The sequence below is a fragment of the Streptomyces sedi genome (assembly GCF_006335015.1).
Lineage (GTDB): Bacteria > Actinomycetota > Actinomycetes > Streptomycetales > Streptomycetaceae > Streptomyces > Streptomyces sedi.
In genome coordinates, this window is sequence record NZ_VDGT01000005.1 from 1 (window position 1) to 110677 (window position 110677).

Annotated in this window: 111 protein-coding genes and 4 pseudogenes (1 of these 115 cut by a window edge); 56 read left to right on the plus strand and 59 right to left on the minus strand. The window is 74.4% G+C overall.

Features of this window, described 5'->3' with window-relative positions:
• The 3 genes and pseudogenes from FH715_RS08295 to FH715_RS08305 all read left to right on the plus strand — a co-directional run.
• Positions 1-203: pseudogene (locus tag FH715_RS08295) on the plus strand (IS5/IS1182 family transposase); the annotation flags it as partial.
• Positions 204-482: 279 nt separating this feature from the next.
• The gene (locus tag FH715_RS08300; RefSeq protein WP_139642353.1) at positions 483-965 is read left to right on the plus strand and encodes an NUDIX hydrolase; all 483 of its coding nucleotides are present in this window, start codon (positions 483-485) and stop codon (positions 963-965) included.
• 51 nt (positions 966-1016) lie between these two features.
• Positions 1017-1286, plus strand: coding sequence for a hypothetical protein (locus FH715_RS08305; protein ID WP_246108631.1), 270 nt, complete (start codon positions 1017-1019; stop codon positions 1284-1286).
• Between the two features lie 188 nt (positions 1287-1474).
• On the opposite strand, the gene FH715_RS08310 is transcribed toward FH715_RS08305, so the two are convergent.
• Both FH715_RS08310 and FH715_RS08315 read right to left on the minus strand, forming a co-directional pair.
• Positions 1475-2338, minus strand: a complete 864-nt coding sequence (locus FH715_RS08310; RefSeq protein ID WP_139642354.1) for a glutathione S-transferase C-terminal domain-containing protein — start codon at positions 2336-2338, stop codon at positions 1475-1477.
• 347 nt (positions 2339-2685) lie between these two features.
• Positions 2686-3837 carry an LLM class flavin-dependent oxidoreductase gene (locus tag FH715_RS08315; RefSeq protein WP_139642356.1) on the minus strand — a complete coding sequence of 384 codons (1152 nt, stop codon included), beginning with the start codon at positions 3835-3837 and terminating at the stop codon, positions 2686-2688.
• A 374-nt stretch (positions 3838-4211) separates the two neighbouring features.
• Between FH715_RS08315 and FH715_RS08320 the strand changes: the two genes are divergently transcribed.
• The 5 genes from FH715_RS08320 (at position 4212) to FH715_RS08340 (ending at position 8682) form a co-directional block, all read left to right on the plus strand.
• Positions 4212-4913 carry a GntR family transcriptional regulator gene (locus FH715_RS08320; protein ID WP_139642358.1) on the plus strand — a complete coding sequence of 234 codons (702 nt, stop codon included), beginning with the start codon at positions 4212-4214 and terminating at the stop codon, positions 4911-4913.
• 70 nt (positions 4914-4983) lie between these two features.
• On the plus strand, positions 4984-5877 hold the full coding sequence (fdhD, locus tag FH715_RS08325) for a formate dehydrogenase accessory sulfurtransferase FdhD (RefSeq protein WP_139642359.1): 894 nt from the start codon (positions 4984-4986) through the stop codon (positions 5875-5877).
• 152 nt (positions 5878-6029) lie between these two features.
• Positions 6030-6821 carry an aldo/keto reductase gene (locus tag FH715_RS08330; RefSeq protein WP_139643035.1) on the plus strand — a complete coding sequence of 264 codons (792 nt, stop codon included), beginning with the start codon at positions 6030-6032 and terminating at the stop codon, positions 6819-6821.
• 542 nt (positions 6822-7363) lie between these two features.
• The gene (locus tag FH715_RS08335) at positions 7364-7948 is read left to right on the plus strand and encodes a sigma-70 family RNA polymerase sigma factor (protein ID WP_139642361.1); all 585 of its coding nucleotides are present in this window, start codon (positions 7364-7366) and stop codon (positions 7946-7948) included.
• A gap of 2 nt (positions 7949-7950) precedes the next feature.
• The gene (locus FH715_RS08340; RefSeq protein WP_139643038.1) at positions 7951-8682 is read left to right on the plus strand and encodes an anti-sigma factor; all 732 of its coding nucleotides are present in this window, start codon (positions 7951-7953) and stop codon (positions 8680-8682) included.
• Positions 8683-8775: 93 nt separating this feature from the next.
• Here FH715_RS08340 and FH715_RS08350 read toward each other — a convergent pair whose 3' ends face one another.
• The 5 genes and pseudogenes from FH715_RS08350 to FH715_RS08365 form a co-directional block, all read right to left on the minus strand.
• The gene (locus FH715_RS08350) at positions 8776-9603 is read right to left on the minus strand and encodes a DUF1295 domain-containing protein (RefSeq protein WP_139642362.1); all 828 of its coding nucleotides are present in this window, start codon (positions 9601-9603) and stop codon (positions 8776-8778) included.
• Positions 9600-10859 (minus strand): SAM-dependent methyltransferase, encoded by a 1260-nt coding sequence (locus tag FH715_RS08355; protein WP_139642365.1) that lies wholly within the window; start codon positions 10857-10859, stop codon positions 9600-9602. Before FH715_RS08355 ends, FH715_RS08350 begins: the two co-directional genes overlap by 4 nt.
• A complete protein-coding gene (locus tag FH715_RS08360; RefSeq protein ID WP_246108653.1) occupies positions 10856-12118 on the minus strand; it encodes a class I SAM-dependent methyltransferase in 1263 nt (420 codons plus the stop codon). Before FH715_RS08360 ends, FH715_RS08355 begins: the two co-directional genes overlap by 4 nt.
• Positions 12119-12226: 108 nt before the next feature.
• Positions 12227-12898 (minus strand): annotated as a pseudogene (locus FH715_RS28810) (DUF1365 domain-containing protein); the annotation flags it as partial.
• A complete protein-coding gene (locus FH715_RS08365) occupies positions 12895-14163 on the minus strand; it encodes an NAD(P)/FAD-dependent oxidoreductase (RefSeq protein WP_139642366.1) in 1269 nt (422 codons plus the stop codon). The gene FH715_RS08365 and the pseudogene FH715_RS28810, both read right to left, overlap by 4 nt.
• A gap of 142 nt (positions 14164-14305) precedes the next feature.
• On the opposite strand from FH715_RS08365, the gene FH715_RS08370 reads away from it, so the two are divergent.
• Positions 14306-15868: a molybdopterin-dependent oxidoreductase gene (locus FH715_RS08370; protein WP_246108632.1), complete on the plus strand. Its 1563-nt coding sequence runs from the start codon at positions 14306-14308 to the stop codon at positions 15866-15868.
• A gap of 121 nt (positions 15869-15989) precedes the next feature.
• A complete protein-coding gene (locus tag FH715_RS08375) occupies positions 15990-16673 on the plus strand; it encodes a fasciclin domain-containing protein (protein ID WP_139642370.1) in 684 nt (227 codons plus the stop codon).
• A 141-nt stretch (positions 16674-16814) separates the two neighbouring features.
• Here FH715_RS08375 and FH715_RS08380 read toward each other — a convergent pair whose 3' ends face one another.
• Together FH715_RS08380 and FH715_RS08385 are read right to left on the minus strand one after the other, a co-directional pair.
• On the minus strand, positions 16815-17120 hold the full coding sequence (locus FH715_RS08380) for a 4a-hydroxytetrahydrobiopterin dehydratase (RefSeq protein ID WP_139642372.1): 306 nt from the start codon (positions 17118-17120) through the stop codon (positions 16815-16817).
• A gap of 49 nt (positions 17121-17169) precedes the next feature.
• Positions 17170-19242 (minus strand): phage holin family protein, encoded by a 2073-nt coding sequence (locus tag FH715_RS08385; protein ID WP_211367491.1) that lies wholly within the window; start codon positions 19240-19242, stop codon positions 17170-17172.
• 464 nt (positions 19243-19706) lie between these two features.
• On the opposite strand from FH715_RS08385, the gene FH715_RS08390 reads away from it, so the two are divergent.
• Together FH715_RS08390 and FH715_RS08395 are read left to right on the plus strand one after the other, a co-directional pair.
• The gene (locus tag FH715_RS08390) at positions 19707-20483 is read left to right on the plus strand and encodes an MBL fold metallo-hydrolase (protein ID WP_139642376.1); all 777 of its coding nucleotides are present in this window, start codon (positions 19707-19709) and stop codon (positions 20481-20483) included.
• On the plus strand, positions 20480-21085 hold the full coding sequence (locus tag FH715_RS08395; protein WP_246108633.1) for a DedA family protein: 606 nt from the start codon (positions 20480-20482) through the stop codon (positions 21083-21085). Before FH715_RS08390 ends, FH715_RS08395 begins: the two co-directional genes overlap by 4 nt.
• Before the next feature lie 23 nt (positions 21086-21108).
• On the opposite strand, the gene FH715_RS08400 is transcribed toward FH715_RS08395, so the two are convergent.
• Positions 21109-22110, minus strand: coding sequence for an MBL fold metallo-hydrolase (locus tag FH715_RS08400; protein ID WP_139642378.1), 1002 nt, complete (start codon positions 22108-22110; stop codon positions 21109-21111).
• Between the two features lie 236 nt (positions 22111-22346).
• Between FH715_RS08400 and FH715_RS08405 the strand changes: the two genes are divergently transcribed.
• Complete coding sequence (locus FH715_RS08405; protein ID WP_139642380.1) at positions 22347-23183, plus strand: methyltransferase domain-containing protein; 837 nt, start codon at positions 22347-22349, stop codon at positions 23181-23183.
• A 115-nt stretch (positions 23184-23298) separates the two neighbouring features.
• On the opposite strand, the gene FH715_RS08410 is transcribed toward FH715_RS08405, so the two are convergent.
• The 12 genes from FH715_RS08410 to FH715_RS08465 all read right to left on the minus strand — a co-directional run bounded on the left by FH715_RS08410 (position 23299) and on the right by FH715_RS08465 (position 35739).
• Positions 23299-23790 carry an anthrone oxygenase family protein gene (locus tag FH715_RS08410; RefSeq protein ID WP_139642381.1) on the minus strand — a complete coding sequence of 164 codons (492 nt, stop codon included), beginning with the start codon at positions 23788-23790 and terminating at the stop codon, positions 23299-23301.
• 101 nt (positions 23791-23891) lie between these two features.
• Positions 23892-24881, minus strand: a complete 990-nt coding sequence (locus FH715_RS08415) for a zinc-dependent alcohol dehydrogenase family protein (protein WP_139642383.1) — start codon at positions 24879-24881, stop codon at positions 23892-23894.
• Entirely contained in the window at positions 24878-25756 is an 879-nt protein-coding gene (locus FH715_RS08420) for a carbohydrate ABC transporter permease (protein ID WP_139642384.1), read from the minus strand. The genes FH715_RS08415 and FH715_RS08420 overlap by 4 nt, the downstream gene beginning before the upstream one ends.
• The gene (locus FH715_RS08425; protein ID WP_097232426.1) at positions 25753-26712 is read right to left on the minus strand and encodes a carbohydrate ABC transporter permease; all 960 of its coding nucleotides are present in this window, start codon (positions 26710-26712) and stop codon (positions 25753-25755) included. The genes FH715_RS08420 and FH715_RS08425 overlap by 4 nt, the downstream gene beginning before the upstream one ends.
• Positions 26709-28067 carry an ABC transporter substrate-binding protein gene (locus tag FH715_RS08430; RefSeq protein WP_139642386.1) on the minus strand — a complete coding sequence of 453 codons (1359 nt, stop codon included), beginning with the start codon at positions 28065-28067 and terminating at the stop codon, positions 26709-26711. The genes FH715_RS08425 and FH715_RS08430 overlap by 4 nt, the downstream gene beginning before the upstream one ends.
• An 81-nt stretch (positions 28068-28148) precedes the next feature.
• The gene (locus FH715_RS08435) at positions 28149-28910 is read right to left on the minus strand and encodes a DeoR/GlpR family DNA-binding transcription regulator (protein WP_139642388.1); all 762 of its coding nucleotides are present in this window, start codon (positions 28908-28910) and stop codon (positions 28149-28151) included.
• 343 nt (positions 28911-29253) lie between these two features.
• Positions 29254-29481, minus strand: coding sequence for a DUF1049 domain-containing protein (locus FH715_RS08440; RefSeq protein ID WP_139642390.1), 228 nt, complete (start codon positions 29479-29481; stop codon positions 29254-29256).
• A 93-nt stretch (positions 29482-29574) separates the two neighbouring features.
• Positions 29575-29991, minus strand: coding sequence for a CBS domain-containing protein (locus FH715_RS08445; RefSeq protein WP_139642392.1), 417 nt, complete (start codon positions 29989-29991; stop codon positions 29575-29577).
• Positions 29992-30535: 544 nt separating this feature from the next.
• Positions 30536-32521 carry a S9 family peptidase gene (locus tag FH715_RS08450; RefSeq protein WP_139642395.1) on the minus strand — a complete coding sequence of 662 codons (1986 nt, stop codon included), beginning with the start codon at positions 32519-32521 and terminating at the stop codon, positions 30536-30538.
• A gap of 62 nt (positions 32522-32583) precedes the next feature.
• Positions 32584-33981 (minus strand): M20/M25/M40 family metallo-hydrolase, encoded by a 1398-nt coding sequence (locus FH715_RS08455; RefSeq protein ID WP_139642397.1) that lies wholly within the window; start codon positions 33979-33981, stop codon positions 32584-32586.
• On the minus strand, positions 33974-34810 hold the full coding sequence (locus FH715_RS08460) for a M55 family metallopeptidase (RefSeq protein ID WP_139642399.1): 837 nt from the start codon (positions 34808-34810) through the stop codon (positions 33974-33976). Before FH715_RS08460 ends, FH715_RS08455 begins: the two co-directional genes overlap by 8 nt.
• Positions 34811-34821: 11 nt before the next feature.
• Positions 34822-35739: a helix-turn-helix domain-containing protein gene (locus tag FH715_RS08465; protein WP_139642401.1), complete on the minus strand. Its 918-nt coding sequence runs from the start codon at positions 35737-35739 to the stop codon at positions 34822-34824.
• A 121-nt stretch (positions 35740-35860) separates the two neighbouring features.
• Between FH715_RS08465 and FH715_RS08470 the strand changes: the two genes are divergently transcribed.
• Positions 35861-36661: an NAD(P)H-dependent oxidoreductase gene (locus FH715_RS08470; RefSeq protein WP_139642403.1), complete on the plus strand. Its 801-nt coding sequence runs from the start codon at positions 35861-35863 to the stop codon at positions 36659-36661.
• Between the two features lie 53 nt (positions 36662-36714).
• On the opposite strand, the gene FH715_RS08475 is transcribed toward FH715_RS08470, so the two are convergent.
• Complete coding sequence (locus FH715_RS08475; protein ID WP_139642405.1) at positions 36715-37176, minus strand: SRPBCC family protein; 462 nt, start codon at positions 37174-37176, stop codon at positions 36715-36717.
• Between the two features lie 190 nt (positions 37177-37366).
• Here FH715_RS08475 and FH715_RS08480 point away from each other — a divergent pair, with 190 nt between their 5' ends.
• Positions 37367-38113, plus strand: a complete 747-nt coding sequence (locus tag FH715_RS08480) for a Clp protease N-terminal domain-containing protein (RefSeq protein WP_139642407.1) — start codon at positions 37367-37369, stop codon at positions 38111-38113.
• Between the two features lie 9 nt (positions 38114-38122).
• On the opposite strand, the gene FH715_RS08485 is transcribed toward FH715_RS08480, so the two are convergent.
• Positions 38123-39166: an Rv2578c family radical SAM protein gene (locus FH715_RS08485; RefSeq protein WP_139642409.1), complete on the minus strand. Its 1044-nt coding sequence runs from the start codon at positions 39164-39166 to the stop codon at positions 38123-38125.
• Between the two features lie 184 nt (positions 39167-39350).
• Between FH715_RS08485 and FH715_RS08490 the strand changes: the two genes are divergently transcribed.
• Positions 39351-40106, plus strand: coding sequence for a class I SAM-dependent DNA methyltransferase (locus FH715_RS08490; protein WP_139642411.1), 756 nt, complete (start codon positions 39351-39353; stop codon positions 40104-40106).
• A 28-nt stretch (positions 40107-40134) separates the two neighbouring features.
• On the opposite strand, the gene FH715_RS08495 is transcribed toward FH715_RS08490, so the two are convergent.
• A complete protein-coding gene (locus tag FH715_RS08495; protein ID WP_211367493.1) occupies positions 40135-40743 on the minus strand; it encodes a TetR/AcrR family transcriptional regulator in 609 nt (202 codons plus the stop codon).
• A 92-nt stretch (positions 40744-40835) separates the two neighbouring features.
• On the opposite strand from FH715_RS08495, the gene FH715_RS08500 reads away from it, so the two are divergent.
• Both FH715_RS08500 and FH715_RS08505 read left to right on the plus strand, forming a co-directional pair.
• Positions 40836-41585: an SDR family NAD(P)-dependent oxidoreductase gene (locus FH715_RS08500; protein WP_139642415.1), complete on the plus strand. Its 750-nt coding sequence runs from the start codon at positions 40836-40838 to the stop codon at positions 41583-41585.
• A gap of 135 nt (positions 41586-41720) precedes the next feature.
• Positions 41721-42347, plus strand: coding sequence for an NAD(P)H-dependent oxidoreductase (locus FH715_RS08505; protein ID WP_139642417.1), 627 nt, complete (start codon positions 41721-41723; stop codon positions 42345-42347).
• Positions 42348-42349: 2 nt separating this feature from the next.
• Here FH715_RS08505 and FH715_RS08510 read toward each other — a convergent pair whose 3' ends face one another.
• Complete coding sequence (locus FH715_RS08510) at positions 42350-43360, minus strand: alpha/beta fold hydrolase (RefSeq protein ID WP_211367495.1); 1011 nt, start codon at positions 43358-43360, stop codon at positions 42350-42352.
• A 271-nt stretch (positions 43361-43631) separates the two neighbouring features.
• Here FH715_RS08510 and FH715_RS08515 point away from each other — a divergent pair, with 271 nt between their 5' ends.
• Complete coding sequence (locus FH715_RS08515) at positions 43632-44858, plus strand: serine hydrolase domain-containing protein (RefSeq protein ID WP_139642419.1); 1227 nt, start codon at positions 43632-43634, stop codon at positions 44856-44858.
• A gap of 172 nt (positions 44859-45030) precedes the next feature.
• Here the strand turns inward: FH715_RS08515 and FH715_RS08520 are convergent, their stop codons facing one another.
• On the minus strand, positions 45031-46176 hold the full coding sequence (locus tag FH715_RS08520) for a glutathione-independent formaldehyde dehydrogenase (protein ID WP_139642421.1): 1146 nt from the start codon (positions 46174-46176) through the stop codon (positions 45031-45033).
• Between the two features lie 165 nt (positions 46177-46341).
• Between FH715_RS08520 and FH715_RS08525 the strand changes: the two genes are divergently transcribed.
• The 7 genes from FH715_RS08525 to FH715_RS08555 all read left to right on the plus strand — a co-directional run bounded on the left by FH715_RS08525 (position 46342) and on the right by FH715_RS08555 (position 52406).
• Positions 46342-47094, plus strand: coding sequence for a TetR family transcriptional regulator (locus FH715_RS08525; protein ID WP_139642423.1), 753 nt, complete (start codon positions 46342-46344; stop codon positions 47092-47094).
• An 86-nt stretch (positions 47095-47180) separates the two neighbouring features.
• Positions 47181-48149, plus strand: coding sequence for an HpcH/HpaI aldolase/citrate lyase family protein (locus FH715_RS08530; RefSeq protein WP_139642426.1), 969 nt, complete (start codon positions 47181-47183; stop codon positions 48147-48149).
• Positions 48150-48815: 666 nt separating this feature from the next.
• Positions 48816-49463: a phosphatidylserine decarboxylase gene (locus tag FH715_RS08535; protein WP_139642428.1), complete on the plus strand. Its 648-nt coding sequence runs from the start codon at positions 48816-48818 to the stop codon at positions 49461-49463.
• Between the two features lie 58 nt (positions 49464-49521).
• Complete coding sequence (locus tag FH715_RS08540; protein ID WP_097232467.1) at positions 49522-50304, plus strand: CDP-alcohol phosphatidyltransferase family protein; 783 nt, start codon at positions 49522-49524, stop codon at positions 50302-50304.
• A gap of 76 nt (positions 50305-50380) precedes the next feature.
• The gene (locus FH715_RS08545) at positions 50381-51028 is read left to right on the plus strand and encodes an MBL fold metallo-hydrolase (protein ID WP_139642431.1); all 648 of its coding nucleotides are present in this window, start codon (positions 50381-50383) and stop codon (positions 51026-51028) included.
• Between the two features lie 57 nt (positions 51029-51085).
• Positions 51086-51874, plus strand: a complete 789-nt coding sequence (locus FH715_RS08550; protein WP_139642434.1) for an exodeoxyribonuclease III — start codon at positions 51086-51088, stop codon at positions 51872-51874.
• A gap of 109 nt (positions 51875-51983) precedes the next feature.
• Entirely contained in the window at positions 51984-52406 is a 423-nt protein-coding gene (locus FH715_RS08555) for a DUF6278 family protein (RefSeq protein WP_139642438.1), read from the plus strand.
• 31 nt (positions 52407-52437) lie between these two features.
• On the opposite strand, the gene FH715_RS08560 is transcribed toward FH715_RS08555, so the two are convergent.
• From FH715_RS08560 to FH715_RS08570, 3 genes are all read right to left on the minus strand, one after another.
• Positions 52438-53202 carry a GntR family transcriptional regulator gene (locus FH715_RS08560; RefSeq protein ID WP_139642441.1) on the minus strand — a complete coding sequence of 255 codons (765 nt, stop codon included), beginning with the start codon at positions 53200-53202 and terminating at the stop codon, positions 52438-52440.
• A 61-nt stretch (positions 53203-53263) separates the two neighbouring features.
• Entirely contained in the window at positions 53264-54004 is a 741-nt protein-coding gene (locus FH715_RS08565; protein WP_139642444.1) for a hypothetical protein, read from the minus strand.
• Positions 54005-54154: 150 nt separating this feature from the next.
• Positions 54155-55153 (minus strand): helix-turn-helix transcriptional regulator, encoded by a 999-nt coding sequence (locus FH715_RS08570; protein ID WP_484422041.1) that lies wholly within the window; start codon positions 55151-55153, stop codon positions 54155-54157.
• A gap of 105 nt (positions 55154-55258) precedes the next feature.
• Between FH715_RS08570 and FH715_RS08575 the strand changes: the two genes are divergently transcribed.
• Positions 55259-55711 (plus strand): DUF3224 domain-containing protein, encoded by a 453-nt coding sequence (locus FH715_RS08575; RefSeq protein ID WP_139642452.1) that lies wholly within the window; start codon positions 55259-55261, stop codon positions 55709-55711.
• Between the two features lie 87 nt (positions 55712-55798).
• Positions 55799-56305: a general stress protein gene (locus tag FH715_RS08580; protein WP_246108634.1), complete on the plus strand. Its 507-nt coding sequence runs from the start codon at positions 55799-55801 to the stop codon at positions 56303-56305.
• A gap of 16 nt (positions 56306-56321) precedes the next feature.
• Here FH715_RS08580 and FH715_RS08585 read toward each other — a convergent pair whose 3' ends face one another.
• The 3 genes from FH715_RS08585 to FH715_RS08595 form a co-directional block, all read right to left on the minus strand.
• The gene (locus tag FH715_RS08585) at positions 56322-57092 is read right to left on the minus strand and encodes a class I SAM-dependent methyltransferase (protein ID WP_139642455.1); all 771 of its coding nucleotides are present in this window, start codon (positions 57090-57092) and stop codon (positions 56322-56324) included.
• 264 nt (positions 57093-57356) lie between these two features.
• Positions 57357-58145 (minus strand): SDR family NAD(P)-dependent oxidoreductase, encoded by a 789-nt coding sequence (locus tag FH715_RS08590; RefSeq protein ID WP_139642458.1) that lies wholly within the window; start codon positions 58143-58145, stop codon positions 57357-57359.
• The gene (locus FH715_RS08595) at positions 58142-59443 is read right to left on the minus strand and encodes an enolase C-terminal domain-like protein (protein WP_139642461.1); all 1302 of its coding nucleotides are present in this window, start codon (positions 59441-59443) and stop codon (positions 58142-58144) included. The genes FH715_RS08590 and FH715_RS08595 overlap by 4 nt, the downstream gene beginning before the upstream one ends.
• Before the next feature lie 257 nt (positions 59444-59700).
• On the opposite strand from FH715_RS08595, the gene FH715_RS08600 reads away from it, so the two are divergent.
• From FH715_RS08600 to FH715_RS08610, 3 genes are read left to right on the plus strand one after another with little or no spacing between them, the layout of a single operon-like run.
• Positions 59701-60477, plus strand: coding sequence for a FadR/GntR family transcriptional regulator (locus tag FH715_RS08600; protein ID WP_139642464.1), 777 nt, complete (start codon positions 59701-59703; stop codon positions 60475-60477).
• Entirely contained in the window at positions 60474-61466 is a 993-nt protein-coding gene (locus tag FH715_RS08605; RefSeq protein ID WP_246108635.1) for an aldo/keto reductase, read from the plus strand. The genes FH715_RS08600 and FH715_RS08605 overlap by 4 nt, the downstream gene beginning before the upstream one ends.
• On the plus strand, positions 61463-62329 hold the full coding sequence (locus FH715_RS08610) for an amidohydrolase family protein (protein ID WP_139642468.1): 867 nt from the start codon (positions 61463-61465) through the stop codon (positions 62327-62329). The genes FH715_RS08605 and FH715_RS08610 overlap by 4 nt, the downstream gene beginning before the upstream one ends.
• Before the next feature lie 238 nt (positions 62330-62567).
• Here the strand turns inward: FH715_RS08610 and FH715_RS08615 are convergent, their stop codons facing one another.
• From FH715_RS08615 to FH715_RS08630, 4 genes are all read right to left on the minus strand, one after another.
• Complete coding sequence (locus FH715_RS08615; protein ID WP_139642472.1) at positions 62568-63239, minus strand: AAA family ATPase; 672 nt, start codon at positions 63237-63239, stop codon at positions 62568-62570.
• A 214-nt stretch (positions 63240-63453) separates the two neighbouring features.
• A complete protein-coding gene (locus tag FH715_RS08620) occupies positions 63454-64332 on the minus strand; it encodes a hydrolase (RefSeq protein ID WP_139642475.1) in 879 nt (292 codons plus the stop codon).
• Positions 64333-64735: 403 nt separating this feature from the next.
• On the minus strand, positions 64736-65059 hold the full coding sequence (locus tag FH715_RS08625) for a DMT family transporter (protein ID WP_139642477.1): 324 nt from the start codon (positions 65057-65059) through the stop codon (positions 64736-64738).
• Complete coding sequence (locus tag FH715_RS08630) at positions 65056-65721, minus strand: FMN-dependent NADH-azoreductase (protein ID WP_139642480.1); 666 nt, start codon at positions 65719-65721, stop codon at positions 65056-65058. Before FH715_RS08630 ends, FH715_RS08625 begins: the two co-directional genes overlap by 4 nt.
• Positions 65722-65831: 110 nt before the next feature.
• Between FH715_RS08630 and FH715_RS08635 the strand changes: the two genes are divergently transcribed.
• Positions 65832-66389: a TetR/AcrR family transcriptional regulator gene (locus tag FH715_RS08635; RefSeq protein ID WP_139642482.1), complete on the plus strand. Its 558-nt coding sequence runs from the start codon at positions 65832-65834 to the stop codon at positions 66387-66389.
• A gap of 36 nt (positions 66390-66425) precedes the next feature.
• Here the strand turns inward: FH715_RS08635 and FH715_RS08640 are convergent, their stop codons facing one another.
• Positions 66426-66947 (minus strand): DinB family protein, encoded by a 522-nt coding sequence (locus tag FH715_RS08640; RefSeq protein ID WP_139642486.1) that lies wholly within the window; start codon positions 66945-66947, stop codon positions 66426-66428.
• 137 nt (positions 66948-67084) lie between these two features.
• Here FH715_RS08640 and FH715_RS08645 point away from each other — a divergent pair, with 137 nt between their 5' ends.
• The 5 genes from FH715_RS08645 to FH715_RS08665 all read left to right on the plus strand — a co-directional run bounded on the left by FH715_RS08645 (position 67085) and on the right by FH715_RS08665 (position 74247).
• Entirely contained in the window at positions 67085-68905 is a 1821-nt protein-coding gene (locus tag FH715_RS08645) for a gamma-glutamyltransferase family protein (protein ID WP_139642489.1), read from the plus strand.
• Between the two features lie 122 nt (positions 68906-69027).
• Positions 69028-70362: a hypothetical protein gene (locus FH715_RS08650; protein ID WP_139642493.1), complete on the plus strand. Its 1335-nt coding sequence runs from the start codon at positions 69028-69030 to the stop codon at positions 70360-70362.
• A gap of 116 nt (positions 70363-70478) precedes the next feature.
• Complete coding sequence (locus FH715_RS08655; protein ID WP_139642496.1) at positions 70479-71333, plus strand: inositol monophosphatase family protein; 855 nt, start codon at positions 70479-70481, stop codon at positions 71331-71333.
• Between the two features lie 221 nt (positions 71334-71554).
• A complete protein-coding gene (locus FH715_RS08660) occupies positions 71555-72979 on the plus strand; it encodes a phytoene desaturase family protein (RefSeq protein WP_139642499.1) in 1425 nt (474 codons plus the stop codon).
• Positions 72980-73125: 146 nt separating this feature from the next.
• The gene (locus FH715_RS08665; protein WP_211367513.1) at positions 73126-74247 is read left to right on the plus strand and encodes a glycerate kinase; all 1122 of its coding nucleotides are present in this window, start codon (positions 73126-73128) and stop codon (positions 74245-74247) included.
• Between the two features lie 144 nt (positions 74248-74391).
• Here the strand turns inward: FH715_RS08665 and FH715_RS08670 are convergent, their stop codons facing one another.
• From FH715_RS08670 to FH715_RS08680, 3 genes are all read right to left on the minus strand, one after another.
• Positions 74392-75042 carry a GNAT family N-acetyltransferase gene (locus FH715_RS08670; protein WP_139643055.1) on the minus strand — a complete coding sequence of 217 codons (651 nt, stop codon included), beginning with the start codon at positions 75040-75042 and terminating at the stop codon, positions 74392-74394.
• A 65-nt stretch (positions 75043-75107) separates the two neighbouring features.
• Positions 75108-75686 carry a hypothetical protein gene (locus FH715_RS08675; protein ID WP_139642505.1) on the minus strand — a complete coding sequence of 193 codons (579 nt, stop codon included), beginning with the start codon at positions 75684-75686 and terminating at the stop codon, positions 75108-75110.
• A complete protein-coding gene (locus FH715_RS08680) occupies positions 75683-76831 on the minus strand; it encodes an ROK family glucokinase (protein ID WP_139642507.1) in 1149 nt (382 codons plus the stop codon). The genes FH715_RS08675 and FH715_RS08680 overlap by 4 nt, the downstream gene beginning before the upstream one ends.
• A gap of 374 nt (positions 76832-77205) precedes the next feature.
• Between FH715_RS08680 and FH715_RS08685 the strand changes: the two genes are divergently transcribed.
• Positions 77206-78225, plus strand: coding sequence for a LacI family DNA-binding transcriptional regulator (locus FH715_RS08685; protein WP_139642510.1), 1020 nt, complete (start codon positions 77206-77208; stop codon positions 78223-78225).
• Between the two features lie 100 nt (positions 78226-78325).
• Here FH715_RS08685 and FH715_RS08690 read toward each other — a convergent pair whose 3' ends face one another.
• Complete coding sequence (locus FH715_RS08690) at positions 78326-78781, minus strand: guanyl-specific ribonuclease (protein WP_246108636.1); 456 nt, start codon at positions 78779-78781, stop codon at positions 78326-78328.
• Positions 78782-79279: 498 nt separating this feature from the next.
• Between FH715_RS08690 and FH715_RS08695 the strand changes: the two genes are divergently transcribed.
• The 3 genes from FH715_RS08695 to aceB all read left to right on the plus strand — a co-directional run bounded on the left by FH715_RS08695 (position 79280) and on the right by aceB (position 82416).
• Positions 79280-80071: an IclR family transcriptional regulator gene (locus FH715_RS08695; RefSeq protein WP_139642513.1), complete on the plus strand. Its 792-nt coding sequence runs from the start codon at positions 79280-79282 to the stop codon at positions 80069-80071.
• A 139-nt stretch (positions 80072-80210) separates the two neighbouring features.
• Positions 80211-80750: a nucleotidyltransferase family protein gene (locus FH715_RS08700; protein ID WP_246108637.1), complete on the plus strand. Its 540-nt coding sequence runs from the start codon at positions 80211-80213 to the stop codon at positions 80748-80750.
• Positions 80751-80820: 70 nt separating this feature from the next.
• Positions 80821-82416, plus strand: coding sequence for a malate synthase A (aceB, locus tag FH715_RS08705; RefSeq protein WP_139642518.1), 1596 nt, complete (start codon positions 80821-80823; stop codon positions 82414-82416).
• Positions 82417-82441: 25 nt separating this feature from the next.
• Here the strand turns inward: aceB and FH715_RS08710 are convergent, their stop codons facing one another.
• A complete protein-coding gene (locus tag FH715_RS08710; RefSeq protein ID WP_139642521.1) occupies positions 82442-83224 on the minus strand; it encodes a class I SAM-dependent methyltransferase in 783 nt (260 codons plus the stop codon).
• 114 nt (positions 83225-83338) lie between these two features.
• Here FH715_RS08710 and FH715_RS08715 point away from each other — a divergent pair, with 114 nt between their 5' ends.
• Positions 83339-83809 carry an Lrp/AsnC family transcriptional regulator gene (locus tag FH715_RS08715; RefSeq protein ID WP_139642524.1) on the plus strand — a complete coding sequence of 157 codons (471 nt, stop codon included), beginning with the start codon at positions 83339-83341 and terminating at the stop codon, positions 83807-83809.
• Between the two features lie 28 nt (positions 83810-83837).
• Here the strand turns inward: FH715_RS08715 and FH715_RS08720 are convergent, their stop codons facing one another.
• The 6 genes from FH715_RS08720 to FH715_RS08745 all read right to left on the minus strand — a co-directional run bounded on the left by FH715_RS08720 (position 83838) and on the right by FH715_RS08745 (position 88282).
• Positions 83838-85106 carry a sulfite oxidase gene (locus FH715_RS08720; protein ID WP_139642527.1) on the minus strand — a complete coding sequence of 423 codons (1269 nt, stop codon included), beginning with the start codon at positions 85104-85106 and terminating at the stop codon, positions 83838-83840.
• A gap of 69 nt (positions 85107-85175) precedes the next feature.
• Positions 85176-85325, minus strand: a complete 150-nt coding sequence (locus FH715_RS08725) for a hypothetical protein (RefSeq protein WP_211367499.1) — start codon at positions 85323-85325, stop codon at positions 85176-85178.
• Positions 85326-85395: 70 nt separating this feature from the next.
• A complete protein-coding gene (locus FH715_RS08730) occupies positions 85396-85782 on the minus strand; it encodes a helix-turn-helix domain-containing protein (RefSeq protein ID WP_139643060.1) in 387 nt (128 codons plus the stop codon).
• Between the two features lie 59 nt (positions 85783-85841).
• Positions 85842-86129: a YkoF family thiamine-binding protein gene (locus tag FH715_RS08735; protein WP_139642528.1), complete on the minus strand. Its 288-nt coding sequence runs from the start codon at positions 86127-86129 to the stop codon at positions 85842-85844.
• 74 nt (positions 86130-86203) lie between these two features.
• Entirely contained in the window at positions 86204-87754 is a 1551-nt protein-coding gene (locus tag FH715_RS08740) for a serine/threonine-protein kinase (RefSeq protein WP_139642529.1), read from the minus strand.
• Positions 87755-87901: 147 nt separating this feature from the next.
• Positions 87902-88282: a DUF5955 family protein gene (locus tag FH715_RS08745; protein ID WP_139642532.1), complete on the minus strand. Its 381-nt coding sequence runs from the start codon at positions 88280-88282 to the stop codon at positions 87902-87904.
• 278 nt (positions 88283-88560) lie between these two features.
• Here FH715_RS08745 and FH715_RS08750 point away from each other — a divergent pair, with 278 nt between their 5' ends.
• Positions 88561-89535, plus strand: coding sequence for a hypothetical protein (locus FH715_RS08750; protein WP_246108638.1), 975 nt, complete (start codon positions 88561-88563; stop codon positions 89533-89535).
• Positions 89536-89550: 15 nt separating this feature from the next.
• Here the strand turns inward: FH715_RS08750 and FH715_RS08755 are convergent.
• The 4 genes and pseudogenes from FH715_RS08755 to FH715_RS08770 form a co-directional block, all read right to left on the minus strand.
• Positions 89551-89784: pseudogene (locus tag FH715_RS08755) on the minus strand (XdhC family protein); the annotation flags it as partial.
• Between the two features lie 50 nt (positions 89785-89834).
• Positions 89835-91997, minus strand: a complete 2163-nt coding sequence (locus FH715_RS08760) for a xanthine dehydrogenase family protein molybdopterin-binding subunit (protein ID WP_139642538.1) — start codon at positions 91995-91997, stop codon at positions 89835-89837.
• 2 nt (positions 91998-91999) lie between these two features.
• Positions 92000-92497, minus strand: coding sequence for a (2Fe-2S)-binding protein (locus tag FH715_RS08765; protein WP_139642541.1), 498 nt, complete (start codon positions 92495-92497; stop codon positions 92000-92002).
• Positions 92494-93375, minus strand: coding sequence for an FAD binding domain-containing protein (locus tag FH715_RS08770; RefSeq protein WP_139642545.1), 882 nt, complete (start codon positions 93373-93375; stop codon positions 92494-92496). The genes FH715_RS08765 and FH715_RS08770 overlap by 4 nt, the downstream gene beginning before the upstream one ends.
• 210 nt (positions 93376-93585) lie before the next feature.
• Between FH715_RS08770 and FH715_RS08775 the strand changes: the two genes are divergently transcribed.
• Both FH715_RS08775 and FH715_RS08780 read left to right on the plus strand, forming a co-directional pair.
• Positions 93586-95226 (plus strand): PucR family transcriptional regulator, encoded by a 1641-nt coding sequence (locus tag FH715_RS08775; RefSeq protein WP_139642548.1) that lies wholly within the window; start codon positions 93586-93588, stop codon positions 95224-95226.
• Between the two features lie 219 nt (positions 95227-95445).
• Positions 95446-96264: a hypothetical protein gene (locus tag FH715_RS08780; protein ID WP_246108639.1), complete on the plus strand. Its 819-nt coding sequence runs from the start codon at positions 95446-95448 to the stop codon at positions 96262-96264.
• A 7-nt stretch (positions 96265-96271) separates the two neighbouring features.
• On the opposite strand, the gene FH715_RS08785 is transcribed toward FH715_RS08780, so the two are convergent.
• Entirely contained in the window at positions 96272-96979 is a 708-nt protein-coding gene (locus FH715_RS08785; RefSeq protein WP_246108640.1) for a GntR family transcriptional regulator, read from the minus strand.
• A gap of 191 nt (positions 96980-97170) precedes the next feature.
• Here FH715_RS08785 and FH715_RS08790 point away from each other — a divergent pair, with 191 nt between their 5' ends.
• On the plus strand, positions 97171-97995 hold the full coding sequence (locus FH715_RS08790; protein ID WP_139642552.1) for a (2Fe-2S)-binding protein: 825 nt from the start codon (positions 97171-97173) through the stop codon (positions 97993-97995).
• A 459-nt stretch (positions 97996-98454) separates the two neighbouring features.
• Here the strand turns inward: FH715_RS08790 and FH715_RS28150 are convergent.
• A pseudogene (locus FH715_RS28150) lies at positions 98455-98589 on the minus strand (IS200/IS605 family transposase); the annotation flags it as partial.
• Positions 98590-98743: 154 nt separating this feature from the next.
• On the opposite strand from FH715_RS28150, the gene FH715_RS08800 reads away from it, so the two are divergent.
• Positions 98744-99727 (plus strand): DUF2637 domain-containing protein, encoded by a 984-nt coding sequence (locus FH715_RS08800; RefSeq protein WP_139642554.1) that lies wholly within the window; start codon positions 98744-98746, stop codon positions 99725-99727.
• A gap of 92 nt (positions 99728-99819) precedes the next feature.
• On the opposite strand, the gene FH715_RS08805 is transcribed toward FH715_RS08800, so the two are convergent.
• From FH715_RS08805 to FH715_RS08815, 3 genes are all read right to left on the minus strand, one after another.
• Complete coding sequence (locus tag FH715_RS08805; protein WP_139642556.1) at positions 99820-100302, minus strand: methylated-DNA--[protein]-cysteine S-methyltransferase; 483 nt, start codon at positions 100300-100302, stop codon at positions 99820-99822.
• Positions 100303-100367: 65 nt separating this feature from the next.
• Positions 100368-101879, minus strand: coding sequence for an AlkA N-terminal domain-containing protein (locus FH715_RS08810; RefSeq protein ID WP_139643066.1), 1512 nt, complete (start codon positions 101877-101879; stop codon positions 100368-100370).
• Between the two features lie 78 nt (positions 101880-101957).
• Complete coding sequence (locus tag FH715_RS08815) at positions 101958-102425, minus strand: PPOX class F420-dependent oxidoreductase (protein ID WP_139642558.1); 468 nt, start codon at positions 102423-102425, stop codon at positions 101958-101960.
• A 232-nt stretch (positions 102426-102657) separates the two neighbouring features.
• On the opposite strand from FH715_RS08815, the gene FH715_RS08820 reads away from it, so the two are divergent.
• Together FH715_RS08820 and FH715_RS29290 are read left to right on the plus strand one after the other, a co-directional pair.
• Positions 102658-103923, plus strand: coding sequence for an outer membrane protein assembly factor BamB family protein (locus FH715_RS08820; RefSeq protein ID WP_139642561.1), 1266 nt, complete (start codon positions 102658-102660; stop codon positions 103921-103923).
• Positions 103924-104093: 170 nt separating this feature from the next.
• Positions 104094-104222, plus strand: coding sequence for an LPFR motif small protein (locus FH715_RS29290; protein WP_281259678.1), 129 nt, complete (start codon positions 104094-104096; stop codon positions 104220-104222).
• Positions 104223-104235: 13 nt separating this feature from the next.
• On the opposite strand, the gene FH715_RS08825 is transcribed toward FH715_RS29290, so the two are convergent.
• Complete coding sequence (locus FH715_RS08825) at positions 104236-105054, minus strand: helix-turn-helix domain-containing protein (RefSeq protein WP_342782166.1); 819 nt, start codon at positions 105052-105054, stop codon at positions 104236-104238.
• Positions 105055-105269: 215 nt separating this feature from the next.
• On the opposite strand from FH715_RS08825, the gene FH715_RS08830 reads away from it, so the two are divergent.
• The 7 genes from FH715_RS08830 to FH715_RS08855 all read left to right on the plus strand — a co-directional run.
• Positions 105270-106922, plus strand: a complete 1653-nt coding sequence (locus FH715_RS08830; protein WP_139642564.1) for an acyl-CoA dehydrogenase family protein — start codon at positions 105270-105272, stop codon at positions 106920-106922.
• Positions 106923-107046: 124 nt separating this feature from the next.
• The gene (locus tag FH715_RS08835) at positions 107047-107667 is read left to right on the plus strand and encodes a hypothetical protein (RefSeq protein WP_139642566.1); all 621 of its coding nucleotides are present in this window, start codon (positions 107047-107049) and stop codon (positions 107665-107667) included.
• A 125-nt stretch (positions 107668-107792) separates the two neighbouring features.
• Positions 107793-108257, plus strand: a complete 465-nt coding sequence (locus FH715_RS08840) for a hypothetical protein (protein WP_139642570.1) — start codon at positions 107793-107795, stop codon at positions 108255-108257.
• Between the two features lie 180 nt (positions 108258-108437).
• Positions 108438-108518, plus strand: coding sequence for a putative leader peptide (locus FH715_RS29510; RefSeq protein WP_425472698.1), 81 nt, complete (start codon positions 108438-108440; stop codon positions 108516-108518).
• Between the two features lie 162 nt (positions 108519-108680).
• Positions 108681-110375: a nitrite/sulfite reductase gene (locus FH715_RS08845; RefSeq protein ID WP_139642573.1), complete on the plus strand. Its 1695-nt coding sequence runs from the start codon at positions 108681-108683 to the stop codon at positions 110373-110375.
• A complete protein-coding gene (locus FH715_RS08850) occupies positions 110372-110560 on the plus strand; it encodes a hypothetical protein (RefSeq protein ID WP_139642578.1) in 189 nt (62 codons plus the stop codon). Before FH715_RS08845 ends, FH715_RS08850 begins: the two co-directional genes overlap by 4 nt.
• A 10-nt stretch (positions 110561-110570) precedes the next feature.
• Positions 110571-110677: the 5' portion of a phosphoadenylyl-sulfate reductase gene (locus FH715_RS08855; RefSeq protein WP_139642580.1), read on the plus strand. The gene runs 607 nt beyond the window's last position; 107 of the gene's 714 nt are visible here — the first part of the coding sequence; its start codon is at positions 110571-110573; its stop codon lies off the right edge, out of view.

The following is a 110677-nucleotide window of genomic DNA, read 5'->3' on the forward strand; positions in this document are numbered from 1 at the left end:
CTGCCCACCGCAAGCGGCGCGGCAGCCACGGCGGCAGACCACCCGCCTTCGACCGCGAGACCTACAAGCAACGCAACACCGTCGAACGGTGCATCAACCGCATCAAACACTGGCGCGGCCTCGCCACCCGATACGACAAAACCGCAACCATCTACCTCGCCGGACTCCACATCGCAGGCATCTTCATCTGGTCCGCACGATGATCCAAACGAAAGTGCCTAGACGTGTGGCACACGATCGAGGACATCGACTACCTTCTCGACGCCGACCGCCGACGAGGCGGCAGTCCTCGACAGGTCGGCGACTGACCGCGCCGACGAACTGACCGCGTCTGACACGGGAGTTCCTCCGCGGGGGCTCCCCCGTCCTCGCTCCCGTCAGTCAGGGCCCCCTGTTCGGGTGCCCCTCCGCAAGCGACGACGCGCTCGGGCAGAGGATCGCCACTCGAATCAACGACGAGGCCGCACGAGACCGGAGGCAATGTGACCGGGCGAGATCCCGCGGAAGGGCACGGCCGCGGCGTCAGCGCGGGGATCGTCGTCGCCGAAGGGCGCGTCCTGCTCGTCCGGCGGCGGGTGTCTGAGGGCGAGCTGTCCTGGCAGTTCCCGGCCGGGAAGATCGAAGCGGGCGAGACCGTCGAGGAGGCAGCCGTCCGGGAGACGCGGGAGGAGACCGGGTTCACCGTCAAAGCCGTCGCGCCGCTCGGTTCACGCGTGCACCCCCTGACCGGCCGCCGCGTGTCCTACGTCGGCTGCCGGGTGCTCCACGGCACGGCGACCGTCGCGGCCCCCGACGAGATCGCGGAGATCGTGTGGGTCACGCGAGGAGAGATGGGCGCGTACGTGCCCCACGGAATCCACGCACCGGTCAGGGAGTGGCTGGGCTGGGGAGCCCGTTCGGGGCCGGGCCCGTCGCGGAACGAACAGTCAACTCGGCGCCTCGAACGTCGCCCTTCTTACGGGTGACGGGGTCTCGGCACCGGTGCGCGACACCACCACGGGGTAGAGGTGAGGCACATGGCCTTTTCGAGGGACAGCACGGACGGCGCCCCCGAGCGCTGTCAACGCGGTCTGCCGCGCCCGGGGAAACGAAGGGCGTTGGCGATGCCCACCGTGATTCACATGACCCGGGCCGAGGCGCTGCGACAGCGGGAGGAGCTGCTCGAACGAGCCGGCCTCTCGTACGAGCGACTCCGCGAGCGCGCGGAGGCCTCCGCGTTGCCCCTCGACCAACTACTGATCTGGCACACGGTCGAAGGACTCGACTACCTCTTGTCGGAAGAGTGAGGTTTCCGCCCTCGGCGATCTCGCTCGCGAGTTCGCCGACCGGTCGTCTGCCCTGGCGCGGGGTGTCCTCGGCGAGGACACCCCGCTCTTACACGCCGCCACCCTGGAGCTCGACCAGGTGGTCGCACCCACGCTCCCCGCGCAGCGGGCGGATCCCCGCCCCCGGCTTTTCCGCCCGTGACCCGTGCTCAACGGATCAGCGCGTCGCGGTGCGCCGTCCAGTCGATGATGTGGACGGCGGCGCCGGCGGCTTCGAGGCCGCGGCAGTGGTGGGCGTGGTGGCGGGTCAGGTCGGTGAGGTGGAGCTTGCCGCCGAAGGCGGGGTGCGCGAGGAGGCGGCGGGCGTAGGCCCACAGGGCCGGGTGTTCGGCGATCCGGTGGACCGCGTCGGCGCCCAGGTGACAGCGGTGGACGGTGTCCAACCGGACCAGGGCGACCCAGAGTTCGACATCGGCGGCGGTCAGCTCGTCGCCCAGGACGAACGGCGCTTCGGCCACCCGCCGGTCGAAGGCGGTGAGCGTCGCGAGCAGTGTCTCCAGTGCCCGTTCCCCGGCCTCTCCCGCGCCCGCCTCGCCCGCGAGTTGGGCGGCCTCCCCGATGCCTCGTTCGCAGCGCAGCGTCAACGCGTCGATGCCGCCGGCCAGTGGGGCCGGGCGCAGCGCGGGGCGGTCCGGGGCGCGGAAGCGGAGGCTGAGGTCGGCGAGGATGTCCGGAACGTGGTTGCTGACCAGTCGCCCGGTCCAGCTGTCGGTCAGCGCCGGGCTGGCGCCGGGTCCCGTGTGGCCGTGGAGGGTGGCCGCGTAGGCGGCGTCGAGCGCGGTGCGCCCGTTGCCCGCCTCGTGGGGCGCGGGCAGCAGGGTCACCGGGAGCACCTCGTCCAGGCCGAGCAGCGCGTGGGTGATCGCCACGCGCAGCCCGTCGGGGCTGGCGAGCGTCAGGTGGAGCCGGTAGCGGTGGGGTGCCGGGTAGTGACCGCTCTTGGCGTCGGTGCCGATGCGTTCGCGGACCAGACAGGGAAGGTTTGTCGGCGAGTTCGGCAGCGGTGCGGGCATGGCTCTCCTTGGGACGTTTCTGCACGAGGGGACGCGAGGGCAGGCGGGCAGGAGAGAGAGCGGTCGCGGGGCCGGGGCCCCGCGACCGCTCCTTGCGGCGGGATTCAGACCGCGCTAGAGACGCGCAGCAGATCGATGTGGCGCCGGCAGGTCAGCAGCCTGGGCGCGGGGAGCGCGGAGCAGGAGACGTCCGCGGCGGGTCGGGAACGGGGCGGAGGAGCGGAGGGCGCGGGAAGCGCGCGTCGCGCCCGCGTCGTTCCGTCCGCCATCGAGCGCTCCGTCCGTTCGGCGAGGACCGCCCCTGGGCAGTCCTTCCTTCGGATTGTCCGGCTCGGGTGTGCGCAGCGTCAAGGGGTGGTGACCGACTCCCCCGACGTGGGAGCGCCGTTCGCGCGCCCCGCGTGCGCCTCTCGGGCCGCGTCCCTGCGCGCCACCTCGGCGCGGACGAGCGGGATCACGTGGCGGCCGAAGTCGATGGCGTCGCCCAACAGGTCGTAGCCGCGTGCGGAGATGATGTCGACGCCCAGCTCGTGGTAGTCGAGCAGCGCCTCGGCGACGGTGTCGGGTGTGCCGACGAGGGCGTTGGAGTTGCCGGCGCCCCCGGTGGCAGCGGCCGGCGCGGTCCACAGGGCGCGGTCGTAGCGTTCGCCCTGTTCGGCGATGGCGATCAGCCGCTGGGAGCCGGTGTTCTCCGGGCGCCCCCCGGCGCCGGGGCGGCGTCGGCGCCCCGCGGGGCCGCCGGCCCGGATGGCGGCGAGGGTGCGGTGGGCCTTCTCCCAGGCGAGTTCCTCGGTGGGCGCGATGATCGGCCGGAAGGCGACCTGGATGCGTGGCGGGGTGGTGCGGCCGGCCGCCGCGGCGGCGGCGCGGACGGCGGCGATCTGCTCGGCGGTGCGCTCCAGCGGCTCGCCCCACAGGCAGTAGATGTCCGCCTCGGCCGCGCCCGCCGCCAGCGCGGCCTCCGACGAGCCGCCGAACGACACGTCGGGGCGGGGCAGTTGGGCGGGGAAGACGTCGCTGACGTAGTCCTGGAAGCGGTAGTGCGCGCCCTCGTGGTCGAAGGGTTCCGTGCGGGTCCACACCTTCTTGACGATCTCGATGTACTCGCGGGTGCGGGCGTAGCGCTCGTCCTTGGTGAGGGTGTCGCCCTCGCGGCGCTGCTCGTGGTCGCTGCCGCCGGTGATGAAGTGCACGGTCAGCCGGCCGCCGCTGATCTGGTCGAGGGTGGCGAAGACCCGGGCGGCGTAGGTCGGGTAGGAGAGGTTGGGCCGGTGCGCCAGCAGGATCTGGAGGCGGTCGAGGCGGGACGCGAGCAGGGCGGCGGCCGTGGCGGGGTCGGCGGTGCCGGAGCCGTAGGCGAAGAGGACCCGGTCCCAGCCGTGGTCCTCGTGGGCACGGGCGATCCGGAGGGTGTAGTCGGGGTCGAACGCGGGCCCGGAGCGGGGTGCGGTCTCCGAGCCGTCGTGGGTGGCGGCGATGCCGAGGAACTCGACGGGCATGGGGAATCACGCCTTTCGGCCGCTGCGCCGGTGCGGCGCGCGGCAAAGCTGGGGTGGGGCGCGCGCGGGGGCGCGCGGGGGCCGGCGGCGGTGCGAACGCCCCGGCGTGGCCTGCTCGTTGACCTCGGTGGTCAGGCGGCGACGCGGCGACACGCAGCGGACCACACTCGACCGAAGTCGATGTGGTCGCGGGTGACCAGCGGTCGCGCGGGCTTCATGCGTTCCAGTGCAGCAGCGCCGGGTCCCCGCGTCAACGGGTGTCCGAGGGCCGAGCCGCGCGTCGGCCGCGCGGGGTGAGGCGCGCGGGAGCGCTTAACGTGCCGGTGATCCGCCCTCAAAGTGGGGGTAACACGTCGTTCCTAGGGTCGCCGCCCATGGACGGCGACCCTTCGGCTTCGGCGGGGCCCCCGGCCGCCGTCTCCGGGGCCAGGGCCGGCAGGGACAGGAGGGCCGAGACGTATCTGCACCTGCGTGACCTGCTGTGGTCGGGCGCGCTCGGGCCGGACGACCGGCTGGTCGAGGTGCGGTTGGCGGCGCGGCTCGGGGTCTCCCGCACGCCGGTGCGGGAGGCGTTGGTGCGGCTGGTGGCCGACGGCCTGGTCGAGCGGCGCGGCGAGGGTTACTACCCGGCCCGGCTGGCCGGGGACGCGCTGGCGGATCTGGTCGAGTTGCGGGCCACCGTCGAGCTGCGCGGTGTGGCGCGCGCATCGGGTCCGCGCGCCGGGGCGCACGACCGGGCGGCGCTGCGCGCGCTGCGGGGGCGCTGGCGGGCGCTGCGCGCCGAACCGCCGGCTCCGGGGCCCGCGTTCGTGCGGTGCGACGAGGAGTTCCACCGTGCGCTGCTGGCCGCCTCCGGCAACCCCAGGCTGACCGAGACGCTGGAGTCGGCGCTGGTCCGTCTGCGTCCCGCGCGGGTGCGGGACCCGCTGACGGCGGAACGGGTGGAGCGGGCCGTCGTGGAGCACCTGGCGATCGTGGAGGCGCTGCTCGCGGGCGAACTGGACGGGGCGCTGGCCGCGTTGGGCCACCATCTGGACGCGGCGTGGCCGGTGCCGCCCGGCGACGGCGGCGGCTGAGCGGGCGCGTCCCGCTGACGCGCGCCCGGGCGCTGCCGCCGGGGCGGGTGGCGGTGCCATCATGGCGGGCATGGGACGGGTCACCGAACGCCGCCGGGTCATCCGCGTCAGGGACGGCGCGGTCTCCGCGCGCGCCGACACCCTGGTAGGCGAGGAACCACTGGAGATCAGGGTCAACGGGCGCCGGCTGGCGGTGACGATGCGCACGCCGGGCGACGACTTCGCGTTGGCCACCGGCTTCCTGGTCAGCGAGGGGGTGCTGGCCGACCCCGCCGAGCTGGCGCGGATCGCCTACTGCGCGGGGGCGGAGGGCCCGGACGGCGCCAACACGTACAACGTCGTCGACGTGCGGCTGGCCGACGGGGTGCCGGGACCTGACGTGTCGCTGGACCGTCGGGTGTTCACGAACTCGTCCTGCGGGCTGTGCGGAAGGGTGTCGCTGGACACGGTGCGCACCACCGCGCGCTGGCCCCTGCCGCTGCCGCCGGGCCCGCGCCTGGACCCGGCGGTGCTGTCCGAGCTGCCCGACCGGCTGCGTGAGGCGCAGCGCGTCTTCGCCCGCACCGGCGGGCTGCACGCGGCGGCGCTGTGCACGGCGGACGGCGCGTTGCTCGACGTGCGGGAGGACGTGGGCCGCCACAACGCGGTGGACAAGATCGTCGGCCACGCCCTCACCTCGGGGTCGCTCCCGCTGAGCGGCACCGTGCTGCTGGTCTCGGGGCGCGCCTCGTTCGAGCTGGTCCAGAAGGCGGTGCTGGCCGGCATCCCCACGCTGGCGGCGGTCTCCGCGCCCTCGTCGCTCGCGGTCGACCTGGCGGCGGAGACGGGGATGACCCTGGTGGGCTTTCTGCGCGGGGCGTCGATGAACGTGTACAGCGGCGCGGAGCGCCTCGGTCTCGCGGACGAGGCCGGTCTTCCCCCGGAGGGGGAGACGCGCGGCGAGGTCGTGGAGGGAACAAGGTAGCCCCCTGTCCTGGTTTGGGTAGGCAGGGTCGTGATAGCCAGGAGAGGCACCCCGAATCGAACATCCATGATCAGAGAAGGACAAAATCGCACGTGAGTAGCGCCCCCGTCCCCACCCCCGTCCCCGAAGTCACCCTCAACAACGGTGTCCGGATGCCCCAGCTGGGCTTCGGCGTCTGGCAGGTCCCCGACGACCAGGCCGAGGTCGCGGTGAGCCAGGCGCTGGCCGCCGGCTACCGCAGCATCGACACCGCCGCCGTGTACGGCAACGAGGAGGGTACCGGTCGCGCGCTGGCCACCTCCGGACTGCCGCGCGAGGAGCTGTTCGTCACCACCAAGCTGTGGAACACCGACCAGGGCTACGACACCGCGCTGGCCGCGTTCGACACCTCGCTCGCCAAGCTGGGCCTGGACTATGTCGACCTCTACCTGATCCACTGGCCGGCGCCCGCGCACGACCTGTACGTGGAGAGCTGGAAGGCCCTGGAGAAGATCCTGGCCGACGGCCGGGCCCGCGCGATCGGCGTCTCCAACTTCAAGCCGCCGCACCTGCGCCGGCTGCTGGACGAGACCGAGATCGTTCCCGCGCTCAACCAGATCGAGCTGCACCCGAACTTCCAGCAGGAGGAGTCGCGCGCGCTCCACCGCGAGCTGGGGATCCTCACCGAGGCGTACTCCCCGCTGGGCTCGGGCAAGGGGCTGCTCGACGCCCCCGAGCTGCGGCGGATCGCCGACAAGCACGGCCGCACCCCGGCCCAGGTGGTGCTGCGCTGGCACCTCCAGCTGGGCAACGTGGTGATCCCGAAGTCGGTGACGCCGTCGCGGATCACGGAGAACTTCGACGTCTTCGGCTTCTCGCTGGACGACGAGGACCTCGCGGCCGTCGCGGCGCTCGACACCCCGCACCGGATCGGCACCGACCCGGACAAGGCCAACTGGCGCTGAGCCCCTCCGGGGCGGGCCGAGGACGACAACCCACCTTGCCGGTGCGGCACCGTGGTCGTCCGCCCCCCCGCCACGAATGCACCGCGCAGTTCCCCGCGCCCCCAAACAAGCCGCCCACGGCAGTGCAGGGGCGCGGGGAACGGCGCGAGCAACCGACCAGCGGGGTGTAGACGACGACCCACCTAACCGGCGCGGACCATAGTCGACCAACCCCCGCCACCAATGCACCGCGCAGTTCCCCGCGCCCCCAAACAGGCCGCCACCTACCGAACGTGAACCCGCAGCTGACCGACCACGCCCACCACTACCAAGGGGCGCGGGGAACTGCGCGAGCAACCCAACACCGGGGCGAGGACGACACCCCACCCCGGCCGGCCAGGCCAGGCGTGGGTGGACCCATCCGGGAGGGTGTCAGCGACGAATGAGGGGGAGCGAACGGCTGCCGCCCGACCCGGAGGAACCATGACGTCAGCACCACCCAACCCACCACGCCCAACCCCGCGCGGGCACGCGCCCCGCGGGCACGCGGGAGGTGCGGCGCGGTGAGACGGCCGGCCAGGATCGGGCAGGAGCAGCCCCAGACGCCCGACCTCTCCGCGCTGCTCGGGGAGGTCGCCAAGGGCGACCACGAGGCGTTCGCCTCCGTCTACGACGCCGTCGCCGGCCCCGTGCTGGGGCTGGTGCGCAGCGTGCTGCGCGACCCCGCGCAGTCGGAGGAGGTCGCCCAGGACGTGCTGGTCGAGGTGTGGCGGCAGGCGCCCCGTTACCGGCGGGAGCGCGGCTCGGCGATGGCGTGGGTGATGACCATCGCGCACCGCAGGGCGGTGGACCGGGTGCGTTCCGCGCAGGCCGCCACCGACCGCGAGCACAGGGCCGCGCTGCTGGATCGGACCCCGCCGTTCGACGAGGTCACCGAGCAGGTCGAGACGCGGCTGGAACGCGAACAGGTGCGGCGCTGCGTCGACGGGCTCACGCCGCGCCAGCGGGAGTCGGTGACCCTGGCCTACTACCGGGGCCTGACCTACCGCGAGGTCGCCGAGCTGCTGTCGCTGCCGCTCGGCACGGTCAAGACACGGCTGCGCGACGGACTGATCCGGCTGCGGGACTGCCTGGGGGTGACGGCGTGAACATGTCGCACGATGTCGAACCGCACACGCTGAGCGGCGCCTACGCCGTGAACGCGGTGCCCGAGGAGGAGCGGCGCGGATTCGAGCGCCATCTGGAACGGTGCGCCTCCTGTGCCAGGGAGGTCGCCGAACTCACCGAGACCGCCGCCCGGTTGGGCACCGCGATGGCGACGGAGCCGCCGCCGGCGATGCGGCGCGCGGTGCTGGAGCGGATCGGCAGGGTCCGCCAGGAGCCGCCGCGCGGCGCGGTCCGGCGCGCCGTCCGCGGGCTGCCGCCGCTCGCGCTGGCCGCGAGCCTCGCGGCGCTGCTGCTGGGCGGGACCACGGCGTGGCAGTGGTACAGCGCCGAGCAGGCGCGCGAACGGGAGGCCAGCGCCGAGCGGTTGGCCGAGGAGCTGACGGCCGTGCTCTCCTCGCCGGACGCGCGGATGACCACGGGCGCGGTGCGGGGCGGTGGTTCGGCGACGGTGGTGGTCTCCCCCGACCACGACCGGGTGGCGTTCCTCGCCTCCGGGCTGCCCGCGCCGCCGGAGGGGCGGGTCTACCAGCTGTGGTTCGCCGACCAGGAGACGATGCGGCCGGCCGGCCTGCTGGACGCGGGCGCCGACGAGCAGGCACTGCTGATGGACGGCCGACTCGGCGAGGCGACCGGCATGGGCATCACCGTCGAGCCGGCCGGCGGCTCCCCGCAGCCGACGTCCGAGCCGCTGGCGTTGATGGAGTTCGCCGGCTGAGCAGGCCGAGCCGACCGGACCGGCAGCGGCGACTGGACCGGCTGGGCCGACTGGACCGGCTGGACCGGCTGGGCCGGCCGAGCGGCGCGCCGGTCAGCCGCCGCTGCCGCCCCGGGGCGTGCGGGGCGGCAGCGGCAGGAAGCCGGAGGTGCGTGCGGCGTAGGCGCGGTAGCCGGGGCGTTCGGCGAGCTGCCGTTCCAGCAGGGCCTTGCCGCTGCCGAAGACCAGCAGATAGCTCATCACCAGCGGGGCGGGCAGGGCCAGTGCCGCGAGCGGCCAGGTGGCGGCGCTCATCAGGTACAGGCCCCACCAGACGAGGAAGTCGCCGAAGTAGTTGGGGTGGCGGGTGTAGCGCCACAGTCCCCGGTCCATCACCCGGCCGCGATGGGCCGGGTCCGCCTTGAAGCGGGCCAGCTGCCGGTCGCCGACCGCCTCGAAGAACAGGCCGAGGGACCAGACCGCCACCCCGGCCCACAGCGCGGGGTCCGGCGGCGCGGCCACGTACTGGCCGGCCTGCACCGGCAGTGAGACCAGCAGGATCAGGGCGCCCTGCAGCAGATAGACCATGCGCAGCGCGTACCAGGCGCGGCTGCCCGGCGCCCGGTCCAGCATCCGCGCGTAGCGCGGGTCCTCGCCCTGGCCGCGTGCGCGGCGCGCCAGGTGCAGGCAGAGCCGTCCGCCCCACAGCACGGTGCAGGCGGTGAGCAGCGCGCGCCTGGTGGGGTCGCCCTCCCCCGCCGACAGCGCGAAGCCGACGGCGGCGACGAGCGCGAACCCGGCGCCCCAGACGGCGTCCACCACCCGGTGGTGGCCGTGTCCCGAGACGACGGCGGCGAACGTGCCCAGCAGCAGCACGGCCAGCGCCGCCGCGGAGACGGCGAGACCGAGGCCGAACGCCGCCCAGGCGGTGTCGTGGCTCACCTGGCCCCGCCCCCGCTCGCGGCCGGCGGCGTGGGCCGTTCGGCGAGGATCTGGTGCACGCCCTTTCTCCGTTCCTCGAACGCCAGCCCGCCGCCGGCCAGATAGAGCCGCCACACCCGCGCCGTCTCGCGCCCCACCAGGGCGACGAAGCGGTCCCACTCCGCCTCCAGCGTGGCCCGCCAGGCGTCGACGGTGTGCGCGTAGTCGGCGCGCAGCGACTCCACGGTGAGGGTCTCCAGGCCGGCGCTTTCCAGCAGGTTCAGCGTGTCACCGAGGGGGCGCATCGTCATGTCGGGCGCGATGTAGGTCTCGATGAACGGGCCGCCGCCCGGCGCGTGACGGCCCCTGGCCATCTGCTGGAGCAGCAGCCTGCCGCCGGGGCGCAGCCGGTCGTGGAAAAGGGCGGCGAAGTGGGGGTAGGAGGCGTCGCCGACGTGTTCGCCCATCTCGACGGAGGCGACGACGTCGTACTCCCCGGGGCCGGCCAGTTCGCGGTAGTGCTGGTGGCGCACCTCGACCCGTTCGCCGAGCCCCCGGTCGAGGGCCGCCCGGCGGACGTGGGCGGCCTGCTGCCCGGCGAGGGTGACGGCGGTGACGCGGGCGCCGTGGTGGGCGGCGGCGTGCAGGGTGAGCGAGCCCCAGCCGCAGCCGATGTCGAGCAGCCGGGCGCCCGGGGTCAGCTCCAGCTTGCGGCAGATGGCCTCCAGCTTGTCGTGCTGGGCGTCGCCGAGGGTGTGGCCCGGGGTGCCGGGGGGCTTGGTCCACAGCGCGCAGGAGTAGGCCATCGAGGGGTCGAGCAGCAGGGCGTAGAACGCGTTGGACAGGTCGTAGTGGTGGCTGATGACGGCGGTGTCCCTGGCGCGGCTGTGCCGCCGGCCGCGCGGCCTGGCCGGCCGGCCGGGCGCGCGCGGCGGCGGGCCGACGGCGCCCAGCCGGGCGAGGGTGGCCAGGGCGCGGGCCCGGTCGCCGGGACGGAGGCCGGGGCGGGGGGTGCCGGCCCGGCCGGCGGCCCAGGCCGTGCGGAGCGCCTGGGCGAGATCGCCCTCGACCTCCAGGTCGCCGCTGATGTACGCCTGGGCGACGCCGAGTTCGCCGGGCTGCCACAGCAGCCTGCGCAGTGCGCGCCGGGAGGTGAGGGTGACGGTCTGCGCGTCGGCCGGTCCCAGCGCGCTGCCGTCCCACAGGCGCAGCCGCAGCGGCGGCGGGCCGCCCAGGAGTCGGTCCACGAGGGGGGCGAGTCGGCGGGCGGCGGTCATCGGGTGCCTCCGGTGCGCGGGTCGGTGAGCAGCAGCTGGCGGACGTCGAGGTAGCCGGAGCGGAAGCCGGCCTCGGAGTAGGCGAGGTAGAGGGTCCACATCCGCAGGAAGGTCTCGTCGAAGCCGAGGGCGAGCACCTGTGCGCGGCGGGCGGCGAAGCGTTCCCGCCAGAGCCGCAGCGTCTCGGCGTAGTGGGCGCCGAAGCCGTCGTCCCGGGCCGGTGTCAGCCGGGTGTGGCGGGCGGTCAGGGCGGTCAGCGCCTCGCGCGAGGGCAGCAGCCCGCCGGGGAAGACGTACTTCTGCACCCAGGTGTGGGTGGAGCGGGAGGCCAGCATCCGGTCGTGGGGCATCACGATGGCCTGGAGCGCGACCCGGCCGCCGGGGGCGGTCAGCCGGTCCAGGACGCGGAAGTACGTCGGCCAGTGGCGGGCGCCGACGGCCTCGATCATCTCGACGCTGACCACGGCGTCGTAACGGCCCTCCAGCTGGCGGTAGTCGGCGAGTGCGACGGTGACCCGGCCGGCGTGGCCGGCGTCCGCGATCCGCCGGCGGGCGAGGAGCAGTTGCTCCTCGGAGAGGGTGACGGTGTGCACGGTGGCGCCGCGTGCGGCTGCGCGGAGGGCCAGCTCGCCCCAGCCGGTGCCGATCTCCAGCAGCCGGGTGCCGGGGCCCACCCGGGCGAGGTCGAGCAGCCGGTCGATCTTGCGGTGCTGGGCGGCGGGCAGGGCGTCCTCGGCGGCGGGCAGGGCGTCGAAGAGCGCCGAGGAGTAGCTGAGGGTGGGGTCGAGGAAGAGGGCGAACAGCTCGTTGGACAGGTCGTAGTGGTGGCCGATGTTCCGCCGGGCGTCGTCGGGGGTGTTGCGGGCGGCGGGCGGCTGTCTCACCGCCCACAGCCGGCGCAGCCGTTGCAGGGGCCCCGGGACCAGGGTGGCGGCGTTGACGGCCAACTCGGTGAGCAGCGGCACCAGTTCGGGCGAGTCCCACTCCCGGGCCAGATAGGACTCGCCGAAGCCGATCAGCCCGTGGCGGCCCAGCCTGGCGTGGAAGGCGCCGGGGTCGGCGATCTCCAGCAGCGGCCCCGAGGCTCCGGCCGGCGGGCCGCCGGCGGTGGACACCCGCAGCTCCAGGCCGCGCAGGGCGCGGCGGACCAGGGCGCGGGTGGTGGCGGCGCGGGCCGGGGAGACGGCCGGGACGCGGGCGACGTCGGGCCAGCGCGCGGCGTCGACGGGGGTCGGTCGGTGGGGGTGGGTGGTGGACACGGGGTTCCCTTCCGTCCCCTCGCGGGGGTGGGTCTGTGGGGCGGGGCCGGACGGTCGGGGGCGCACCGGCAGTCCGCGCAGCCAGAGGCGGACGCCGTGCCAGCGGATGTGGGCGGAGACCGCCAGCGTGGAGGCGGGGTTCCGCAGCCACGCGCGCAGCAGCCCGGCGGCGTCGGCGCGGCGCGCGGTGCCCCGGACGGTCGCCACGAACGCCGGGCCCCCGGCGCGGTCCAGCCGCACCGACAGCGCCAGCCGTTCGCCCGGCGGGGGCAGCCGCAGCCGGTAGGCGCCGTCGACGGGGAAGAACGGCGAGACGTGGAACTCCTTGGCGGTGTGCGCGGCCCCGGACTCGTCCGGGTGGAGCAGATAGCGGTGCCGCTGGCCGTAGGTGTTGTGCACCTCGGCGACCACGCAGGCGAGGGTGGAGTCGGCGCGGTGGCACCAGTAGACGGTCAGCGGGTTGAAGACATGGCCGAGGACCCGGGCGTGGGCGAGCATCAGCACCCGTCCCCCGGGTGGGGGTTCGCCGCGTGCGGCGAGGAAGCCGTCCAGCCCGCGCCGGATCTCGGCCGGTCCGCCGGGGGCTCCGTCGAGATGGTCGCGGGCGTCGAAGCGGGCCAACGGGCGCAGCACGCGCGGCGTTCGGGGCGGCGCGTCCAGGTCGATCAGCCACAGATAGGTGCGGTGGCGCAGCGCGTGGCGCACGGGGCGGAGCCTGGTGTGGGTGATCAGCACCTCGTAGAGCAGGGGCGGCGCGGGCCTCGGGGGCGGTGCGGTCACCAGTGCGCCCCCAGCGACCGCGCGGCCTCGGCGCCCGAGCGGCAGCCGTCCTCGTGGAAGCCCCAGCCGTGGTAGGCGCCGGCGAACGCGGTCACCCCGTCGTTGAGGGAGGGAAGCGCGGACTGCGCGGCGACGGACTCCGAGGTGTAGAGCGGGTGTGCGTAGGTCATGCGGGCCAGGACCGTGTCGGGGTCGACGCGGGTGCCCGGGTTGAGGGTGACGACGTAGCGCCGGTCGGCGGTCAGCCGCTGGAGCCGGTTCATGTCGTAGCTGACCAGCACCCGGTCCGAGGGTGCGGCGCACGACGGCAGCAGGTAGTTCCAGCTGGCGCCGGCTCCGGGGCGGCGCGGCAGCAGCGAGGCGTCGGTGTGCAGCCAGGTGACGTTGGAGGAGTAACGGAACGCGCCCAGCGTCCGGCGCTCCCGCTCGGTGGCGTCGCCGAGCAGCGCCAGCGCCTGGTCGGCGTGGGTGGCGAGCACCACCCGGTCGACGTCGTGTGTCGCGCCGTCCTCGGTGAGGACGCGGGCACCGTCGGCGTGGCGCAGCACGGTCCGCACGGGCGTGCCGGTGCGGACGGCCGTCAACCGCTTGGCCACGCGCTCCACATAGCTGGCCGACCCGCCGTCGACGACGCGCCAGCGCGGCGAGCCGCCGACGCTGAGCATCCCGTGGTGGTCGAGGAAGCGGAAGAGGTGGACCGCCGGGTAGCGGGGCGCGAGCGCGGGCGCGCAGGACCAGACGGCGGAGACCAGGGGCACGGCGAAGTGCCGGGTGAAGTAGCGGGAGAATCGGCCGCGGTCGAGGAACGCGCCCAGCGTCAGCGGGGACTCGGCGTCCTCGGCCAGCAGCCGGCGGGCGCGGCGGTGGAAGCGCGGCACCTCGGCGAGCAGCCGCAGGAAGCGGGGGTCGGCGACGTTGCGCGGCCTGGCGAGCACGCCGCGGACGCCGCGCGCGCCGGCGTACTCCAGGCCGCAGCCCTCGCAGCGGATCGACATGCTCATCTCGGACTCGCTGGTCGCGACGTCGAGTTCGCGGAAGAGGCGGCGCAGCAGCGGATAGGTGCGGTCGTTGTGCACGATGAACCCGGAGTCCACCCCGTGGGTCGCGCCGGTGCCGTCGGTGAGCCGGTGGGTGTGGGCGTGGCCGCCGAGTCGGTCGTCGGCCTCGAACAGGGTGGTGTGGTCCCGCGCGCCCAGCAGGTAGGCGGCGGTCAGGCCCGCTACTCCCGCGCCGATGACCGCCGTTCGCCGGCCGCTGTCCGTCATCCGTTCCACGCTCCCTCCCGCCCCCGGCGGGGGCGCTCCCCCGACATTCGGTGCCGGAGGCGCGGTGGACGGGTCGCGGAGGAAAGTTCTTTTTCTTTCCCTCCGACCCCATCCGCACCGGCGTCACCCACGAAGCAGGGGTGTGAGAGACCGAGGGAGACAGGGCGCGCTCGCCGCGCTGGCCGGCCTGCTGGCGGTGGTCGCGGCACTGGCCGCCGCCGAGGCGCTGGCCGCGCTCGCGGTGCGGCGGGAGGCCGGGCCGGTCACCGCCGTGGGCGGCGCCGCGATCGACCGGACGCCGGCGCCCGTGAAGGACTGGGCGATCCGCACCTTCGGTGACCAGGACAAGCTGGTGCTGCGGCTCGGCATCCTGACGGTGCTGGCGCTGCTGGCCGCCGTGGCCGGGGTGTTGGCGCTGCGCTGGCGGCGGCTGGTCGCGGTGGGCGCCCTGGCGATGGGCGGGGTCGGCGCGCTGGCCGCCGCCGAGCGGCCGGACGCGGGGGGCGGGGACTTCCTGCCGGCGCTGCTGGCCGGCGCGGTGGCGGGCGCGGTGCTCTTGGTGCTCGTCGGTTGGCTGGAACGGCCGGGCGGCTCCGGGGTGTTCACCCCGGGAGACGGCCGGCGGCGGTTTCTGGCGACGGCCGGCGCGCTGGTGGCGGGTTCGCTGGCGGCGGGGCTGCTCGCCCGGTGGCGGAACGCGTCCGATGCCGCGGAGGTCGCCGCCGAACGGGCGGCGCTGCGCCTCCCCGAGCCGGTCTCGCCCGCCCCGCCCCTGCCGGAGGGCGCCGCGCTGGACGTGCCGGGCCTGGCCCCGTTCCAGACGCCCAACGGTGACTTCTACCGGGTCGACACCGCGCTGGCGGTGCCCCGCGTGGACGTGTCGTCCTGGCGGCTGCGGCTGCACGGCCTGGGCGTGACCCGGCCGTTGGAGCTGAGCTTCGAGCAGCTGCTGGCACGCGACCTGGTGGAGCGGCGGATCACGCTGACCTGTGTCTCCAACGAGGTGGGCGGCCCGTATGTGGGCAACGCCACCTGGCTGGGCGTCCCACTGGCCGAGCTGCTGGCCGAGGCCGGCGTGCGCTCCCCCGAACAGGGCGGCGAGGCCGACCAGTTGGTGGCCCGTTCGGTGGACGGCATGACGCTGGGCACCCCGTTGGCCGCCGCGCTCGACGGCAGGGACGCGCTGCTGGCGGTCGGGATGAACGGCGAGCCGCTGCCGTTCGACCACGGCTATCCGGTGCGGATGGTGGTGCCCGGGCTCTACGGCTATGTCTCGGCCTGCAAGTGGCTGGAGGAGCTGGAGCTGACGACGTTCGAGGCGTTCGATCCGTACTGGGTCAGGCGCGACTGGGCGCAGGAGGCGCCGATCAAGACGCAGTCGCGGATCGACACCCCGCGCGCCACCGAGCGGCCGACCGCCGGTGAGCCGATAGCCGTGGCCGGGGTGGCGTGGGCGCAGCACACCGGGATCGACCGGGTGGAGGTGCGCGTCGACGACGGGCCGTGGGAGGCGGCCGAGTTGGCCGAGGAGGACTCGGTCGACACCTGGCGCCAGTGGCACTGGCGCTGGACTCCGACCTCCGGCACCCACCGCGTCGAGGTGCGCGCCACCGACCGGGGCGGCGAGACCCAGACGGCCGACCGGGTCGGCACGGTGCCCGACGGCGCCACGGGACGGCATTCGGTGGTGGTCCGGGTGGACTGACCGAGCCCAGGCGCCGACAACCGCCGCCAACCACGGATACCTGTCGATAACTCGACAACAACCCGAGACAACTACCCATGACAACCACCGACAGCTTTTGTCGACAAGGGAGTTAAGCCCCATGCGTATCACCCGAGTGAACCGCGTCCGCCGCACCGCCGTCGCCCTGGTGGCCGTCGCCGCCCTGCCGATGGGGCTCGCCGCCTGTTCCTCCGACGACGACTCGGACCAGAACGAGAGCAGCGAGGAGAACGCGCCGGAGGAGGAGACCGACGGCGGTGCCGAGGACGGCGCGGACGACGGCATGGAGGAGGACGCCTCCGGCGACATGGCCGCCGAGCCGTTCGGTCCCGCCTGCGCGGCCGTGCCGGAGGACGGCGCCGGCAGCTTCGACGGGATGGCCCAGGACCCGGTCGCCACCGCCGCCAGCAACAGCCCCGAGCTGTCCACGCTGGTCAGCGCCGTCGAGGCGGCAGGCCTCGGCGACACCCTCAACACCACGGAGAACCTGACGGTGTTCGCGCCGGTCAACGACGCCTTCGCCGGCATCCCGCAGGAGGACCTGGACGCGCTGCTGGCCGACGAGGCGGCACTGACCGACGTGCTCACCTACCACGTGGTGCCCGAGCGGCTGGCGCCCGAGGACCTGACCGAGGGCGACGTCGAGACGCTCCAGGGCGGGACCGTGGCCGTCAGCGGCGAGGGCGAGTCCTGGCAGATCAACGACGCCTCGGTGGTCTGCGGCAACGTCCAGACCGCCAACGCCACCGTCTACCTGATCGACGGCGTGCTGATGCCCCAGTGAACCGTCCCCACGGTTCCGAACGGCACGGCTGCACGACGGCACGACGACTGACGGGTTGACCGGCTGAGCGGCCGGGCGAACGCGCGGCGGGCCGCCCCTCTCACACCGGGGGCGGTCCGCCGCGTTCCGGCGTTCCCGCGTTCAGCGCGCGCCGTGCCCCGCGGCGATCTCCTCGATGCGGGTGGCCAGTTGGGTGTCCAGCTCGGTGACCTTGCCGCCGACGCTGTGGGTGTTCACCGAGACCCCGAGGCTGTCGTAGGTCACGGTGAGGTCGGCGTGGTGGTCGAGCCGCTCCTGGAGGGTGGCGATGTGCACCAGGAGCGCCACCGCCTCCAGATGCCCGTCCAGCCGGTACTGGCGCACCAGCCGGTCGTCTCCGAACGACCAGCCGGGCAACCCGCCGAGCACCTCGCCGATCTGGGTCTCGTTCAACGGCTGCGGCGCCATGGGCGGCCCCTCCTCTGACTTCGCTGGCTTCCCCGTCGTGGCTCCCAGGTTAGAGCCGGTCGGCCCCGCGCGCCTCGTGGGCGGCCGGATCGGGGTCGGCGGCGGCCGACTCCGCCAGCCAGCGGCGCAGCACCCGGTGCACCGCCTCGGCACCCACCAGTTCGCCCTCGGCCGTCGGCGGGGAGAGCGCCGGGGGCGCGAGCAGGAACGCCAGGCTCTGCTCCCCGCCCAGCCCACCGTGGCACCCCAGCTGCTCCTCGAAGGCGTACACCGCGCCGCTCTCCGGGTCGCAGGCCGAATTGACCACGAGGTCAGGGCAGTTGGCGAAGCCGGCGGTGCGCCGCACCGCGTCCGCCGCGCCGGGGCCGAACGGAAGCAGCGGATCGGCCCCCAGCACCTTGCCGCTCGCCAGATGGTGCTCGGCACCGCCGGCACCCAGCACCACCGGGCCGTGCCGCTCGTCGTCGACCAGCACGAAACCGATGCCCGGATGCTCGGCCAGGCTCCGCAGCAGGGCCGGGTAGCGGCGTTCCACGGCCTCCCGCCCCGCGCGGCCCGGGATGTCGGGGAAGGCGACCACCCCGAGGTTCCCCGAGGCCAGCACGACGGGGGCGGTCGCGCCGCCCGGCTCGGCGCCGCGCTCCGGCGGCTCGGCCGGCTCCTCCGGCCGGTGCAGCGCGGCCCTGGCCACCCCCCTGGCCTCGGCGCCGCTCTCCTCCCGGCGCGGCACCCCCGCGACGGGCCGCCCGCAGCCGATCCGCACCAGCTCCTCCAACGAGTGGCCGAACGCGGCGGCGAACGTGGGCCCCTGGCTCTGCCCGTGGTCGGAGAGCAGCACCAGATGGTAGGGGCGCGGGGCGTGCGCGACGGCCTGGAGGATCAGCGCCACGCAGCGGTCGAGGCGCGCCAGCACCTGCCGGGTGTCCCGGCCGCGCGGGCCCGAGTGGTGGGCCACCTCGTCGTAGGCGACCAGGTCGGCGTAGACGGCGCCGCGCCCGTTGAGGATGTCGCCCACCACGGCCGCCGTCACCACGTCCCGCTGCACCACGGTGGCGAACGCCCTGATCAGTGGGTAGAGACCGGCCCTCCGCACCCGGGGGCGCACGCCGGCCAGGCGCGCGCGGGTGGACTGGCAGATCTCGCGCACCAGTTCCACCACGAACGCGCCGGCGGTGCGCGCCGCGTGCGCCGGGTCGGAGAAGTAGGCGAAGTACCCGGCGCGCGAACGTTGACCCGCGCGCCGGCGTGCGGCGACCGAGAGCACCAGGGCGGCCTGCCCCGCTCCCCCGGTGAACAGGTTGCCCCGGCTCGCGCCGTCCTCCGCCAGCAGCCCGGGCGAGCCGGTGCGCAGCTGTGCCCGGCGTTGCAGGGTGGCGGCGCTGGAGGGCCGGTTGCTGACCAGCACCTCGCCGGTCTCCTTCTCGTACCAGCGGAACGCGGGCACGTCGGCGTTGCTGCCGTGCAGGATGCCGAGCTGCGAGGCGCCCGTCTGGCTCGACCAGTCGGTGCGCCACGGGGCGAGCCGGTGGCCGCGCGCGAGAAGCCCCGCCACGGTCGGCATCAGCGGGCGCTCCCCCGCCGTCGCCTCGCGCAGCACGTGGTAGCCGATGCCGTCGAGCTGGAGGAAGACCACCCCCGCCGTGCGGCGCGCCGGCACGGGCGCCGGCCGCCCGAACCGCAGCCCCGCCATCCGCCGCAGCCGCCGCCTGGTCGCGCCCTGGTCACGCAGCACCAGGAACGCACCGGTCGCCGACGAGGCGACCGAGGTCGCGGCGGCCACCACCACCGCGGTGCCGGCCCCCGCCTGCCCGCGGCCCGGTACGGCGCTGAGCGCCAGCAGCATCAGCGCGCCGTTGAGCAGGAACACCAAGGAGCCCAGCGCCAGGGCCGGCACCAGCAGCAGCGCGCGGACCAGCCACGGCCACACCAGGGCGTTGAGCAGGCCGAAGAAGCCGGCGCAGAGTGCCGCGGTCAGCCCGACGCGGGTGAGGCTGTCGCCGTCGGCCGACTGGAGGCGGAAGGCGGGCAACACCAGGGAGAGCACGACCAGCGTGGCGGTGGCCACCGCCCACACCGCCGACACCCGCAGCAACGCGGCCCCCGCGCTCCGCCACCGCCCCATCCGCCGCACCACCGTCCGTTCCCGTCACGTTCACCACCGCGTCCCATCCTCACCGATGCGCCGCCCGCGCGGGCGGCGTCACCGACCACAGGCACACGCACACCTGACCGACCACGCCAGCCCAATCAAGGGGCGCGGGGAACTGCGCGAGCAACCCACCACCGAGCCGCACCCGACCACCCACCCAGCCACGAAGCTCCGTAGTCGACCAACGCCCGCCGCACAGCATTCGCGCAGTTCCCCGCGCCCCCAAGCAGGCCGCCACCTACCGCAAGCGAACCCGCACCCAACCCACCACGCCAGCCCCAACCAGGGGCGCGGGGAACGGCGCGAGCAACCCACCACCGGGCCGAGGACGACAACCCACCCAGACCGGCAAGGTCGGTAGTCGACCAACCCCCGCCACCCCCGCACCGCCGGGATGGCACCCTTGAGCGGAGAGGCGTCGGCGAAGGAGAGCCCCCGTGTCCGTGGAGATCACCTGGTGGGGCCATGCCACGGCCACCGTGCGGGACTCGGGCACCACGCTGCTGACCGACCCGCTGCTGACCCGCCGCTGCGCCCATCTGTGGCGGCGCCGTGGCGCGCTGCCGCCGCGGGCGGCCGTGGCCGCGGACGCGGTGCTCGTCTCGCATCTGCACAGCGACCACCTCCATCTGCGTTCGCTGGCCCGGCTGCCGGCCGGCACCCCGTTGTTGCTGCCCACGGGCGCGCTCGGCGCCGTCCCGCTGCTGCGGCGCCTCGCCGAGCGGCTCGACCCGCGCGAGCTGTCGCCGGGCGACAGCCTCGCCGTGGGCCGGGTCGCGGTGCGCGCCGTGCCGGCGGCGCACGACGGGCGCCGGCTGCCGTTCGCGCGGCGGCGGGTCGCGCCGCTGGGGTTCGTGGTGGAGGGCGAGGGCCGCACCTACTTCGCCGGCGACACCGATCTCTTCGGCGGGATGGCCGGCGAGGTCGGCCGTGTCGACACGGCGCTGCTGCCGGTCGGCGGCTGGGGCCCGGGGCTCGGGCACGGGCACCTCAACGCCGAGCGGGCCGCCGAGGCGCTGGCCCGGCTGCGCCCGCGCAGCGCCGTTCCCGTGCACTACGGCACCTACTGGCCGTGGGGGATGGCGGCGGTGCGCCCGCACGAGTTCCACGCTCCGGGCGACGAGTTCGTCCGGCACGCGGCGCGGCTGGCGCCCGAGGTGGCGGTGCACCGGCTGCGGCACGGCGAGAGCGTGCGGCTGGCGGCCGGCGGGTGAGCGCCTGGATCGACCTGGCGCGGGCGGCCGAGGAGACCGTCGACACCGAGACGGCGCAGCAGGCCATCGGCTATCCGTCGTTGTTCGCGCTGGTGCTGCTGGGTTCGCTGGTGCCGGTGGTGCCGACGGGCGCGCTGGTCTCCTCGGCGGCCGTGGTCGCCGTCCACCACAGCGATCCGGTGCCGACCTCGCTGCTGGTCTGGGCGGTGGCGGCGTGCGCGGCGTTCCTCGGCGACGCGGCGCTCTACGGTCTCGGCGCGCGCGGTTCGCGCTGGCTGGAGCGGATCAGGGGGCAGGTGGCGCCGGCGACGCTGACCGGCGCGCAGCGGAGGCTGGAACGCGGCGGGGCCACCGTGCTACTGGTGTCGCGGCTGGTGCCCGCCGGGCGGCTGCCGGTGATGCTGGCCTGTCTGCTGTCGGGGATGCCGGCGCGCCGCTATCTGCGCGGCAACCTCCCGGCGACCGTGGCCTGGGCGGGCGTCTACGGCCTGCTGGGGGTGGTCGGCGGGGCGGTCTTTCCGCACCCGTGGCAGGGGGTGCTGGCCGCCGTCGCCCTGACGTTGCTGATCGCGGTCCTGCCCCGGCTGCGCCGCACGCGCTGAGCCCGGGCGGTCTCCCGCCCCCGTTACTCCAGCACCCGTGCGCCGCCCACCGGCAGGTCCCACAGGTCGTCGGGCAGCCGCCCGGAGGCGCGCCAGGCCGCGCGGACCCGGGCCAGCGGCTCAAGCGGCGGTTCGGCGGAGAGCGAGAACGTTCCCCAGTGCATCGGGGCCATCCGTTCCGCGCCCAGGTCGTCGCAGGCGCGGACCGCCTCCTCGGGGTCGGTGTGGACGGCGCGCAGCAGCCAGGGCGGGGAGTAGGCGCCGATCGGCAGCAGCGCGAGGTCGATCCCGGGGTAGCGGTCGCCGATCTCGCCGAACCAGTGTCCGTAGCCGGTGTCCCCGGCGAAGTAGACGTGTTGTCCCCGTCCGTCGGAGAGCACCCAGCCGCCCCACAGGGTGCGGCAGGTGTCGCGCAGCCCGCGCCGCGACCAGTGGTGCGCGGGGACGAGGTCGAAGCGGACCGGGCCTTCGGGGGCGGGGAGTTCGGCCGACTCCCACCAGTCAAGCTCGGTGACGTGCAGAAAGCCCCTGCGGCGGAACCAGTCGCCCAGCGCCGCGGGGACGAAGACGGGGGTGAGGCGGGGCAGCCGCTTGACGGTGGGGGCGTCGAGATGGTCGTAGTGGTTGTGGGAGATCACCACGGCGTCGACCGGCGGCAGTTGGGACCACTCGACGCCGACCGGGGTGAGCCGGGGCGGGGTGCCGAGGATCTTCTTCGACCAGACGGGGTCGGTGAGTACGGTCAGCCCGCCGATCCGCAGCACCCAGCTGGCGTGTCCGACCCAGCTGACGGCGACCGTCGCCGGGTCGACCTCGGGCACCGGCTCCGGCGCGAACGGCAGCCCGGCCGCCGCGTAGCGCGCCGAGGCGCCGGGGCGCAGCGCCCCCTGGCGCGCGGCGCGCAGCATCGCGCCGAGGCCGGGGAGCGGCTCGGTGAGCCGGTCGGTGAAGTCGCGCGGCCACGGGCGTCGCCGGTAGAGCGGGCGGGGGTCGTCCCGGTGGGTGGGCTCGGTCCGGTCGGTCATCTGGCCTCCGCTTTCCAGGTCTCCGGGCTTCCAGCCGCCCCCGCTCCCCCTCCGCCGTGCGCGTTTCCCGCCGTGCGCGTTTCCGGCCGTGCGCGTTCTGTCGTCCGGACTCCCAGGGCACCACCGGCCCGGTGCCGGCTCATCCGGGCGGCCGTCGCGTTGGGCCGATCCAGCGACGTTGTCCGCTTGACGGAACACTCTTGCTCACGATGCGAGACGTCCGGCAGGCTGGCGCCATGGCGCGACACCAGCTCACCTCAGGCGAGGAGCCAAGGGAGACCCGCTATCTGCACGGCCACCACGACTCCGTGCTCCGTTCACACCGCTGGCGCACGGCGGAGAACTCGGCCGCCTATCTGCTCCCCCGGCTCCGCCCGGGGTCCGAGCTGCTGGACGTCGGCTGCGGGCCGGGGACGCTCACCGCCGACCTGGCGGAACGGGTGGCGCCCGGCCGGGTCGTGGGCGTGGACCGGGCGGAAGAGGTGCTGGCCGAGGCGCGGACGCAGGCGGCGGCCCGCGGCCTGGACGGGGTGCGGTTCCGCACGGCGGACGCCCTGGCGTTGGACTTCGCCGACGACTCGTTCGACGTGGTCCACGCCCACCAGGTGCTCCAGCATCTGGCCGACCCGGTCGGCGCGCTGCGCGAGATGCGCAGGGTCTGCCGTCCGGGCGGGGTGGTCGCGGTCCGCGACGCCGACTACGGCGCGATGAGCTGGTTCCCTGAGGTGCCCGGCCTCGCCGCCTGGCGGGAGCGCTACCGGCGGGTGGCCTCGGCCAGCGGGGGCGAGCCGGACGCCGGGCGCCGGCTGCTCTCCTGGGCGAGGGCGGCGGGCTTCGCCGAGGTCACGCCCTCCGCCTCGACCTGGTGCTTCGCCACCGAGGGCGACCGGTCGTGGTGGAGCGGGCTGTGGGCGGAACGCACCGTCGCCTCGGCCTTCGCGGAGCGGGCGCGGGCGCTCGGCCTCGCGACCGCGAGGGAGCTGGACGAGTCGGCCGCGGCGTGGCGCGCCTGGGGCGCCGACCCGGACGGCTGGTTCCTCGTCCCCCACGGGGAGTTGCTCTGCCGGCCGTGACCCCGCCGGCGGCTCGGGTGGCGGACGGCGACGGTCCCGGACGGTCCCGGTCTCACGGTCGTCCGCACCCCGGTGGGTGGTTGCCCGCGCGGTTGCCCGCGCGCCGCCGCCGGGGTCACCGGCGCCACAGCAGCAGGCCGGTGCCGACGAGCAGCGCGACCCCCGTGGAGGCCACCGCGCGCAGGTTGTTGAAGCGGACCCAGCGGGGCGCGAAGTCGGCCCACAGCTCGGCCGCGCGCTCGGCCGTGTCGGCCGGCCCGGCGGCCAGCGCCTCGTTCAGCGGCACGTTGACCGCCGCCGTCGGGGCGATGACGCCCAGCACATGGACCAGCGCGGCGGCGGCGAACGCCAGCGCCGCCGCGCGTTGCCCCAGCGTCCACAGCACGACGGCGGTGAGCGCCGCCACCAGGGGCAGGGCCACGAAGGGGGTGAGGAAGAGCGGGCTGAGGATCTTGTCGTTCATGCCCCGCATCGCCGCCCCCGCCCGCTCGGGCCCCAGGGTGCCAAGGCCCGGCAGGACGGAGACGGAGAAGGCGAAGAACGTGCCCGCGAGCACGGCCGCCATGGTCAGGGTCGCGAGGGCGGCGCCCGCGGCGAGAAGGGTCATGCCGACCAGCCAAGCCGCTCACGCCGCCCCGCGACCATCGCCGACGCGCTCACGCACATGCGCGAGCATCCACGGCGCGCACGGCGCGCGGTCGGCCGGTGTTAGGGCCGGACCACGATCTTGCGCCCCTTGCCCGCCGCGAAGCGGTCCAGGGCGGCCGGGTACTCGTCCAGCGGGAGCCGGTCGCTGATGAACACCGCCGGGTCGAGGACCCCGGCGGCGAACAGGTCGGCGGCCCGCTCGTAGCTGTGCAGGACGGCCATCGAGCCGGTGATGGTGATCTCCTGGTTGTAGATCTTGTACGGCTCGATGACGGCGGTCGTCGCGTAGTCGGCGACGCCGAACTGGAGGAACGTACCCGCCTTGGCGACGCGCCCGATGCCGTCCTGGATGGCGGCGGCGTTGCCCGTGGCGTCCACCACGATGTCCCAGCCGTCGGGCCGGTCCAGCTCGTCGGCGTTGCCGGCCGTCTCCGAGCAGCCCAGCGCGGCGGCGGTCGCCAGCCGGTCCGGGTTGATGTCGACGACGTCGACGCCGCTGGCGCCGGTCCGCTTGGCCAGTTCCAGCATCATCAGGCCCATGGTGCCCGAGCCGTAGATCAGCACCCGGGCGCCCAGCGCCGAGCGCAGCACGTCGTAGCCGCGCACCGCGCAGGACAGCGGCTCGATCAGCGCGGCGTCCTCGGTGGCGACATGCTCGGGCAGCGGCACGCAGTTGGCGACCGGTGCCACCGCGTACTCCGCGGCGCCGCCCGGCACCGTCACGCCGATCGCGGCCCAACGGTCACACATGTTGTTGTGGCCGGTGCGGCAGTAACGGCACTCGTGGCAGTAGAGCGAGGGGTCGACCGCCACCCGTTCGCCCACGGCGCGCTCGGTGACCTCGGTCCCGACGGCGACCACCTCGCCGGCGAACTCGTGGCCGGGGACCACGGGCAGCGTGGGGGCGAACTCGCCCTGACGGATGTGGAGATCGGTACCGCACAGCCCGCAGGCCGCGACCTTCACCACGACCTGGCGCGGCCCCGGGGTGGGGTCGGGCACGGTGGTGACGTTGACCTTGCCCACGGATTCGATGAGTGCGGCTTTCACTTGACTGCTCCTAGCGACAGGCCCTGGACCAGCTTGTCCTGGGCGGCGAAGCCGGCGGCGAGCACCGGCAGGGAGATGGCGACGGCCGCGGCCGAGAGCTGCGCCAGGAAGAGGCCCTGGCTGGTGATGAACCGGGTGAGGAAGACCGGCGCGGTCTCCGCCACCACCCCGGTGAGCACCCGGGCGAAGAGCAGCTCGTTCCAGCTGAAGATGAAGCAGATCAGCGCGGTGGCCGCGATACCGGGCAGCACGATGGGGGCGATGACCCGTCCCAGCACCACCGGCAGCCGGGCGCCGTCGAGTTGGGCCGCCTCGATCACCGAGACGGGAACCTCGGCCAGGAAGGACTGGAGCATCCACACGGCGATGGGCAGGTTCATCGACGTGTAGAGGAGCACCAGCAGCCAGACGTTGTCCAGCATCCCCACGTTCCTGGCGAACAGATAGATGGGCAGCAGGCCGGCGACGATCGGCAGCATCTTGGTGGACAGGAAGAAGAACAGCGCGTCGCGCCACGCCTTCACCGGTCGGATCGCCAGCGCGTACGCGGCCGGCAGCGCCAGCAGCAGCACCAGCAGGGTGGACGCCAGCGAGGCGGTCATCGAGTTGATCAACGGCGGCCAGGGCTCGCTGTCGAAGAACTCGCGGTAGCCGTCCAGCGTCAGCGGCGCGGTGATCGCCGGCGGGTTGCTGGCGGCGTCCGGCTCGCTGTGGAACGACGTCAGCACCATCCAGGCGACCGGCAGGAAGAGCACCAGGCCCCCCAGCCAGGCCACCAGGGCCAGCGCCGCGTTCTTCAGCGAACGTGGCTTCGCGGCCTTGACGAGCGTCGGACGGGACGTCGACTTGTCGGTAGGAGCGGTGAGTTGAGTCATCCCCTGCTCCCCTCCTCCCGGAAGAGCGAGGACACCACGCGCAGGGCGAACACGGCGATCAGCAGGGAGCCGAGAACGACCAGCACCCCGGCCGCGGAGGCGACGCCGTAGTCCTGCGCCTTGTAGAACTCGCGGTAGATGACGAACGGCAGGTTGGCGGTGTCCAGGGCACCACCGGTGAGCGTGTACACGGCCTCGAAGTTCTGCACGACGTAGATCGAGCCGAGCAGCGCGCCGAGTTCGAGGTAGCGCCGCAGGTGCGGCAGGGTCAGATAGCGGAAGACCTGCCAGTTGCCGGCGCCGTCGATCTTGGCGGCCTCGGAGAGTTCCGGCGAGCGGCTCTGGAGGCCGGCCAGCAGGATCAGCATCATGAACGGGGTCCACTGCCAGATCAGCGAGATCTCGACGGCCAGCAGCGGCATGTCGGAGATCCAGTCGGGCTGCGGCGCCTCGAAGCCGAAGAGGTCGCCGAACTTCCCCAACATGCCGTTGAGCAGCCCGTACTCGGGGTTGAACAGCAGATGCTTCCACATCAGCGCGGCGGCGATGGGGACCACCAGGAACGGGGTGATCGCCATGGTGCGCACCAGCCCGCGCCCCTTGAACTTGCGGTCCAGCAGCAGCGCGAGGCCGAGGCCCAGCAGCAGGCTGACGATCACCACGGTGGCGGTCAGCAGCGCGGTGGTGAAGACCGCGTTGCGCAGGCTGGACTCGCCGAGCACCGACTCGTAGTTGTCGAGTCCGCTGAACGCCCGGTCCTCGGGGTAAAGGGCGTTCCACTCGAAGAGCGAGATCACCAGCGTGGCCGCGAACGGGAGCTGGGTGACCAGGATCAGGAAGACCAGGGCGGGCAGCAGCGGTGCCCTGGTCGCCCACGCCTTGGCCCGGCCGGGGCCCGGGCGGGGGGCGCGGGGTCGGCGGGGGCCGACGGCGGTCTTTTCTTCGGTGGTGGTCATCGTTCGCGGTACCTCTCGGTGGCGGACTCGGCCATGTCCTGGGAGGCGTCCAGGGCGTCCTGGACGCTCTGTTGGCCCGCGATGGCGGCGCTGATCTCCTGGGAGACCAGCGTGCCGAGGTCGGAGAACTCGGGGATGCCGACGAACTGCACGCCGGGCGCGGGGCGTTCCTGCACCCCGGGGCTGACGGGGTCGGCCTCACTGATGGCGTCCCTGGTCACCTCGTAGAACGCGGAGGCGGCCTCCTGGTAGTCCGGGTGCTCGAAGGTGGAGGACCGCTTGCCCGCGGGCGCGTTCTCCCAGCCGAGGGTCTCGCCGACCAGCTCCTCGAACTCGGCGCTGGAGGCCCAGGAGATGAACTCCCACGCCTTGTCCGGCTTGTCCGACGCCTGCTGGATTCCCCAGGCCCAGGTGTAGAGCCAGCCGGAGCTGTCGGTCTCCTCGACCGGGGCGGCGGCATAGCCGATGTCGCCGCGCACCGGCGAGTTGTCGGCCTCCAGCGAGCCGGCGCCGGCGGTGGCGTCGTACCACATGGCGGTGTTGCCCTGGACCATGTTGTTCAGGCACTCGGCGTAGCCCGACTGGGCCGCGCCGGACTCGCCGTGCTCGCGGACCAGGTCGACGTAGAACTCGGTCGCCTCGACGAACTCCGGCGCGTTCAGGCGGGGTTCCCAGTCGGCGTCGAACCAGGTGCCGCCGTGCGTGTTGACCACGGTGGTCAACGGGGCGATCACCTCGCCCCAACCGGGCAGCCCGCGCAGGCAGATGCCCTTCATGTCGGCCTCGGCGGCGTCCACGGCGGCGGCCAGCTCCGCGACCTCGGTCCAGGTCGGGCGCTCGGGCATGGTCAGCCCGTGCTCCTCGAAGACGTCGGTCCGGTACATCAGGAAGGAGGACTCGCCGTAGTACGGCTGCGCGTAGACCTGGCCGTCGTCGCCGGTGAGCGACGTCTGGATCGGCTCCAAAATGTCGTCCACGGCGTAGTCGGTGTCCTCGGCCAGATACGGGTCCAGCGGCTCAAGCCACTTGTTCCTGGCGTAGATCGGCGTCTCGTAGTTGGAGATCGTCGCCACGTCGTACTGTCCCGACTGGTTGGCGAAGTCCTGCCCGATCTTGTCCCTGACCTCGTTCTCCGGCAGCACGGTGAAGTGCACGTCGATGCCGGTCTCGGCGGTGAAGTGTTCGGCCGTCAGCTCCTGGAGCGTGATCATCTGGGGGTTGTTGACCATCAGCACGTTGATGCTGTTCTTCCCGCCGGATCCGGGTCCGCCGGCTCCCGCGCAGGAGGTGAGCAGCGCGCCGACGGCCGCCGATGCCAGAAGGACGCGTCGTTTGCGTCGTTTTCCTGGGGACATGAGGGGGGCTCCTGGGGTCATGTCGGCCGTGCGGGATCGCCCCACCCGCCGGCCGGGTCGGTTGTCGGGGCGGGGCTTGGGTCAGACGCGGATGACCTGCGGCCCCTTCAGGACGTAGCGCTGCGCCTCAGCCGCTGGCAGGCGCAGACTGGTCACGACGGTGTCCAGGTCGGACACGTCAGCGAAGCGGCAGAAGCTCGCCGCTCCGAACTTGGTGTGGATACCGGCGAAGACGCGGCGTCGGGAGACCGCCACGGCCTGTCGTTTGACCTCGGCCACCGCGGGGTCGGGGGTGGTCAGGCCGTGCTCGCGGGAGATGCCGTTGGCTCCGATGAAGCCGAGGTCGATCACGAACGTGCCGAGCATGTCGGTGACCCAGTGGTCGACGGTGGCGAGCGTGGCGTCGCGCACCCGGCCGCCCAGGAGCAGCACGCTGAACTGGTCGACGGTCGCCAGGGTGCTGGCCACCGCCAACGACGCGGTGACCACCGTGAGTCGGCGGTCCCGCGGCAGGGACTCGGCGATGAGCTGGGGGGTGAAGCCCTCGTCGATGAAGATGGTCTCGGCGTCGCCGACCAGTTCGGCCGCCGCCGTCGCGATCCGGCGTTTCTCGGGCACGTGTCGGGTGGAACGGGCGGCGAGCGTGGTCTCGAAGCCGGCGCTCTCCACGGGGTACGCGCCCCCGTGGGTGCGGCGCAGCAGGCCGTGGGCCTCCAGCACCCGCAGGTCGCGTCGGATGGTCTCCCTGGCCACCCGCAGCTCGTCGGCGAGCGCGGTCACCTCGACCGAGCCCGCCCGGCGGGCGGCCCGCACGATGGCGCGCTGCCGTTCCACGGCTGCCATGCCCGCCTCCCGCTTCCGTACATCTCGTCGCCCGGTGCCCGAGTGGGCCCGTACGGAGATTTGTACCGGGGTCGGGCGGTGAGGCACAGGGGGTACCCCTTGATGATCGCGCCTGCTTCTGCCCGTTTCCACCGGGGAGGGCTGCCGTGCGCCCCCTGGTCAACAGGCCGCCACGGAGCCATGTCCGGCCCACCGAACGCCCGTTTCGCGCCCCGGATGCGCCCGCTTCACGCCCGCATCGGCCCGCGGCGCCGCGCACGCCCCCGGATGTCCGGTCGGGCAGCGGGCGCCGATCGGGCGCGGTGGCGCGTCGCGCCGCGCGGTGGGGCCGGCGCGGGAACGGTCAGCGGCGGCGTGCGGCGTAGAGGCCGCCGAGCGCCCCGATGAGCAGCGTGAAGAGCAGCGCCAGCCACAGCGGCATGGTCACCTCGGGCACCAGCAGTCTGATCTTCGTCTGCCGGGTGTTGCCGAAGATGAAGATCAACGTGAGCGCCGCGACCACCAGCATGATGATCCGGCCGGGCGTGAGGAACGCGTGGGAGCGCGGGGCGCGCGGGGGCTCGGTCGTCATGCTCCCAGGATGCGAGCGAAACGGGACGCCCGCCCGCCGGGAGCGGCGGGCGGGCGAAGCGCGTCAGGGCGCGTCAGGGCACCTCAGGGAACCTCAGGAGTAGACGCGCTCCGCGAACTCGGCGATCTGGTCGTCGGTGAGCGTCCTGGCGAGGTCAGCCTCGCTGATCATGCCGACGAGCCGCTTGTTCTCGTCGATCACGGGCAGCCGGCGGATCTGGTGCGCGACCATCTCGGCCAGCACCTCCTCGTCCTCGGCCAGGGTCGACACCCAGCGCGGGGTGCCGCGCACCAGGTCACCCGCCGTGGTGTGGGCCGGGTCGTGACCGGCGGCGACGCAGCGCACGACGATGTCGCGGTCGGTCACGATGCCGCAGAGGCGCTCGTTGGCGTCGCTCACGGGGAGCGCGCCGACGTCCAGCTCGCGCATCAGCTGCGCGGCGCGGTCCAGGCTCTCCGTGGCGGGAATCCACTGCGCGCCGGGGTTCATGATGTCGGCGGCGATGGCCATGGGTTCGTTCCTCTCCTCGTCGCGGGGGCGATCAGGGATCGTCTCGTTCTCATGCCTCACGTCCCACTGTGCCGCCCCCACCCCCACTCCGCCATTCGGGTGGTCGAGCCGACCCTGCTCACGCCGCCACCGGCCATGCAGGGGCGCGGGGAACGGCGCGAGCAACCGACCACCGGGGCGCAGACGACAACCCACCCAGGCCGGCAAGGCCCGTAGTCGACCAACCCCCGCCACACAGCATTCGCGCAGTTCCCCGCGCCCCCAAGCCGCCCACCGGCCTGAAGGGGCGCGGGGAACGGCGCGAGCAACCACACACCGGGGCGCACCCGACAACCCACCCAGCCACAAAGCTCCGTAGTCGACCAACCCCCGCCACACAGCATTCGCGCAGTTCCCCGCGCCCCCAAACAAGCCGCCCACGGCAGTGCATGGGCGCGGGGAACGGCGCGAGCAACCCACCACCGGGGCGCACCCGACAACCCACCCAGGCCGGCAAGGCCAGTAGTCGACCAACCCCCGCCACAAACGCCCCGCGGGGCCCCGGTCAGGTCGACAGGCCCAACGGCTCCACCCCCGGAGGGACAAAGCCGAACGCCCTCGCGTAGAGCGCCAGTTCCGCCTCCAGCACCCGTTCCACCGTCTCCGCCCTGCGGAACCCGTGGCCCTCGCCCGCGAAGCTCAGATAGGCGTGCGGCACCCCTCGCCCCGCGACGGCCGCCAGCAGCGCCTCGGCCTGTTCCGGCGGGCAGATCACGTCGTCCAGGCCCTGGAGCAGCACGAACGGGGCCACGATCCGCTCGGCCCTGAAGATCGGGGACCGCTCGCGGTAGCGTTCGGGCACCTCGGCCAGCGGGCCGACCAGCGACTCCAGGTAGCGCGACTCGAAGTCGTGCGTGCCGCCGCCGGCCCAGGAGGCCAGGTCCAGCAGCGGGTAGCTGATCGCGCCCGCCGCGTACAGCCCCGCCGTGCCCGGGTCGCTCAGCGAGGCGGCCGTCGTGTAGCCGCCGGCGCTGCCGCCCCTGATCGCCAGCCCGGCGGCGCTGCCCTCGGCGACCAGCGCCCGGGCGACCGCGGCGCAGTCCTCGACGTCGACGACGCCCCAACTGCCGCGCAGCCGCTCGCGGTAGGCGCGACCGTAGCCGGTGGAGCCGCCGTAGTTCACCTCGGCGACGCCGATACCGCGCGAGGTGAAGTAGGCGACCTCCAGGTCCAGCACCAGCGGCGCGGCCCCGGTGGGCCCGCCGTGCGCCCAGATCACGAACGGCGGCGCCTCGCCGGAGGGGCCGCTGTGGTCGGGGTGGCGCGGCGGATGGATGTGGGCGTGCACCTCGCGCCCGTCGGGCCCGGTGAAGACCCGCGCCTCGGGTTCGGGCAGATAGCGGGGGTCGACCCGGTCGCGGTGGCGCTCGGCCAGCACCCGGCAGTGCCCGGTCGCGGTGTCCAGCGCGACCACCTCGGGGTGGCGCGTCGGGCCGGCGGCGATGCCGACGACGGACTCGCCCGAGACGGCCAGCGTCGGCGCCCATTCCGTCCACGGCCCGACCGCGTCGGCCAACTCCCCCGTGGTCGGGTCGAGTACGGCCAGCCGCGCGGCGCCGACGCCGTGCAGCACGGCGAGCGTGCCGTGCGGGAGCGGGGCCATCCAGCCGGAGCCGACCTTCCACAGCGGTCCGGCGAACTCCTCGGCGCGCCCGCAGAGTCGGACGGCCGAGCCGGTGGCAGGGTCCAGGCGGTAGGGCTGCCACCAGCCCTCGCGGTCGCTCAGCGCGAGCAGCGTTCCGTCGCCGTCCCACTCGACCTGGGCCACCGACTCCGTCGGCCCGCCCATCGCCGCCCGCGGCCGGCCGGGTCGGCCCTCCGCGTCCACGTCGGCGACCAGCAACTCGGTGCCGTCCCAGGGCATTCGGGGGTGGTCCCAGGCGAGCCACGCCAGCCGCGTGCCGTCGGGCGACAGCCTGGGCCCCGTGACGAAGCGGTGCGCGTCGTCCGTCAACTCCCGTATGGCGGAACGGTTCTCGGCCGCCGAGCCGTCGAGGGGCACCGCGACGAGCAGCCGTCGCACCTCGCTCGGGCCCTCGCCGGTGAACTCCTCCAGCACGCACCAGACCTCGCCGCGCTCCGGCAGCACCAGCGGGTCGCACCAGCGCCGCCCGCCGCCGATCTCCGAGACGGGCGTCAACGGCCGGGGCACACCGTCCCCTTCGGGTTCGACAACATGCAGCCGCTGGTCGGCGAAGTCGGTGAAGACCACCAGCGGCCCGTCCTCGGCGCGGGCCGCCCCGGCCCAGGGCCGGCCGCCGTACTCGTGCACCCGGTTGCGCACGTTCCACGGCGCGGGCAGCACGTCGACCGGCTCCCGGTCGCCCGGGCGCAGCCTCAGCAGGGCGCGGCGTCCGCCCTCGGCGGGCCGGGGCGCGGTCCACCAGACCTCGTCGCCGATGACGCCCAGCGCGTCGGGGCTTCCGTCGCGCGCGGCGACCAGCGCCGCGTCGACGGGTGAGGGCCAACTTCCGTACGGTGCTTGCGGCATGGGAGACATCCTCGTCGTTGTGCGGAGGAACCGGCCAGGGAACGGCGCGCGTTGACGGGGTGTCAGAGGGACCGGATCGCCCGGTCCAGCACGCGGACCCCGAAGTGCAGCGCGGAGACCGGCACCCGTTCGTCGACGCCGTGGAACATCGCCTGGTAGTCGAAGCCCTCGGGGAGCCGCAGCGGCATGAAGCCGTAGTTCTCGACGCCGAGTCGGGAGAACTGCTTGGCGTCCGTGCCGCCCGACATGCAGTAGGGCACCACGTGCGCCTCGGGGTCGAAGTGCAGCAGCGCCTCCCGCAGCGCCCGGTAGGTGGGCGCCGCGACCGGGGCCTGGAGCGGGATCTCGTGGTGCAGGAAGTCCCAGTCGACGTCCTCGCCGGTGAGTTGGTCCAGCGTGGCGGCGAACTCCCGCTCTGTGCCCGGGAGTACGCGGCCGTCCACATGGGCCGAGGCGCTGCCGGGGATCACGTTGACCTTGTAACCGGCGTCCAGCATCGTCGGGTTGGTGCTGTTGCGCACGGTGTTGGCGACCAGCGCCGCTGCCGGGCCGATCCGTTCCAGCAGCGCGTCGACGGAGCGGGCGAGCCGCTCGGGGTCGGGATCGGCGAGGTCGGGCAGCGGCACGTCGTGCAGGGCGGCCAGCTCGGTGAGCCCGGCGCGGACGGTCTCCGTCAGCCGCACGGGCCAGCGGTGCTCACCGATCCGGGTGACGGCCGAGGTGAGGCGGGTGACGGCGTTCTCCCCGTTGATCTTGGAGCCGTGTCCCGCGCGCCCCTTGGCGGTCAGCGTCATCCACGCGGTGCCGCGCTCCCCGGCGGCCAGCGGGTAGATCCGGCGGCCGTCCCCCGGGTGGAAGGTGAACGCGCCCGACTCGCCGATGGACTCGGTGCACCCGGCGAAGAGGTCGGCGTGCTGGTCGGCCAGGAACCCGGAGCCGTAGGCGGCGGTGTCCTCCTCGTCGGCGGTGAACGCCAGCACCACCGGGCGCCTCGGTCGCACGCCGGCGCGCGCCCAGGCGCGCACCAGCGCGAGCACCATGGCGTCGGCGTCCTTCATGTCGACCGCGCCCCTGCCCCAGACCACGCCGTCGCTGACCTCGCCGGAGAACGGGTGGACCCGCCACTCGTCGGGGTCGGCCGGCACCACGTCGAGGTGCCCGTGGACCAGCAGCGCGTCCGCCTCCGGGTCGGTGCCCTCGATCCTGGCCACCACGTTGGTGCGGCCCTGGCTCTTCTCCAGCAGCAGCGGGTCGAGCCCGGCCTCGGCGAGCCGCTCGGCGACATACTCGGCGGCCGGCCGTTCGTGCCCCTCGCCGCCGCCCCTGTTGGTGGTGTCCATCCGGATCAGCTCGGAGGTGAAGCGGACCACCTCCTCCAGCGCGGTCGCGTCCACCGGTCCGGCGCCCTGGGCGGGCGCGGCCGGGTCGGGGTGGTCAGCCCTGTCGGGGTGGTCAGCCATACCATTCCTCCACTGCGGCGGACACCATGGTGGTGACCGTCTTGAAGCACCGGATTCCCTCGTACATGGTCGACGCGGTGTAGGCGACGCGCCGTTCGCCGGTCTGCTCGACGCCGGGCACCAGGGCGGCGGCGCCCGCGAGTTGGGCGGCGTCGAAGTCGATCTCGACGCGGCGCGGCGTCGGCCCCGCCGGCGCGTGCCGCACCGCGAGGGCGGCGGCCCTGGTCGCGCCCTCGGTGATGTCGGCGGCGGTCCTGGTCGGCGTGCGGCAGACGGCCGCGTACCGGGAGACATGGTCCTTGACCGCGACGCCCACCGCCTCGGGCGCGTAGCCCCGGGCGTCCGCGCAGGTCAGGTCGTCGCCGGTGACCAGCACCACGGGGGTGCCGTACTCGGCGGCGACCAGCGAGTTGAGCAGGCCCTCGCTGGCGCGCACCCCGTCGACGAAGACGCCGGTCAGCGAGTTCCCCAGGTAGGTGTGGGCGAGCACCCCGTCGTCGCCGGCGCCGGTGTGGTAGCCGACGAACGCGATGCCGTCCACGTCGCCGTGCTGGACGCCCTCGACCATGCTGAGGTCCTTGTGGCGGCCGGTGAGCAGTTGCGCGCGGTCGTCGAGCCGCTCCAGCAGCAGGTTCCGCATGGTCATGTGCGCCTCGTTGACGAGGACCTCGTCCACGCCCCCGGCGAAGAACCCGGCGATCGCCGCGTTCACGTCCGAGGTGAGCAGCGGACGGCAGCGCTGCCACTCGGGCGTGCCCGGCAGGCAGTCGGCCGGCCAGGTGACCCCGGTCGCGCCCTCCATGTCGGCCGAGATGAGGATCTTGGTCATGGGGGGAGACGTTACCTCCGGGCGGGGTCGCCAGCCAGGCCCCGGACACCGTCCGGTGCGCCGTTCACCTCCTCGGCGAGGCGGCGCAGCGCGGCGCCGGCGGGGCCGGCCGGGTCGGCGCTGAAGACGTGGAGCTGCTGGCCCGGCCGGCCGTCCAGCGGCGGCACGTGGAGCGTGGCGTAGTCGAGGTCGAGGACGCCGACCAGCGGGTGTCCGAACCGCTTGGCCCCCGCCCCGCACATCCGCACCTCGCCGTCCGCCCAGAGCCGGCCGAACTCCTCGCTTCCCTCGCTCAACTCCCCGATGAGGGCGATCAGTCGGGGATCGTCGGGGTAGCGGCCCACGGCGTGGCGCAGCAGGGCGACGATCTCGCGCCGGCGCTCGTCGAGGTCGAGGAAGGCCGTGCCGGCGCCCCCGTCCAGGAAGAGGTGGCGCGCCTGGTTGCGGTCCCGTCCTTCCGGGTCGTCCAGGCCGCCGAAGAGGACGCCGCCCAGCCGGTTCCAGGCCAGCAGGTCGAGCCGCTCGTCCTGCACGACGGCCGGCAGGCACGGCATCCCGTCCAGGACCCGGCGCAGCTCGGCGCTGATCGGCTCGGGCGGCGAGGGCGGCGGGGGGACCTCGGCGGCCACCGGGCGCGGGGGGCGGGCCAGGAGGTCCAGGTGGGCGCGCTCGACCGCGTTCAGCCGCAGGGCCCGGGCCAGCGCCTGGAGCACCTCGGCCGACGGCTGGTTGGCCCTGCCCTGTTCCAGCCGCACGTAGTAGTCCACGCTGATCCCGGCGAGCCGCGCCAGCTCCTCGCGGCGCAGCCCGCGCACCCGGCGACGGGGACCGGGGTCCACCCCGACGCTCTCCGGCGCCAGGCGTCCGCGTCGGGCGCGTAGGAACGCTCCCAGTCCCCGTCCGCCGTCCCGTACCGCCTCCGTCGTCATCCCTCCAGTATGCGGCGCGCCGTGAGGGTGGTCCTCGTGGTACCGGGAAGGCGGGTCCTCCGGTTGGACGGGGTACTGGCTACGCCCGTCGCGGGCTGCGAGAACTGTGGTCATGAACGGCATGACCGAATCGAAGGAACCGACCACACGCACCGCCGAGGGCGGCCGGCGGGTGCTGATCGTCAGCGCGCACCCGGACCCGCGCTCGCTGACCGCCTCGCTGACGGGCTTCGCCGCGGACGAACTGCGTGCCGCGGGGCACGAGGTGGAGATCTCCGACCTGTACGCGATGAAGTGGAGGGCGGTCACCGACGCCGACGACTACCCCGAACACCCGGCCGGCGCCCGGCTCGACGTGGCAGCCGCGTCGCAACACGCCTACGAGAACGGGTCGTTGACCGCCGATGTGCGGGCCGAGCAGGAGCGGCTGCTCCGGGCGGACGCGGTGATCCTCCAGTTCCCGCTCTGGTGGTTCTCGGTACCGGCCATCCTCAAGGGCTGGCTGGACCGCGTCCTCAGTGGCGGCTTCGCCTACGGGGACGGCGTGCCGCAGTACCGGGACGGGCTGCTGTCGGGCCGTCGGCTGCTGCTGTCGGTCACCCACGGGGCGACCGCTTCCGCGCTGGGGGCACGCGGCGCGCACGGGCCGCTGACGGATCTGCTCTTCCCGCTCCAGCACGGGGTGTTCTTCTTCACCGGCATGTCGGTGCTGGAGACGTTCGCGGTCGCCGACACGGCGAACCTGGAGGAGGAGGGCTACCGGGCGGCGACAACCGCGTACCGGGAGCGGCTGGCCGGGCTCTTCACCGAGGAGCCGCTGCCCTACCGGCGGCTGTCGGACGAGGAGTACACCAGGACCATGGAGCTGAAGTCCGGGCGTGAGCGTCCCGGCACGACCGGCTTCGCCCTGCACCTGGCCTGACCCCTCCCGCAGGGAGGCGGGGCGGGCCCGTGCGGGCCCGCCCCGCCGTCGCGTCAGGAGGACTTGGCCTCCTGCTCGACCTCGGCGGCCAGGTTCTCCAGCAGCCGCTCGTAGACGCCCTTGAGGACCCGCGGCGCGAAGAGCCGCTCGAAGAACCCGCCGATCCCACCGGAGCCCTCCCAGACCGTGCGGACCGTCGCGCGGCAACGGTCGTCGCCGCCGTCGGGGGTGACGGTCCAGGTGGTCACCAGCGTGGACTGACGGTCCGTCTCGACCAGGGTGCGCTCCTCCGGTTCGCTGATGTCGACCAGGCAGTCGCGCACGCGCTTCTTGGTGGCGTGCAGCTTCATGGCGACCACGGTGCCGGCGCCGCTGCCGCCCTCCCTGACCTCGTAGTCGGTGAACTCCTCGGGCAGCAGCCTCGGATGGGTCTCCCGGTAGTCCGCGAGCGCCGCGTACACCTCCTCCGGCCTGGCCGCGATATCCCGCGCCGCCTCGACCTCGATCTGCGCCATGGTCCACACTCCCCTGCCTCGTCGCGGCCCCGTGGGTGGGACCTACCCACAGGGAGCCTTCCACCTCGCTCAGCGTCACTCGAACCGGGGTGGTTCCTTTCCACGTTCGACGGCGACGTTCGACGGTCGCCCGGAACGAGGTGTCAACCGGCGGTTGACACCGCCCGAGTGTCAACCTAAGGTTGACAGCATGACGGAAGCCAGCCGACCGGCACCGCCGGTCCGCCTCGACGATCTGATCGGGGCCATCAAGAAGAGCCACACCGACGCGCTCGACCAACTCGCCGACGCGGTCATCGCCGCCGACCACCTCGGTGAGCTCGCCGACCACCTGATCGGCCACTTCGTCGACCAGGCCAGGCGCTCCGGGGCCTCCTGGACCGAGATCGGCCAGAGCATGGGCGTGACCCGGCAGGCCGCCCAGAAGCGCTTCGTCCCCAAGGCGCCGGCGGGCGCCGAGGGGGGCGGGGCGGACGCGGGCGAGGGGTTCGCCCGCTACACACCGCGCGCCAAGAACGTGGTGATGGCGGCGCACGAGGCGGCGAAGGACGCGTCGAACGCGGAGGTCACCCCGGCGCACCTGGTGCTGGGGCTGATCTCGGAGCCGCAGGGCATCGGCGCCGCCGTGCTCGTCGACCAGGGCGTGACGCTGGAGGCGGTGCGGGAGGCCGCGCGGGGGGCGCTGCCCGCCCCGGTCGAGGAACCGCCCTCACTCGTGCCGTACGACGCGGGCGCCCGCAAGGTGCTGGAGCTGACCTTCCGTCAGGCGCTGCGCCTGGGCACCCACCACGTCGGCACCGAGCACCTGCTGCTGGCGCAGCTGGACTTCGAGGACGGCTCGGGGCCGCTGAGCGACCTCGGCATCGACAAGTCGACTGCGGAGGACCGGATCCGACGCACGCTGGAGCCGCTCACCGGCCAGACGCCACAGCCCTGAGCACACACCTCACAGCAGCGTCAGCTGGGTGACCCCCGGGTCGGGCTCGACAGCCGGCTCGGGGGCCTCGGCGCGCTCGGGGCGCGGCGAGCGGTGCGCCCCGGCGCGGGCCGGGCCGATGCCGTACTCGGCGGCCAGCTCGTGCACCTGGCCGGTGATCCGCCGCTGGTACCAGCGCGGGGCGTAGGCGCCGCCCGCGTAGAGCACCTCGTACCGCCGCACCAGCCCCGGGTGGCGCTCGGCGAGCCAGGCCATGAACCACTCGCGCGCGCCCGGCCGCAGATGGAGCGCCAGCGGCGTCACGGAGGTGGCGCCGGCCGCGGCGATCGCCCGGACGGTGGCGCGCAGTTGGGCGGGCGAGTCGGCGAGATACGGCAGCACGGGGGCCATCAGCACCGAGCAGGGGATGCCGTGCTCGGCGAGGGTGCGCACGACGTCCAACCGGCGCTCCGGCGCCGGCGTGCCGGGCTCGACCGTCCGCCACAGCTCGGCGTCGACCAGGCCGACCGAGACGGAGATCCCCACGTCGGTGACGGCGGCGGCCTCCCGAAGCAGCGGCAGGTCGCGCAGGATCAGCGTGCCCTTGGTGAGGATGGAGAACGGGTTGGCGCGGTCCCGCAGCGCCTCGATGATCCCCGGCATCAACCGGTACCGGCCCTCCGCCCGCTGGTAGCAGTCGACGTTGGTGCCCATCGCGATGTGGTCGCCGTTCCAGCGCGGCGCCGCCAGCTCCCGGCGCAGCAGCTCGGGGGCGTTCACCTTGACGACGATCTGCGAGTCGAAGCCGGCGCCGGTGTCCAGGTCGAGATAGCCGTGGGTCCTGCGCGCGAAGCAGTAGACGCAGGCGTGGGTGCAGCCGCGGTAGGGATTGACGGTGTGGGTGAAGGGCATCCGGGAAGCCCCGGGGACCCGGTTGATGATCGTCCGCGCCCGCACCTCGTGGAAGGTCACCCCGCGGAACTCGGGGGTGTCGATCGTCCGGCTGACCACGTCCGTCCCGAAGAGCGCGGACGGCGCGTTCGGCGTTCCCTCGCCCAGCTGGTTCCAGCGCATGGTGGCCTCCTCGCCGCGTTCGTACGAATAGAACACAGGTTCGAACGCGGCGTTGTCAAGCCCGCTTTCGAGGGAGATGTCCGACCCGGCCCCCAACTCCCCCGCCTGGCGGTCTCGTTGGCCCGTTCCCCGGCGGCGGGTAAATCCGTCGACGACCGGCCCCGGGTTCCGGGAGGGTGGCCCCATGCGCGACGACACCCCGCAGGAAGAGATCTGGGACGACGAGGCCGCCGACGGCTACGACACCCCCGGCACCGGCATGTTCGCGCCCGAGGTGCTGGGCCCCGCGGTGGAACGGCTGGCCGCGCTCGCCGAGGGCGGGCGGGCGCTGGAGTTCGCCGTCGGAACGGGCCGGGTGGCCGTGCCGCTCGCGGAGCGCGGCGTGCCGGTCACCGGGATCGAGCTGTCCCGCCCGATGCTGCGGCGGCTGCGCGAGAAGGTCGACGAGGAGACCCTCCCCGTGGTGGTCGGCGACATGGCGACGGCCTCGGCCCCCGGCCCCTTCCGGCTGGTCTACCTGGTCTTCAACACCATCTCCAACCTGCTGGAGCAGTCCGCCCAGGTCGAGTGCTTCCGCAACGCCGCCCGCCACCTGGCGCCCGGCGGGCGGTTCGTCATCGAGCTGGGGGTGCCCGACCTGCGGAAGCTGCCGCCCGGCCAGGACGGCGTGGTCTGGAGCACCGGCGACGACTATCTGGCCCTCGACTCCTACGACGTGGCGCGCCAGCGGCTGGTCTCCCACCATGTCCGCGTCGACGGCCGGGGCGACGCGCGGGTCTTTCGCAGCCCGCACCGCTACATCTGGCCGGCCGAGCTCGACCTGATGGCCCAACTGGCCGGCCTCACCCTGGAGTCGCGCCACGCCGACTGGGAGGGCGCCGCGTTCACCGCCGACTCGCCCTCGCACGTCTCGGTCTACCGGCTCCCGGACGCCGACTGACCCCGGCGGACGGCGGACCCGGCGGGGGTCAGCCGGGAGGCCAGGCGCGGAGGGCCGCGTCAGCGACCCGCTGGAGCTCCTCCCGGGTGGCACCGGCGGCGCCCTGGACGGCGATGCCGTTCGCCACGGTCAGCAGGTAGTGCGCGAGAACGTCCGGGTCGGCGCCGGCCGGCAGGTCGCCCTCGTCGACGGCCCGCTGGAAGCGGTCGCGCAAGACCGCGCGGTTGCGGTCCCGCCAGGCGACGAGCGCCTCGCCCGCGCGGGGCCCGAGGCGGTTGATGACGAGCGACGCGTGGACCCCCAGGCAGCCGGCCGGACAGTCGTCCCGGGTGGCGCCGACCACGGAGGCCGCGAGGTAGGAGCGGGCCACCTCCCCGGCGGTGGCCTCCTCCCCCGCCCGCGGGTCGTAGGCGGCCCGCTCCTCGGCGTAGCGCTCGACGGCCCGCCGGAAGAGGTCCTCCTTGTTGCCGAAGGCCGCGTACAGGCTCGTCTTGGTGATTCCCATGGCGCGGGCCAGGTCGCTGAGGCTGACACCGTCGTAGCCGCGCTCCCAGAAGGTGAGCATGGCCCGCTCCAGGGCCTCCTCGGTGTCGAACCCGCGCGGCCGTCCGATCGGCGCCTTTCCCGTAGCTTCCACGCCCCCCATCCTAGCTTTTCGTTCCGGTCGGAACAGAAGTGCTAGGGTTATGTTCCGTTCCGACTGGAACACAACTCTGGAGGGGTACACCCATGGGAACGCTCGAAGGCAGGACGGCGGTCGTCACCGGCGGCGGCACGCGGGGCATCGGCCGGGCCACGGCCGCGCGGCTGGTGGCCGAGGGCGCGCACGTGTTCATCACCGGCCGTCGGGAGGCCGAGCTGAAGGAGGCGGTGGAGGCCATCGGCCCCTCGGTCACCGCGATACCGGGCGACATCACCGACCCGGCCGACCTGGACCGGCTGTACGCGGCGGTCAGCGCGCGCGGCCGGGGCCTGGACGTGCTGTTCGCCAACGCGGCCACCGCCTCGTTCGCGACGCTGGAGGAGGTCACCGACGAGGAGTTCGACCGCGTCTTCGGCGTGAACGTCAAGGGCACGCTCCAGACCGTGCGGAAGGCGCTGCCGCACCTCAACGACGGCGCCTCGGTCATCCTGAACGCCTCCACGGCCGCCGACCGCGGCGTGCCGGCGTTCGGCGTGTACGCGGCGTCCAAGGCCGCGGTCCGCTCCTTCGCGCGGACCTGGGCCAACGAGCTCACCGGCCGGGGCATCCGCGTCAACGCCATCTCACCCGGGCCGATCGACACCTCCGGCGTCACCGAACTCGTCGGCGAGGAGAACGCGACCGCCTACAAGACGCAGATCGGGGCCGAGACCCCGATCGGCAGGATCGGGGACCCGGAGGAGGTCGCCGCCGCCGTGGCCTTCCTCGCCTCCCGGGACAGCGGCTTCGTCCTGGGCGCCAACCTCTACGTCGACGGCGGCGCCAACCAGATCTGAGCCGTCCGCGCGCGGCGCGGGGCCCTCCCCCGCGCCGTGCGTCGCGCCACCGGAAAGGGCCGGCCGGACGCACGCGCAGGCATCGCGGTCGCGCGCCCATGTGAGCGCGCGCCCCTCTCGTGTTCCGTGGTCACCATGACGCACGCGACCTCCCACGAAGCGCCGACCCTGCTGGTCACCGCACACCCGGACCCCGCGTCCCTGACCCACCACGTGGCGGAGCGCCTCGCCTCCGCCCTGGCCCCCGGGCCCGTCGAGGTGGCGGACCTGCACGGGGAGGGGTTCGACCCCAGGTTCGGCCACGCCGACCGCGTCGCCTACCGCGAGGGCGGCGACCACCCTCCGGACGTCGCCCGCGAGCACCGGCGGCTGGACCGCGCCAGCCATCTCGTCCTGGTCTTCCCGGTGTACTGGTGGTCCATGCCGGCGCTGCTGAAGGGGTGGATCGACCGCGTCTTCGTCAGCGGCTGGGCGTTCGCGTACACCGACGCCTCGGGGCCGCGCCCGATGCTCCAGCGGCTCACCACCCATCTGGTGGCCGTCGCCGGCGCCGACTCCGGCACCTACGAGCGCCACGGCTACGAGCGGGCGCTGCGCACGCAGTTCACGCACGGGCTCCTCGACTACGTGGGCAGCCGCCGGGGCGCCGCCGCGTTCATCCACGACGCGGAGCAGCCCTCGTCCGAGGCCACGGAGGCGAGTGTCACGCGCGCCGTGCGGGCGGTCGCGGAAGCGGTGCGCGCCGGCGCGCCGGTCGCCTGACCTCACCCCGTGGCGCCCGCCTCCCAGCGCGCGGTCACGCCGGCCAGCCACCCGAGCAGCACCTCGTTGACCTCGTCCGGCCGCTCCTGCTGCACCCAGTGGCCGCAGCCGTCCAGCAGGTGCCTGCCCGCCAGGGCCGGCAGCGTGCGGTCGAAGGCGTCGACGGCCTCCGCCAGCCAGCGCAGCGAGGCGTCCTCGGCGCCGGCGACGAAGAGCGAGGGCTGGCGCAGGGGCTCGCCCTCCCAGGCGGCGAGGTCCTCCCAGTCGCGGTCCATGTTCCGATAGCGGGCGAGCGCGCCGAAGAAGCCGGTCCGCTCGAACTCGCCCGCGTAGACGTCCAGTTCCTCCTCGGCGAGCCAGGGGGGAAGCGGCCCCTTGGCGAAGCGCTCGCGCATCTCGCCACCGCGCGGCACGAAGTGCGGTCCCGGGCCCTCCACCGGGGCCGAGCCGGAGAGCGAGGTGTAGAAGCCGGCGAGCCACCCCCGCACGTCCCGCTCGATCTCCGCCTCCGCCGCTCCCGGGCGCTGGAGGTAGGGAACGTAGAACTCGTCGTCTCCCGGCATCGCCGCGAACACCTCGGAGGGGCGGGGCCCGCCCGGCGGGGTGTAGGGGACGCCGAGCAGCGCCACCGCGGGGAAGACCTCGGGCCGCAGCAGCGCGGCCTGCCCGGCGAGCGTCGCGCCCCAGTCGTGGCCCACCAGGACGGCCCGCCGCTCGCCCAACTCCCTGACCACGCGCACCGTCTCGCCGACCAGGGCGACCGCCCGGTAGGCCTCCACGGAGCCCGGCCGGGCCGAACGGCCGTAGCCCCGGGCGTCGACGGCGACCGCCCGGTAGCCGGCGGCGGCGAGCGCCGGCAGCTGGTGGCGCCAGGAGTACCAGGACTCGGGGAAGCCGTGCAGCAGCAGGACCAGCGGGCCCCGCCCCTGCTCCACCAGATGCACCCGCCCGCCCGGCAGCTCCAGCAGGCGGCGCCGCGCGGGCGCGGGGGATGTCGCGGAACGGGTCGCCATGGGGGCCTCCGGGGTCGGTTCGCGGGTCCGGTCGCCCCGAGCATCACCCCGCGCCGATCCGCCGCCCAAGCGACGTTGCCGAAGCGGCAACCCACCCCACCCGGACGCGCCGAGGGGGCCCGCCAGCACCACGTTCGGGGGGTTAACACCACCCCGGAGAGACGGGCGGACCGCATGGTCCGCCGCTCCCCGTCTTCCTAACGTGGTGTCACACCAGGGAAGCGGCGCCCGGGAGGGCGCCGCACGGAACGGACAGAGAAGGAACGGACTCATGGCGCGGTTCGGCGGACGGATGACCAAGGCGTGGGCACTCACCGCGGGGGCGGGTGTGCTCGCCACGGGGGCGGCCATGGTGGTCGCGCCGCAGGGCACGGCGTTCGGGCTGCCCCACGGTTCGGACGGCGGCGCCGAGTCCTCGCTCCAGCGGGACGCGGAGGCCGTGGTGGAGACCGGGGCGACCGGGCTGACGGTCGAGGTCGGCGACGCGGAGGGGAACACCGAGCGGGCGCGGGCCGGCGTCGCCGAGCTGGGCGGCGAGCAGCCGGTGCCGTGGTCCCCTTACTACCGGATAGGCAGCGACACCAAGACCTTCGTCTCCACGGTGCTTCTCCAACTCGTCGACGAGGGGAAGGTCTCGCTCTCCGACACCGTGGAGCGGTGGCTGCCCGGCGTCGTGACCGGCGAAGGCAACGACGGCTCGCGGGTCACGGTCGAGAACCTGCTGCGCCAGACCAGCGGACTCGCCAACTACACCGACGTGGTCTTCAGCGACCCGGAGGCGCTGACGCCCGAGGGCCACCACGAGGGCCGCTTCGCGCGGATGACCGCCGAGGAGACGGTCGCCCTCGCGATGACCCAGCCGCCCGGCTGGCTGCCGGACGCCGAGGACCCGGCCGGCGAGACCCGGTGGGCGTACTCCAACACCAACTACGTGCTCGCCGGCATGATCATCGAGCAGGTCACCGGGCACGTCTGGGAGCAGGAGGTGCACGACCGGATCATCGCCCCGCTCGGCCTGGACCACACGCTCTCCCCCGGCACCTCCCCCTACGTGCCGCAGCCGACCGCCCACGGGTACGTGCAGTTCCCCGGGCAGGAGGAGCTGACCGACACCACCCTGGGCACGGACGCCGGCGCCGACGGCGCGTTGATCAGCACGCCGGACGACATGAACACCTTCCTGCGGGCGCTGCTCGACGGCACCCTGCTGTCGGAGGAGCGGCTCGCCGACATGCGGCGCACCGTGCCCGCCCCGGAGTTCGGGGAAGGCGCCGAGTACGGCCTCGGCCTGGCCCGGGCCCCGCGCTGCGGCGAGGGCGAGCCGGAGCTGTGGTTCCACGGCGGGACCTCGTTCGGCACGGCCTCCGAGGGCGCGGTCACGGAGGACGGCTCGGCGGCGGCCAGCTCGGCGATCTTCACGGTGCGCTTCGGCGACCCCGAGCGGAACGCCGCCCAGAGCGAGGCGGCCAGGGAGATGGTGGACAACGCCCTCTGCTGAGACGGGCGTTGACCACGGACGAGGACAGGGGTGTGCCCCGCCCCGGGGCTGACCGGCCCGGGGCGGGGCCGCGGTGCGGCACGGGCGGCGACGGCCCACGGAAGGGGTGGGGGGCCGTGGTCGCCCGCGCCGGTTCAAGGGGGCCGGTGGAGCCCGTTGGGCCGCCACCGGTTCAGGCCGCGGCCAGGTCCGGCTTCAACAGCACCTTGGTCCAGCCCGGGTCGCGGTTGTCGAAGTGCCGGTAGGCGTCGGGCGCCTCGGCCAGCGGCAACCGGTGGGAGACGACGAAGCCGGGCTGGGCCCGACCCGCGACGATCATGTCCCGCAGCTGCCGGTTGTAGCGCTTGACGTCGGCCTGGCCGGTGCCCATGCGCAGGCCCTTCTCGAAGAACTTGCCCATCCGGAAGAGCAGTTCGCCCTTCCGCGCGCTCTCGGTCGGCCCTCCGGGGTCCGCCGGGAGGTAGAGCCCGACGACGCCCAGCGCCCCGGTCGCGCGCACCGCGTCGACCAGGGTGTTGAGCACGGTCGCCGGCTGCTCCTCGCCCTCGCGCACGGTCGCCTGGTAGCCGACGGCGTCGATGCCCTTGTCGGTGCCCTCGCCGCCGTTGAGCTCCTTGATCTGCTCGGCGGCGTCGCCCTGGGAGAAGTCGACGGGGATCGCGCCGGCCCGCTCGGCCAGCGCCAGCCGGTCGGGCTGCCGGTCGACGACGAACACCTTGGAGGCGCCGCGCAGTTGGGCCGAGTAGGCGGCCATCAGGCCGACCGGGCCCGCGCCGAAGACGCAGACCGTCTCGCCCGGGCTGACGTCGGCCAGCTCCGTCGCGTGGTAGCCGGTGGGGAAGATGTCGGCCAGCAGCGCGAAGTCGTCCTCGAACTGCTCACCGGGCGGCAGCTTCAGGCAGTTGAAGTCGGCGAACGGGACACGCAGGTACTCCGCCTGCCCGCCCCGGTAGGGCCCCATCGAGACATAGCCGTAGGCGCCGCCGGCGAAGCCCTCGTTGACCGTGAGGCAGAAACCCGTGTCGCCCGCCAGGCAGTTCCGGCAGAAGCCGCATCCCACGTTGAACGGGAGGACGACCCGGTCCCCCTTTCTGACCCGCGCGACGCCGGGGCCGACCTCCTCGACCACGCCCATGTTCTCGTGGCCGAACACGATGCCCGGCTCGGCGCCGGTGCGGCCCTCGTACATGTGCAGATCGGAACCGCAGATGGCGGCCGTGGTGATCCGCACGACCACGTCGTTCGGGTCCTCGATCCGCGCGTCGGGGACGTCCTCGACCGCCACGGCGTAGGGCTCCTGGTAAACGACCGCCTTCACAGCAACCTCCCGAACACACGCGGTTATGCCCACTTTGAGGCGTTATGTCCCACGGTAGTGCGACCGGCGCCGGGCTGCGACCCGAACGGAGAGGACGGCCGCCAGGGCCGTCCGACGGACGGTGTCACGAGCGCGGCGCGCGGGGGATGGAGTACGTTCCCTTGCATGTCTCGCACGGTGAAGTCCGCTCGCAGCCAGCACTCCACGCAGCGGCGGAAGGTGCGTGGCGACCTCGCGTCGGCCGCGCTGGAGCTGTTCGCCACCAAGGGGTACGAGGCGACCACGGTCGACGAGATCGCCGCGGCGGCCGGGGTCGCGCGGCGGACGTTCTTCCGGCACTTCCGCTCCAAGGAAGAGGCGATCTTCCCCGACCACGACGACACGCTGGAGCGGGTCGAGGCCGTGCTGCGCGGCGCGCCGGCGCAGGAGAACCCGATCGACACGGTCTGCCGCGGGATCAAGGAGGTGATGCGGATGTACGCCGCCTCCCCCACCCTCTCGGTGGCCCGCTACCGCCTGACCCGCGAGGTGCCGGCGCTGCGCGAACGGGAGATCGCCTCCGTCTCCCGCTACGAACGCCTCTTCACCCGCTACCTGTTGGCCCGCTACGACGACCGCTCGCACCTGGGCGACGAGCCGTTGCTCGCCGAGGTCGCCGCCTCGGCCGTGGTCACCGCGCACAACCACGTGCTGCGCCGCTGGCTGCGCAGCGAGGGGCAGGGGGACGTGGAGAGCGCGTTGGACCACGCCTTCACCATCGTGCGCCGGGCCTTCGGCGACCTGCCCTCGGCCGGGCAACGCCCGCCCGCCGCGCGGGCGGCCACGGACGGCGAGGTACTGGTCACCGTCGCCAGGACGGACGCGCCGCTGCCCGAGGTGATGCGGGCGATCGAGCGGGCGTTGGACCAGCGGGGCTGAGCGGCGGCGCGCGGACCCGTCGTAGGGTCAACGGCGCAGGTCCCGCACCTCGTTCCCGTTCGCGCCGCCCGCTGGAGGAACCCCCGATGACCGACGCCGCCCCGCCCGCTCCCCGGCCGCGCCGCTCCTGCCTGGCGGTGCCGGGCAGCAATCCGCGCTTCCTGGAGAAGGCCCAGGGCCTCCCCGCCGACATGGTCTTCCTCGACCTGGAGGACGCCTGCGCCCCCGCGGCCAAGGAGGGGGCGCGCGACCTGGTGGTGAGGGCGCTCAACGAGGGCGACTGGGGCGCGCGCACCCGCGTGGTGCGCGTCAACGACTGGACCACGCACTGGACCTACCGCGACGTGATCACCGTGGTCGAGGGCGCGGGCGACCGGCTGGACTGCCTGCTGCTGCCCAAGACGCAGAACGCGGAACAGGTGGTGGCGCTCGACCTGTTGCTCACCCAGGTCGAACGGGCGGTGGGCCTGCCGGTCGGCCGGATCGGCATCGAGGCCCAGCTGGAGAACGCCAGGGGCCTGCTCGCCGTCGAGGCCATCGCCGCGGCCTCGCCCCGGCTGGAGACGCTGGTGCTGGGCCCCGCCGACATGATGGCGTCCCTGGCGATGCGCACCCTGGTGGTCGGCGAACAGCCGCCCGGCTACCCGGCCGACGCCTACCACCACATCATGATGCGCATCCTGCTGGCGGCCCGCGCGCACGGCCTCCAGGCGATCGACGGCCCCTATCTCCAGATCCGCGACCCTGACGGCTTCCGCGAGGCGGCCGGCCGTTCGGCGGCGCTCGGCTACGACGGGAAGTGGGTGCTGCACCCGGACCAGATCGCGCTGGCCAACGAGATCTACGCGCCCTCGCAGTCGGACTACGACCACGCGGAGCTGATCCTGGACGCCTACGCCCACGCGACGTCCGTCGCGGGCGGGGCGCGGGGCGCGGTGATGCTGGGCGAGGAGATGATCGACGAGGCCAGCCGCAAGATGGCCCTCGTGGTCGCCGGAGCGGGCCGGGCCGCGGGGCTGCGGCGCACATCCGTCTTCACACCCCCGGAGGCGTGAGCCGTCCCCGACGGGTGGCCGCGCCGCCCCGGGGAGGCCCACCATCGCAATCCGGCCATTTCGGGGCCCTCGCGAGGCGCACCACGCCGAAGCCCCGGATTTTTACCAGATGATGAGGGAACACCGCCGGGCCCCCGGACCGCCCTCGCCACCGGATCGCCACGTCAGACCCCTTCACACCCCGGCCGCGCCCCTCGCGCGCGCCGGGGGCGCGCACCCGGGCCGAGCCCGCGCTCCCTCCCTCTCGCCCGCGCGCCGAACGCCGCCGCACCCGCCCTGCCTGCGCAAAGCCGCAGCGCACGGCGACAGGGAGCGATCCCCGCGTGACCGAAACCCATGGGTTTCGGGCGTGGCTTTCGACCACGCGCCCCGTTCGTCCGCCGCGTTCCGCACCGAAAGAGGGCGTGACCAACCCCACACGAGAAGTCACCCACAGTGGTCAATCGGTGAAGAAAGCACCGGAGAAGCAAAGACGATCTTGCCCCGAAGCCCCGCCGGAGCCGCGCGGATTATCCCTTTCATCCGCCCGCTGGACGGTGCCCCGAAGCCACCGCGAAGCCCCGATGAGCCCGCTGGCTTGCCGAGTTACCGCCGTGGGCCTATAGCATCGGAGGTAAGCCGCTTCGCTTCTGACGGGTGCGGCACTCTCCGCTACGAAGGTCTCTCATGCCTCTCCGCTCTTCCTCTCTGCCCAGCGGCCGGGTACGTCTGGCCCGAGGTGCGTCAGCCTGGCTGCTCCCCACGGTCGCCACCGCGGCAGTGAGCCTCGTCAAGGCGCGCGGGTCCGCCCGTTGGGCGACCGTTGCCGTGCCGACCACCGCTCTGGCCGCCGGAATGCTGTGGTTCTTCCGTGACCCGGAAAGGGAGATCGGCCAGGGCCGGGTGATCTGTCCCGCCGACGGGGTGGTGCAGAGCATCACCGACTGGCCGGACGGCAGGACGCGGGTGGCGATCTTCATGAGCCCGTTGAACGTGCACGTCAACCGCGCGCCGGTCTCCGGCACCGTGGCCTCCGTGCAGCACATCCCCGGCGGTTACGTGCCCGCGTTCGACAAGGAGAGCGACAACAACGAGCGCGTCGTCTGGCGTTTCGACAGCGAGCTCGGCGACCTGGAGATGGTGCAGATCGCCGGCGCGGTGGCCCGCCGGATCGTGCCGTACGTGCCGCAGGGCTGCAAGGTCGAGCAGGGCGAGCGGGTCGGGCTGATCCGTTTCGGTTCCCGCGTCGACGTCTACCTGCCCGAGGGCATCGAGCCGGCCGTCGAGGTCGGCCAACGCACGACGGCGGGAGTGACACGTCTTGACCGTGATTGACCGCAAGCTCACGCGACGCTGGGCCGGCGCCGAGGAGGACGTCGATGACGACGACGCGATGTCGTTGTCGATGCGGCTGTCGATAGCGGACACCCTCACCCTGCTCAACGCCACGTGCGGGTTTCTCGCCGTCTACTTCACCACCACGGGCGTCCTGATCCCGCACCTGACCAACAGCGGCGACGCCGGGGTGGTGCGCAACAACGCGGCGACCGCCGTGCTGCTGATGCTGCTGGCCTCCGTGTTCGACCTCTGCGACGGGCTGGTGGCGCGGAAGCTGCGCTCCTCACCCATGGGCGCGGAGCTGGACAACCTGTCGGACCTGATCAGTTTCGGTCTGGCCCCGGCCTACTTCGTGCTGGTCTGGGGGATGGTGGTCGGCGATGTCCACGAGCCGCTCTCCGCACTGGCCGCGACGGTGGTGCTACTGGCCGTGGTGCTGCGGCTGGCCCGGTTCTCCTGTGTGACGATGCCGGACGGCGTCTTCCAGGGGATGCCGAGCCCCTTCGGCGCGCTCACGGTCGTCTCCATCGTCCTGCTCGAACTGCCCTTCACCCCCACGCTGCTGGCGATCGGCGGCGTCGCGTGGCTGATGGTGAGCCGCGTCGAGTACCCCAAGCCGCGCGGCACGCTCGCCGTCGCGATGCTCTCGTGGATCGTGTTGAGCATGGCGCTCCTCACCGCCTGGGCCTTCGACGCGCCCGGCGGGCTGCTGATGCTCCAGACCGCCTGCTCGCTCCAGCTGGTGCTGGGCGCGGTGATCCCGCTCTTCGCCATGTGCCGCCGGGTCTTCGCGTTCCGCGACAACCGTCGCGAGGCACGCGCCGGCGCCCAGTCCTGAGCCGCCGCCACGCTCTTCACTGACAGCCGTCGGGGACTCCCCGGCGGCTGTCAGTGCTCCCGTGCACAATGGCGGCATGAAGCTGACCAAGAAGGGCCACGCGTGTGTGCGGCTCACCGAGGGCGAGCGCACCCTGGTCATCGACCCCGGCGCCTTCAGCGAGCCGGACGCGGCACTGGGCGCCGACGCGCTGCTGATCACGCACGAGCACCCCGACCACTTCGACGAGGGCAGGTTGCGCACCGCGCTGGAGGCCGACCCGGGGCTGCTGGTGCACGCGCCGCGCGCCGTCGCCGAGCGGCTGGACGGCGCCTTCCCCGGGCGGGTGCGCGTCGTCGGCCAGGGGGACGCCCTGGAGATCGCCGGCTTCTCCGTCGAGGTCCACGGCGAGCTGCACGCGGTGATCCACCCCGACCTGCCGCGCGTGGCCAACGTCGGCTTCCTGGTGGACGGCGCGGTCTTCCACCCGGGAGACGCGTTCACCCTCCCCGGCCGGCCCGTGGAGACGCTGCTGCTGCCGCTGGCCGCCCCCTGGAGCAAGTTCTCCGAGGTCGTCGACTACGTGCGCGAGCTGGCCCCGCGCCGGGCCTACGCCGTGCACGACGGGCTGCTCTCCGACATCGGCCTCACCGTCTACGGGCGGAACCTGGGCCCCCAGGGCCCCGGCGTCGGCCCCACCGAGTACGCCAGGCTGGCGCCGGGCGAGTCCGTCGCCCTGGCCTGACCCGGCCCCCGCCCCCTCCGATCCCCGAGCGACCACCGATCCCCCGAGAGAGCCGTCATGCGCATCGCCACCTGGAACGTCAACTCGATCACCGTGCGGCTGGAGCGGCTGCTCGCCTGGCTGGAGCGGAGCCGGACCGACGTGCTCTGCCTCCAGGAGCTGAAGTGCGACGCCGCCGCCTTCCCGGCCGAGCCGCTGCGCGCCGCGGGCTACGAGGCCGCGGTCCACGCCGACGGCCGGTGGAACGGCGTGGCCGTCCTCTCCCGGGTCGGGCTGACCAACATCGCGCGCGGCCTCACCGGCGGCCCCGCGTTCAACGGCTCGGCCGAGCCCCGCGCGGTCGCGGCCGACTGCGGCGGGGTGCGGGTCTGGTCGGTCTACGTGCCGAACGGGCGCGAGGTGGGCCACGAGCACTTCGCCTACAAGCTGGCCTGGTTCTCGGCGCTGCGCGAGACGGTCGCCGAGGACGCGGCCGGCCGGACGCCGTTCGCGGTGCTCGGTGACTTCAACGTGGCGCCGACGGACCACGACGTCTACGACATCGGGCAGTTCGAGGGCGCGACCCATGTGACCGAGGCGGAGCGCACCGCCCTGGCCGAGCTGCGCGGCACGGGCCTGACGGACGTGGTGCCCCGCCCGTTGAAGTACGACCGCCCGTTCACCTACTGGGACTACCGGCAGCTGTGCTTCCCGAAGAACCGCGGGATGCGCATCGACCTGGTCTACGGCAACGCGCCGTTCACCGCCGCCGTCTCGGACGCCTATGTGGACCGGGAGGAGCGCAAGGGCAAGGGCGCCTCCGACCACGCGCCGGTGGTGGTGGACCTGTCCCTCGACGCGGGCTGAGCGACCCCACCTCCAAGTGGCGCCGCCTCACGTGGAGTTTGTGAACGGCGAGTGGCGAGAACCGCGCGCCGAGGCTGCCATTCGGTGTCCGGAGTGCGACCCTTGGGACATGAACATCCCTTTCCTGGACAACTGGCGCAGGCGGACGACGACCGTGACCGACGCCTGGTCGGACACCGAAGGGGTGGCCGCGCTGCTCGCCGAGTGCGAGCTGCTGCGGGCCCGGGCGCAGCGGGCCGGGCTCGTACTGGCCGACACTCCGGTCTCCCTGGAGGCGCTCGACCAGTTGAAGCCCCAATGGCGGGACGACCCCGAGGAGTTGCCGTGGCTGGCCAACGACGCCGGCCTCTATCTCGGCACGGTCATCGTGCGCTGCGTGCCGGGCGCCCGCTGGGGCCCCGGGCCCGACGGCCGACCGGTGGTCGTGATGGCCTCGGGCCGCCGGGTGGACGTGGCGGCGGTGGGCCAGGAGTGGGCCGAGGCCGGCGCCCCCGAGCTGTCGCAGGTCTTCGCCGAGGTGGCCGAGACCTGAAGGAAAGCGGTCGGAGACGGCCGGGAAGGCGTCAGCCGCCGAACGGAATGACGTACTCCAGCCGCCAACGGTCCCCGGGGACGACCGTGTCGGAGGTCTCGACGGCACGGTCGTCCGCGTCGTAGTGGGTGCGTTCCACCGCCGTGACGCACTGGCCGGGGGAGCAGCCGAGCGCCTCGGCCTCCGCGCCGGTCGCCGGCCGGGAGCCGACCACCTCCCGGGCCCGCACCACCCGCACGCCGATCGCGGCGAACCTGCCGCGCACGCCGCGCCTGGCGTAGGGGCCGCGCTCCGGGTAGGCCACGTCGGTGTTCTCGGTGAGGGCCAACGGCTCCCAGCTGGTGGCGAGTTGCAGCGGCCGGCGGTCCGCAAGGTACTCGTACTGGGTGCACATCACCCGCTCGCCCTGGGCGACGCCGAGCCGCTCGGCGATGCCGGGCGGCGCGACCGTGGGGGTGGAGACGGCCTCCCAGGTGATCTCCGGGTGGTCGGCCAACTCGCCGACCAGCGCCGTGACACCCGCCGCCAGCGGCGAGTCCACGGTGTCGGTGGAGCGCAGCAGCGCGCCGATGGGCGCCCGGTCGCTGACGAAGACCCCCCGCCCGAACTGGCCGGTGGCGTACCCCGCCGCCTTGAGGACCCGGACCGCGCGGTCCACCGTCTGGTCGCTGGCCCCGTAGGCGCGCTTCAACTCGGCCCGGGAGGGGATGCGGGCCCCCACCCGCAGTGCCCCCTCGTCGATCTGGCGGCGCAGATCGTCCGCGATGCGCTGGTACATCGGCCGGCTGTCGCCCATCCGGGAACTCCCTTTCCACGGAGGCGTCCGTCCCCGCCCGCACAGGCTACGTCACACCGCGTCAGAGTTCCTTACTGGTGGTGAGCTTCGATGGCCGACTGGTGGCCGCCTTGGTGACATCGGCGACCGTTTCCACCACATCCGCGCCGTATGCCTGGGAGTTGACGACCTTGAGCAGCAGGCAGAAGGTGCCGGAGGTGCCGTGCTTCCGCGCCAGCCGCGCATGGTGCCGGGCGAGATGGCGGGTGGCCGCCTGGTGGGTGACGGCGCGCTGGCCGCAGGCGAGGAAGACCGGGCGCTCGCCCTCCCCCGCGGTGAGCCTGGCCAGCAGGACGTACTCGGTGACTCCCGGCTCCAACCGGTAGCGCTCGCTGCCGATGTGGAGCGCACCGCGGTCGGGCCCCTCCGCCTCGGTGTCCACCAGCACGCCGGGGAGCAGGCTCGCGAGGTGCGCGGCCGTGCGCCGGTTGGCGACGGGCCCGCCGAGGCAGAACTCCGTGCGCTCCCCGAGGCTCTGCTGGGCGCCCTCCCCCGAGACGAGCTGGGCCGTGGCCCCGGAGTCCCTGACGACGGCGGACAGTTCCATGAGCGCCAGCACGTCGCCGCGGGAGACCGCGCCGTCGGCCGAGGCGTCGCGGCCGACGACCAGCAGACACTCGGAGTTGTCGGGGAGCCCGAAGAAGTTCTGTCGCCGGCGCCGGGAGCGGGCGGCCAGCCGGCCGCGCAGCGCGACCCCCAACGCGAGGGCGACCAGCGCGGTGCCGGACACCGCTGCCACGAGCCGAAACGCTTCGTCATCCATGGCCGGGAATCTACCGGCGCACGGGAGACGACACGAGCCCCTTCGCGCGGCAACGCACGGGGGTAGGCGCGGGAACGCGGGGCGCACGACGGGCGGTTCGCGCGGGTTTGGTGCGCTGTCGCACCGATTGGTTCCGGACAGATCTCGGGTTCAGCCGTCCTCCGTCTCCCCCGCGTAGCGACGGGCCAGCCCGTGGACCGCCTCAGCGACGGCGGCACGCAGCCCTGGCGGGCCCAGCACCTCGGCCTCCTCGCCCAGCCGCAGCAGGTCGCCCACCGCGATCACCCGGTTCTCCACGGGGAGTTCGACGACGCGCCAGCCGCGGACGTCCTCGGGTCCGGCGGCGGCCACGGCCTCGACGCCCGCCGCGCCGAAGAACATGGGGAACAGCCGGGCCGCGCGCGGCGAGATCCGCAGCCGCGCCACCTCACGGAAGCGGGCGGCCGTCAGCCGGTCGGTGAACTCCTGCCAGGAAGCCGCCAGTTCGAAACCCTCCGGGCGTTCGAAGCGCTCGCTCCCCAGCCGCACCCCGGTGAAGCGTGCCACCCGGTACCCGCGCACCCGCCGCTCCTCCTCCCCCGGGTGCCGGCGGAGGGCCATCAGGTACCAGATCCCGCCCTTGAGGACCAGGCCGAGCGGCCACAGCTCCCGTTCCCCCTCCCGGCGCCAGCTCCGGTAGTGGGCGCGGGCCGGCAGCTGCTCCCAGACGGCGCGCGCGAGCGTGGCCAGGTGGGGAACGGGCTCGCCCTCCCGGAACCAACCGGGCGCGTCGAGGTGGAAGCGTTCGGCGACCCGTTCCGCGCGCTCGGCCAGCTCGGCCGGGAGCGCGGCGCGGAGCTTCAGCTGGGCGGCGGCCAGTTCGGCACCCAGCCCCAACTCCCGTGCGGCGCCCGGCACTCCGGCGAGGAAGAGGGACTCGGCCTGCCCGTCGGTCAGTCCGGTCAGCCGGGTGCGGTACCCCTCAAGCAGCCGGAACCCGCCGGCCGGCCCCCGGTCGGCGACCACCGGCACCCCGGAGCCGGCCAGCGCCTCGACGTCGCGGTAGACGGTCCGCACCGACACCTCAAGCTCGGCCGCCAGCTCGGGGGCGGTCAGCCGTCCCCGGTTCTGGAGCAGCAGGATCAACGAGAGCAGTCGGTCGGCGCGCACGTTCCCCATTGTGCTCCGGTACCTGACAGAAGGTGTCAGGTACCGAAAGCAGAGTGGTCGCCGCACGACATGGAACGGTCATGTCGGCCAACTCTGGAGATCAACATGTCCACTGACTCGATCGACCGCGCCGTCGCCACCCACTCCGTCCGGATCACCGGCACCTTCGGCTACGCCGACTGGCAGGAGAGCCAGCTCTCCCCGGAGGGCGCGGAGGGAGCGAAACTGGCCACCGCCACGGTGCGCAACAGCTACACGGGAGGCATCGAGGGCGAGGGACTGTGCACCTACGCCATCAGCTATCTGCCGAACGGGACCGGCGGCTTCACCGGGCTGGAGCTGGTGACCGGGACGCTGGACGGCCGCGCCGGCTCGTTCGTCCTGCGCGAGCGGGGCACCTTCGCGGAGGATCACTCGCTGACCTGCGAGTTCACCGTGGCGCCCGGCAGCGGCACGGGGGCGCTCACGGGGCTGACGGGGGCGGGCGGCTTCGTCTTCGCGCCCGGTACCCAGGCCGTTCCCTTCGCCTTCGGCTACACCCTGCCCGAGGCCGGGTAGCCGGCGCGGCGACCGGGTACTCGGCGCGTTCGGCGGCCACCGGCGCGACGGCCGGTGGCCGGGAGGCGAGTGGAAGGAGCCCCCCGCATGTCCAGGACGTCGATGTTCCCGCAGGCCCCGGTAGAGGAGGCCGACGCGACGGCCGGGCGGCCGGTGGTGGGCTCCTACCCCGACTACCCGGGCGCGCAGCGCGCCGTGGACTTCCTCTCCGACGACCACTTCCCGGTGGAGCGGACCGCCATCGTGGGCACCGACCTGCGGATGGTGGAGACGGTGCTCGGCCGACTGACCCGGGGCAGGGCGGCCGGCGCCGGCGCGGGGGCGGGCGCCTGGTTCGGGCTGCTGATCGGCCTGCTGCTGTCGCTCTTCGCCGGCGGCGGCGCGAGCGTGCTGCTGCTGATCCTCAGCGGCGTGGTCTACGGCGCGCTCTTCGGCGCCGTCTTCGGCTTCGCCGGCCACGCGATGACCGGCGGCCGGCGGGACTTCGCCTCCCGCAGCCGGATCGTCGCCGCGCACTACGACGTGGTCGCCGACCCCGAGGTCTCCGAGGACGCCAAGAACCGGCTGATCAAGCTGGGGTGGCGCGAGAGCTGAGCCGGCCCAGGGGCGGTCACCCGGTGCGGGTGGCCTTCCACAGCTCCTCGCTCGGCCAACTCCTGGCCCACGCGGCGGTGACCTCCGGGTAGTCGCGGGCGCCCGCCTCCGGCGCGGCGACCTCGATCAGCTCGTCCACGGTGAAGCCGTGCTCCCGCAGCAGCCGAATCAGCTCCCCGTGCGGCAGGGTGAACTCGACCCCGCCGCCGTGCGGCAGCCGCGAGGCCCCGAAGTAGGGCCGCAGCAGCCGCGAGTCGGCGGCACCCGCCTCGGGCCGGCAGACGGCGAAGAAGGGGGAGCGCCGGCTGAACGCCAGCCGCCCGCCCGGCTCCAGCAGCCGGGCGGCCTCGGCGATCCAGCGGTGCGGGTCGCACCAGAGGGAAGCGCCGTAGTCGCTGATGACCAGCGCGAACCGGCCGCCGCGCAACGACACCCGTTCGGCGTCGGCGAGCACCAGATCCATGGCCAGCCCGAACTCCTCGCGCAGCGCCCGCGCGGTGGCCAACTGCGCGGCGGACACGTCGACCGCGACGGGGCACGCCCCGGCCCTGGCCAGCCACGCCGACACGTAGCCCGTTCCGCAGCCGAGTTCGACCACCCGACGCCCCGCGATGTCGTCCGGGATCAGCCGAGCCCTGGACTCGGGCGTCGCCCACAGCCCCCAGGTCGGCTCCCGCTGCGCCCAGTGGGAACGGGCCAACGGCGCGTGGTAGGCGGCGCGTTCCTCGTCCCAGTGCACTCGGTTGCGCGCGACGTGGTCGGTGGGTTCGCTCCCGGGATCGGCCATGCGGTCATCACACAAGCGGGTGGTGGTCGACCGCAACCCGATAACCGGCGGCAGCCATGGTCGGCCAACCCCCGCCACACAGCATTCGCGCGGTTCACCGCGCCCCCAAGCCGCCACCGGCAGTACAGGGGCGCGAGGAACGGCGCGAGTAACCCACCACCGGGGCGCACCGACAACCCGCCCCGCCACAAAGTTCCCGACCGCCGGGGCGAGGAGGGCGCCCCACCGCGCCGCGTCCGTCGACGGGCACGGTCGGGCGCGGGGTCACGTGGTCCGACGGGTCGGGCGGGTGCGCAGGCCGTGCATCCCGCCGTCGACGGGGAGGGCGGTGCCGGTGATCGCCGAGGACCAGGGGCCGGCGAGGTGGGCGATGGCCTCGGCCACCTCGACCGCGGTGACCAGTCGGCCGGTGGGCTGGCGCGCCTCCAGCGCGGCGCGCTCGGCCGCCGGGTCGTCGGCGGCGGACAGCAGTCGTCCCACCCACGGGGTGTCGACCGTGCCGGGGTTGACGCAGTTGACGCGGATGCCGTCCGGCAGGAGATCGGCCGCGGTGGCCCTGGTCAGCGCTAACACCGCGCCCTTGGTCGCCGAGTACAGCGCGCGGTTGGGCAGCCCCGTGGTGGCCGCGACCGAGCAGGTGTTGACGATCGCCGGTGCCGACGAACGACGCAGGTGCGGCAGCGCGGCACGGGTCACGCGCACCACGCCGAGCAGGTTGACGTCCAGGACGCGGTGCCACTCCTCGTCGGGGTTGTCCTCGACGGTGCCGGCGGCGCCGATCCCCGCGTTGTTGACGACGATGTCCAGGCCGCCGAGCGTCTCGGCGGCGGTGGCGACGGAGGCGCGGACGGAGGAGTCGTCGGCGACGTCCGCGCGGAGGCCGAGCAGCGGCTCGGGCACCTCGGCGGTGAGGTCGAGGCAGGCGACCCGCGCGCCCCGTTCGGCGAGCAGGGTGGCGGTGGCCAGGCCGATGCCGGAGGCCCCGCCGGTGACCAGGGCGGAGAGTCCGGCGAAGGGGAGCCCGCCGTCGGGGGCGCTCGGGTCCTGGCTCACGTGGTCTCCCTCCACACGGGTCCTTCGGGGTAGCGGTGGTCGGCGACCGAGGCGGGGTGCAGTTCGGCGCCGAGGCCGGGTGTCAGTGGCGCGAGGTAGTGTCCATCACGCAGAGTGACCGGAGCGGTGAAGTGTTCGTGGAGGTGGTCGACGTACTCGATGACCCGGTTCTCGGTGGTGCCGCTCACCGCCACATAGTCGAACATGGCGAGGTGTTGCACCATCTCGCAGAGGCCCACGCCACCGGCGTGCGGGCAGACGGGGACGCCGAACTTGGCGGCCAGCAGCAGGATCGCGACGTTCTCCGTGACGCCCGCGACGCGGGACGCGTCGAGTTGCAGGATGTCGATGCCCTCGGCCTGGAGCAGTTGCTTGAAGACGACCTGGTTCTGGCAGTGCTCGCCGGTCGCGACGCGGATGGGTGCGACGGCGCGGCGGATCGCGGCGTGGCCCAGGATGTCGTCCGGGGAGGTGGGCTCCTCGATCCAGTACGGGTCGAAGGGGGCGAGCGGGCGCAGCCGTTCGATCGCCTCGGTGACGCCCCACGCCTGGTTGGCGTCGATGGCGATGCGGATGTCGGGTCCGACGGCCTCCCGTGCGAGCCGCAACCGCCGCGCGTCGGCCTCGGCGTCGGCGCCGACCTTGAGCTTGATCTGGCGGAAGCCGTCGTCGACGGCCTCCTTGGCGAGCCGTACCAGCTTCTCGTCGGTGTAGCCGAGCCACCCGGGGGTGGTGGTGTAGGCGGGGTAGCCGTGCGCCAGCAGGTGCTCGGTCCGCTCGGCGCGCCCGGGGGCGGCGGCGCGGAGGATGTCCAGCGCCTCCTCGGGGGTGAGGGCGTCCCTGAGATAGCGGAAGTCGACCAGGGAGACGAGCTGTTCGGGGCTCATCTCGGCGAGCAGCCGCCACACCGGCTTGCCCGCGATCCGGCCCGCGAGGTCCCACACGGCGTTGTCGATGGCGGCTGCCGCCATGTGGATGACGCCCTTGGACGGGCCGAGCCAGCGGAGTTGGCCGTCGTTGACCAGCCGTCGGTTGAACGCGCCGAGGTCGCCGAGGAGTTCGGGGACGGACTGCCCGACGACCAGCGGGGCGAGGGCGGAGACGGCGGCGGCCTGGACCTCGTTGCCGCGGCCGATGGTGAAGGCGAGGCCGTGGCCCTCGGCTCCCCCGCTGGTGCGGACCGTGACATAGGTGGCGGAGTAGTCGGGTTCGGGGTTCATGGCGTCGGAGCCGTCCAGTTCCCGCGAGGTGGGGAACCGCACGTCCGTGACGTCCAACGAGACGATCTGCTCAGTCATGGTGCCTGCCGGGCTGCTGGTGGTCTGGGACGGGTCCTTGGCCCCTCGCCGGGAGCGTCGCGTCGCCGGAGGAGAGCCATAGACATGGGATCTATTGATAGGGGCAGCGGCCCGCAACGTCCACCCCTGACGACAAAACTGCTGGTTATCGATTTTGTCGACTACCTCCGCAAGCGGCGGACATCACACCCTCTCGCCGAAGGTGGGATCTTTCTGTTAGGGTCCTCGCGTCCGAATTCCCCTGCGAGGTTGAGCAGATGTCGCTGACCGACAACGCCATCGCCCGCATCCGGGAGCTGATCCGGTCCGGCGCGCTACCCCCGGGGGCCAAGCTGCCGCCCGAGCAGCAGCTCGCCGCCGAGCTCGGCCTGTCGCGGAACCTGATGCGTGAGGCCGTCAAGGCCCTGGTCGTCGCCCGGGTGCTGGAGATCCGCCGGGGCGACGGCACCTATGTGACCAGCCTCCAGCCGAGGCTGCTGCTGGAGGGGCTGGCCGTCGCCGTCGAGCTGCTGCACGGCGAGACGCTGCTCGAACTCACCGAGACCCGGCGCCTCTTCGAGCCGGTGGCCACCGGCCTCGCGGCGCGGCGGATGACGCCCGAGGCGCTGGCCGTGGTCGCCCGCGAGCTGGAGGCGATGCGCGCCGCCAGGGACGACGTGGAGCTGCTGGTCCACCACGACGCCGCGTTCCACAGCGCGGTGCTGGCCGCCACCGGCAACGAGACGCTGGTCTCGCTGCTGGACGGGATCTCCGGGCGCACGCTGCGCGGTCGGATCTGGCGCGCGCTGGTCGACGAACACGCCTCCGCGCGCACCCTCACCGAGCACGAGGCCATCTACGACGCGCTCGCCGCGGGCGACGCCGCGCTGGCCGAGGCCACCGCGCTGGTGCACGTGAGCAGCACCGAGCACTGGTTGCACCGTCACCTGGACGCACAGCGGGCCGTCAAGGCGGAGGCCGAGGAGGCGGACGAGCCGGCGCCGCTCCCCCTCCCCGCCCCCGCGCCGGAGCGCACGCCGGCGGTGGGACGGTGAAGACCGCCGGCGGGCTGACGACGCTGGGGCGCTCCGGCCTGACCGTGGGCCGGATCGGGCTCGGCACCGCGCCACTCGGCGGGCTCTTCACCCCCGTCTCGGACGCCGACGCCGAGGCGACGCTGGAGGCCGCCTGGGACGCGGGCGTGCGGTACTTCGACACCGCGCCGCACTACGGTCTCGGCGTCGCCGAGCGGCGGCTGGGCGCGTTCCTCGCCGACCGCCCCCGGAACGAGGTGGTGGTCTCGACGAAGGTCGGCCGGCTGCTGCGCCCCGGGTACTCGGCGCCGGGCACCGACGGCTACCACGGTGCGCCGACCGACCTGGCCAGGCGCTGGGACTTCAGCGCCGAGGGCGTGCGCGCCTCGCTCACCGAGTCGCTGGAACGTTCCGGCCTGGACGCCTTCGACCTGGTGCTGCTCCACGACCCCGACGACCACGGCGAGCAGGCGCTGGCCGAGGCGTATCCGGCCCTCGCCGAGCTGCGCGCCGAGGGGCTGGTGCGGGCCATCGGCGCGGGAATGAACCAGACCGGGATGCTGACCAGGCTGGTCAACGAGACGGAGCTGGACGTGGTGCTGGTCGCCGGCCGCTACTCGTTGCTGGACCGGAGCGCGGCCGAGGCGCTGCTGCCGGCATGCGAGGCGCGCGGGGTCAGCGTGCTGGTGGGCGGGGTCTTCAACAGCGGGCTGCTGGCCGCCCCGCACGCCGGCGCGACGTTCGACTACGCGCCGGCGCCCGACCCGCTGCTGCGCCGGGCGCGCGCGCTGGCCGCGCGTTGCGCCGAGTTCGGGGTGCCGCTGCCCGCCGCCGCGCTCCAGTTCCCGCTGCGCCATCCGGCCGTGGGCGGGGTGCTGCTCGGGGCGCGCAACGGGCGCGAGATCACCGAGAACGTCGCCCACGCCGCCACCGAGATCCCCGAGGAGCTGTGGCGGAGCCTGGAGGCGCCGCCGTCCGAGGAAGCCGAGGAGAGCGGGAGCACGCAATGACAGGCCAGGGCGGAGTGATCGACGCGCACCACCATCTGTGGGACCCGGCCCAACGGCCCCAGCCCTGGCTGTGGGAGGCGGGGATGGCCGCGCTCCACCGCCCGTTCGGCACCGGGGACCTGGAGGCGGCGACGGCGGACGCCGGGGTCGTCGGCACGGTGCTGGTGCAGGTGCTGCCGGAGTTGGCGGAGACCGTCGACTTCCTGGCCGTCGCCGCCCGCACTCCGCTGGTGGCCGGGGTCGTCGGCTGGGTCGACCTGACGCGCGGCGCGGACGCGGTCGCCGAGGACCTGGCGCGGCTGCGCTCGGCACCGGGCGGCGAGTATCTGGTCGGGGTACGGCACCTGGTGCAGGGCGAGGAGGACCCGCGCTGGCTCTGCCGGCCCGAGGTCCGCGACGGGCTGACCGCGGTCGAGGAGGCCGGGCTGGTCTACGACCTGCTGGTGCTCCCCCACCAACTCCCCGCCGCCGTCGAGACGGTGCGCGCCCTGCCCGGGCTGCGCTTCGTGCTGGACCACCTGGCCAAGCCGCCCATCGCCGACGGGACGCGGGAGCCGTGGGCGGCGCTGCTGCGGCAGTTGGCGGCCGAGCCCGGCGTGAGCTGCAAGCTCTCCGGCATGGTGACCGAGGCCGAGTGGAGCGGCTGGACGGTCGAGGCGCTGCGCCCCTACGCGGAGGTCGCGCTGGCCGCCTTCGGGCCCGACCGGGTGCTCTTCGGATCGGACTGGCCGGTCTGTCTTGCCGCCGCCTCCTACACCGACGTACTGGGCGCGGCACGGGAGTTGACGGCGGCGCTGACCGCGGCGGAGCGGGCGGCCGTCTTCGGGGGCAACGCCCGCCGCGTCTACGGCTTGAAGGGCTGAGCCTCCGGGGCCGTGGCGCACCCCCGGCGGGGCGCGCCACGGCGAACGGCCGCGCGCCGCCGCGCTCCCCCGTTCGCCACCGCACCGCTCCCCCGCCCGTCTCCCCCCGTCGGGTCCGCCGGGCCCGTCGACGGGCACTCCCCGGAGACCGGCCCGGACGGTCGGTGACCGAGTGTGGGCCGGTTTCGGACGGGCTTTGCCGATCATTTGCCGACCGCCCGGCGCCCCCGGCGGCCGGTCAGAGGCGGTCCACCCGGGGGAACGCCTCGACCGGCGTCATCTCGTCCGGAACGACGAAACGCAGCCGCGCGCGGGCCGCGGTGGGCGCGTCGATCAGCACGGCCGAGCCGCAGCCGGCGGGCAGCCGTTCCCCCTCGACCCGCGCCAACAGCCGAGCCAGCGCCCGGCGGTGACGGCGGAACGCGTAGCGGGAGACCGAACGCCCGCGCCGGCGCTGGCCGGCCAGCGCCGACTCGGCGGGAACGTCGAAGAGCAGCAGGTGGTAGGGCTCCCCGCGGCGCCACGCGTGCCAGGCGAGCCATGCCCGCACCCAGCCCAGCCGCCCGCAGTCGTGGACCAGCACGGCCGCGTCCCGACGCAGCGCGAGCCACAGCCTGAGGTAGTGCGCCAGACGCACCAGCGGGCGGTAGACGGCGTACGGCAGCCGGTGCCCCAGGCGCACGTCCCAACGCTCCCTCACATCCTGGGAGTCGATCGTCCGCACCCCCGCGCGGGCGCCGCCGGGGCCGTGGGCGCGCCGCATCAGCGTGGACTTGCCGCACCCGGGAAGGCCGCTCACCACCACCCGGTGGCCCGCGGGCCAGCACAGGGAGAGAAGCCGGTCGCCGGGCTCGCCACGCAGGTCACGGACGCGGGGAGGGGCCGGGTCGGCCACGGTCTGGTCCATCATGTCCCTTCACCCGGCCGCGGTTCGGCCTATCTGGCTGATTCTGCCCGCTTCCAGGGGTGACCGGACGTCCGCATGGCTCAACTGTCCATCCAGCGACGGGCGATGGGCCAGAAACCATCGATCCGATGTCCGGGACCCATCGCCCGCCCAAGGAACGGCCGCCCGGGATCGCACGCCGTCGCGCATCCCGAACGGCCGTGTGCCTGACGCGCGTTCAGCAGCCGGTGCGGGTGGTACCCACCGCCACGTCGTCGTACCAGAGGGTGTCGGCGCCCTCGCCGTAGCTCTCCCAGCCGAGACGCAGGTCGACCACGTCCGGCGACCACTCACCCCGGTTGAGCCACTGCTGGTCGACGTCCTGCGTCGGCTCGCCGTCCACCACCAGCCCCTCGACCTGTTCGCCGTCGAGCCAGGTCTCCAACAGGCCCGCCGACCCGTCGAGTTGGAACTCCAGACAGGACCACTCGTCCACCGGCAACGGCGCGCTGAGCGCCACGCCGGCCGGGCTCTGCGCGGGCAGGGTCGCGTCGTCGGACTCCCGGTTCCACTGGAGCGCCGCGTTCTGACCGCCCATCCGCAGATCGCGTGAGCCGTCGCCCACGTCCTCCATGGCGAGGAACGTCACGTGCTGCTGCGGGAGTTCGGTGGTGTGACGGACCCAGAAGCGGACGTAGAGGCCGCTCGCGGTGTCCACGTCGGCCAGTTCGGTGGCGACGAAGACGTGGTTGCAGTAGCCGTCCGCCCCGTCGATCCGCAGCGCGCCCCCTCCCTCGCGGCCCGCCTCGGTGTCGACGGTCGCGGTGCCGAGGCCGGAGCAGTCGCGGGTCTCCACGGCCCAACGGCCCGACGGGGCGCCGCCGTCCATGGCCTCGAAGTCCTCGCAGAACCCGTCCGTCGCGCACTCGGCGAAGGCCGCCGGTTCCGTTTCGGGCTGACCGCCGAGGGCGGCGCTCGTTCCCGTCGCGGCGAACGCCAGGGCGCAGGCGACCGCGACGGCGGCCCTCCGCCGCCCGCGCGGCACGACCGTCGGGGAGACGGTGGCGGTGACGGCGGCGGCTTGGCGCGCCGGGGTCTCGTTGGGGGGAGGCGTCATGTGCAACTCCTGCTCGCTGGGGGGACGATGCGGCCGACGACCATGGCGCGCGCGGCTGTCCCGTTGAACCGCACGACCATGGGAGCGCTCCCAGCATTCGAAGGTAGCCCTCCCCCACCCCGGGGTCCAGAAGCGGGCAACGGGAAGACGGCGCCGGCCGGCGCGAAGCCCCGCCGGCGCGGGGCGGGGAGCGCGGCACCGGGGCGCGGGAGTCGCCCCGGGCCGGTCGCGGTCCACGGCCGTGAACGTGCGTGGACCGCGACCGGTCACCAGAGCCCGACCGTCACGAGTAGCCGACCGTCACCAATGCCCAACGGTCACGAGTAGCCGACCGTCACCAATCCCCAACGGTCACGAGTAGCCGACCGTCACCAGTGCCCGACCGGTCACCAGCTCCCGGCGGTCAGGAGCCCTCGGAGGTCACCCTGGCGAGGACCACGCCGCCGACGATCAGGGCGAGCGCGACGAGGCGGCCCGCGGTGACGGGGTCCCTGTGGACGACGATGCCGAGGGTGACGGCGCCGACGGCCCCCATCCCGGTGAAGACCGCGTAGGCCGTGCCGACCGGGAGTTCCCTCATGGCCAGCGAGAGCAGATAGACCGCGACGGCGGCGAGCGCGAAGCAGACGAGCGTCGGCAGCGGCCGGGTGAAGCCGGCCGTGGGCTTGATGGACTGCGACCAGGCGACCTCGACCAGTCCCGCGGCGATGAGCAGCGGCCAACTCATCGCGTGCCCCCCAGCTTCCGCGCGGTCGCCAGGGCCGTCGCGCGGGACGCGTCGTGGTCCCGGCGGCGGCCCGCGAGGGCGGGATCGGTGCGGGAGTTGACCAGTTCGGCGCCGACGAAGGACATCGCCTCGTCCGGGATGGCGAAGTGACCGGCGAGGAAGTCGCGCAGGTAGCGCTCGTGGTGGTCGTAGGGGTGGCGCGGGGTGCCGGGCCCGTACGCCCCGCCCCGGGCGTAGGCGACGACGAAACGCCGCCCGGCCAGCGACATCCGGGGGAAGGCCACCTGGTCGATCCACGCCTTGAGCGACGCGGGGACGGAGAAGTTGTACATCGGGGCGGCGATCAGCACGGTGTCGGCGGCGACGAGTTCGACCAGCAGCGGCTCGACGATCGCCCACGCGGCGGCCCGGGCCGGGCCGCGCACCGCTTCCGGGTAGCGGGCGATGTCGGTGATCTGGTGCGCCAGGACGTGGTCGCACAGCTCCGTCCACGCCTCGGATATCTGCGGGACGGGGTCGAGCGCCAGGTCGCGGTGGAGATAGGCGCCTTCGGGATGGGACGAGCGCCAGGCGTCGGCGAAGGCGTCGCCGATCTCCCGGCTGAGGGAACGGCGGCGCGCGCTCGCGTCGATGTGCAGCAGCGTCGGCGGGGAAGCGGTCACGGGCGGGTCTCCTGTCACGAGGACGGACAACAACCGGACGCCACGTCCGGTTCCACTCGTCAACTGGACACCACGTCCGCTTATTCCGGGCGCCGACGTAGGCTGAGGCCGTGGAGACGAGAGAACGCGCGGACGCGGCCCGCAACCGCGCCAAGGTGCTCGCCGCCGCGGCCCGGCTGTTCGAGAGCGAGGACCCGCGGACGGTCACGATGGAGGACATCGCCCGCGCGGCCGGCGTCGGCCGGGGCACGCTCTACCGCCGCTACCCGGACGTGGCCTCCGTCGCGGCGGCGCTGCTCGACGAGCACGAGCGGCTCCTCCAGGACGAGCTGCTGCGCGGCGCACCGCCGCTGGGCCCCGGCGCCCCGCCGCCCGAGCGGCTCGCCGCCTTCTTCGCCGCCATGATCGACCTGCTGGACCGGCACGGTCATCTGGTTCTGGGGGCCGAGACCGGGGCGAAACGCTTCGCCGTGGGCGCCTACGGCTTCTGGCGTGCCCATGTCGTGGCGCTCCTGCGCCAGGCCGGCACCCCGGACCCCGAGGCGCTCGCGGACACGCTGCTCGCCCCCCTGGCGCCCGAGGTCTTCCTCCAGCAGCGCTCCCAGGGGGTGACGCCCGCCCGGCTCAAGGCCGCGCTCGCCCGGCTGGCACGGGTGGCCACCCCGTGACCACCCGCGCCCACCCGGCGAACGCGGGGGCGCTGGTCAGCGGGCCGCGCGGAGGAGGCGGAGCTGGCCGATCTCGGCCGCGTTCTTGGTCAGTTCGACGGCCGCGAAGGAGTAGAGGTGGGCGCGGGTGAGGCCCGCGTCGGCCGGCCAGGGGTAGGCGGCGGGCACGGCCAGATCCTGTTCGTCGGTGCCTTCCAACACGTCGCGCCAGGTGTCGTGGAGTCCGCGGAGCCAGGCCACCGTCGGCTCCCCGGGCCCCGGCCAGAGGATCTCCTCGCGCGCCCGGGGCGTGCGCCCCCGCGCGTGGTCGCAGGCGGTGCTCCACCACCAGCCGAGGTGCCAGCTCACCCAGCCGATCGTGGGCACCGGGATCGGGTCGGGCTCGACCTCGGCGAAGTCGGGGCGCCAGCCGCCGTCCTCGGTGGGGTGCATCGTCCAGACCAGGGGACCCGGTTCCCAGAGGAAGTCCTCGGGGGCGAGCCGCTGGAGGTGGTAGTCGAAGAACGACCAGGCGAAGTCGAACTGCCAACGGGCCTGATCAGCTGCGGTCGTCGTCATGGTCGGCGACCCTGACACAGGCGGCCGGACGGGCGCCACGAGTTATCGGGCGACGTGGCGCGCCCGCCCGAGCAGGCCGGGGACGGCGCGGAGACGACGCCCTACTGCGGTCCGCGGGCCGCACGTATGCTCCGCGCATGTTCACCACACGGCCCACGCTTCAGGGCACTTTCGGCATGGTTTCCAGCACCCACTGGCTGGCGTCCCAGTCCGCGATGGCCGTTCTGGAGGACGGCGGCAACGCCTTCGACGCGGCGGTGACCGCCGGGTTCGTCCTCCAGGTCGTGGAGCCGCATCTCAACGGCCCCGGCGGCGACGTGCCGATCCTGCTGGCGCCGGCGGACGGCGAGGTGCGGGTGCTGTGCGGGCAGGGACCGGCGCCGGCGGGGGCCGGCATCGACCACTACACCGGGCTGGGGCTCGCACTCGTGCCGGGCACCGGCCCGTTGGCGGCCGTGGTGCCGGGCGCCTTCGACGCCTGGCTGACCCTGCTGCGCGACCACGGGACCCGGAGCCTGGCGCAGGTGCTGGGGTACGCGATCGGATACGCGGAGGGCGGTCACCCGGCGGTCGAACGGGTCGGGGCCACGGTCGAGTCGGTGCGGGAGCTCTTCGAACGGGAGTGGACCAGCTCGGCCGCCCTCTATCTGCCCGGCGGACGCGCCCCGGCGCCCGGCGCGCTGCTGCGCAACCCCACGCTGGCGGCCACCTGGCGGCGGCTGCTGCGGGAGAGCACGGGCGGGGGCCGCGGCCGGGAGGCGGAGATCGACGCGGCCCGCCGGGTCTGGCGGGAGGGCTTCGTCGCCGAGGCGATCGTGGCCCACGCCGGGCGCCCGGCGATGGACTCCTCGGGCGAGCGGCACGCCGGAGTGCTGGACGGGGACGACCTGGCGGGATGGCGGGCCGACTACGAGGAGCCGGTGCGCTACCGCTGGGGCGACTGGACGCTCTGCAAGGTCGGCCCCTGGTGCCAGGGCCCGGTGCTGCTTCAGCAACTGGCGCTGCTGGACGGCGGGATGACCGGAGCCGACCACGGCACGCCGGACTATGTGCACTCCCTGATCGAGGGGAGCAAGCTGGCGATGGCCGACCGCGAGGCCTGGTACGGGGACGCGCGTCCCGTGCCGCTGGAGGCGCTGCTCTCCCCCGGGTACAACGAACGACGGCGGCGGCTGGTCGGTGCGGAGGCGTCGCTGGAGCTGCGCCCCGGCGCGGCCGAGGGGCGTGCGCCCCGGCTTCCGCGGCTGGCCGAGCGCCTGTTGGCGCCCGGCGCGGACGCCGCGCGGGTGGCCGGCGCCGGGGAGCCGACGGTGGCGCGGGACGGCGAGCCCCCCGTGGGCGCCGACGGGGAGACCCGGGGCGACACCTGTCACGTGGACGTGGTCGACCGCTGGGGGAACATGGTCTCGGCGACGCCGAGCGGCGGCTGGCTCCAGTCCAGCCCTGTCATACCCGAGCTGGGGTTCCCGCTGGGATCCCGGCTCCAGATGACCTGGTTGGAGGAGGGGCTGCCGGCCTCGTTGACGCCGGGCCGCCGGCCGCGCTCCACGCTCAGCCCGACGCTGGCGCTCCGCGGCGACCGGCCGGCGCTCGCGTTCGGCACCCCGGGCGGCGACCAACAGGACCAGTGGCAGGCACACTTCTTCCTGGCGCTCGCGCTGCGGGCGCCGGTGCGCGGCGGTTGGGACCTCCAGGGCGCCATCGACGCGCCCAACTGGCACCAGGACGCGTTCCCCAGCTCGTTCTTCCCGCGTACCGGCCAACCGGGCAGCGTGACGGTGGAGTCCAGGATCGGGGAACGGGTCGTCGCCGAGCTGCGCCGCAGGGGGCATCGGGTGACGGTCGGCGAGCCCTGGTCGGAGGGGCGGCTGAGCGCGGTGGGGCGCGATCCGGAGACCGGAGTGCTCTCCGGCGCGGCCAACCCCAGGGGGATGCAGGGGTATGCCGTCGGACGGTGAGAGCGCGCGTGCGCGCCGCCGAAGCGCGTGCGCCCCGCGCGCCCTTCCGTGCGCCGACGCCGAAAACGTTCTGTAGCGCCCCGGTAACAAGCCCCGTAACACGGCTTGGGTTCAGTACGCCCATGCCTGATGTGCGCACGATGGAACGCGAGTGGGCCGACTCCCTGGCGGCGTTCACCTCCGAGCTGCGGGCACTGGTCGGGGTGCTCGATCCCGCGACCGGCTGGCTCGCGGTCTTCCGCCGCAGGAACGCCGCCGAGTTGACGACCTGGCTGGCGGGTGGGGCGCTGCCGCCCTGGGACGCGGTGGCCGACCTGCTGCGCGACCTGACCACGCGCGGCGGGGCGGCGGAGGCCGAGCGGCCGGCGGCGCGGTTGCGGGCGCGCTACGGCGACGCGGTGCGGGCGCGGGACGCGCTGCCGGGGGGTCGGGAGGCGTTGGCCGTGCTGCTGGCCCAGCTCGACCGCTCGGCCCGCGAACTGGACGCCAGGCTGGGGGCGTTGACCAGCGCGGAGAAGACGGCGCTGGCGACCGGCAGGGGCGGCGAGGCGCGAAGGTTAGCCGCGCTCGCCGCGTGGGCGCGGGACGACAGGGAACGCGTGGACGGCCGCCGTTCCGAGGCGGGCGCCCGGCTCGCGGCCCTGCGCGCCGCCCACCCGCCGACGGAGGAGGGGGCGCGCGAGACGCCAACGAACGAGGGGGCGCGCGAGACATCGGCGCGCCGGCGTGAGAAGCCGGCGCGTCGGCAGCGAGGGGGCGCCCGGTTCGCCGGCATCGAGACTCCGCGGGACGAGCCCCCCGCGCGGGCGCCGGACGTCACTCCCCCGGCGACGCCGACCGCCGTTTCCCCGCTGCCCCCTCCGCCGAGCGGCTCCCGGTTCGCCGGCGCCCTGCGCGACCATCGGCCGACCCTCGCCGACCGGGTGACCGAGGACGACCTGGCGGCGGCGGCCAGCGCCGTCGAGAGGCTGCGCGCGCTGCGGGCGGACGGCAGGAGCGGCGCCGCCCACGGCGTGCTCTCCGAGGTCGTCGGCGGGCCCGCGGTCCGACTGCCGCTGCTGCTGGACGCGTTGGAGCGCGCCGGCCTTGAGGCGGAGGGGGCCACGCTGCTGTGGGAGGCGGGCTCGCTGCCACCGGCGTCGTTGGCGGCGGCGGCCGAGGCGCTGGGGCTGGCGGGACGGGATGAGGACTGCGGGCAGCTGCTGCGGCAGGGCGCCGCGCGGCCCGCGGCCGAGGTGGGCGCGGTCGCCGTCGCGCTGCGGGCGCGCGGGCTGGAGGGGGAGGCGGTGGCGCTGCTGCGGGCGATCCTGCGGGCCCGCACGGCGGAGGAGGTGGCGCAGGCGGCCCACCCCGCGCCCGAGGCGCTGGTGCCGGTGCTGCTGACGGCGGCGGGCGAGGTCTCCGCGCACCATCGTCGCGCGGTCGCCAGCGAGCTGCGCCGGGCCGGCATCCTGTGAGCGCCGGCGGGACGACGGCCGGGTGGGACGGGACGGCGACAGCGCCGCGCGCGGCGTCGGCCGGGTGGTCGGGGCCCGGGCCGGGGCGGGGTGGCGGGGCGTGGTTCGATGGGCGGGTGGATGCAGAAGAGCTGGTGAAGCGGGTGGCCGAGGCGGTCAGGCGGGTCGCGGCCCAGGAGATCCTGCCGCGCTGGCGGCAGTTGGCGACGCACGAGGTGACGCAGAAGTCGGGGCCCCACGACCTGGTGACCGTGGCCGACCGGGAGGCCGAGCGGGTGCTCACGGCCGAGCTGCTGGAGCTGCTGCCCGGCTCCGTGGTGGTGGGCGAGGAGGCGGTGCACGACGACCCGACCGTCTACGCCGCGCTGGAGGGCGAGGCGCCGGTGTGGATCGTCGACCCGGTCGACGGCACCCGGCCGTTCGTGCGCGGGGAGACCGGCTTCTGCACGCTGGTGGCGCTCGCCGAGCGCGGCGAGCTGCTGGGTTCCTGGACGCACGCACCGGCCACCGGGCTGTTCGCGCACGCCTGGCGCGGTGCCGGCGCCTACTGCGACGGCGCGCGTCTCGCCGCCGGCTCCCCCGCCCCCGGGCGGCCGTTGCGGGTCGCCCACTCCCACCCCGACTACACCTCGCCGCGCCAGAAGCGCGCCCTGAGCGTGCTGAACACCGAGGGCGTCGCACCGCGGCCCTGCGGCGCCGCCGGGCTGGAGTATCTGGCCGTCGCCCGCGGGGAGTCGGACGCGATCGTCTTCGACTGGGAGAACGCCTGGGACCACGCGGCCGGGCTGCTGCTGGTCGAGGAGGCCGGCGGCGCGCAGGCGACGCGCTCCGGTGAGAGGTTCCGCCTCGCCGGCGCCAACGACGTCCCGTTCACCGCGGCGCGGGACCGTGCGACCGCCGACCGCCTGCTGGCGCTGCTGCGCACCCACGAGGAGCCGCCGGACGCCCCGGACGGCCCCGTCGCCGCCTGAGTCGCCCCCCGGCCCGCGCACCCGGGGCGGCCCGCGCCGGCGTGCGCGCCGCCCCGGGTGCGCGGGGCGCGCGAGGCCGGGGGACGGCGCGACGCGCCGCGCCGGGCGGCAACTGATGGCCGGCCCGCGTGAGTTGACCTTGCGGCAGTTCGGAGGCGGTGGCGGCGTATCCTCGGGGGGCTGGTCCGCCTGTCGCTCACCGTTGAGGGGAGAGCCGTACGTTGCCTGCGTTGCGTGACGTGGTCGTGGTGGGGGCCGGGCCGAACGGGCTGACGGCCGCCGTTGAGCTGGCGCGGCGCGGGATGTCGGTCGCGCTCTTCGAGGCCAAGGAGACGGTCGGCGGCGGCGCGCGGACCGAGGAGCTGACGCTGCCCGGCTTCCGGCACGACCCCTGTTCCGCCGTGCACCCGATGGGCGTCGGCTCACCGGCGTTCCGGGCCATGCCGCTGGACCGCTACGGCCTGGAGTGGGTGCAGCCCGATCTGCCGTTGGCACACCCCTTCCCCGACGGGAGCGCCGCCGTGCTCGCCCGGGGCGTCGGCGAGACCGCGGCGAGCCTCGGGGCGCGGGACGCCGCCGCCTACCGGAGGCTGCTCGCGCCGTTCCTCGGGCGGTGGGACACGCTGGTGGCCGACTTCATGAAGGTGCCCTGGGACGGGCTGCCGCGCGACCCGCTGCTGCTGGCCCGCTTCGGGCTGGCGGGGACGCCGCCGGTGTCGTGGCTGACCAGGCGGTTCTCCGACGAGCGGGCCAGGGCGCTGATGACGGGCCTGGCCGGCCATGTCGTCGCGCCGACCTCCACCCCGGCGACCGGCGCGGTGGCGCTGGTCTTCGCCCTGGCCGCGCACGAGGTGGGCTGGCCCCTCGCCCGGGGCGGGTCGCAGTCCATCGCCGACGCGCTCGCCGCCTATCTGCGCGACCTCGGCGGCGAGATCCACACCGGCGTGGAGGTGCGGCGGCTCGACGAGCTGCCCCCGGCGCGCGCCTACGTCTTCGACACCTCGCCCTCCGCGCTGGCCAGGATCGCCGGGCTGGGCCGGGCCTACCGCGGTTTCCGCTACGGCGCGGCGGCGTTCAAGGTGGACTACGCGCTGGACGGGCCGGTGCCGTGGACCTCGCCCGAGGCGCGGCGGGCCGGAACGGTCCATCTGGGCGCCACCAGCGGGGAGATCGGGCGCGCGCTGAAGGACGCGGCGCGCCGGGGCGAGGCCCCGAAGGTGCCGTTCCTGGTCACCTCGCAGCCCACGCTCTTCGACCCGAGCCGCGCCCCCGAGGGCAAGCACGTCTACTGGGCGTACGGGCACGTGCCGAACGGGTGGGACGGCGACCTCACGGAGGCGGTGGAGCGGCAGATCGAGCGGTTCGCGCCCGGCTTCCGCGACCTGGTGCTGGCCAGGGCGGTGGCCGGCCCCGCGGAGCTGGCCCGGCGGAACGCCAACTACGTGGGCGGCGACATCGCCTGCGGCGCCTTCTCCGGCACCCAGACGCTCTTCCGCCCCCGCGTCGGCCTCCGGCCCTACGCCACCCCGCATCCCCGGGTCTTCCTCTGTTCCTCGGCGACCTGGCCGGCGCCGGGGGTGCACGGCATGTCCGGGCACAACGCGGCCAAGGCCGTCTGGCGGCGGCTGCGCGCCGGCGGTTCCTGACCCGCCCCCTGCCGGGGTGCCGGGGTCGGTGACGCGGTGTGCGCGGCGCCGTGCCCAGCGACCATGGTGGTCGAGGACCACGGCGGATAGGGTCCGTGTTCGACCGCAACGACCACAGGGACCTCAGAATGACGCAGAGCTGGAGTGTGCTGATCGCCGCCGACAAGTTCAAGGGCTCGCTGTCAGCCGCGGAGGTGGCGGAGCATGTCGCGGCCGGCATCCGTCGCGCGCGCCCGGAGACGGCGGTGACCGCCCTGCCGGTCGCCGACGGCGGCGACGGCACGGTGGACGCGGCGGTCGCCGGTGGGTTCGAACCGGTGGAGGTGGAGGTCACCGGCCCGTTGGGCCTGTCCGTCGCGGCGCGCTTCGCGCTGCGCGGCCGGACCGCCGTGGTCGAGATGGCGCAGGCCGCCGGCCTCTCGCTCCTCCCGCCGAGCACCTTCGCGCCCATGACGGCGACCACCTACGGCACCGGCGAGTTGATCGCCGCCGCGCTGGACGCGGGGGCCACCCGGATCATCCTCGGCGTCGGCGGCTCGGCGACCACCGACGGTGGCGCGGGGATGCTGACCGCCCTGGGCGCCAGACTGCTGGACGAGGACGGCGACCCGATCCCGTGGGGCGGCGCGCCGCTGCGGGAGCTGACCAGCGCCGACCTGTCGGGTCTCGATCCGCGGCTGAAGGACACCGAGTTCGTCCTGGCGAGCGACGTGGACAACCCGCTCACCGGCCCCCAGGGCGCCGCCAGCGTGTACGGCCCGCAGAAGGGCGCCGACCCGCTGGAGATCGAGATCCTGGACGGCGCGCTGACGCATTTCACCGAGGTGCTGGCGCGCGCCGAGGGCTCCCGTGTCGAGGAGTTGGCCAAGGCTCCGGGCGCCGGTGCCGCCGGCGGCATCGGCTTCGGCGCGCTGCTCGGGCTGGACGCCGCCTTCCGTCCCGGCATCGAGGTGCTGCTTGAGGTGCTGGGCTTCCGCGAGGCGCTGGCCGCCGCCGATGTCGTGATCACCGGCGAGGGCTCGCTCGACGAGCAGACCCTCAGGGGGAAGGCCCCGGCCGGTGTCGCCGCCGAGGCGCGCGCCGCGGGCAAGCGGGTCCTGGCGGTCTGTGGCCGACTCGCCCTGGACGAGAGGGCGTTGGCCGGCGCCGGCATCGAGGCCGCCTACCCGCTGAGCGCCCTGGAGTCCAACCCGAGCCGCAGCATGGACGAGGCCGGCCCGCTGCTGGAGCGCGTCTCCGCCCAACTCGCCGAGGAGCGCCTGAAGTAGCCGGGGAACGCCTGCGGTGGCCGGGGAACGCCGGGAGTAGCCGGGGAAACGCCCGAGGTGGCCGCCCCACCGGACCGGAGGGGCGTCACGCGACCGGCCCCGCCGGGTCCGCGGCGCCTCCGGCGGCGGCCGACCGCGGACGGCTCACTCGGCCAGCAGCAGGGCCTCCCCGCCCACCGGGCGGAAGCCGGCCGCCTGGAAGGCGCGGACGCTGCGCGCGTTCCCCGGTGGCTGCTGGGACCAGAGCTGTTCGCCCGCCGGCAGCAGGTGCCGGCCGGCCAGGGCCAGCGCCCGTCCGAGTCCGCGCCCGCCGGCCGTGCCCTCGACCTCGACGGCGATCTCCCAACGGCCGGCCACGCCCCGGCCGAGGGCCAGCAGGCCGCCTTCGGTCGTCCAGACCCGCACCTCGTCGCGGTGCGCCCGCGCCCTGACCACCCGTGGGTGGTCGCTCTCGGTGACCTCGGTGAGCGGCAGCGTGGGTGGCCCCGGGAGCGCGGGCGCGACAGTCAACATGTCGACGATGTTGACCCGGCGCCCGGTGTGGGCGCCCAGCGCGACGAGGAACGCCGGGCCCAGCGGCGCGGCCAGGGGGTCGGGCGAGGCCGCCGCCAGCGTCTCCCGCACCCGGTCCGGGTCGACGTCGGCGAACACCACCGCGTGCGCGCTCATCCCCAGGACGCCCGCGTCCCTGCCGTTGGGCTGGGGTACGAAGGTGACGCCGCCGTCCGCCGGCGGGAACTCCCCGCGCGCGGCGGCGCGCAGTATCCGGGCGAGCGCGCCCGGGTCACGCGACAGCGCGCGCCCCGGGGCGCCGGCGCGCGGGGGCGTGGTCGCGCCGTCGCCGACGGCGTCCGCGCCGCTCACGGCTCCGTGACGGAGTACGCGAAGACCCGGGGCCGTTCCTCCTTGGTGAGGTCGACCGTGATCGCCACCTCGGGCTCGTGCTCCGACTGGCGCACGATCGTGCCCGCGTAGATCCTGCCCGGCTCGTCGAAGGCCCAGCCGACGGTCTGCGCCTCCCGGGAGGGGATGGTGACCGTCCCCTCGACGAGGCCGGCCCTGCTGGTGCCCAACTCCTCAAGGAACCCGCTCAGCTGGCTCGGCGAGCAGCGGAACTCCACGTACATGGCGCTGCGGTCCCAGGCGTTGGTCTCGAAGTGGCCGACATAGGCCGAGCCGCCGGGGACCGGGACATCGTAGATGCGGCGCTGGACCTTGCTGGGCCACTCGTAGACCAGGGTGCGCGCCGAGGACGAACGGGCCTTGTCCTCGCCGCTCTCCCGGCTGACATAGGCCGAGTGCACCATGTACCCGGCGGGGATGGCGATCAGCAGCAGCACGATGAGGGCCACCAGCCAGCGGTGGCGCGGCCGGTGCGGCGGCCGGAGGGGCACCTCGGGGGTGCCGCCGCCCGGCGGCGTGGTGCTCGGCGTCGTCACCGCTCACCCGCCCGACCGCGCGGGGTGAGCCGCAGCTCGAAGGCGGGGCTCTGCGCCCGCTCGGCGCGGCGCCGGTTGGCCCGCCGGAAGCGGCGCGCGACCAGCCGCGCCAGGTCGGCGGCGCCGACCATGCCGGCGTCCGCCCCCAGCGCCGCGCGGACGATGGTGGCCTCGGGTCGGTATCCACGCCCGGTCAGCTGGCGCCGGAACGCCTCCCTGGCCGGGCCGATCAGCAGCTCGTCGGCGTCGCTGACCCCGCCGCCGACCACGAAGCGCGCCGGGTCGAGCGCCGCCGCCAGATTGGCGATGCCCACACCGAGCCAACGTCCGATGTCCTGGAGCAGTTCCACGCACATCGGGTCGCCCTCGCGCGCCAGCTCCGTGATCAGCGGTCCCGTGATGTCCCCGATCTGGCCCTGGACCCGCTCCAGGATGTGGTGGGCCACGGGGGAGTCGGCCGCCGCCAGCTCGCGCGCCTCGCGGACCAGCGCGTTCCCCGAGCTGTACTGCTCCCAGCAGCCGCGGTTGCCGCAGGGGCAGCGGTGGCCGGCGGGCACGACCTGCATGTGGCCGAACTCGCCGGCGACGCCGTACGCGCCCCGTTTGACCTTGCCCGTCTCCAGTATCCCGCCACCGATGCCGGTACCGAGAGTGATCATCACCAGGTGGTCGGCGCCCCGGCCGGCGCCGAAGCGCCACTCGCCCCAGGCCGCGGTGTTGGCGTCGTTGTCGACCATGATCGGCACCGCGAGGCGGGCCGCGAGGGCGTCCCGCAACGGCTCGTTGCGCCAGGCGAGATGGGGCGCGAACAGGACGGTCGAGCGCTGGGCGTCGACCCAGCCGGCGGCGCCGATGCCGACCGCGTGCACGTCGTGCCGGTCGGAGAGGTCGAGCACCAGCTCGGCGATGGTGTCCTCCACCACCTTGGGGCTCTTGGACTTCTCCGGCGTCTCGGTGCGGACCCGCTCCAGGATCGCGCCGTCGGCGTCGACGACCCCCGCCATCACCTTGGTGCCGCCGATGTCGATCCCCACGGTGGGCACCCGGGGCGCCGAAAGGTGTGAGGAGCGCTCCCGGCTGGCGATGGCGCGCAGGACGGACGCCCGCGCCGTCTGGCGGTGAGCGCGCTCACGGTAGGTACTCATCGGCTTGATTGTGCCCTACCCCGCCGACGGGTGGCGGGCTGCCCACCTGCTGGCGGCGCACCGGGGAAGGCGGGGGAAAGCGCCGGTGACGGGGTGGAGGACACGGGGCGAAGCGGCGGGTAACGGCGGGCGCCACGACCTGGTGAACGCCCCCGCGCCCCGACGCGCTACCACGCGCCGGGGCGTGCGCGCCGGATCTCGTTCCGCGCCCCGCCCCGGCCCGTTCCACGCCCGGGGGCCGTTCCCCCGTGGCCGGGCCGCCCGCCCAGCCGTTCGGCGGGGCGGTGGGCCGGGCGGGCGCGGGAGCGGGGATCATGGCGGAGGCCGCGTCGAGCCCACCCCACCGCTCCGGCGGACGGCCGCGAGGAGGTCCGTTGAAACGCCCGACCATGCAGGACATCGCCCTCAGGGCCGGGGTCACCAAGGCCGCCGTCTCGTTCGCGCTGAACGGGCGCCCCGGGGTCTCCGAGGCGACCAGGGGGCGCGTCCTGGCCATCGCCGAGGAGTTGGGCTGGCAGCCGAGCAACGCGGCCAGGGCGCTCTCCGACGGCAGGGCGGGGGCGTTCGGTCTGGTCATCGACCGCCCGGCGCACACGCTGGGGCGCGAGCCCTACTTCATGCGGCTGATCTCCGGCATCCAGTCCGAACTCGCCACGGACACCACGCCGTTGCTGCTGACGATGGCGGAGGACCAGGCCGCCGAGATCGCGCTCCACCGGGCGTGGTGGGCACGACGGGCGGTGGACGGGGTGTTCCTGGTCGACCTCCGGGTGGACGACGGCCGGGTGCCGGTGCTGGAGGGGCTGGGGATGCCGACGGTGGTGATCGGCGCGCCGGTGGGCACGGGAACGCTGCCCGCCGTGTGGAGCGACGACGCGTCGGCGGTCGCCCTGGTCGTTGCCCATCTGGCGGAGTTGGGCCACCGGCGGCTGGGGCGGGTCTCGGGCCCCGAGCGGCTGCGGCACACGTCGCTGCGGACGGAGGCGTTCGCGCGGGAGCTCGCCGAGCGCGGCCTGACGGGCCGCACCGTGGCGGCCGACTACAGCGGCGAGGGCGGCGCGGCGGCGACGCGGAGGCTGCTGGAGGGGGAGGACCGGCCGACGGCGCTGGTCTACGACAACGACGTGATGGCGCTCTCCGGGCTGGCGGCGGCCCAGGGCCTGGGGCTGCGGGTGCCGGCCGACGTGTCGGTGGTGGCCTGGGACGACTCGGCGCTGTGCGCGCTGGTCAACCCGCCGCTGACGGCGCTGAGTCGGGACATCGGGGCGTACGGCGCGCGGGCGGCGCGCTCGCTGCGGGCCGCGGCGGAGGGGCGGCGGCCGGGCGACCAGCGGGACGCCGGGTTCTCGCTCACGTCCCGCGGCTCGACGGCGCCGCCGCCCGGGCGGCCCTGAGCGGCGCGTGCCCCCTCCCGCGCGGGAGGGGGCGCGGCGCCGGGACCGGTGGGGACGGTCCCGGCGCCGCCGTGGGGGGACGTGGTCTTCGGTGGTCGGCTCAGCAGCCGTAGTCGATCAGGTCGAAGGACTCGTAGTGGTCGGAGGTGTAGTAGTCCTCCGCGGAGGAGTCACCGGTGACGACCCGTCGCGCGCCGCGGTGGTCGATGCCGGGGGTCTCCACGGTGTACTCGTGGTAGTAGCCGGTCGGTTGACTCGGCAGCAGGCCCTCGCGGTTCTGGAAGACGCCGCCGTCCTGCGGGTACGGGTAGGGGCCGCCCTGCTCGATCAGGTCCAGGGTGTCGTGGGCCTGCGACGGCAGGGAGCCGTAGCAGATGTCGCCGACGGCCCACGGCTGGAGTGAGGCGGCGACGGTCGTGGGGGTGGGGGCAGGGGAGCTCGGGTGGGGGGTGGCGGTCGCTACGCTCTGGCCGCCGACCAGGAGTGCTGCGAGGAGGGCGCTGAGGGAGCCGACTCGGGCCGCCCTGGCCGTCCTTGACGCGTGATTCATGCCCATGCCAATAGTGTGACGCGCGTAGCATCACGCGCGTCAACCGTGCGGGCGAGGATTTTCCCGAGAGTTCACAGGACGCCGACGGGGCGACCACCTCGCGCCGGGGGCGCCACCGGGGCGCGCGGCGGCGCGGGGGTCCACGGTCGTGCGCGCCCTGGCGCGCGCCGAGTTGGCGCCAGCCGTCCTCGGCCGGGTGCCGTGCGGCGGCACGGCGGCGGTCCGGCCGTCGGCCACGGCGACGGCGGCGGGGCGCACGCCCTCGGGCGTGACCCACCCGGCGGGCGCGCGGCGGCAGGTCGACCGGAGCGTCCCGTGCGACGACTGGGACGACGTCGCTGGTCAACGGGCCACCTCCGAGCGGTCGCTGACGAAGAGGGGCTGCGACGTCGTGAACGAAGCCGCCGGTGTCGGTGGTCGGCCGACCGGGGCGGGGCCGTCGAGGGCCGGTAGGCTTCCGGGTGACCGCAGCCCGCCCCGTCAGTCCGCTGGAGGAATAGCGCCGTGTCGCCGTCCGAGGTGCGCAGACCCTCCGCCGGAAGCGGCGGGGTGCAGTCCCTGGAAAGGGCCTTCGCGCTGCTGGAGCTGATGGCCGACGCGGGGGGCGAGACCGGGCTGAGCGAGCTGGCCGCCAGCAGCGGGCTGCCGCTGCCCACCATCCACCGGCTGATGCGTACGCTGGTCGCCTGCGGCTATGTCCGCCAACAGCCCAACCGCCGCTACGCGTTGGGCCCCCGGCTGATCCGGCTCGGGGAGGCGGCGGCGCGCCCGCTGACGACCTGGGCGCGCCCCTATCTGGCGCGGCTGGTGGCCGAGACCGGCGAGACGGCGAACATGGCGCTGCTCGACGGCGACGAGGCGGTCTATGTGGCGCAGGTGCCGTCCCGGCACTCGATGCGGATGTTCACCGAGGTCGGCCGACGGGTGCTGCCGCACTGCACCGGTGTCGGCAAGGCGCTGCTGTCCGGGCTGGACGACGACGAGGTGCGGGCGCTGCTGCGGCGGACCGGGATGCCGGCGTCGACCGAGCGCACCCTGACCACCCCGGAGGCGTTCCTGCGGGCGTTGGGGGCGGTGCGCGAGCGGGGCTTCGCCGTGGACGACGGCGAGCAGGAGACGGGCGTGCGCTGCATCGCCGTCGTGCTGCCGCACGCGCCGACCGCCGCCGCGATATCGGTCTCGGGGCCGGCAGGGCGGCTGACCGACGAGGCGGTGGAGAAGCTGGCGCCGCTGCTGCGCGAGGTCGCGGCGGAGCTGGGCGCCGCGCTCGCCACCTCGCCGGAGAGCGGGGAGTGACGCACCCCGGCGCGGTCCGTCCCTGACCCCTCGGGCCCGAAGCGGCTGACCGGAGGAGGTGGCGGTCCTTGCGTCGGACGGTGGCCGGGCCGCTGTTGGCGCCCGGCGGGGGTGGCGGCTCGGGGGGCGCCCGAAGGCGTTGCCGCGTCATCGGGGGCGCCCACTGGTCGAGTTGGCGTGCGACGGGTTGCGCGCGGCCGGTTGTGCGCCGGTGGTCGTGGTGGTGGAGGCCGGCGCGGACGAGGTGCTGGCCGGGGCACGGCTGGACGGGTGCCGGGTGGTGCGCACCCCGGCGCGGGAGTCGGGCGTGGGCTCCTCGCTGCGCGCCGGCCTCGCGGCGCTCGCCGCGCCGACGCCGCCCACGGCGGCGCTGGTGGCCCTCGTCGACCAGCCCTTCGTGGGCGCGGCGGCGATGGCACGGGTCGCGGCGGTGTGCGACTCCCCCGACGTCCTGGCGGCGGCGAGCTACAGGGGCGCGCGCGGCCACCCCGTGCTGCTGGGCGCCGCGCACTTCGCCGGCGTGACGGCTGGCGCGCGCGGCGATCGGGGGGCGCGTGACTATCTGCGGGCGCGTGCCGACCGGCTGACACGGGTGGAGTGTGGTGACGTGGGCAGCCCGGAGGATATCGACCACCCCGCCGACCTGGGACGACTGAGCGAACCTCCACCCCATCGTTGATCTTCCACAATGTAGAAACTACTATCCATTTTTGCTGCCCCAGAGGTGGAACCGTCACTAAGGAGTTCCCATGTCAGCCGTCACCGTGGAAGCCCGGCACCAGGTGCCGCGCCAGGACGAGGTGCTCACCCCCGAGGCGCTGGACTTCCTCGCACAGCTGCACCAGCGGTTCACCCCGCGCCGGGACGAGTTGCTGGCCCTGCGCGCCGAGCGTCGCGCGGAGATCGCCCGCACCGGCCGGCTGGACTTCCTGCCGGGGACGGCGGAGGTCAGGGAGGGCGAGTGGTCCGTCGCCCCGGCGCCGCCCGCGCTCCAGGACCGGCGGGTCGAGATCACCGGCCCCGCCGAGCGCAAGATGACCGTGAACGCCCTCAACTCCGGCGCCCGGGTCTGGCTGGCGGACTTCGAGGACGCCCTCTCCCCCACCTGGGAGAACGTGATCGGCGGCCAGCTGTCCCTCGCCGACGCCTACCGCCGGCGCATCGACTTCACCGACGAACGCGGCAAGCGCTACGCGCTGCGCCCCGACGCCGAGTTGGCGACCGTGGTCGCCCGCCCCCGGGGCTGGCACCTCGACGAGCGCCATCTCACCGTCGGGGGCCGGGAGATCCCCGGCGCGCTGGTCGACTTCGGGCTCTACTTCTTCCACAACGCCCGCTGGCTGATGGACATGGGCAAGGGCCCGTACTTCTACCTGGCCAAGCTGGAGTCGCACCTGGAGGCGCGGCTGTGGAACGACGTCTTCGTCTTCGCCCAGGAGGCCCTGGGCCTGCCGCACGGCACCGTGCGGGCGACGGTCCTGATCGAGACGGTCACCGCAGCGTTCGAGATGGAGGAGATCCTCTACGAACTGCGCGACCACGCCTCCGGTCTGAACGCCGGCCGCTGGGACTACCTCTTCTCTATCGTGAAGAACTTCCGGGACGGCGGGGAGGGTTACGTCCTGCCGGACCGCAACGCGGTGACCATGACCGCCCCCTTCATGCGCGCCTACACCGAGCTGCTGGTGCGGACCTGCCACAAGCGCGGCGCCCACGCGATCGGCGGGATGGCCGCGTTCATCCCGTCCAAGGACGCCGAGGTCAACAAGGTGGCCTTCGAGAAGGTGCGCACCGACAAGGAGCGCGAGGCGGCGGACGGCTTCGACGGGTCCTGGGTCGCGCACCCGGGCCTGGTGCCGGTCGCCGAGGGCGCCTTCGACGCGGTGCTGGGCGCGCGCCCGCACCAGAAGGACCGGCTGCGCGAGGAGGTGCGGGTCACCGCCGAGGAGCTGCTGGACATCGGCTCGGTCCCGGCCCGCCCGACCGTCGAGGGGCTGCGCAACGCGGTCCAGGTCGGCACCCGCTACCTCCAGTCCTGGCTGGCCGGCCGGGGCGCGGTCGCCGTCTTCCACCTGATGGAGGACGTGGCGACCGCTGAGATCTCGCGCTCGCAGATCTGGCAGTGGATCAACGCCGGAGTGCTGCTGGACAACGGCGAGCGGGTCACCCGCGCCTACGTCCGCCAGGTCGCCGCCGACCAGCTGGTGGGGATCCGCGACGAGGTGGGCGAGGACGCCTATGTCGCCGGGGGCTGGGAGCGCGCCTACGACCTGCTGATGGAGATCGCGCTCGACGAGTCCTATGTCGACTTCCTGACCCTGCCGGCCTACCGGCTGCTGGACTGACGCGTGCCGCCGGCTCGCCGGCCGCTCAGCCGGCGAGCCGCAGCACCACCGTCCGCGACACCCCGCCGTGCCCCGCGCGTTCGTCGACCACCCGAAGCCCGGCGGTCGCGCACTGGCGCAGCACCCACTCGTGGGAGACCCGCAGCTTGCGGTAACTCCCCGTCTTCAGCGTCCAGTTCTCGCCGACGTGCTCGCGCACATGCACCAGGTCGTGGACGACCACGGTGTAGTCGTCGAAGTCGTCCGGGTACTCCAGGAAACACGTCATGATCCGGTCCTCCGTGGCCCGCACCGGAAGGAAACGGTCGGTCCCGGTGAGCGGAACGGTCAGATCCCGGTAGGAGAGCACCACGGTGCCGTCCGGGGTGAGCGCGGCGGCGATGTCGTTGAGCAGCGCCGCCACGTCGCCCCTGGTGGGCAGGTGGGTCAGCGTGTCGCCGAGGCAGACCACCGCGTCCGCCGTACCCGGGCCGACGTGCTCGCGCAGCGCGGTGCGCAGGTCGGCGTGGACCGGGCGCACGGCCGGCACGCCGGCCGCGTGCCGGCCCAGCTCCTCCAGCAGCGGCCGGCTCAGGTCGACGGCCAGCACCGTCCCGAAGCCCAGCGCGGCCAGCGCCAGGCTGGTGTGGCCAGGACCGCAGCCGAGGTCGACGGCCCGCCGGCCGGCGCCGTCCGGCAGCACGCCCCACTCCGCGAGCAGCGCCCGCTGCCCCGCGACCAGATCCGGCAGGTCGCCGCCCAGCATCCAGGTGTAGTGCTCCGCGAGCAGCCGGTCGTAGTGGTCGACGGCGAGGGTGGTGGGCGGCATGGCGTCCCCTTCCACGGTTGGGGCGGCGCGGTCTGGCCCCCGAACCTAGCCCGAGGTACGTCCACATGGAGGACTGACCGAACGATGTTCGGAGTTGGTCGCAGAATGGCGACCATGGACGACACTGATTCGGCGCTCCTCGGGCATCTCCAGCGTGACGCACGGCTCACCAACCGTGAGTTGGCGCGGCTGACCGGCATCGCGCCCTCGACCTGTCTGGAGCGGGTGCGCAACCTGCGGGCCCGGGGCGTCATCACCGGGTACCACGCGGCCGTCGACCCCAGGGCGCTCGGCCGTTCGCTCCAGGCGTTGATCTTCGCCCGGCTGCGCCCGCTCAGCCGGGAGGTGATCACCAGCTTCCGCGGCTATCTCTCGGGGCTGCCCGAAGTGCTGTCGGTCCTGGTGGTCTCCGGCGACGAGGACTTCGTGATCCATGTCGCCGTGCCGACCATCGAGGATCTGCACGCGTTCCTGATGGACCGGGTCAGCGCCCGCCGCGAGGTGGTGGACTTCCGTTCGTCCGTGATCTACCAGCGGACCGTCACCCAGGTGCTGACGCCGCTGGGCGGGGCGGACGAAGGCTGAACGCCCCCGCGGCGCGGGGGCGTTCGACTCAGGCGGCGGTCACCCGCACCGGGTGGTGGACGACCGCGTCGAAGAGATAGCCCTGCTCGTTGAAGACGGTGCGCTCCGGCTGGCGGGCGCCGGTGGCGTCGGTGGCCCTGGCCAGCAGCGTCGCGGGCCCCGGCTCGGTGGGCGTCCACGGCACCGACCAGCGCACCCAGCGGTCGGCGCGCGGCGCGTCCCGCAGGCGCGCGGGCCGCCAGCGCGCTCCCCCGTCCACGCTGACCTCGACCGAACGGATCGGTGCCGCGCCCGACCAGGAGCGGCCCGTGAGTCGCTGGGGCACGCCTGCCGTCAGCGGCGCGTCCCATTCGAGCTCGAAGGCGCTCTTGAGGGTCTGCCTGGTCAGCGGCGCCGACCCGCCCTCGGGGTGGTCGGGTCCGAAGAGGCGGTAGAGGTCGGTGTTCCACGGCGAGTAGAGGGGAACGGTGGAGACCTCGATGTCGCCGACCCACTTGATCGACGCGATCCCGACCCAGGACGGCACCACCACCCGCACGGGATGGCCGTGGTCGGGCGGCAGCGGCTCGCCGTTCATCTCGTAGGCGAGCAGCACGTCGTCCAGCGCCTTGGCCAGCGGCAGCGGACGGCGCACCCTGCCGAGCGCGTTGCCCGAGGAGTCCTCGTAGGGGTCGTCGAGGCCACGCGGCTGAACGTCGACGGCCTCCGGACGCAGCCCGGCCCGGCGCAGCACCTCGGCCAGCCGCACCCCGCGCCAGCGCGCGACGCCGATGGCGCCCAGCTTCCAGGCGGTGCCGGAGACCGTCTCGCCCTGCTGGGAGGTAAAGAAACTGCGCCCGTTGCCGGCACACTCCACGGCGGCGGTGTGCTCGGTGGCGGGCAGCGCCCGCAGCTCGTCCAGTCCGAACTCCACGGAACCCGCGCGCACCCCGTCGCCCCAGACGGTCAGCCGCCAGTCGTCGGCCGAGAGGGCGGGGGTGGCCGTGTGGTTCCGCACGAAGAACAGCTCGTTGGGCGTGTGGTAGCCCGCGTTCCGCAGCGCGGACCAGCGGGTTTCCGCGTTGGTTCCGTGCACGACGAAGTAGTCGTCGGGCAGCGGCTTGACGATGCCGGGCGCCGGGTCGTCGGCGGTGCGCGCCGGGCGCGCGGCGCCGAGGGTGCCGCCGGCGGCGGCCAGCGCCCCGCCGGCCGCCAACAGCCGCAGCAGCACCCGGCGTTCGACGCCCTCGGCGCGGGCCCTTCCGTCGAGGAACTGCCGCAGCCGGCGGCGGTCGTGGTGCCTCTCGTCGATGGTCATGGCCCGGCATCCTGCGTCAACGGCGCGCGGGATGCCATTGCGGCGCCTTAAGGCCGTGTGAACTTTCCGTCAACCGGCCGCCCGCGCGGCCAGGCGGTGTGCCTGGCCCCTGGCCTCGACGGCGACCGCGGCCTGGTCGGCGGTGACCAGCACGGCGTCCTCCACCACCGGCACGCCGTTGACCAGCGAGAGCGCAACGGGCGCCGGCGGGCCGCGCACCAGGTCCCTCGGTCGTCAACGGTTCGTTGAAGTCGGGGCTGGACGTGTCCGCGTCGGGACGCCCTCCGACTCAGCCGCCGGTGGCCCTGTTGAGGTAGTTGTAGACGGTGAACCGGCTGACGCCGAGCGCGGCGGCGACCGTCTCCACGCCGTGCCGCAGGGCGAAGGCGCCGCGCTGCTCCAGGCCGCTGACGATCCGTTGCTTGGTCCTGCGGTCCAGCTCGGCCAACGGGCGGCCGTGGCGGCGGCGCAGGTCGTCCAGGAGGTGGTCGAGCGAGTCGGACAGCAGCGGCAACCGCACGGCGGCCACGGTCGCGCCCTCCCAGCACAGCGGCACGTCGTCCTCCCCCGCCTCCAGCGGATCGACCAACTCCCCGCCGATGGCGGTCAACAGCGGGCCGATCGCGGTCAGAAAGCGTTCCTCCTCGGTCGGGGGCAGCTCGTCCGTCTCCCCCATCCCCTCCTCCGGGAGTCCGGGCGGCTCCCACGGCCGGCGGCTCCCGCGCTCGCCCGCGTTCACCGGGGCCTCTCCCCGTCGGCGGGCGGCCGGGAGCCGGTGTCAACGGCGTCAACGGACTCGACCTGAACGGATATTCGGGTGGCACCGGCGTCGAAGGCACGGCGCAGCAGGTCGTGGACGGCCTCTATCACCGCGTCCCGCCCGCCCTCGGCGCTGTGGCCGAACGGCCCGACCTCCACCGCCTCCAAGCCGGCCTCGCCGACCACTTCGCGGGCGACCAGCGCGTGGGGCGGCGCCTCACCGAGGTCGAAGGGCTCCGTCGAGAACTCAAGTCTCAGTCGCACGCGCCCACACTAGTGGCGCTCCCGGTCACGCGGCGGCACTTGGCCGGGAGTCGCCCCCGCGCCGGTCGCCGCGGTCAGGCCAGCCGGCTGTGGCGGGCCAGAGCCGCGTTCAGCTCGGCCCGCTGCCGGTGGGTCATCGGCCCGAGGACGCAGACGGGGACCAGCCGGTGGGCGCCCGTCCCGACCTCCTTGAGGCGCGGCGGCCAGCCGGCGGGCCGCCTCGACGCGGTGGGCGAGGCCGCGTCCTTCACGAACTCGACGTGCAGGCCCGTGTAGCGGTAGAGCGGCTCCTCGTAGTCGATCTCCTTGACGACGGTCCTGCGGAACTCGTGCCACCCGTACGCGCGTTCCTCGTAGTCGCTGGTGGTCTCAATGCCCTGCGGCCCGACGCGCAGCGCCCAGGCGGGCTTGCGGTGCGTGAGCCTGTGGAAGAGGCGAAAGGCGAGCAGGGTCGGGGGGGCCATCACGAACGTGACGGAGGACACCACGAACAGAGTGAGCCATCCCTCGTTCTCCTCCCCCTGCCGCGGCTCCACCTGGCCCGCGCTCGCCACGAACCACGTCCCGAGCGCGCCGAGCACCGCGGCGACCACCAACCCCCAGGTCCAGGCCCGCAGCGTGCGTGTGTCGGTGTAGTGGGACAGGGGCTCCCGCCCCGTCCAGGAGAGCTCGAACGTCTCGGCGGAGCCGTTCGGTCGGCGCCCCTCGTCCAGCCGGTCGTCCAGCGGGCGCGTGGAGAACGAGCCGCCGTCCACCGTCTCCCGCCCCGCGACGCCGGTCTCCTCCCGGCCGCCGTCGAGGCCGGCCCGCAGCCGCCCGAGGCGTTCGCGCACCTGGCGCGCGGTCTGGGGGCGCCGGTCGGGGTCGCGGTCCAGCAGCGCGGCGACCAGCGCCGTCACCGCCGGCGGCAGCTCGGGGCGGAGGGTGTCGAGCCGGGGCGCGTCCTCGTGCAGCTTGCGCTGGACGATCGCGAGGGGGTGGTGTCCCGTGAACGGCGGCCGGCCGCTGAGCAGGGCGAACAGCACGCCGCCGAGCGCGTACAGGTCGGAGCGCGCGTCGCCGCGTTCGGTCAGGAACTGCTCGGGCGCCCCGTACTCCGGGGTGCCGGCCGGGGACAGCAGCGAGGAGCCCGCCACGGAGGTGACGGCCTGGAGGAACCCGGCGATCCCGAAGTCCACGACCTTGACCCGCCCCTCCGGGGTGAGCATCACGTTGTGGGGCTTGATGTCGTAGTGGATGACGTGCGCCTCGTGCGCGGCGGTCAGCGCCGCGCAGATCTCCTCGGCGATCTCCAGCGCGCGGGCCACCGGGACCCCGGCGCGCAGGTGCCCGGTCAGCGTCGTGCCCTCGACCTTCTCCATGACCAGGAAGCGCGTGTCCCCGTGGACCCCCTGGTCGTGCAGGGCGACGACGTGGGGGTGGTTGATCCGCGCGGCGGCGACCGCCTCGCGCGCGAAGCGGCGGGGCAGGTCGGGGGAGACGGACTCGTCGAGGTGGAGCAGCTTGAGCGCGACCTCGCGGTGCAGGGCGCGGTCCCGCGCGGTCCAGACCTCGCCCATGCCGCCTCTGCCGAGCCGTTCGACCAGCTCGTAGCGTCCGGCGACCAGCTCACCTACCCGCTCCACGGCCCACCCCCGCCCGCCACGGCCGTCGGGCGCGGGGCCCTGCCCAGGGGGCGCGCGGGGCCGTCGCTCGAAACCGTTTCCCTCGAACTCGCGGACGAACGTTACCCGTTGACGCTCATCGGCAAACCAGGTGCGCGGTGGCCGCGGTCAGTAGGTGGCCTTCGGCCACGCCCCCGGCGCGGCGCCCCAGCGCGGCTCCTCCGGTGGGAAGCGCGGGACGCCGAACAGCTCCAGCGCGCGGCGGAACTCGGCGACCGCCGGCGCCAGCGCGCTGACCGAGCCGAGCGCGGCGGCGATCTCCAACAGCGCCTGCCGCAGCGTCTCCACGTCGGGAACGCCCGCCAACGACAGCTCGTCCAGCCGGCTCAGGCGCTCCATGGCGACCTCCCGGTCGGCCAACGCGACCCGGTAGCCGCCCAACTCACGGCGCAGCCGGTGAACGGCGGCGCGCAGCGTGGTCACTCGGGGGTCGAGCCCGGCCGCCGGTGCGGTGCGCGTCCGTCCGGCCGTCTCGGCTTCTCCTGCCACCCAACCCTCCCCAAAACCGTTTACCCGTCATTCGTAAAGCCACCCGAAACGTGCGGGATTCCCGCGCACATGCGCCAGAACGTGAAGAACCCCGCAGGGAAAGTAAATATCACTGTCCGCGCATCACGCCATACGGAGGGCTAGATCGCGTGTCACATTCCGATGAACAATGAGGCGCTGTTTCGGGCTGAGAAGCGGTGTCCGGAGTGGCCCGGACTCGACCGGCCGCCGGGGGGCGTGTGAGAGTCCGTTCATCAGGTTCGGTTGGGGGAGCGCCCATGGCCAGAAGCGTGTTGCTGCGATGCCCGGTGTGCCGGCGCGAGCACCGCTATGTCCCGCCCGAGTATCCGTGCGCCTGTGGCGCGCCCGTGACCCTGCCGGTGGCGGGCGACGGCGCGCCGGTGCGGGTGGCGCACCGCTCGTGGGCGGACGCCTGGACGGAGTTGGAGTGCCCGGCCTGTGGGCGTTCCGGGCACTGGCCGTGCCCCGGTTTCGACTGCGCCTGCGGGGCGATGGTGCGGCTGACGCCGGCCGCCCCGCGGGTGGCGGGGCCGGCCTGGGACGGGCCGTCGGACGACGCGGATCCCCACCCGGAGGCCGGGCGGGCGGCAGGGGAGAACTCGGCATCTGAGGGGGCGAGTTCGGCCAAAACGGAGCAGGCGTGCACGGACGGCGCCGAGGACGCGCCTCCGGACGCCGAAGAGCCGCCGGCGCACGAGCCGCCCGAGGACGGCGTGCGCCCCGCGTCGCGCGCGCCGGGGGCGCCCGGCAGCAGCGCGGCACGGGAGTTCGCGCAGGGGCGCAGGGCCGCGCGCGGCACCCCGGGGCCGGCGGACGACGCGGCGGGGCCCGGCTCGCGGCGGGGCCCGTTCCGCCCGTTGACCATCCGCACCGGCTACGACGCGGTGGCCTGCGCGGCTCACTTTCTGCGCTGGCTCGGCTTCGCCGGGGTGCGCACCGCCGTGCCCAGGACCGCGTCCGGGCTCGACCTGCGCGGCCCCTCGGTGGTCGGGCTGGTCAACGCCACCACCGCGCCGACCGAGGACGGGGAGTTGGAAGTCCTCTGGCTGCACGGCCAGTTGGGCTCGGCGCTGCCGGTGGCGTTCTCGCTCGCCGGGTACGGCGGGCCGGCCAGGACGCTGGCCGACCGGCTGCGGCTGCCGCTCTTCGTGCTCGACCTGAGCGGCACCCCCCAGCCCGTGAACCAGCCGGGCGAGGCGCTACTGCGCGACGGCGTCGAGGCCGAGCCGTAGGGAAGGCGAGCGGGGCGCCGGCCCGCGCAACGCCCGCAGCAGCGCCGGGACATCGAACCGCGGGTCGTGGGTGAGCACGCACACCGCGTCGCGCCCGGTCAGCCGTTGCGCGTCGAGATAGCGGTCCGGCCGGTCGTTGACCACGTCCGCCGCCTCGGGAAAACGTTCGGCGGTGGCGAAGACGGACCGCGCGTCACAGACCGTCACCCGGTAGTCGAGCGGCGTGGCGGCGCGGGCCAGCGCGGCGGCCTCCGTTCCTCGGGGGTGCCCGGGGCTCGGCCCCCGGGGAGCCCGTTGTCTCAGGTTCCGGTCAGATGCTCGGGGCGGACGGGGACGCGGGTGAGGGGCAGGCGCGTCGCCTGACGGATCGCGGCGACGATGGCCGGCGTCGCGGAGAGCGTGGGCGCCTCACCCGCGCCGCACCGCCCGTAGGGGGCGTGCGCTTCGGCGAGTTCGAGGATGTCGAGCGGCATCGGCGGGACGTCCAGGATGGTGGGGATCAGGTAGTCGGTGAACGACGGGTCGCGGACGAGGCCGTCGGGGCCGACGAGGATCTCCTCCAGCACGGCGAGGCCGAGGCCCTGGGCGCTACCGCCGTGGATCTGGCCGCGCGCCGCGCGCGGGTTGATCGCGCGCCCCACGTCCTGGGCGGCTGCCAGCTCGACGACCCTGACCAGGCCCAGCTCGATGTCGACGTCGACCACGGCCCGATGCGCGCAGAACGAGTACTGGACATGGCCGAAGCCCTGACCGGTGGCGCGGTCGAACGGCTCGGCGGGGCGGTGGCGGAACTCCAGCTCCCGCTCCACGGCCTCCTCCCCCAGCACCTCGGCGAGGGAGGCCAGCACCTCGCCGCGCGGGGTGACGACCTCGCCGCCGACCAGCCGCAGCCCCGGAGCGTTCCAGGCGGCCTCGTTCCCCCGCCAGGGGCCGGGCTCCCCCCGGCGCATGCGGTCGCCGGCCAGCCGGACCCCTGCCGTCGAGTGGTCGTCGAAGCCCTCGGCGAAGCCGACGTTCTCGATGCCGACTCCGTAGCCGACGCCGCGCACGATCCCCTCGCCCACGCTGGAGTTGGCCAGCCCGCCGGGCAGCGCCCTCGGGTCGACGCCGTCTCCGGTCTCCCAGGGCCGCGGCGGCGGCAGCGGCCGGTCGCGGACCAGGCGCAGCAGTTCGGCGACGGGGGCGGGCGCGTCGACGCGCTGGCCTGTCGGCATCGTGTCGCCCTGGGTGAGGGCGTTGCGTCGGCGCAGCTCGACGGGGTCCATGTTGAGGGCGACGGCCAGCCGGTCCATCTGCGCCTCGTAGGCGAAGCAGGCCTGCACCGCGCCGAGGCCGCGCATCGCGCCGCAGGGCGGGTTGTTGGTGTAGAGGGCGAGGGCCTCCATCGCGACGTGCGGCACCCGGTAGGGGCCGACGCCGAGGGAGGCGGCGTTTCCGACGACGGCGGGCGAGGAGGAGGCGTAGGCGCCGCTGTCCAGGACGATCCGCCCCTTCACGTAGACCAGCCGGCCGTCGAGGGTGGCGCCGTGCTCGTAGCTGAGGGTGGCCGGGTGGCGGTGCACATGGCCGAGGAACGACTCGTGCCGGTCGTAGACCATCTTCACCGGCCGGCCGGTGTGCAGCGCCAGCAGGCAGGCGTGGGCCTGCGTCGACAGGTCCTCGCGGGCGCCGAAGGCGCCGCCGACGCCGCCGAGGGTCAGCCGCACGCGTTCCGGCTCCAGGCCGAGAACGGGGGCGAGTTGGCGCTGGTCGGCATGGAGCCGCTGGGTGGCGACATGGAGGTCGACCCCGCCGTCCCCCGCCGGCACGGCGAGACCGGACTCCGGGCCGAGGAACGCCTGGTCCCGCGTCCCGACGGTGTAGTCGCCGCGCACCACGACGGCGGCCACCGCGTGGGTCGGGTCGCCGGCGAGCACGGGCTGGCGGTAGACCACGTTGGGGTGCGGCACGTGGGCGGCATGGTGGTCGTCGCGGTCGGGGTGGAGCACGGGCGCGTCGGGGGCGGTGGCGGTGGCCTCGTCGTGCACGACCGGCAGCGGCTCGTAGACGACCCGGACGAGGGCGGCGGCGCGGCGCGCGGTCTCGGGGTGGTCGGCGGCGACGAGGGCGACGGGCTCGCCCTGGTGGCGGACCCGGTCGTCGGCGAGCACCGGCTGGTCCGTGAACTCCAGGCCGTAGTGGGTGGCGGCCGGCAGGTCGGCGTGGGTGAGGACCGCGTGGACGCCGGGCAGCGCCAGGGCCTCTGCGGTGTCGAGGGAACGGATCTCGGCGTGCGCGTGCGGGCTGCGGAGGGTGCGGCCCCAGAGCATGTCCTCGTGCCGCAGGTCGGAGGCGTAGGCGAAGTCGCCCGTGACCTTGAGCACCCCGTCGGGGCGCCGCGTCGACTCCCCGGCGCCGCCGGCGGCGCCGGGGGCGGTGTCGCCGCACCGGGTGAGCCCGTCGGGCGGCGGGACGACTCCCATGGTCAGGGCCTCCGTTCGGGGTCGGCGGCCGGCGCGGTGGCGCGGGCGGCGGCGAGGCGGACGGCGTCGAGGACGCTCTCGTAGCCGGTGCAGCGGCAGAGGTTGCCGGCGAGCGCCTCGCGGATGTCGGCGTCGGCCGGGCGCTCCACGCGAGCCAGCAGCTCCTCGGCGGCGAGCAGCAGTCCGGGCGTGCAGAAACCGCACCGGACGGCGCCGGTCTCGACGAACGCCGCCTGGATCGGGGCGAGTCGGCCGTCCGCGTCAGCCAGCCCCTCGACGGTGCGCACCTCGCACCCCTCGGCCTGGCCGGCCGCGACCAGGCAGGAGCAGACGAGGTCGCCGTCGAGACGGACGGTGCAGGAGCCGCATTCGCCCTGTCCGCAGGCGTTCTTGGAGCCGGGGAGCCCGAGCCGTTCGCGCAGCACGTACAGCAGGCTCTCGCCCTCCCAGACGTGGTCGGCGCTCCGCTCGCGCCCGTTGACCGTGAGGGTGACCCTCATGCCGGTGCTCCCTCGGCGCCCGCCCGGGCGCGCCAGGCGCGGTCCAGGGTGCGGCGGGCCAGCACGCGCACCGCGTGGCGGCGGTAGTCGGCGCTGCCCCTGACGTCGTCGACGGGCGCGCAGGCGGCGGCCACCAGGGCGGCGAACCGGGTGGCGGCGGCCGGGGGCGGAGGGCGTCCGGTGGCCCAGTGGCCGCCCTCGGCCAGCACCCCGTTCAGGAACTCCTCCGCCTCCCTGGCCCGCAGCGGGGTCGGCGCCGCCGAGCCGATCGCGGCGCGCACGGTGCGGGTGTCCGGGCGCAGGGCGAGGGCGACGGCGCAGACGGCGATGACCATGGCGTTGCGGGGGCCGACCTTCGCGAACTGCTGGGGTCCGGTCGCGGCGCGCACGGCCACGGAACGGATCAACTCGTCGGGGGCGAGCGCGTTCCGCTTGGGCCCCAGAGAGAACTCCTCCACGGGCAGGGTCCTGGTGCCGCGCGCGCTGGCCACCTCGACCTCGGCGCCGGCGACCAGCAGCGCGGGGTGGGCGTCGCCGGCGGGCGAGGCGGTGCCGAGGTTGCCGGCGAGGGTGGCGCGGTTCCGGATCTGCGGGGAGCCGACGGTGCGGGCCGCCATGGCGAGGGCCGGCAGCTCGACGGCCAGCCGGTCGATCACCGTGCGGTAGGGAACGCCGGCACCGATCCGCACCGTCCCCGACTCCCGGCGCCAGTCGCGGAGTTCGGCGAGGCGGGAGAGGTCGAGCAGCAGCTCGGGGCGGCGCCGGTCGAGGTTGATCTCCACCATCAGGTCGGTGCCGCCGGCCAGCGGCACGGCCTCGGGGTGCGCGGCCTTGACGGCCAGCGCCTCCCGCCAGGTGGCCGGGCGAAGGAACTCCACCGGTCGGCTCCTTCCGCCGCGGGGCCGGGTGCGGTGTCGCCGACGGCCCCCGGCCCTCCAGTACAGCCCGGCGGGGGCGGCCGGTGACAGTCACGGAAGAACCGAAGCGCACTGCTGGCGGCACGACCGTTCTTGTAGGTTCGTACGAAGAACCGTTCCGGGCGTCGTCCGGCGCAGGGCCGTCGGCCGCGCCCGCGCGAGGGAGGCGAGATGCGACTGCGCGCCCTGCTGGAGTCCGACCGGCTCGGGCTGCGGCTGCTGTGGGGGCGGGAGGAGCTGGACCGGCCGGTGCGGGGGGTGATGACCACCGACCTGCGGGACCCCAGCCGCTATCTGCACGGCGGGGAGCTGGTGCTGACGGGGCTCGCCTGGTGGCGCGGCGGGGGCGACGCGGAGCCCTTCGTGCGGGTGCTCGCGGCGGCGGGGGTCGCCGGACTGGCCGCCGGCGAGGCCGAGTTCGGCTCCGTGCCGGACGAGCTGACGGCGGCCTGCGCCCGGCACCGGCTGCCGCTCTTCGCCGTCGCCGAGGAGGTCGGCTTCGCCGACCTGACGGAGCACGTGGTGCGGCAGGTGTCGACCGCGCGCGCCGGGGACCTGGCCGCGGTGGTGGAACGGCACCGGCGGCTGATGTCGGCGGGGCCGGCGGACGGCGGTCCGCGCGCGGTGCTGGCCCTGCTGGGCTCCGATCTGGACCTGGCCGCCTGGCTGTTGACGGCGACCGGCCGCGAGGTCGCCGACTCCGGCGCGGGGCCGCTGCCGCCCGGCGTCGCGGCCGGGTTGGCCGCCGAGCGGCTGGCCGAGGCGCCCGACGGCTGGCCCGAGCCGCGCCGGGTGGCGTACGGGGGCGCCGTCTACTCGCTCTTCCCGGTGCGCGGCGAACGGCCGGCCGCCGGCCAGGACCCCCGACGGGCGCTGCTGACCGACTGGCTGCTGGCGGTCCGCGCCGACGCCACGGAGTGGCCGGCGGAACGGCGCGCGCTGCTGGAGGGGGTCGCGGAGTTGGTCGCGGCGGCGCGCGACCGGGGAGAGGCCGCCAGGGGCGTGCGCCGGCGGCTGGCCCAGCAGGTGGTGGAGTTGCTGGGCTCGCGGGCGCCGGCGGCGGAGGTGGCGGCCCGGCTGCGGATCGCCGCTCCCCTGCTGCTGCCGGGGAGCTCCGGGCGGGACTGGCAGCTGGTCGTGGCCCGGGTGAGCTGGCCGGACGCCGACTTCGACACCGGCCCCCTGGCCAGGGCCGTGTTGGAGGAGTCGCTGTGCGACCCGACCGCCTCGGAGCCGGAGGCGGCGGTGGCGCACACCGGGGGCGAGGCGATCGCGCTGGTGCCGGTCTGCCCGCTGGACGAGGAGGAGGAGGGGGCCGGTCCGCTGCGGGCGGAGCCGTTCGAGGCGGCGCTCCGCCATCCGCTGACCGCGGGGCTCGGCGGCGGTCGGCTCACCGTCGGCGTCAGCTCCTCGGTGCCCGACGCCGAGGGGCTGCGCGGTGCGTTGCGCGAGGCGCGGCACGCGCGCCGGCTGGCGGAGGCCAGGCCGGAGGCGGTCGCGGTGGCCGGCCACGAGCGGCTGGCCTCGCACATGATGCTGCTGTCGTTCGTCCCGGAGGACGTGCGGGAGGCGTTCAGCGACCGGCTGCTCGCCCCGTTGCGCGAGTACGACACGCGCCACCGCTCCCAACTGCTGCCGACGCTGGAGGCGTTCCTCGCCGAGGACGGCTCCTGGACCCGCTGCGCCGCCCGGCTGCACCTGCACGTGAACACGCTGCGCTACCGGATCGGCAGGATCGAGCAGCTCACCGGCCGAGACCTGGGCCGGCTGGAGGACGCGACGGACTTTCTGCTGGCGCTGCGGCTCGGCTGAGGGCACCGTCGAGAACGCGCCACGCCGATCGGCCCCGGAATGGCTTGTTCCCCACCCAACCGCACCGCCTACCACCTCCGTCTTCACCCCAATCCTCCGGCGCGCGCCAGAACTTGTGAACTGTTTCACGCTCCCCTCTTGGCCGAGCACCGTCCCGCGTGCTGAGATGCACTCACATCAGGTGTGGCCAACAGCACAACGACGCGCTGGGAGGGCGATGTGGCGGATACCGCACATCCGGTTCTGGAGACGGCGAGCGGAACGGCGCTCGACAGTGCGGTATGGCGGCTGCGGTCACGAGGCTGTTGGGACGACGCGGCCGAGCTGCTGACCCCGACCGTGCGGGACGACGCACGCGCCGCCCTGCTCCGCGCACGGCTGCTGGTGGAGCGGTGCATGTTCACCGGCCAGGGCTGGGAGCGCGCCGAGGAGGCGGTGCGGGCGGTCGAGAAGATGCCGCTGAACGACGAGGAACGCGGCACCGCCGCCTGCGAGCGCGGCTATCTCGCCTACGCCGCCACGCTGTTGCGGGTGCGGGACCGGGCCGACGAGGCGCGCGCCGCGCTGGGCCGCGCGGCGGCGCTGCTGGCACCCGACTCCCCGGGACGGCCGCTGCTGGACTTCCGGCGCGGGCTGATGGCCGAGCACGTGGGCGGCAACCCGCAGGCCGCCGAAACCGGCTACCGGCGGGCGCACAACGAGGCGCTCAACCGTGACGACGCGCTGCTGTGCTCCTACACCTGGCGCCATCTGGCGGCGCTCGCCCTGAAGAGCGGCGACGTGGAGGCGGCCCGCCACGGCTTCGCCGAATCGCTGCGACTGCGCGAGGAGTTGGGCTTCCTGGTGGGGATCGCGCCGGCGCTGGTCGCGCTGGCCGAGGTCCAGCCGCCGGAGGAGGCGGCCAGGCTGCGCGCCGAGGCGGCCAGGCTCCACCGGCTGCTGGGGAACGTGCCGTCCTGGCTGGCCGCGCAGCTGCCGACCGACGTGCCGGTCGAGCCGCCGCCGGAGGCGACCGCGCCGCCGGCGCCGGAGAAGTGACCGGCGCTCACGCGCGCCAGGCCTCACCGAGCGGACTCGTGGGCGAGGCCGTCACATGGGCGTGGGCCAGGCGTTCCACGGCGGGCAGGTCGCCGCGGACCAGGGCGTCCAGCAGCACGCCGTGCTGGCGGGCGTCGGCGATCAGCTCGCGCGCCCCCGGCGGGCGCCCGGGGACGGTGGGGCACTGCGTCTTGCGGTGCAACTCCTGGGCCACCAGGATCAGTTGGCGATTGCCCGTGGGCCGCAGCAGCTCGCGGTGGAAGCGCCGGTCGGCCTCCGCGTAGCCGACCAGGTCACCGTGGGCGGCTACCCTGACCGTCGACTCGGCCAGCGGGCGCAGCTCCTCCCAGCGCTGCGAGGGTAGCTTTTCGGCCAACCGCAGCACCGCGGGGACCTCCAGCGCCGCCCGCACCTCGGCCAGCTCGGCCATGTCGCGCGCGCTGCGCCCGGCGACCCGGAAGCCGCGGTTGGGCACCGTCTCGACCAGCCCCTCGCTGCACAGCTGCTGCATGGCCTCGCGCACGGGGGTGGCCGAGACGCCGTACCGCTCGGCGAGCAGCGGCGCCGAGTAGGTCTCGCCGGCGCGCAGCTCACCCGTGGCCAGCGCGTCCCTGAGCGCGGCGAGCACCTGGGCGCGCACGGAGCGGCGGACCGGCAGCGGCGGGCTGCGGAGCGGCGGTGTCTGTCGTGGTCTGGGCCGCTTCCTCTGACCCACGGCTGCAACCCCCGAAATGGCCGATTCCACCGGGCTGGGTTTCATCTGCCCGCTCCATCCCTCTCGCCCCCGAATCAAGTGGGTTCCAGCACCCTAGGCGCAGTTTCCGCCGCCGCAAACCCCTCGAACCGATCGGCCGCTTGATCGGCTAAGGTAAGGCTTACCTGTACCAACAAGGGATCGATGGCCCGATGACCGTCCCCGCCGTGACCGTGACGACGCCGCTCACGCCCGCCTACGCCCGGATGGGCGAGGTGCTCCCCAGCCTCGCGGTGACCGAGGGCGAGCCCCGTTCCGACGGCGGCTGGACCAGGGGCGACGCGCTGGCCGAGGGCGGCGCCGCGCTGGACGCCTTCCTCGCCGACGAGGCCCGCGCCTCGCACGCGGCCTACGGCGCCGAGGCGCGGCCCGACGTGGTGGCGACCTTCGGGCTGCACCGCTACGCGTGGCCGGCCGCCGCGCTCTTCACCGTTCCCTACTTCCTGCTCCGCAGGGTCCCCCACCTGGCCCCCGAGGACGTCTCGCTGCGCCGGGACCCCACGCGGCTGACCGTGCGCGTGACCGCGTTCTCCTGCCTGCCGAACGACCCGCTCGCCGGGCACCCGGGCGCGCTGGTGGCCGCCGACGAGTCGGCCCTGCGCGCCGAGGTGCGGCGCGCGGCGGCCGACCATCTGGGGCCGCTGCTGGACGCGTTCGGGCCCCGGATGCGGCGCCGGTCCCGCGCGCTGTGGGGCGCGGCCACCGACGAACTCGTCGAGTCCCTCTGGTACTTCGGCCATCTGCTGGGCGAGGAGCCGCGCGCCGTGCGGGAGTTGGCACGGATGCTGCCGGGCGCGACGCCGCCGTTCGCCGCCGGCGCCGGGTTCCGCGAGCTGGCGGGCCCCGAAGGGGAGGCGCTGCGCACCAGGGACCGCGCGAGCTGCTGCATGTTCTACACTCTGCGTCCCGCCGACACGTGCGCCACCTGCCCCCGGCTCTGCGACGAGCAGCGGGTCCGGCGGCTGACCGGCTCCTGACGGCCGACCGCAGGCGCCTCCCGGCGTACGGCTGATAACAGATCATTCATCAACGGGCGGCAAGTTCCGCTGGAATACCACTCGTTGGTGCCATTCCGCCCGAATCGGTACTGACGGTTACTCAGGTACCATCACGCTTTCCTCCAGGGGCGGTTCGCGAACCGCGCCCTGTGAACTGAGATCGGGCGGCGCCCGCGGAGGTGCGCCCGCACACCCCGTCGAGGGACACACATCGCGGTGAAGGTGACGGACGTGACTCCACCCACGCGTCAACGCGCGGGCTTCCTGCGTCGGTGGCTAAGCCGCCGCACAGAGGGCCAGCCCGGCCCTGTCGAGGATGTTCGTCGCGCCGACGTGGTCCGCGTTCGCCGCGAACCCGCACGCCGTGCACGGGAACGTCGCCTGGGTGACGCGACTCGTCCCGTCCACGTGTCCGCGGCCCCGTTCATCGGCCTTCTACCGGACGAGTTCGTCCAGGCGTTCCGCGACCCGACCGCCGAGGACCGGACGGCGGTACTTCGGGCACCACACCACGTCGGGCACGAGGTCGTACCCGCCGCCGGAGAACCGGCGAACCTTCCTGGGCCCGGTCACGCGTCGATTACGCACGTGTCGCTTGTGTGACGGGAAGGGTGCGCCGTGACCGAGGTGAACACTGCGGATCCGTGCAAACAGCCGAGGTCAGAGCAGACCAAAGAAGCAATTCCCCCACCGGCCAAAGCCGGTGGTCCCCTTGCTAGGAGATCTGATGGAGTTCAGTTGGGTGTTGGCCGCCGCCGTGGCCCTGGGAGGATTCCTGGTGGCGACGGCGCTGCTCACACGCGGCCGCAAGCCCGACAAGGAGGAGCGTGAGCCGGACTCCTCCTGGGAGAAGATGGAGGCGCGCAGGCGGCGCAAGGAGCGGGTCTACGCCTCCGCCTCCTACACGCTGCTCTTCTGCTGCGCCGGTGTCGCCGCCGCGCTGTCCTTCCAGGGGCTGGTCGGCTTCGGCCGGGAGAACCTCCAGCTCTCCGGCGGCTGGGAGTACCTGGTGCCGTTCGGGCTGGACGGCGCGGCGATGTTCTGCGCGGTGATCGCCGTGCGGGAGGCCAGCCACGGGGACTCCTCGATGGGGTCGCGGATGCTGGTGTGGCTCTTCGCCGGCGCCGCCGCCTGGTTCAACTGGGTGCACGCGCCCCGGGGCACCGGCCACGCCGGCGCGCCGCACTTCTTCGCCGGGATGTCGCTCTCCGCTGCCGTCCTCTTCGACCGGGCGCTGAAGCAGACCCGCCGCGCCGCGCTGCGTGAGCAGGGCCTGGTGCCCAGGCCGATGCCGCAGATCCGTTTCGTCCGCTGGCTGCGGGCGCCGCGCGAGACGTTCGGCGCCTGGTCGCTGATGCTGCTGGAGGGCGTGCGCACGCTGGACGAGGCGGTCGACGAGGTCCGCGAGGAGCGGCGCAAGAAGGAGGAGAACAAGCGCAGGGAACGGGAGCAGCGGCAGCTGGAGCGCGCCCGGCTGCGCGCCATCGGCGGCTCGCGGTTCGGGCGGGGGCGGCGGGAGCTGCCCGCCACGGTGACGGCCGAGCAGGCGGCGCCGGAGCCCGCCCCGCACGAGCCGGCGGCGCTGGAGGCCGCCGCCCAGCGGAGGGCGCTGGGCAGCCGCGAAACGGAGTCCGGTTCGCTCTCCACGGCCGCGCCCCGGCTGGACACCCTGGAGGAGAAGCTGGCCAGGATCGAGCGGCAGTTCCCCTGACCGGGCCCGCTCCCCTCTGACGCGCCGACGGCCGTCGTGCCGGGACCGTTTCCACGGTTCCGGCGCGGCGGCCGTCGCGCTGGCCCGGCGGCTCAGTCGAGCAGGACGCCCTCGTGGACGAGCAGCCGCCGCTTGCGGTCGAGGCCGCCGGCGTAGCCGGTGAGGGAGCCGCCGGCGCCGATCACCCGGTGGCAGGGGCGGATCACCAGCAGCGGGTTGGCCCCGACCGCGCCGCCCACGGCCCGCACCGAGCGCGCGGGCATCCCGGCCGCCGCGGCCAACGCGCCGTAGGTGAGCGTCGAGCCGAGGGGGATCTCGTCGAGCGCGGCCCAGACCCGCCGGCGGAACGGAGTGCCGGGCGGTTCGAGGGTCAGGTCGAACTCCTTCAGCTCGCCCGCGAAGTAGGCGTCGAACTGCTCGGTCGCCTCGCCGAAGGCCGCGTCGTCGAGGACCCACTCCGGCTGGACGGTCGCGCCCCCGCGCTGCCCCGGCACGGTGACCGAGGCCAGCACGCCGGGGCGCGGCCCCGCGATCAGCAGCTCGCCGAGCGGGCTGGGGTGGATGGTGTAACGCATGGGGTTCTCCGTCACTCGGTTGACTCTTTTCACTCCGTCGACTCGGCTCACTTCGTCGACTCGGCTCACTCGCTGGTCGCTGTCGCCGCGTGGCCGGCGGGGTGGGCGGGGCGACGCGGCGGCCCGGCGGCGGCGGCGCGCCAGAGGTGGTGCAGCGCGTAGGAACGCCAGGGCCGCCAGCGTTCGGCGTCGCCGAGGTCGCCGCCGACGAGGGCGAGGCCGTGGCGGACGCCCGCGTCGCCCGTGAGGAAGACGTCGGGATCCCCCAGCGCCCGCATCCGGATGTAGCCGGCCGTCCAGGGGCCGATGCCGCGCAGCGCCAGCAGCCCGGCCTCGGCCTCCTCGCGGTCGGCGCCCGGGTCGAGGGCGATCCGCCCGTCGGCCAGCGCGGCGCCCAGCGTCCGCAGCGTCTCGCGGCGGGCGGCGGGCATCCCCAGCTCGGTCAGAGGCGCCTCGGCCAGCGCCGCGGGCTCGGGGAAGAGATGGGTGAGTCCGCCGTCGGGCCGCCCGAGCGGCTTGCCCAACGCCTCGACCAGCCGGCCGGCGAGGGCGCGGGCGGCGCCCACCGTCACCTGCTGGCCGAGCACCGCGCGGACCGCCAGCTCCTCGGGGCTGACGGCGCCGGGCGAACGCTGGCCCGGCTCGGCGGCGACCAGTGGCGCCAACAGCGGGTGGGCGCCCAGGTGTTCGGCCACGGCGTAGGGGTCGGCGTCCAGGTCGAAGAGCCGCCGCAGCCGTTCCACCGCGCAGCTCAGGTCCCTCAGGTCGGTCAGCTGGAGCCGGCAGGGCAGCCAGCGCCCGCCGCCCGGGCCCGGCGCCTCGTCGACCTCGGCGATCCCGCCGCCGTGCGGCAGCGCCAGGGTGCGCCGGTAGGTGCGGGCGCCGGCGGCGCCGACGACCTCCTCGACGCCGGGGACGGCGCGCCGCTGGAGGAAGTCGAAGACCGCGCCCCCCGCGTACGCCCCCCGGTGGGCCAGCCGCAGTGGGACGCCCCCGCCCTCCGCCGCGGCCCTGCCGCCGGCGGGGGCGGCGGCGCGCAGCGCGCTCGGGGTGCGGTCGTAGACGGTGCGGACCGTGTCGTTGAACTGGCGGACGCTGGCGAAGCCGGCGGCGAACGCGATCTCGGTGACCGGCAGCCGGGTCGTCTGGAGTAGCACCCGCGCGGTGTGCGCGCGCCGGGCGCGGGCGAGGGAGACGGGGCCGGCGCCCAGTTCGGCGACGAGCTGCCGCTGGACCTGGCGGGCGCTGTAGCCGAGGCGGTCGGCGAGTCCGGCGACGCCCTCGCGGTCCACGACGCCGTCGCCGATCAGCCGCATCGCGCGGCCCACCGCGTCGGCCCGCGCGTTCCACTCGGCGGAGCCGGGGACGGCGTCCGGGCGGCAACGCCGGCAGGCGCGGAAGCCGGCGCCCTGCGCGGCGGCGGCGGAGGGCAGGAAGCGGACGTTGGCCCGCAGGGGGGTGGTCGCCGGGCAGCTGGGGCGGCAGTAGATGCCGGTGGTCACGACGGCGGTGAAGAACACGCCGTCGAACCGTTCGTCACGGCTGCGCACCGCCTGGTACCTGCTGTCGTCGTCCATCACGCTCCCCAGTGTGCGGGGCGCACGGCCCCGCACACTGGCGGGATTCGGACACGGAGGTGGCGGTGGCCGCCCGGCTCAGTGCGTGGCCAGGCGGGCCGGGAATCCGCCGGTGGCGACCGGGCCCCAGCGGACGGGGGTGACCCGGATGAGGGACTTGCCCTGGCGCGTCATGGCCTGGCGGTACTCGTTCCAGTCCGGGTGCTCCCCGGCGATGTTGCGGTAGTACTCGACCAGCGGCTCCACCGCCTCCGGCACGTCGAGCACCTCGGCGGTGCCGTCGATCTGGACCCAGGGGCCGTCCCACTCGTCGGAGAGCACCAGCACGCTCACCTCGGGGTCCCGCCGGGCGTTGCGGGTCTTGGCGCGCTCCGGGTAGGTGGACATCACGACGCGGCCGGAGTCGTCGACGCCGCAGGTCAGGGGCGACCCCTGGGGGGAGCCGTCGGCCCGCCTGGTCAGCAGGATGGCACGGTGCCTGGCGCGGACGAAGTCCAGCAGGCTGTCGAGATCAACGCGCGTGTTCGTCGCGATCGAAGGACTCATAACGGCAGACCATACGCCCACCTCGGCTGGCACCGTACGGGGGCGTCGGGTTGGGGGCGCCGGGGCGTGCGGCGCCGGCGGGAGTGCGGGCGTTTCCGCAGCTCAACACCGGTTCCCCGGTGGGCGATCGGCGTTGTCAGTGGCCGCCGTTAAGGTGGCCGCTTCCTGATGATCAAGGTGCCGTCCGCGCCCGAGGCGCGGCGGCACGCCCGAGGAACACGGAGGACGTGTGATGACACAGCACGCGGTGGCGACCGCGCGACGACGCGGCGCCGCGGTGACGGCGCTCGCGCTGGCCGGGAGCCTGGCGCTCACCGGCTGCGGGAGCGACGACGACGGGGGCTCCGGCGGGGGCGACGCGCCGGAGAACGCGCTGACCCAGCGCTGGGAGGCCGACCCGTCGACCGCCGGCAACAGCGAGGCGGGCGCGACAGGACCCACGTTGTGGGTGACGGAGGAGACGGTCGCCGCCGTCGGCGTGACCGACGTGGTGGCCTACGCGGCGTCCGACGGCTCGCCCGGCTGGGAGCTGACCCCGCCGGAGGGAGCGGGCGAGATCTGCGCCGTCTCCCCCGCGTTGGACGACGGCGTCGGCGCCCTGCTCTTCACCCCGGCCGACGATCCGGAGAGCTGCTCCATCGTCGTGGCGGTGGACGTCGAGGGCGACGGCACACCGCTGTGGACCGAGACGGTGGAGACCGAGTCCGGCTCGGTGTACGGCGCCTCGGTCACCGTCGCGGACGGGATCGTCACCGCCGACGTCGGCGAGGTGGTGCGGTTCGGCACCGACGGCGAGGCGCTGCCGATGCCCGAGATACCCGGCGGCCCGGAGTGCCGGGACGGACTCGTGGACTGGCTGTCCAACGACGCCGCGCTGCTCGCCTTCGCCGACTGCGGCTCGTTCGGCGAGAGTCAGCAGCTGAGCGCGTTCGCCCCGGCGACGGGCGAGGAGCTGTGGACGCTGCCGGAGGCGCCGGACGAGTACGACATGGCCAAGCGGGTGCCGGGCGAGACGGTGTCGCTGATGACCGATGACCATGTGCTGGTGACGTTCGGGGACGGTGGCGAGGTGGTCTCCGAGATCGCTTCGGACGCCCTCTTCCCCTCCTACGACATCGATATCGCGGGCAACAGAGCGGTGTACAGGGGCTCGCTGCTGATCGCCGCCGACGACGCGATCTCGGCCGAGGAGTCGGAGACGGTGGGGATCGAGCTGACCACGGGCGAGGAGTTGTGGCGCGTCCCGACTCCCCCACTGGTCTCCTTCGCGGCGGGGGCCGAGGAGATCGTGACGTGGCACGGCGAGAGCGAGTCGCGCACCGACTACTCCGTCGGGGTCTCGCTGCTGAACGCGGAGAACGGCGAGCGGTCCGAGGTGGGCGCGCTGGCCAGCGCGGACATGCCGTCCGACATGGCCGTCCAGGGCGACAGCCTGTACGCGCTCGCGGTGACCGACGAGGGCGCGATGCGCGTGGAGTCGTACGAACTCCCCGGCTGAGCCGTCCCGTGACACCGGGCGGTGCCCCTCACGCGCGCGTGAGGGGCACCGCTCCCGTCGCGGCCGTCGGCGGGAGGGGGCTCGGGAGGAGGCCGACCCGTTTCCGCCCCGGGGCGTTCGGGCACCCGACAGGGTCCGCGGCACCACCAGGACGATCGAGGGAGGCCCTCATGTTCCGCGCCATCGCCGACGTGTTCCGCATGGTCGGCGGCGCACTCGCCACGCTCGTGTCGTTGCCGTTCCGCGCCGTCGCCCGCCTCTTCGGCGGGGCGTCGCGCGGCGCCGGGGGGCGCCGCTGAGCGCCCGCGCGGGTCACAGCTCGCGCAGCGCCTCCCACAGGAACCGCTCGGTCTCCTCGGGCGGCAGGGCCTCGACCGCCAGCCGGTTCATCACGTGCCGGTACTGCTCGGCCTCGCTCGGCTTGTCCGGGTAGGCGCCACCGGTGAGCTGCTCCAGGTAGACCACGTCGGGCAGCTCCCCGCCCGGCGGGCGCAGCACGGTCACCGGGCCGGCGATCGCCGAGTGCGCGCCGGCGGCGAACGGCACCACCTGGACCGTGACGTGCGGCATCCGCGTCGCCTCTATCAGATGGGTCAACTGCCCGCGCATCAGCGCCCGGCCGCCCATCGAACGGCGCAGCGCCGCCTCGTCGACGATCACCCAGAGGGTCGGGGGCCGGTCCCGGTGGAGCACGTGCTGGCGCGCCATCCGCAGCTGGACCTTGCGCTCCCGCCGCTCCGGGGTGTCCGGGTCGAGGCCGATCACCGCGCGGGCGTAGTCCTCGGTCTGGAGGAGTCCGGGGACGAACTGGAGCTCGTAGCCGCGGATCACGGTCGCGGCCTGCTCCAGGCCCAGGTACATGTGCAGCCAGCTCGGCACCACGTCGTGGTAGAAGTTCCACCAGCCCTGGCTGTTGGACTCGCGGACCAGTGCCTGGAGGGTGGCGCGTTCCGCCGTGTCGTACACGCCGTAGAGGGTGAGCAGGTCGTCCACGTCGCGGTGCTTGAAGCCGATGCGGCCCATCTCCAGACGGCTGATCTTGGAGTGCGAGGCTCTGATCTCACGCCCGGCGTCGGCGCCGGTGATGCGCTGGGCCTCGCGGAGCGCACGCAGCCGATTGCCCAGAATCATCCGGGGCACAGTTGGCCCGGTCTGGCGAAAATCCAGCGCCATCGGAGGCGGACTCAGCTCGCTGAGGGTGTCTGCGGAATCCAGCTCCCACTCCATGTGTCGCTCCCTGCCTTCGCCGCGAACGCCCCACTGTACTAGGGGAGTCGGCGATCGGTACTCCCTGGTGAGCGGGTTGTCGGCGTGACGGGGCGACCGGCTCCCCCTAACGTGGGTCCATGACGCCCAGCACCCACGCGGTCACCAACCAGGTCCCGCCGCTCCTCGGCCACGACGTCTTCTCCTCCGACGCCGCACTCGTCGAGGGCTTCGCCCGCCAGGTGACGCCCGAGGTGGCCGAGGAGGCCACCGCGGAGCTCCGCGCGCTCGGCCGCTCGGCCGGCTCGGCCGAGGCCGCCGAATGGGGAAGACTGGCCCACGAGAACCCGCCTGTCCTGCGGGTTTTCGACGCGGTCGGCCGTCGGGTCGACGAGGTGGAGTTTCATCCGGCGTGGCACGCGCTGCTGGAGCGCGCCGTGGGCGCGGGGCTGACGGACGCGTGGTCGCGCCCTTCCGGCCAGTTGCGCAGAACGGCCGGATTCATGGTGTGGACCCAGGTCGAGGCGGGGCATGGCTGCCCCGTCTCGATGACCCATGCGGCGGTGCCGACGCTGCGCGCCTCGCCGGAACTCGCCGCCGTCTGGGAGCCGTTGCTCACCTCCCGCGGCTACCGCCCGGGGCTGGAGGCGACGGCGGTCGAGAAGGGCGGCGCGCTCGCCGGGATGGGCATGACGGAGAAGCAGGGCGGCTCCGACGTGCGGGCCAACACGACCCGCGCCGAGCCCGCGGGCGAGCCGGGCCTCTACCGGTTGACGGGCCACAAGTGGTTCTGTTCGGCGCCGATGTCGGACGCGTTCCTGGTACTGGCCCAGGCGCCTGCCGGGCTGAGCTGCTTTCTGCTGCCCCGCGTGCTGCCCGACGGCACGCGCAACGCCTTCCGGCTCCAGCGGCTCAAGGACAAGCTGGGCAACCGTTCGAACGCCTCGGCCGAGGTGGAGTTCGACGGTGGGACCCTCGCGTGGCTGGTCGGCGAGGAGGGGCGGGGGGTGCCCACCATCATCGAGATGGTCGCGGCGACCAGGATCGACTGCGTCAGCGGCTCGGCCGCGCTGATGCGGCAGGCGCTGACCCGCGCGATCCACCACACGGCGCACCGTTCGGCGTTCGGCGGTCCGCTGGCCGACAAGCCGCTGATGCGCAACGTGCTGGCCGACCTGGCGCTGGAGTCGGAGGCGGCCACCGCGCTCGCGCTGCGGCTGGCCTCGGCCGCCGACGCGGCGGCGGCCGGCAGCGCCCACGCCCGCCATCTGCTGCGGCTGGCGGTGCCCGCGGCCAAGTACTGGGTCACCAAGCGCTGCACCCCGATGGTCGCCGAGGCGCTGGAGTGCCTGGGCGGCAACGGCTATGTCGAGGACTCCGGGCTCCCCCGGCTGCTGCGCGAGTCGCCGCTCAACTCGCTCTGGGAGGGCTCGGGCAACGTGCAGGCGCTCGACGCGCTGCGCGCGCTCTCCCAGGAACCGGGCGCGCTCAACGCCTATCTCACCGAGGTCGGCCAGGCGGCCGGCGCCGACCACCGGCTGGACGCCGCGCTCAAGGACCTGCTGACGGAGCTGTCGGACCTGGAGGGGGTGGAGGTCAGGGCGCGGCGGATCGCGGAACGGCTCGCGCTGGTGTTGCAGGGCGCGCTCCTGGTGCGGTTCGCGCCCCCCGAGGTGGCGGACGCGTTCTGCGCCTCCCGTCTCGGTGCCGAACGGGGCGGCGCGTTCGGCACGCTGGCGGGCGGCGACCTGGGCGCCGTGGTGGCCAGGGCCGCCGTGGCGGAGGCCGGCTGAACGCCGGCGCCCGCACCGCGCGTCGAAGTCAACTCCGTTGCGTGCGGGGAGGTTTGGAAGGTCTCGGACCGGTAACGCGCTTGGATGTCAACCTCGCCGAGAGGATCTCTGCGAAAGGGACGTCATGGCAGTCTTGATCATCATCATCCTGAGCGTGGCGGTCCTCGCCGCCGTCGCGCTGGCGCTGGTCCGGTCCACTTCGGCACCGGGCGGCGCCATGCTGCGGCGGCGTTTCGGCCCCGAGTACGAGCGGGCCGTGGCGCGGCACCAGGGGGACACCAAGGCCGCCCACCGGGAGCTGGGCACCCGGCTGCGCCGGCACCGGCGCTTCCGCCCCGCCGCGCTGCCGGCGGGAGCGCACGAGCGGTACCGGTCCCGGTGGGCCAGGGCGCAGGAGCAGTTCGTCGACTCCCCCGCCGGCGCGATCGCCGAGGCCGACCAGCTGCTCAACCAGCTGATCAGGGAACGCGGCTACCCGTCCGACGGCTACGGCGAGCAGTTGGCCGCCGTCTCGGTCCACCATCCGCAGCATGTCGACGGCTACCGGCAGGTGCATCTGCTGGCCGGCCGGGAGGATCCGGGCCGGGACGCCGAAAGGACCGAGGACCTGCGGTCCGCGCTGCTGGCGGCGCGCCGGCTGTTCGACGCGCTGCTGGACGAGCGCCCCGAGGCCGCGGCGACGACCGGCGCCGACAGCCCGGCCCCGAACGCGGCGACCGGCACCGGCACGGGGAGCGAGTCCTGATGCGGCTGATTTGGAAGGGCGACGACCGCCCCGGGAAACCGGCGCCCGAGACCGGGAGCGAGACCGCGTCCGCGCCCCCGAGCGGGGCCGGGGACACGCCCGCCCCCGAGAGACCGGAGCGACCCGTGAGCGACGAGAACGTGAGCCACGAGAAGCCGCCCGAGGGCTCGGACGCCGGCGAACGGACTTCCGACGGCGAACGGACCTCCGACGACAGGGGGACCTCCGCGACCGGCATGGGCGGGACCGCGGAACCGCCCGCCGCGCGCGCCGCGTTCGACCCGCTGGCCCCCGAGCCGGAACGGCTGGCCACCGCGCCGATGTTCCCGGCGGAGGCCGCCGACGCGCTCCGCGCCGAGCTGGGCGAGGCGGTCGCCGGCTTCGTCGACGACCCGGCGAGGTCGGTGGCCCGCGCCGACGCCGCGTTGGAGGAGGCGGTGGCGCGGCTGACCGAGGAGTTGGCGCACCGGCGCAGGGCGCTGCGCGACGGCTGGCAGTCCGAGGGGGACGCGACGGGCGCGACGACCGAGGAGCGACGTACCGCGCTGCGCGACTACCGCGACCTGGTGGATCGCCTGCTGCGCTGCTGATCCACCGCCGCACCCCCACCTGCGGCCCCGGGCGTCCCACACCCCGGGGCTGCGGCCTGCCCCGACACCGCACCGCCGCCCGCACCGCCGTCGCCGCCCACGCGCCCGCATAGCGAGACACCCATGTCCGAATCGCGGACAATGGTGGACGGGCGCGTGGCCGCGTGCAACGCTGCCGTCATGTTGCGAGCGGGAATTGCCTTGGTGAGCCGTCGCCATGTTGATCTCGGTCGGATGTCCAGCGCCATCTGTTCCCCGTAACGAGCGCCCGCGCGCCGCGCCCTGGGCGCCGCCCGGTTCCTCCGCCCCGGCACCGCTGTGCCGGCGACCGTTCCCGCCGCCCTCGACTCTGCCCTGCCCGCCGCGCCGTCGCGGCGGACTCCCGGGCGGAGCCTGTCGGCTGCCCACAGAAAGACCGTGACCATGTCGGACTCCGTCCAGAAGCCCGTCGGGACCTCCCGCCGCAAGGCCGGCCGCCACCGTGGCGAGGGGCAGTGGGCCGCGGGGCACCTCACCCCCCTCAACGCCAACGAGCAGACCAAGAAGGACGACGACGGTCTCAATGTGCGGACACGCATCGAGACGATCTACTCGCGGCGCGGCTTCGACTCCATCGACGGCGCCGACCTGCGCGGCCGGATGCGCTGGTGGGGCCTGTACACCCAGCGGCGCCCCGGCATCGACGGCGGCAAGACCGCGATCCTGGAGCCGGAGGAGCTGGACGACGAGTTCTTCATGCTGCGGGTCCGCATCGACGGCGGGCTGCTCACCACCGAGCAGCTGCGGGTGGTGGGCGAGATATCGCAGGAGTTCGCGCGCGGCACGGCCGACATCACCGACCGGCAGAACGTGCAGTACCACTGGATCCGCATCGAGGACATGCCGGAGATCTGGCGGCGCCTGGAGGGCGTCGGGCTCTCCACCACCGAGGCCTGCGGCGACACCCCCCGGGTGATCGTCGGCTCCCCCGTCGCCGGTATCGCGGCCGACGAGATCATCGACGGCACGCCCGCCATCGAGGCCATCCAGCGCCGGGTGATCGGCAACAAGGCGTACTCCAACCTCCCCCGCAAGTTCAAGACGGCGATCTCCGGTTCCCCGCTGCTGGACGTGGCCCACGAGATCCAGGACGTCTCCTTCGTCGGCGTGGTCCACCCCGAGCGCGGCCCCGGCTTCGACCTGTGGGTCGGCGGCGGGCTCTCCACCAACCCGAGGATCGGTGAACGGCTCGGCGCCTGGGTCCCGTTGGAGGAGGTCGCCGACGTGCACGAGGGTGTCGTGGGCGTCTTCCGCGACTACGGCTACCGGCGGCTGCGCAACCGCGCCCGGCTGAAGTACCTGCTGGCCGACTGGGGCGCGGAGAAGTTCCGCCGGGTGCTGGAGGACGAGTACCTGCTGCGCCGGCTCGTCGACGGCCCGGCGCCCGAGCAGCCGCCCGGCGAGTGGCGCGACCACATGGGGGCGCACCCGCAGAAGGACGGGCGGTTCTACGTGGGCTTCGCGCCCCGCGTCGGCCGGGTGGACGGCACCACGCTCACCAAGATCGCCGACCTCGCCGAGGCACACGGCTCCGGCCGGGTGCGGACCACCGTCCAGCAGAAGATGCTGATCCTGGACGTGCCCGAGGACCAGGTCGAGCCGCTGGCCGACGAGTTGGAGACGCTGGGCCTGACCAGCCGGCCCTCCACGTTCCGGCGCGGCACCATGGCGTGCACCGGGATCGAGTTCTGCAAGCTGGCGATCGTCGAGACCAAGGCCCGCGGCTCCTGGCTGATCGAGGAGCTGGAGCGCAGGCTGCCCGAGTTCGACGAGCCGCTCACCATCAACATCAACGGCTGCCCCAACTCCTGCGCCCGCATCCAGGTGGCGGACATCGGTCTCAAGGGGCAGCTGGTGCGGGACGACGACGGCCGGCAGGTCGAGGGCTTCCAGGTGCACCTGGGCGGTTCACTCGGCCTCGACCCGTCGTTCGGCCGCAAGGTCAGGGGGCTGAAGGTCACCGCCGCCGGGCTCGCCGACTACGTCGAGCGGGTGGTGCGGGCCTACTCAGCGCAGCGGGAGCCCGGCGAGCGCTTCGCCCAGTGGGTGGCCCGCGCGGACGAGGGGGACCTGAAGTGAGCGAACGCGCCGCCCCGTTCTACTGCCCCTACTGCGCCGAGGAGGACCTGCGCCCCAGCGAGGCGGGCCCCGGGTCCTGGGAATGCGCCGCCTGCAACCGGGCGTTCCGGCTGTCGTTCCTCGGCCTGCTGGCCGGCGGGGTGGCCGCGACGTCCCCCGACGGCGGCGCGGCCGACGGTGGTTGAGGAGGCCGCGATGGATACCGGAACGACAGGACGAGCGCGTGCGGAGGAGCTGCGCGCGCTGGCGGAGCACGCCGGGCGCGAGCTGGAGGAGGCCGACGCGCTCACCGTGCTGCGCTG

Bases quoted from the DNA above. Each gene is read 5' to 3' on its own strand.
- FH715_RS08305 (WP_246108631.1), top strand. From the start codon at position 1,017: ATGGCCTTTTCGAGGGACAGCACGGACGGCGCCCCCGAGCGCTGTCAA.
- FH715_RS08310 (WP_139642354.1), bottom strand. From the start codon at position 2,338: ATGCCCGCACCGCTGCCGAACTCGCCGACAAACCTTCCCTGTCTGGTC.
- FH715_RS08315 (WP_139642356.1), bottom strand. From the start codon at position 3,837: ATGCCCGTCGAGTTCCTCGGCATCGCCGCCACCCACGACGGCTCGGAG.
- FH715_RS08320 (WP_139642358.1), top strand. From the start codon at position 4,212: ATGGACGGCGACCCTTCGGCTTCGGCGGGGCCCCCGGCCGCCGTCTCC.
- fdhD (WP_139642359.1), top strand. From the start codon at position 4,984: ATGGGACGGGTCACCGAACGCCGCCGGGTCATCCGCGTCAGGGACGGC.
- FH715_RS08330 (WP_139643035.1), top strand. From the start codon at position 6,030: ATGCCCCAGCTGGGCTTCGGCGTCTGGCAGGTCCCCGACGACCAGGCC.
- FH715_RS08340 (WP_139643038.1), top strand. From the start codon at position 7,951: ATGTCGCACGATGTCGAACCGCACACGCTGAGCGGCGCCTACGCCGTG.
- FH715_RS08355 (WP_139642365.1), bottom strand. From the start codon at position 10,859: ATGACCGCCGCCCGCCGACTCGCCCCCCTCGTGGACCGACTCCTGGGC.
- FH715_RS08365 (WP_139642366.1), bottom strand. From the start codon at position 14,163: ATGACGGACAGCGGCCGGCGAACGGCGGTCATCGGCGCGGGAGTAGCG.
- FH715_RS08375 (WP_139642370.1), top strand. From the start codon at position 15,990: ATGCGTATCACCCGAGTGAACCGCGTCCGCCGCACCGCCGTCGCCCTG.
- FH715_RS08380 (WP_139642372.1), bottom strand. From the start codon at position 17,120: ATGGCGCCGCAGCCGTTGAACGAGACCCAGATCGGCGAGGTGCTCGGC.
- FH715_RS08385 (WP_211367491.1), bottom strand. From the start codon at position 19,242: ATGGGGCGGTGGCGGAGCGCGGGGGCCGCGTTGCTGCGGGTGTCGGCG.
- FH715_RS08400 (WP_139642378.1), bottom strand. From the start codon at position 22,110: ATGACCGACCGGACCGAGCCCACCCACCGGGACGACCCCCGCCCGCTC.
- FH715_RS08405 (WP_139642380.1), top strand. From the start codon at position 22,347: ATGGCGCGACACCAGCTCACCTCAGGCGAGGAGCCAAGGGAGACCCGC.
- FH715_RS08410 (WP_139642381.1), bottom strand. From the start codon at position 23,790: ATGACCCTTCTCGCCGCGGGCGCCGCCCTCGCGACCCTGACCATGGCG.
- FH715_RS08420 (WP_139642384.1), bottom strand. From the start codon at position 25,756: ATGACTCAACTCACCGCTCCTACCGACAAGTCGACGTCCCGTCCGACG.
- FH715_RS08425 (WP_097232426.1), bottom strand. From the start codon at position 26,712: ATGACCACCACCGAAGAAAAGACCGCCGTCGGCCCCCGCCGACCCCGC.
- FH715_RS08430 (WP_139642386.1), bottom strand. From the start codon at position 28,067: ATGTCCCCAGGAAAACGACGCAAACGACGCGTCCTTCTGGCATCGGCG.
- FH715_RS08435 (WP_139642388.1), bottom strand. From the start codon at position 28,910: ATGGCAGCCGTGGAACGGCAGCGCGCCATCGTGCGGGCCGCCCGCCGG.
- FH715_RS08440 (WP_139642390.1), bottom strand. From the start codon at position 29,481: ATGACGACCGAGCCCCCGCGCGCCCCGCGCTCCCACGCGTTCCTCACG.
- FH715_RS08445 (WP_139642392.1), bottom strand. From the start codon at position 29,991: ATGGCCATCGCCGCCGACATCATGAACCCCGGCGCGCAGTGGATTCCC.
- FH715_RS08450 (WP_139642395.1), bottom strand. From the start codon at position 32,521: ATGCCGCAAGCACCGTACGGAAGTTGGCCCTCACCCGTCGACGCGGCG.
- FH715_RS08455 (WP_139642397.1), bottom strand. From the start codon at position 33,981: ATGGCTGACCACCCCGACAGGGCTGACCACCCCGACCCGGCCGCGCCC.
- FH715_RS08460 (WP_139642399.1), bottom strand. From the start codon at position 34,810: ATGACCAAGATCCTCATCTCGGCCGACATGGAGGGCGCGACCGGGGTC.
- FH715_RS08465 (WP_139642401.1), bottom strand. From the start codon at position 35,739: ATGACGACGGAGGCGGTACGGGACGGCGGACGGGGACTGGGAGCGTTC.
- FH715_RS08470 (WP_139642403.1), top strand. From the start codon at position 35,861: ATGACCGAATCGAAGGAACCGACCACACGCACCGCCGAGGGCGGCCGG.
- FH715_RS08475 (WP_139642405.1), bottom strand. From the start codon at position 37,176: ATGGCGCAGATCGAGGTCGAGGCGGCGCGGGATATCGCGGCCAGGCCG.
- FH715_RS08480 (WP_139642407.1), top strand. From the start codon at position 37,367: ATGACGGAAGCCAGCCGACCGGCACCGCCGGTCCGCCTCGACGATCTG.
- FH715_RS08485 (WP_139642409.1), bottom strand. From the start codon at position 39,166: ATGCGCTGGAACCAGCTGGGCGAGGGAACGCCGAACGCGCCGTCCGCG.
- FH715_RS08490 (WP_139642411.1), top strand. From the start codon at position 39,351: ATGCGCGACGACACCCCGCAGGAAGAGATCTGGGACGACGAGGCCGCC.
- FH715_RS08500 (WP_139642415.1), top strand. From the start codon at position 40,836: ATGGGAACGCTCGAAGGCAGGACGGCGGTCGTCACCGGCGGCGGCACG.
- FH715_RS08505 (WP_139642417.1), top strand. From the start codon at position 41,721: ATGACGCACGCGACCTCCCACGAAGCGCCGACCCTGCTGGTCACCGCA.
- FH715_RS08510 (WP_211367495.1), bottom strand. From the start codon at position 43,360: ATGGCGACCCGTTCCGCGACATCCCCCGCGCCCGCGCGGCGCCGCCTG.
- FH715_RS08515 (WP_139642419.1), top strand. From the start codon at position 43,632: ATGGCGCGGTTCGGCGGACGGATGACCAAGGCGTGGGCACTCACCGCG.
- FH715_RS08525 (WP_139642423.1), top strand. From the start codon at position 46,342: ATGTCTCGCACGGTGAAGTCCGCTCGCAGCCAGCACTCCACGCAGCGG.
- FH715_RS08530 (WP_139642426.1), top strand. From the start codon at position 47,181: ATGACCGACGCCGCCCCGCCCGCTCCCCGGCCGCGCCGCTCCTGCCTG.
- FH715_RS08535 (WP_139642428.1), top strand. From the start codon at position 48,816: ATGCCTCTCCGCTCTTCCTCTCTGCCCAGCGGCCGGGTACGTCTGGCC.
- FH715_RS08540 (WP_097232467.1), top strand. From the start codon at position 49,522: ATGTCGTTGTCGATGCGGCTGTCGATAGCGGACACCCTCACCCTGCTC.
- FH715_RS08545 (WP_139642431.1), top strand. From the start codon at position 50,381: ATGAAGCTGACCAAGAAGGGCCACGCGTGTGTGCGGCTCACCGAGGGC.
- FH715_RS08550 (WP_139642434.1), top strand. From the start codon at position 51,086: ATGCGCATCGCCACCTGGAACGTCAACTCGATCACCGTGCGGCTGGAG.
- FH715_RS08555 (WP_139642438.1), top strand. From the start codon at position 51,984: ATGAACATCCCTTTCCTGGACAACTGGCGCAGGCGGACGACGACCGTG.
- FH715_RS08560 (WP_139642441.1), bottom strand. From the start codon at position 53,202: ATGGGCGACAGCCGGCCGATGTACCAGCGCATCGCGGACGATCTGCGC.
- FH715_RS08565 (WP_139642444.1), bottom strand. From the start codon at position 54,004: ATGGATGACGAAGCGTTTCGGCTCGTGGCAGCGGTGTCCGGCACCGCG.
- FH715_RS08575 (WP_139642452.1), top strand. From the start codon at position 55,259: ATGTCCACTGACTCGATCGACCGCGCCGTCGCCACCCACTCCGTCCGG.
- FH715_RS08580 (WP_246108634.1), top strand. From the start codon at position 55,799: ATGTCCAGGACGTCGATGTTCCCGCAGGCCCCGGTAGAGGAGGCCGAC.
- FH715_RS08585 (WP_139642455.1), bottom strand. From the start codon at position 57,092: ATGGCCGATCCCGGGAGCGAACCCACCGACCACGTCGCGCGCAACCGA.
- FH715_RS08595 (WP_139642461.1), bottom strand. From the start codon at position 59,443: ATGACTGAGCAGATCGTCTCGTTGGACGTCACGGACGTGCGGTTCCCC.
- FH715_RS08600 (WP_139642464.1), top strand. From the start codon at position 59,701: ATGTCGCTGACCGACAACGCCATCGCCCGCATCCGGGAGCTGATCCGG.
- FH715_RS08610 (WP_139642468.1), top strand. From the start codon at position 61,463: ATGACAGGCCAGGGCGGAGTGATCGACGCGCACCACCATCTGTGGGAC.
- FH715_RS08615 (WP_139642472.1), bottom strand. From the start codon at position 63,239: ATGATGGACCAGACCGTGGCCGACCCGGCCCCTCCCCGCGTCCGTGAC.
- FH715_RS08620 (WP_139642475.1), bottom strand. From the start codon at position 64,332: ATGACGCCTCCCCCCAACGAGACCCCGGCGCGCCAAGCCGCCGCCGTC.
- FH715_RS08625 (WP_139642477.1), bottom strand. From the start codon at position 65,059: ATGAGTTGGCCGCTGCTCATCGCCGCGGGACTGGTCGAGGTCGCCTGG.
- FH715_RS08640 (WP_139642486.1), bottom strand. From the start codon at position 66,947: ATGACGACGACCGCAGCTGATCAGGCCCGTTGGCAGTTCGACTTCGCC.
- FH715_RS08645 (WP_139642489.1), top strand. From the start codon at position 67,085: ATGTTCACCACACGGCCCACGCTTCAGGGCACTTTCGGCATGGTTTCC.
- FH715_RS08650 (WP_139642493.1), top strand. From the start codon at position 69,028: ATGCCTGATGTGCGCACGATGGAACGCGAGTGGGCCGACTCCCTGGCG.
- FH715_RS08680 (WP_139642507.1), bottom strand. From the start codon at position 76,831: ATGAGTACCTACCGTGAGCGCGCTCACCGCCAGACGGCGCGGGCGTCC.
- FH715_RS08690 (WP_246108636.1), bottom strand. From the start codon at position 78,781: ATGGGCATGAATCACGCGTCAAGGACGGCCAGGGCGGCCCGAGTCGGC.
- aceB (WP_139642518.1), top strand. From the start codon at position 80,821: ATGTCAGCCGTCACCGTGGAAGCCCGGCACCAGGTGCCGCGCCAGGAC.
- FH715_RS08710 (WP_139642521.1), bottom strand. From the start codon at position 83,224: ATGCCGCCCACCACCCTCGCCGTCGACCACTACGACCGGCTGCTCGCG.
- FH715_RS08715 (WP_139642524.1), top strand. From the start codon at position 83,339: ATGGACGACACTGATTCGGCGCTCCTCGGGCATCTCCAGCGTGACGCA.
- FH715_RS08720 (WP_139642527.1), bottom strand. From the start codon at position 85,106: ATGACCATCGACGAGAGGCACCACGACCGCCGCCGGCTGCGGCAGTTC.
- FH715_RS08730 (WP_139643060.1), bottom strand. From the start codon at position 85,782: ATGGGGGAGACGGACGAGCTGCCCCCGACCGAGGAGGAACGCTTTCTG.
- FH715_RS08750 (WP_246108638.1), top strand. From the start codon at position 88,561: ATGGCCAGAAGCGTGTTGCTGCGATGCCCGGTGTGCCGGCGCGAGCAC.
- FH715_RS08760 (WP_139642538.1), bottom strand. From the start codon at position 91,997: ATGGGAGTCGTCCCGCCGCCCGACGGGCTCACCCGGTGCGGCGACACC.
- FH715_RS08765 (WP_139642541.1), bottom strand. From the start codon at position 92,497: ATGAGGGTCACCCTCACGGTCAACGGGCGCGAGCGGAGCGCCGACCAC.
- FH715_RS08775 (WP_139642548.1), top strand. From the start codon at position 93,586: ATGCGACTGCGCGCCCTGCTGGAGTCCGACCGGCTCGGGCTGCGGCTG.
- FH715_RS08790 (WP_139642552.1), top strand. From the start codon at position 97,171: ATGACCGTCCCCGCCGTGACCGTGACGACGCCGCTCACGCCCGCCTAC.
- FH715_RS08800 (WP_139642554.1), top strand. From the start codon at position 98,744: ATGGAGTTCAGTTGGGTGTTGGCCGCCGCCGTGGCCCTGGGAGGATTC.
- FH715_RS08805 (WP_139642556.1), bottom strand. From the start codon at position 100,302: ATGCGTTACACCATCCACCCCAGCCCGCTCGGCGAGCTGCTGATCGCG.
- FH715_RS08810 (WP_139643066.1), bottom strand. From the start codon at position 101,879: ATGGACGACGACAGCAGGTACCAGGCGGTGCGCAGCCGTGACGAACGG.
- FH715_RS08815 (WP_139642558.1), bottom strand. From the start codon at position 102,425: ATGAGTCCTTCGATCGCGACGAACACGCGCGTTGATCTCGACAGCCTG.
- FH715_RS08820 (WP_139642561.1), top strand. From the start codon at position 102,658: ATGACACAGCACGCGGTGGCGACCGCGCGACGACGCGGCGCCGCGGTG.
- FH715_RS29290 (WP_281259678.1), top strand. From the start codon at position 104,094: ATGTTCCGCGCCATCGCCGACGTGTTCCGCATGGTCGGCGGCGCACTC.
- FH715_RS08825 (WP_342782166.1), bottom strand. From the start codon at position 105,054: ATGATTCTGGGCAATCGGCTGCGTGCGCTCCGCGAGGCCCAGCGCATC.
- FH715_RS08830 (WP_139642564.1), top strand. From the start codon at position 105,270: ATGACGCCCAGCACCCACGCGGTCACCAACCAGGTCCCGCCGCTCCTC.
- FH715_RS08835 (WP_139642566.1), top strand. From the start codon at position 107,047: ATGGCAGTCTTGATCATCATCATCCTGAGCGTGGCGGTCCTCGCCGCC.
- FH715_RS29510 (WP_425472698.1), top strand. From the start codon at position 108,438: ATGTTGCGAGCGGGAATTGCCTTGGTGAGCCGTCGCCATGTTGATCTC.
- FH715_RS08845 (WP_139642573.1), top strand. From the start codon at position 108,681: ATGTCGGACTCCGTCCAGAAGCCCGTCGGGACCTCCCGCCGCAAGGCC.